Raw genomic sequence first — 114,287 nt, forward strand, 5'->3', positions numbered from 1 at the left:
GGAGTTTTGTCCAGATATGCAGGCATAAACCCCCTCGAAGCCTGCATATCTGGACAAAAACTCCGGTTGGGGGTTACTCGAGGCCGCGGCGTTTTAGGAGGGGTTCCAGTTTGGCTTCGCGGCCCCGGAGGGCTTGGAAGGAGTCGAGGGGGTCCCGGCTGTTTCCGCGGGACAGGAGCTCCTGCCGGAAGCGTTCGCCGTTGGCCCGGGTCATTCCGCCGTTCTCGGTAAACCAGTCCACGGTCTCGGCGTCCAGTACCTCGCTCCAGATGTAGGAGTAGTAGCCGGCCGCGTAGCCCGCGCCGGCAAAAACGTGCTGGAAGTACCCTGTGCGGTAGCGGGGCGGAATCAGTGCATGGGCGATGCCGGCGGCCGCGAGGGATTTGTCCTCGAAAGCCACGGCGTCCTCGGGCACCTCGGCGGCTCCCAGGACGTGCCAGGCCAGGTCCAGCAGGGCCGCGCCCAGGTACTCGGTGGTGGCGAAGCCTTCACCCCACAGCCGCGATTCGTTGAGTTTGTCCACGATGTCCTGGGGGAGCGGCTCCCCGGTTTTGCAGTGCTTCGCGTAGTTGGCGAGCACCTCCGGCCACATGATCCACATTTCGTTCACCTGGGACGGGTACTCCACAAAGTCGCGCGGGACAGCAGTGCCGGAGAACCTCGGATAGGTCACCTTGGAGAACAGCCCGTGCAGGGCATGGCCGAACTCGTGGAACGTGGTCCGCAGCTCGTCGAGGGTCAGCAGCGTGGGTTCGCCCGCCGGTGGCTTGGAGATGTTCAGGTTGTTGATGACCACGGGTGCGGTTCCGAGCAGCTCCGATTGTTCCACCAGGGAATTCATCCAGGCACCGCCGCGCTTGGACTCGCGTGTGTAGTAGTCGCCCAGGAACAGGCCCAAAACGCTGCCGTCCGCATTCCGTACCTCCCAGACGCGGACATCCGGGTGGTAGCCAACAAGGTCCGTCCGCTCGTGGAAGGTGATGCCGTACAAGGACGTGGCGGCGAAAAAGACGCCGTCCGTGAGGACCCGTTCCAGCTCGAAATACGGGCGGAGGGCCTGCTCGTCCACCTCGTATTTTTCCCGCCGGACTGTTGCGGAGTAGTAGGCCCAGTCCCAGGCCTCCAGAGGGTGGCCTGCTGCCTCGGCCAGGGCTGCTGCCTCACGGTCGGCGTTGCGGACAGCGGCGGGCGCCATGCGGTTCAGCATCGACTGGACCGCCGCAAAATCGGGCGCGGTTTGGCGGTCCACCACCAGTTCGGCATAGTTGGCGAAGCCCAGCAGGGCGGCCTTTTCGGCGCGGAGGCCCGCCATGGATCTCGCGAGATCCAGAACGTCGAGGGGGCCGCCGCTGCTTCCGCGCGCCACGGAATCTTCAAAGAGCCGACGGCGGATGTCCCGGTTCTCGAGGACGGCCAGGGCGGGCTGGTTGGTGGGCTGGATCAGCGTCAGGAGGAACTTCCCCTCATGCCCCGCAGTCCGCGCAGCTTCCGCGGCCCGTGCCACATCGTCGGCAGGCATACCGGCCAGGTCCCCGGCGTCATCCAGCAGGAGGGCCGCCGACTTCATCCCTTCCTTGACCCGCTGGCCGAATTCAGTGCCTAACCGGGAGAGTTCCGCGTTGAGCTCCCTGAGCCGCTCCTGCCCGGCCTCGTCCAACTGGATGCCGGACTGCCGGAATTCCTTCAGATACTCTTCCACCAGGCGTTCGGACTCCGCATCCAGGCCGGACGTGTCGATGGCAGCGAAGCGTTCGTACAGCCCACGGTTCAGGAAGACCTCGTCCTGGTGGGCCGAAAAGCGCGGGGAAAGTTCTGTTTCAAGATCCCGGATGTCATCCGTTGCGTCCGCGGAAACCAGTGTGAAGAACACGGCAGATACCCTCTGCAGCAGCTGGCCGGACCGCTCCATCGCCACCGCGGTGTTCTCGAAGCCGGCCGGTTCCGGGTTTTCCGTAATGGCCCTGATTTCGGCAAGGTGCTCCGCGAATCCGGCTTCGGCGGCCTCGGCATAGTGCGATGCCTGGATTTCGCCGAACGGCGGCAGGCCGAACGGAAGCGGGCTGGGTTGAAGCAGGGGGTTCGTCATGCCGTAAATCTTCCATACGGGGCACGCCTTCTCAACGACCCCAAATGCCCGTGGCGCCCGGCGGCAGTACCTACAATGACCGCTATGGGGATTAGTTGGGGTGGCGCCGCCGTGCGCACCCGCGCCACCGTCTGCGCACTGTTCGCAGCTGCCGCCCTGGCCGGCTGTGGTCTGGTCGCTGAGCAGGACGGACAGACGCCGCGGCCCGCTGTGTCCGGTTCCCACATCCCCGGTCCAGGAACGTCAACTGCCGCTGCTCCGGCCCCCAGCCCGACGCCAACCCCCACTCCCACACCCGGCAAGGGCCCGGCCTGCCCAGTGTTGCGGTGCACCTCGGTGCTGGTTACCGGCGACATGCTGGTCCACACCCAGCTCTGGCAGCAGGCCCAGCAGGATGCGGCTGCAGCAGGCAAACCCGGCTTGGACTTTGTGCCGCTGCTCGAAGGACAACGGCGGTACATCAACAACAGTGACCTTGCCATCTGCCACCAGGAAACGCCTGTGGCCGGCCCCGAAGGTCCGTTCTCCGCGTATCCGTCCTTCAACGTACCGCCGCAGATCATCGCCGCGTCCAAGGACGTGGGCTACCAGGCATGCACCACCGCGAGCAACCACACCATCGACCGCGGCACCGACGGTCTGCTGCGCACCCTTGATGCCCTCGATGCTGCCGGCCTCAAACACACGGGTTCATACCGGACGGAAACTGAGTCCCAGGGAATCCTCATCATGCAGACGCAGGCAGCGAAAGTCGCCATCATCGAGGCTGCTTACGGGCTCAACGGATTGGTCCCCGACTACCCGTGGCAGGTCGACATGCTGGACGCCCCGGCCATGATCGCCAAGGCCGTGAAGGCCCGGGAGCTCGGGGCGGACATCGTCCTGGGTGCGATGCATGCCGGTGAAGAATATGCGGTTGAACCAAATGAGCAGCAGCAGGAGGTTGCGCAGGCGCTGGTGGACAGCGGGCAGTTCAACCTGATCTACGGGCACCACACCCACTCGGTGCTGCCGATCGAAAACTACAAAGGCACCTGGATCGTGTACGGCCTCGGCAACGGCATCACCGAACTTTCACCCTGGTACACCGTCAACAACGAGGGGTTGCTGGTCAGGGTGCAGTTTGGCCAGGACGCCGCCGGAAAATGGTCAGCCACGGACCTCGCGTGGGCACCGTCGGTCATGGTCCGTGATCCGTACCGCTGGTGTTCGGTAGCTGCCGACGCGCCGCAAGGGCCCTGTGCCGGGCCGGAAGCCGACGCCGCCACCAGACAGCGGACCAGCAGTGTTGTGGAATCGCGCGGAGCGGCAGCGGCAGGCGCCCACGAGCTCCTGATCAGCCACGAACCCTAGGCTTCTCCGGCGAGGGCACGTGCCGCCGTCGGCCGCTGGACGGGGGTAATGCTGGATGGGGGTAACGCGGGACGGCAGGGTAATCAGCGCGGGCGGCGCGCTGCGTGCTCCCTGGCCAGCTCCGCGAAGCGGTCATCCGGGTGGCCCGGTTCGAAGGTACCGAACTTCCGCTCGGCAGCCGTCCGGATCAGGAAATCGGCAATCGCCGGGTTCTTGGGCAGCAGCGAGCCGTGCAGGTAGCTCGCCACGATGTTCCGGTAGCGGGCGCCTTCGTGGCCGTCGCTGCTGTTGTTGCCGGTGCCCTTGGCAACGGTGCCGAGGGGCCGCACTCCGCTGCCGAGCCGGGTCTGGCCGCTGTGGTTCTCGTAACCGAGGACTTCGCCGAACTCCGGGGTGGCCACCTTGACATTGCCGATAAGCCGTTCGTCGGTTCCGTGGGTTTCCACGTCCAGGACGCCTATGCCTGGGATGACTGCTCCGGTACGCGTTTTGAAGAAGTGGCCGAAAAGCTGGTAAAGCCCGCAGATCACCAGCATCGGGGCGCCGTCCTCGGCGAGGTCCTTCAACGTTCCGGCCCGCGCCTGGAGGTCGTCCTGGATGACCAGCTGTCCGCTGTCCTGGCCGCCGCCGCCCACAATGATGTCCACGTCCGCGGGGAACGGATCACCCACGTTGTATTCGAGCAGTTCGGGGGTATAGCCGTGCCAGCGGAGCCGCTGCTGCAGCACCAGCGCATTGCCCCAGTCACCGTAAATGTTCATGTCACGCGGATACAGCTGCACTACCCGGAGGGTGCCCTTGCTTGCGTTCGCGGAATCCGCGCCTGCCTGGCTCAAGAGACAACCTCCACGGTGGTGATTTTGGACAGCTCGCGGCGGATCGCCAGCATGGCGGTGTAGGTGCAGAACACGCGCTTGGGTTTGCCCTTGGCTTCCCGGATGAAGGCGGCAAGGGCGGACGCGATCTCGGTCTCGACGGCGCCGATCGGGACGTCGTCGTACTGCAGCCGCAGCGCCATGTCGTAGGCACGCGATCCGGTCACGTGGTCCACTCCGCCTTCGCGCAGGGAGTCGAATTCCACATCCCACAACCAGGACATGTCCCGGCCGTCGGCGTAGTTGTCATTGATGGCGATCATTGTGGCGTAACCGCCGGCGGGGAAGGACTTCAGTCCCAGCCGGAAGCCACTCGGGTTCTTCACCAGGACGAGGTCCAGCGGCTGGCCGTCCACGGTGAGGCTCTCGCCGCGGCCGAACGCCGGCTCAACCTTGGACAGGGCCTCCAGCAGGGTGGCGTGGTTTGCGGTGGCTGCGCCGCCGCCGCAAATGCTGCGCGCAAGCGTCAGCGCCGCTGCCGCATTAAAGACGTTGTACACCCCGCGCAGCTTCATGCCCGTGGTAACAGTGCCGCCGTCGTACTCAAACTCCGCGCTGTCCGCGCCCACCTTGCGGAGTACGACGTCGGCCGCGGGCTTCTCCGGCAGGTTCGCCGGGGCGGGACTTCCGGGAGCGGCGCGCATGTCGTCGTCGTTGGGGAAGGTTCCCAGCAGCGAATCGTCCAGGCCGAAGTACTTGACTTCCTGCCCCGTCAGCGTCGCGGCGATCCGGGCAACGCGGGGATCTTCGCGGTTCAGTACCACGGTCCCCGTGGTTTTCGCGGCGATGTGCTGGAGCAGCTGGGCGGTTTTGTCGATCTCGCCGAACCGGTCCAGTTGGTCGCGCAGGACGTTCAGAAGGAGGCAGTAGCGCGGGGGCACGCTGTTGACGAAATGAACGGCGTGGGCCTCGTCCAGTTCCAGGACCGCGACGTCGGCGTCGAGCCGGCCGCGCCAGTCCACCGCGCCGAGCAGGGCCGCCGCCACCCCGCGGGTGAAATTGCTCCCGGTGCGGTTGGTGAAAACCTTCAACCCCTGGCTCTCCAGCAGCTCCACCACCATCTTGGTGGTGGTGGTTTTGCCGTTCGTGCCGCTGACGACGGCGACGCCGTGGGGGAGGGTGGTGAGTGTGCGCCGCATGAAGCCGGGATCGATTTTTTCGACCACCAGCCCTGGAAAGGCAGACCCGCCGCCCCGGAGCCGGGAGGCCCGGCGGACCAGCTTGCCGAGCGGAACGCTGAAGGAGAACATGGTTCGAATATATCCCAGCAACGGCATACAGCTGCTGCCGGGGACGGCCTCGCGGACGGCCGGAAAGCGTCCGAGCCGTATGCTGGATGGATGACAAATTCCCTTTCAGCTGCTTCCGCGCGCATTGGATCCGGGCTGCGGATCGGCGTGCTGGCGCTCCAAGGTGACTTCCGCGAACACCTCCGGGCCATCGAAGCGACCGGCGCGGAGGCGGTGGGAATCCGCCGTCCCACGGAGCTGGACGGCTTGGACGGCCTGGTAATTCCGGGCGGCGAATCCACCGCCATTGATAAGCTCGCCCGTGCTTTCGACCTCGCCGGACCGCTCAAGGAACGCATTGCCGACGGCCTGCCGGTATACGGGTCCTGCGCCGGCATGATCCTGCTGGCCTCTGATATCGCCGATCCAGCCACGGACCTTTCCGGCGCTCCGCAGCAGACGTTCGGCGGACTGGACATTACCGTGCGCCGCAACGCGTTCGGCCGGCAGCGCGAGTCATTCGAGACGGACCTGGACTTCAAGGGACTGGACTTCAGCGCCACGGAATCCGGCGTCCCCCCCGTCCACGCGGTCTTCATCCGCGGACCCTGGGTGGAGCGCACAGGACCTGACGTGGAAATCCTTGCCCAGGTGGAGCCGGCTGATCCGGAGCACGCGTCCCACGCGGTCCCGCTGCCCGGGACGGCTAGAATTGTTGCAGTGCGTTCAGGCCGGCTGCTGGCCACTTCCTTCCACCCTGAAGTGACGGGGGAGAAACGCGTACACGAACTTTTTATCCGCATGATCAGAGGAGAAGCGTAAAGCATGTCAGGCCACTCCAAATGGGCGACGACCAAGCACAAGAAGGCGATTATTGACAGCCGCCGCGCAAAGTCGTTCGCCAAGCTGATCAAGAACATCGAAGTTGCCGCGCGGATGGGCGGCCCGGACCTCGCCGGCAACCCCGGCCTGGAACTGGCCGTGACCAAGGCGAAGAAGACCTCGGTGCCCAATGACAACATCGACCGTGCCATCAAGCGCGGCGCCGGACTCACCGGCGAAGTGGTGGACTACACCGAAATCATGTACGAAGCCCGCGGCCCGCAGGGCTCCGCGCTGCTGATCGAGTGCCTCACGGACAACAAGAACCGTGCCGCCTCCGAGGTGCGCCTGGCCATTTCGCGCAACGGCGGCACCATCGCCGATCCCGGCTCCGTGAGCTACCTCTTCGCCCGCAAGGGTGTCGTCAACCTGCCCAAGAACGGCCTCAGCGAGGACGACGTCCTGATGGCGGTGCTCGACGCCGGCGCTGAGGAAGTCAAGGACAACGGCGAGACCTTCGAGATCCACTCCGAACCCGGTGACCTGCAGGCCATCCGTGAAGCCCTCAAGGAAGCCGGCATCGAGTACGACACCGACGAGGTGGAGTTCGTCCCCTCCATGCAGGTGGAGCTCGACGTCGACGGCGCCCGCAAGTTCCTCAAGCTTGCCGACGCACTCGAAGACCTCGACGACGTCCAGAACGTCTACAGCAACGCCGACCTCAGCGACGAAGTCCAGGCTGCCCTGGAAGCAGAGTGACGCCCGGCGGTGCCAGCTGAAACCGCACGCCCGTGACGCTGCGCGTACTCGGGGTTGACCCGGGGCTGACCCGTTGCGGCATCGGGGTGGTGGACGTCGAGCGGAACAGGCGGGCCACCATGGTGGCCGTGGGCGTGGTGGGTACTTCGCCCCAGGAGACGCTGGACCAGCGGCTCCTGGTGATCGCCCTGGCCATCGACGAGTGGCTGGACCGCTACGAGCCCCAGGTGCTCGCCGTCGAACGTGTCTTCTCCCAGCTCAACGTCAGCACGGTGATGGGTGTGGCCCAGGCGTCCGGCGTGGTCATTGCCGCCGCCGCCCGCCGCGGAATCCCCGTGGCGCTGCATACGCCGTCGGAAGTTAAAGCGGCAGTGACGGGCAGCGGTTCCTCCAACAAGGATGCGGTGACCAAGCTGGTCACCAAGATCCTCCGGCTGGATGCGCCGCCGCGCCCGGCCGACGCCGCAGACGCTTTGGCCCTGGCCATCACCCATGCGTGGCGGGCAGGCAGCGGCGCTGCTGTCGCCACCACGGGGCCCGGCAGTTCCGCGCTGACGCCGGCCCAGCGGGCGTGGGCCGAAGCGGAGGCGAAGGTGCGGCGTGCCCGCTGATTGTCCTGGCTGCTTGCTAGGGTATTCGTAGATATGTTCGGATAACCGGTCCTGCCCTCTACCCAGGTGCAGCCCGGCAGTACACCAGGAGCCCGGCCTTGATCAGTTTCCTTCGCGGAACCGTAGCGCACGTAGGCCTGTCCACGGCCGTGATTGACCTCAACGGCGCGGGCATGAGCGTTAACGCCACGCCCCAGACCCTCAGCAAGCTCCGCACCGGGGAGGAGGGGCAGCTCTTCACCTCCCTGATCGTGCGGGAGGACTCGCTCACGCTCTTCGGCTTCGCGTCCGACGACGAGCGGGAGGTTTTCGACATCCTGCTCAGTGTCAGCGGGGTCGGCCCGCGGCTGGCGCTGGCAGTTCTTGCTGTCCACGATCCGGAGGCCATCCGGGTGGCGGCGCACACCGGCGACAGTAAGACGTTCACCAAAGTGCCCGGCATCGGTCCCAAGGTGGCCGGGCGGATCGTCCTGGAGCTCGCGGGCAAGCTGGTGCCGCACGGGACTGCCGCTGCAGCGGGTGCGCCTACCGCCGCGGAGGCCGCCTGGAAACCCCAGGTGGTGGCCGCGCTGACAAGCCTCGGCTGGTCCGAAAAGGACGCCTCCTCCAGCATCGACAAGGCACTGGCGGAAGATCCTGAGGTGTCCTTCCGCGGCAATGTGCCGGAAATCCTGCGGACCACCCTGCGCTGGCTTGGCCAGGACGGGGCGCGCGCCGGCAACCGTGTAGGCAGCCGTGGCTGAACCGTCCCTGGTGGCCGCGGGGGAGGAGCCGGAAGAGCGGGCCATCGAGGCCGCCCTCCGGCCCAAGAACCTCGATGACTTTGTGGGCCAGCACCGGGTGCGGAAGCAGTTGTCGCTCGTGCTGCAGGCCTCCCGCATGCGCGGCCGGAGCGCTGACCATGTGCTCTTCTCGGGTCCGCCCGGGCTCGGCAAAACAACGCTGGCCATGATTGTGGCCTCGGAGATGAACGCGCCGCTGCGGATCAGCAGCGGCCCCGCCATCCAGCACGCCGGAGACCTCGCTGCCATCCTTTCCTCCCTGTCCGAGGGTGAGGTCCTGTTCCTGGATGAAATCCACCGGATGTCCCGGCCGGCCGAAGAAATGCTCTACATGGCCATGGAGGACTTCCGGGTGGACATCGTGGTGGGCAAGGGCGCCGGCGCCACGGCCATTCCGCTTGAACTTCCGCCGTTCACCCTCGTCGGCGCCACTACCCGTGCGGGCCTGCTGCCCGGGCCGCTGCGCGACCGGTTCGGCTTCACCGGGCACCTGGAGTTCTATTCCGTTGCCGAGCTTGAGCTTGTCCTGCGGCGCTCCGCCGGGCTGCTGGACCTGAAGGTCAACTCCGCCGGGTTCAGCGAGATCGCCGGCCGCTCCCGCGGCACGCCCCGTATCGCCAACAGGCTGCTGCGGCGCGTCCGGGACTGGGCTTTGGTGCACGGCATCGAACAGATCGACGCTCGCGCGGCGTCCGCGGCCCTGGACATGTATGAAGTGGATAAGAAGGGGCTCGACCGGCTGGACCGGTCAGTCCTGGAAGCACTGGTCACCAAGTTCGGCGGAGGCCCCGTGGGTCTGTCCACCCTGGCCATCGCCGTCGGCGAAGAAACCGAGACCGTGGAGACCGTGGCGGAGCCCTTCCTGGTCCGCGAGGGGCTGCTGGGCCGCACGCCGCGCGGAAGGATCGCGATGGCCCCGGCCTGGACCCACCTCGGCTACGCGATCCCGTCCGGCGTTTTCGGGCAGGAGCCGCTGGACCTTTTTGATACCGCGGGAGATGAGCCCGACGACAACGATAACTGGGTCCCGCAAAGCCAGTAGCAGGCTCCCTTCAGCTTTTCCCTTTAGACTGGTATGACGCTCGGCACGTTCGGGTCTTTGCTTCGCGGGCTGCACACGCCGCCTGCGTCGCTGGGGAAGGAACCCGTCAGGCCCCTGCCTGCCTGACAGTTCTGCCCCGGCCGGAGCGAAGCCGATGTTGCTGGAAAAATCAGCTAGGCAAATAAAAGGACGGAATTCCCCTTGGATCCAATGTCAATTCTCCTGTTCGTCATGCTCGGTGTGTTCATCTTTATGATGTTCCGCCGCAACAAGAAGACGCAGCAGCAGCAGGCGGAGCTCCAGTCGAAGTTCGGCCCGGGCGTCGACGTGATGACCAGCTTCGGCCTCTTCGGCCGGATCGTGGACATTGACGAGGCAGAGAACAAGGTCACCCTTGAGCTTTCCCCCGGCAACACCGCCACCGTGCACCGCCAGGCCGTCACCAAGATCGTTGAACCGGCCGCTGTTCCCGAAGCCGTTGCCCCGGCCGTCCCGGACGATGCATCTTCCATCACGGGCCAGGAAATCACCGCACCGGAAACCGGAACCCCGGCGCAGCCGGCCGAGACGCCGGACGAGACCCCGAAGCGCCTCAATGATGAGGGCAAGAAGGACATCTAGTCCCCGCTGGCGCTTTTCCACCTCTACGGATGCGGAACTCCGCCGGTGCCGGTAACACCCGCACCGGCGGTTCCTGACGTGAATAAGAGAAAGATCAACAATGGCACGAACTGGCCCTAAGAAACCAGGCCTCAGGGTCCTGGTCTGGCTCGGCGTCATCATCGTCGCGCTGACCGCCGTCCTGGCCGGCGGCACCATGGCCGGGAAGGCAAGCTGGGCGCCCAAGCTGGCCCTGGACCTCGAAGGCGGCACCCAGATGATCCTGGCGCCCAAGGTTGAGGGCGGTTCGGACATCAATGAAGAACAGCTCAACCAGGCTGTGGCGATCATCCGCCAGCGCGTGGACGGTTCCGGTGTTGCCGAAGCCGAGATCAGCACCCAGTCGGGGCGCAATGTGGTGGTCAGCCTTCCGGGCACTCCCTCAAGCCAGACCCGCGACCTGATCCAGGCCTCCGCCGACATGAACTTCCGCCCCGTCCTGCTCAACGGGGCAGGCGCTGCCGTTCCGGAGGAGTCCCGGGCACCCGAGGACCAGCTGCCCAAGCCGACGGCGGAACCCGCCAACAGCAGCGACACCAACTGGATCACGCCGGAAATCTACCGCCAGTTCGAAGCCCTTGACTGCGACAACCCGTCCCAGGACGAGCAGGAACGCTCGGACCCGGCCAAGCCGCTGGTCACCTGTGAACCTGCGTCCGGAACCAACCCCGCCATCAAATACATCCTGGGTCCCGTGGAGGTTAAGGGCAGCAACATTGTCACTTCCTCCTTCCAGCTCCAGCAGGGCGCACAGGGTGCCGTCACCAACGAGTGGGCCGTCAACATCCAGTTCGACGACGAAGGCACGGCCAAGTTCAAAGAGGTCACCGAACGCCTGAACCAGTTCTACGTCGCTGCCGGCGGGGACTCGGGCAACGACCCCAAGGCCCAGTTCGCGATCGTGCTCGATGACCAGGTCATCTCCGCTCCGCGATCGCTTGCCGTTATCACCGACGGCCGCCCGCAGATCACCGGCGGCTTCACGGAACAGACCGCGAAGGCGTTGTCTGACCAGCTGCGCTTCGGCGCCCTGCCCATCAGCTTCGAGATCCAGAGCGAACAGCAGATTTCCGCCACCCTCGGCGGCGAGCAGTTGCGGATGGGTCTCCTCGCCGGCATCATCGGACTGCTGCTGGTGGTGGTCTATTCCTTGTTCCAGTACCGGGCCCTCGGCTTTGTGACCATCGCCTCGCTCGTGGTGGCCGGGATCCTGACCTATCTGGCCATCGCCATCCTGGGCTGGACCGAAAACTATCGGCTGTCCCTGGCCGGCGTCGCCGGCATCATCGTGGCCATCGGCCAGACAGCAGACTCGTTCATCGTCTACTTCGAGCGCATCAGGGATGAGCTTCGTGAGGGACGCGGGCTGGTCTCCGCCGTCGAAAACGGCTGGAAGCGCGCCAAACGGACCGTCCTGGCCTCGAAGGCAGTCAATCTGCTGGCGGCCCTGGTCCTGTACTTCGTGGCTGTGGGCAACGTGCGCGGCTTCGCCTTCACCCTGGGCCTGACCGCCATCGCCGACCTCATCGTGGTGTTTATGTTCACGCACCCCACGCTGCAGCTGCTGGCACGCACCCGCTTCTTTGGTGAAGGACACCGCTTCTCCGGCCTCGATCCGAAGCGCCTCGGCGCCGTTCCGCTGTACCGCGGCGCCGGCCGCCTCAGGACCCCCGAGGACCGCCCCGCCGTCGCCGTCCGTGCCAAAAACGCGGGTGCCACTGCCGAGGCGGAACGCCGGATGACCATTGCCGAACGCCGCCTGGCGCAGAAGCAGGAAGAGCTGGCCGGCTCCTCGAAGTCTGCAGCGAAGGAGAACAAGTAATGCCAAGCTTCGCGACGTTCGGTAACGAGCTCTACACCGGCAAGCGCTCCTACAACTTTGTAGGGGCCAAGAAGATCTGGTTCATCATCGCAGCCGTGGCCGTTGCCCTGTCCATCCTTATCCCGGTGGCAAAGGGCGGCTTTAACCTGGGCATCGAGTTCCGCGGCGGATCCGAGTTCACGGTCTCGAACGTGAAAACAACGGACGCCGCCCTCGGCGAGAAGGCCGTCACGGACGTGGTGGCCGGCAGCGTGCCCCGCGTGGCGAACGTGGCCGGGACCACCATGCGGATCCAGACCGACAAGCTCACCACCGATGAGACCCTCCGCATCAAGGAGGGCCTGACCTCAGCCTACGGAGTCACCGACAACGAAGTGACGTCCACGTTTGTGGGACCCACCTGGGGTGCTGACGTAACCAAGCAGGCGCTGATCGGCCTGGTGGTTTTTGTGCTCCTTGCCGCGGTGCTCATGGCGTTGTACTTCCGCACGTGGAAGATGTCGCTCTCGGCCATCGCAGGCATGGTGGTGACCATGTTCGTCACAGCAGGGGTGTACGCCCTCAGCGACTTCGAAGTCACCCCCTCAGCCATCATCGGGTTCCTCACCGTGCTGAGCTACTCGCTCTATGACACGGTGGTGGTGTTCGACAAGATCCGTGAGAACACTGCCGAGCTTGATGCCTCAACGCGGCGCACGTTCGCGGAGGAAGTGAACCTGGCAGTGAACCAGACCCTGGTCCGCTCGATCAACACCATGATGGTGGCCATCCTGCCGGTCGGCGCCATCCTGTTCATCGGTGCCGGCCTCCTGGGGGCGGGTACGCTGCGCGACCTTTCGCTCGCGCTGTTCGTCGGCATCCTGATCGGCACTGCGGCCACTATTTTTGTTGCCGCTCCGATGTACGCCTGGCTGCGCCAGAACGAGCCTGACCTCGTACGGCAGGCCAAGCGGGTTGAGCATCGCCGTGCTGCTGCGGAGCGGTCCGCTGCTCCGGTGGAGCCGGCACAGGCCTAGGCCATTCCGTACGGGCCGGGCAGCGTCAGAATCCTGACGCTGCCCGGCCCGTACTGGTTTAAGTGCCGGTTATAAAAGTCGCTGCGGTGAGGAATAGACTGGGGTAATTAAACGGTCATGAAGGGTGCTTCATTGGAAGAACGTTCTGCGTCGCTGCCGACAGCACAGGGAGATCAGGGTCCGGCCGGTGTGCAGACCGGGACGGCCGCTTCTGCGCGAGCAGGTTCGTTGGTCCCCGTGGACAACTCGGGTTCCCGCCCCACTTTTCCGGGCCGCCGGGAACGCACCAGGTCCCGGCTTGCCCGCCTGACCGGCCGGAGCACGGCGAACTATTCGCCGATCCTTGAGCCTTTGCTGAGGACAGTCCGGGCCAACAATCCCAAAGAGGATTTCGACCTTATCCAGCGCGCATTCGACGTCGCGGAGCAGAGCCACCGCGGCCAGAAGCGCAAGAGCGGTGACCCGTACATCACCCACCCGGTGGCGGTGGCCACGATCCTCGCCGAGCTGGGCCTGAGCGGAACCACCCTGGCGGCGGCACTCCTGCACGACACCGTCGAGGACACCCCGTACACCCTCGCCGACCTGAAACGTGACTTCGGCCCGGAAGTTGCAATGCTCGTTGACGGCGTCACCAAGCTGGACAAGGTCAGCTTCGGCGAAGCGGCGCAGTCCGAAACGGTCCGCAAGATGGTCGTGGCCATGGCCAAGGACATCCGGGTGCTGATGATCAAGCTCGCCGACCGGCTTCACAACGCGCGCACCTGGCGCTTCGTTTCTGCCGAATCATCTGCCCGCAAGGCGCGCGAAACGCTGGAAATCTTTGCCCCGCTGGCGCACCGGCTGGGCATGAACACCATCAAATGGGAGCTGGAGGACCTGTCCTTCGCGGCTCTGTACCCGAAGGTGTACGAAGAGATCGTCCGCATGGTGGGGGACCGCACCCCCGAGCGGGAGAAGAGCCTGAGCGTCATCCGTGACCAGATCACCGAAGATCTGCGGACCGCAAAGATCAAGGCAACCATCACGGGCCGGCCCAAGCACTATTATTCGATCTACCAAAAGATGATTGTCCGCGACAAGGACTTCGACGACATCAACGACCTCATGGGCGTCCGTGTCCTGGTGGACTCTGTCCGTGACTGTTACGCCGCCCTCGGCACCATGCACTCGCGCTGGAACCCGCTGCCCGGCAGGTTCAAGGACTACATCGCGATGCCCAAGTTCAACATGTACCAGTCGCTGCACACCACGGTGATCGGTCCTGGCGGCAAGCCGGTGGAGATCCAGATCCGGACCCACGAAATGCACCGCCGCGCCGAGTATGGTGTTGCGGCGCACTGGAAGTACAAGGACCAGCCCAACCGCACCGCCGTTGGCCCCGGCAGCCCCCGCGACGGCGACATGGGCTGGCTCCGGTCCCTGGTGGACTGGCAGCAGGAGACGTCGGACCCGGGGGAGTTCCTCGATTCCCTGCGGTTCGAGATCAACGCCCGGGAAGTTTTTGTCTTCACGCCCAAGGGCGAGGTCATGGCACTGCCCGCCGGATCCACTCCCGTGGACTTTGCCTACGCCGTGCACACCGAGGTGGGTCACCGGACCATCGGCGCCAGGGTCAACGGGAAGCTGGTTCCGCTCAACAGCGAGTTGAATCACGGCGACTGGGTGGAGATCTTTACCTCCAAGGCCGAAGGAGCGGGCCCCAGCCAGGACTGGCAGCATTTCGTCAAGAGCGCCCGGGCACGCAACAAGATCCGCCAGTGGTTCAGCAAGGAACGCCGTGAAGAGGCGATCGACCGCGGCAAGGAACTCCTCACCCGTGCCATGCGGAAGCAGAACCTTCCCCTGCAGCGCCTGATGACGCATGAGGCGCTGGCCGCGGTGGCGGAGGACTTCAAATACGTCGACATCTCCGGCCTGTACGCGGGCGTGGGTGACGGGCACACCTCCGCCCAGGCGGTCATGGAAAAGCTCGTCGAGAGCCTCGGCGGCAATGAGAGCGCCGACGACGACATCTCCGAAGTCAGCATCCCCACCCAGGTCACGAAGGCGCGGTTCTCCGATTCCGGTGTTGTGGTCCGCGGTGTCGGCGACGTCTGGGTGAAGCTGGCCCGCTGCTGTACGCCTGTCCCGCCGGACCCCATTCTCGGGTTTGTCACCAGGGGCTCGGGCGTATCCGTGCACCGGACGGACTGCACCAACATCTCCGACCTGAAGGACCAGCCGGACCGGATCGTTGACGTGGACTGGGCGCCCACGCAGTCCAGCGTGTTCCTCGTGGAAATCCAGGTTGAGGCGCTGGACCGGAAATCGCTGCTCTCCGACGTCACGCGTGTGCTGTCCGAGAACCACGTGAACATCCTGGCCGCCAGCGTCCATACGTCCAGCGACCGGGTTGCCATCTCAAAGTTCGCCTTCGAGATGGGTGACCCCAAGTACCTCAGTCACGTCCTGAGTGCTGTCCGCCGGATCGACGGCGTTTTCGACGTCTACCGCACCACCGGGAACAAGCGCCGGAGCTAGCTGCGCGAGTTTTTCCAAGGCTGCCCTCTTGTGGGGCACCCGGGGGCTCGCTTCAACGGCGAGAATCAGCAACCGCAGGCGCACATCGTTCTGCGGGCGCGCCAGCAAACTTTCCAAGGTGGGGATGGCCCGTTCCGCATCCACATGCAGGGCGATATCAAGTGCAGTGCGCAGGGGACTGGAGACCATCAGACCGCCCAGGCTGACAACGTCGAAGGGCCCGAGCTTGACCTCATGCAGGCTGCAGCCCCTGGTGTTCCGGAGACTCGAAACCCGCCGCTTGGCATCCACCAGCAGTGCCAACCGGTCCGGCTCGGCCGCACAGCCATAGATCCAGGCCGCCGTCATGCGCCCGGCCACTACGCGCTGGCGGACGGCCGCCGGAACCGCCCCCGCTGCGGCGCGTGCCCGGAGTTGCGGGGTGGCGTGGGTTCCGGGCAGTGCGTAGCCGTGCTGATGGAACCGCGTCAGCAGGCCGTCCGCGGCCAGCGACTGAAGCTCCGGGAGGGCAAACGGCATGCCCGGAGCATAGAGCTCGGGAAAGCGCGGCAGTGGTTCTGCCCCGGAGGATGCATCCGCGCCATGGGCGGCCGGAGTTGCCGTTGGTGTCGCCATCCACCCATCCTGCCGCGCCCTCGTTAACTGGCACAGGCCGGGTTCCGGTTATGTGGATAACCGGAGCCGGGCCTGTTGTGCAAAAGCCTGGGAGTAAAAAGCGCTTAAGTCAGTTCGCTGGCCGAGCGCTGGATCTGGTCGAGCCAGGCCTGGCGCGCTTCGAGGGCTTCCTGGGCAGCCTTGATCCGGCGCTGGTCGCCCGTCTTCTCAGCCTTGGCAAGGTCTTCCTGGAGCCCGGCGATGGCGGATTCCAGCTGCGAAAGTGCGCTGTTGGTGCGTGCCTTCCGCTCGGGGTTGGACCGCTGCCACTGCTCTTCCTCGGCGTGGCGGACTGCGTCCTCCACCTTCCGCAGCCCGGCCTCGACGCGTCCCATGTCCGCGCGGGGAACCTTGCCGGCCTCTTCCCAGCGGTCCCGGATGGACTGCAGTGCCTTCTTGGCAGCCGCCAGGTCCCTCACCGGGAGGATGGCGTTCGCTTCGGTCAGGAGGGCTTCCTTGACCGTGAGGTTCGAGGCGTACTCCTGGTCAATCTCGTCATTTGCTGCCTGGCGCGCAGTGAAGAAGGCATCCTGGGCGGCGCGGAACCGGGCCCACAGGGCGTCGTCGTCCTTGCGGCTGGCCCGCGGGGAGGCCTTCCACTGGTCCATCAGGCGGCGGTACTCGCCGGCGGCGAATCCCCAGTCGGTGGAGGTGGACAGTGCTTCCGCTTCGGCGATCAGCTTCTCTTTGGCGGACTTGGCAGCTGAGTTGTTGCTGTCCAGCTGCGAGAAGTAGGCGCGGCGGTGGCGGTCGAAAACGGTGCGGGCGGCACGGAACCGCTTCCACAGGGCGTCCTCGTTGCTCCGGCCCAGGCGGACTCCGCTCTTCTGGGCCGCCTTCCAGCTCTCGAACAGTTCGTTCATCCGGGCACTGGAGGTCTTCCACTGCGTCTGGGCCGGATCCTGGCCGGAGATTTCCTCGGCTTCGGCCACTATCGCCTCGCGGGCAGCGAGCTCGGAGGCGCGGACGGCGTCGTGCTCTGCCTTCTCCGCCTTTTCGAGTTCAGCGATCTGCGTGGACAATGCATCGAGGCGGGCCTCTGCAGACCGGAGGTCACCCACCATGTTGCGCTCGGCGAGCTGCTCGCGCAGGTGGGTGACGGTCTTCTGCATGTCGGTGCTGGGGGCCTTGGAGCTGACGCGCTGTTCGAGCAGCACAATCTGGGCCACCACGTCGTCATACTTCCGCGCGAAGTAGGCCAGCGCCTCGTCGTCGCTCACACCCGGGTACTGGCCCACGGGGTGCTCCGCGCCGTCGATGTTCAAAAAGACGTGTCCGTCCCCCTCAACGCGGCCCCACTTCGACGCTTCTGCCAGCGATGTGGCCGGCGCTGCGGGTGCCGGAGCTGCGGCAGGTGCGGCGGCAGGCTTGGGACGGGAAGCGAAGGCGGCCGGGGAGGGAGCCGGGCGGGGTGCCGGTGCCGGGGCGCTGGTTTCCGGGGTCGTGCCGGCCGGGGAAGGGTTTGCCGCCGCATTCGCGTCCAAAGCAGTGCCCTCCTCGGCAACGCTGCCGGTGGCGGTGCTTTCGGGGGCCTCTTCCACGGGAGCTTCCGCTGCCGGGGTGCTGGCTGCAACTGAAACTTCCTCGGGGGCGGGAACCGCCGTCCCGGTCAGGTCTGTTGCTGTTTCGTCGGATTTCTGACTGTCTGTCACCGCTAAAAGTCTTTCGCTTGGAGGGAAATACTCAGGTCCTGCACCGCAGCCTCCGGGGCCGGGCTTCCTACTTCAGAGAAAACGAGTCTATCGTGACTGGTTCCACAGGTGCGCCGTCTGTGTCGCTGCTGCCCGGAGTAACCCCGGCTGCAGCAATATTCGACACCACATCAAGGCCGGACGTCACTCTTCCGACCACCGTGTAGCCCCCGGCGCTGTCCGCGGGAATGACCGTGTCCTTGTACACAATGAAGAACTGTTTCCCGTTTCCGAACGCGTTGTTCCCCGTGCGGGCCACAGCGATCGTTCCAGCCGGGTAGGTATTGTCGGCGGGTGTGTTCTCCAGGGGTCCCCACGTGTAGCTTGGGTCGCCCTGCCCGTCAGGGCCGGATGCGCCGCACTGGAGCAGCCCGAACGTCTCACCCGTGGTGAGGCGGTGGCAGGACTTGGCACTGAAGTAGCCTTCGTCGCTGAGCGACTTGAAAACAGCGGCGGCCTGCGGTGCTTTCGTTCCGTCCAGCTCCACAGCGAGGGGGCTGCCGTTCAGGACCAGGTCGCCGGTGAAGGTTTTTCCGGCGGCCGTGTCCGCAGCAGGAATGTTGGGACCGTTGGTCGCTTGCGCTGACGGGCTGGCAGACGCGGAAGGGCTGGACAGCCCTGCCTCGGCGGCAGCAAACTCCTCCTCGGTGGGATTGCCGGCAAAGGCGGTCAATTGGAGGACGACGGCGAGCACCACGGCGGCGGTTCCGGCGCCGGCGGCGATCATGTTGTCGCGCTTTCGCCGCTTCTCCTGGTCCCGGCGAAGCTCGCGCTTGGCTTCCATCTGCTGAATGCGCCGCTTTGCTTCGCGGGCACTGCGTGAACTGGCCGCCAAGGGTCCTCCTTATTGTCGGGCTGCTGCGCCGTGCGGCACGGGCCGCAGGCGCAGGTGTCTGACGGCCGAGCCCTCGCTTCCGCTGCATTAGAGATGCTGGCGGATGACGCATAAACTGACTGCCGCACATAGTTTATGCATGACTGGCTGGACTGCCGCCGTTCCAGGCCCGTTTCGGGCCGCGCAAGTCCCAGGCACCCTTAGCAAGAGGAGAAAATCCACCATGGCACGCACCGCCTCCCTGTCCGGATTCCCCGAGTGGCTTCCCGAGGAGCGGCTGGTGGAGCTGCATGTGCTGGACACGCTGCGCCGGGTTTTCGAGCTGCACGGGTTCGCTTCCATTGAGACGCGGGCGGTCGAAACCGTGGGGCAGCTGCTGCGCAAGGGTGAAATCGACAAGGAAGTGTACGGTCTCAGCCGGCTCCAGGAGGACGAGAGCGAGAACCCTGTTAAGGGCGGCAAAGCCGACCCGCACGCCCTTGCACTCCATTTTGACCTGACTGTTCCGTTTGCACGTTATGTGGTGGAGAACGCCGGCTACCTCGCCTTTCCGTTCCGCCGTTACCAGATCCAGAAGGTCTGGCGCGGTGAGCGCCCGCAGGAGGGCCGCGCCCGTGAATTCACGCAGGCGGATATCGACGTGGTGGGCGACGGCGAACTGCCGTTCCGTTACGACGTCGAAATCGCCCTCGTCATTGCAGAGGCCCTCAGCGCCCTCCCCATCCCCGACTTCAGGCTGCGGGTGAACAACCGCAAACTCGCCGAGGGTTTCTACCGCGGCATCGGCCTGGACGATACTGCCGGCGTACTGCGCAGCATCGACAAACTCGAGAAGATCGGTCCCGCGAAGGTCGCCGAGCTGCTGAAGGCTGAACTCGGGGCAACCGACCAGCAGGCGCAGAAAGCACTGGAGCTGGCGGGAATCCGCACCGAGGACACCTCCTTTGTGGAACAGGTGCGGGCCTTGGGCGTCAGCAATGAGCTGCTCGAGGAAGGCCTGAGCGAATTGGAACAGGTCATCGAGGCCGCTGTCCAGCGCGCTCCCGGGAAGGTGCTGGCCGACCTCAGCATCGCCCGCGGCCTGGACTACTACACCGGTACGGTGGTTGAGACGGTTTTGGTTGGCCACGAGCAGCTGGGCTCCATCTGCTCCGGCGGCCGCTATGACGCGTTGGCCTCCAAGGGCAACCGGAAGTTCCCCGGGGTTGGCCTTTCGATCGGCGTTACCCGGCTGGTGTCCCGCATCCTCAGCCAGGATCTGGCCAAGGCGTCGCGTTCCGTTCCCACGGCCGTGCTTGTCGCCCTGACCAGTGATGAGAGCTGGAGCGCCGCGCAGGACGTCGCGGCCCAGCTCCGCAGCCGCGGAATTGCCACCGAAGTGGCTGCCAAGGCGGAGAAATTCGGCAAGCAGATCAAATTCGCCGACCGCCGCGGCATCCCCTTCGTCTGGTTCACCGACGACGACGGCACCCACCAGGTCAAGGACATCCGCACCGGCGACCAGGTAGTGGCCTTCCCCGAAACCTGGGCCCCGCCGGCGGAGGATTTGGCTGTCCAGGTCGTGTCAACAGCCGCGGTGGCTTCCGCGGTCTAGGGCTGCTCCCGGATACGCTGCCGGTACCTACGGCAGCGCTTCCTGGAAGTGGGCGCGTTTGAGGGCTTTGCGTTGCCTGGCTTCAGCGCGCGCAGGAACGCGCCCGTTCCGCTACAAGCGGCCAGGCCGCCGTCGGACGCTATGCGGGCGCCGCGCTAACGGCGGAAGCGCAAGACCAGCCAGCGGCCCGCCACACCTAAGGCCAGGACCGCCGTCATGGTCAGCACGGAGGCTGCAGGCAGGGTGAAGGCCAGCAGCAGGCAACCCAGGAAGCCAACGGCGTTCAACCACTTTGGGGCATACCCGGGGTGGACATCCAGCGTGAACGCTGAGGCATTCGCCACCGCGTAGTACAGCAGCACGCCGAAACTCGAAAAGCCCACCACCGTCATAACGTCGGTGGTCAGCAGGAGCAGGATCACGACGGCGGCCACAGCCAGTTCTGCCACATACGGCACCGTGTGCTTGCCGCCAATCCTGGCCAACGGGCGGGGAAGGTCGCGCTCCCGGGCCATGGCGAGAGTGGTGCGGCCCACGCCCGTAATGAGGGCAAGGAGAGCTCCCAGGCACGCCGCCGCCGCACCTGCCTGTACTGCCGGCGCGCCCGCCGCAAACTGCGACTGCAGCACGGCCTCCAGCAGCGGCGTCTTCGTGGCCGCAAGCTGCCCACCGGGCAGGTGGTTCAGGAGCAGCAGCGCCAGCGCCAGGTAGATGGCGAAGGCCGAAGCCAGGGCGCCAAGGATGGCCCGGGGGATCGAGCGGGCAGGATCCTTCACTTCCTCACCCAGGGTGGCGATCCTGGCGTACCCGGCGAAGGCGAAAAACAGCAGGCCGGCGGCAGGCAGCACGCCGGCGGAACCGCCCGGGGCAGCCGTGTCGCCAGAAGACGGATGCGGCCCCACCAGTGCCGCTACCGCAACAAATACCAGGGTGGCCAGCACCACGCACAGCAGGATCCGGGTCAGCAGGGCAGTCCGGGTAATTCCCAGCAGGTTCACCACGGTCAACGCCACAACCGCCGCCACTGCCACCGGCACAGCGTAGCTTCCGGCCACATAGCTGCCGAACGTGAGCGCCATCGCCGCGCAGGAAGCGGTTTTTCCGGTAACAAATCCCCAGCCGGCGAGGAATCCCGGCCACTGGCCAAGCTGTTCCCGGCCGTAAACATAGGTGCCGCCGCTGGTGGGATATTTTGCTGCCAACGCCGCAGACGCCACCGCATTGCAATACGCCACCGCCCCCGCGATGATTACCGAAACCAGCAGCAGGTTCCCGGCCAGCGCGGCGGCGGGTGCGAAGACCACAAAGACGCCGGCGCCCAGCATGGAGCCGAGGCCGATGGTGGTGGCGTCGAAGGTGCCAAGCCTGCGTTGCAGCTGCTGGTGTTCGCTCATGCGGCGGTAGTCCCTGGGTAGCGGGTAAACTCGAACGGGATCGTTCCCGGATCGATCCTATTTAACTTCGCTGTTATCTTCCCGTTGTTACCCCCGCAGAAAGGCGTGCTGTGCTGCGCACACATGACCTCGGATCCCTTCGTTCCGAGCACATTGGACAGACCGTAACCCTCGCTGGCTGGGTGGGCCGCCGTCGTGATCATGGTGGTGTGGCCTTTGTTGACCTGCGCGATGCTTCCGGCGTGGCCCAGGTTGTAGTCCGCGAGGAAGAAGTGTTCCACGGCCTGCGCAACGAGTATGTCCTGCAGATTATCGGCACGGTGTCCAAGCGGCCCGAGGGCAACGAGAACCCTGCCCTGGCCACCGGCGAGATTGAGGTGATGGCCGAAAAGGTGGTCATCCTCAACACCTCCGACCCGCTCCCGTTCCAGATCGACGAGCACGTTGAAGTGGGCGAGGAAGCGCGCCTGAAGCACCGCTACCTGGACCTTCGCCGCCCCGGCCCCGCCCGCAACCTGCGGCTGCGCTCCGAAGCCAACCGGGTGGCCCGTGAACTGCTGCACCAGGACGGCTTCGTTGAGGTGGAAACGCCCACATTGACCCGGTCCACGCCCGAAGGCGCCCGCGACTTCGTGGTCCCCGCACGCCTGGCCCCGGGTTCCTGGTACGCGCTGCCGCAGTCGCCGCAGCTGTTCAAACAGCTCCTTCAGGTAGGCGGCTTCGAAAAGTACTACCAGATTGCGCGCTGCTACCGCGATGAGGACTTCCGTGCCGACCGGCAGCCCGAGTTCACCCAGCTCGACATCGAAGCCAGCTTTGTGGAGCAGGACGACATCATTGCCCTGGGCGAGAACATCGTGAAGGCACTGTGGAAGCTCATCGACGTCGAAATTCCGACGCCGATCCAACGCATCACCTACCACGACGCCATGGCGCGCTTCGGTTCAGACAAGCCGGACCTCCGCTTCGGCGTGGAGCTTACCGAGCTGACCGAATTCTTCAAGGACACCAACTTCGGTGTCTTCAAGGCGCCCTACGTAGGCGCCGTGGTGATGCCCGGCGGTGCTTCGCAACCGCGCCGCACCCTGGACGGCTGGCAGGAATTTGCGAAGCAGCGCGGCCACAAGGGCCTGGCCTACGTCCTCTTCAAGGAAGACGGCGAGCTGGCGGGACCCGTCGCCAAGAACCTGACGGACACCGAGCGCGCCGGACTGGCAGATGCCGCAGGCGCCAAGCCCGGCGACTGCATCTTCTTCGCCGCCGGCGAGAAGTCCTCCGCCCGCGCCTTGCTGGGTGCGGCGCGCGTGGAGATCGGCCACCGCACCGGCCTGATCAACCCCAGCGACTGGGCCTTCTGCTGGGTTGTCGACGCGCCGATGTTCGAGCCTGCAGCAGCGGCCGTTGCCTCGGGCGATGTGGCCGTCGGTGCCGGTCAGTGGACCGCCGTCCACCACGCCTTCACCTCGCCCAAGCCGGAGTTCATGGACAGCTTCGACACGGACCCGGAGTCAGCGCTGGCCTACGCCTACGACATCGTCTGCAACGGCAACGAGATCGGCGGCGGCTCCATCCGTATCCACCAGAGCGACATCCAGGAACGGGTGTTCGAAGTGATGGGCCTTTCGCACGAGGACGCCCAGGAAAAGTTCGGCTTCCTGCTTGAGGGCTTCAAGTACGGTGCACCCCCGCACGGCGGCATCGCCTTCGGCTGGGATCGCGTGGTGGCGCTCCTGTCCGGCGTTGACTCGATCCGCGACGTCATCGCGTTCCCCAAGACCGGCAACGGCTACGACCCGCTGACCGCGGCCCCGGCCCCGATCACCGCGCAGCAGCGCAAGGAAGCCGGCGTTGATTTCAAGCCGGAGGCCAAGCCGGCCGACGGCAAGTAAAAGCTTCACCCGTTTGACCCCGAAGGCTCTCCCGCAAGGGAGGGCCTTCGGGCTTAACTGCAGAGGAGAGGATCCATGCAGCCCGATCTTTTGGGTCAGCAGGCGTGCACCTATGAGCCCCTGCTGGACGCGGCGTGGCCGTCCGTGGAACGGTTCGACACAGGCGAGTGGGTCCTCCGCGCTGCGGAAGGGGTGACCCAACGGGCTAACTCCGTCTGGCCGCGGAACAGCGCCAAAGCGCCCGTGGACGCGCTGCGCGGGGCTCTGCAGTGGTACCGGGAACGGCGCCTTCCCCTGATTTTCCAGGTCACGGACACACCGGCCAATGCAGGGCTCAATGCCATCCTCGACGGACAGGGCTTCACGCGGCAGTCGGAGACGCTCATCATGGCCAGGCCCGCCGAGGCAGATCCCCTGCGTTTACTGGCCGCTGGTGCTCCGGTGGAGATCAGCGACCGGCCCGACGACGAATGGCTGGCCCTGTGGTGGAGCGTGGACGGCCGGGGCGGCGCGGCAGAGCTGGAGACGGCGCGTGCCATCCTCACCGGCTGCCCCTCCTTGTACGCCATGGTGCGGGACGACGACGGCCGGCCCGCCGCCGCCGGGCGCCTCGCCATGGTGGAGGGAACCGGCGGCGTGTACTGCATGGCCACGTCCCCGGCCCACCGCCGGCGCGGGTACGCTGCCATGACGCTGCAGGCGCTTCTGTCCGCGGGCGATGAACGCGGGCTGGACCACTTTTGGTTGCTGGTGACAGCCGCGAACCATGGTGCGCAGCAGTTGTACGGCCAGGCAGGCTTTAGGGAGTCCGGGCGTTATCTTTACCGCCAGCAGCGGCCCCGCCGGGCACTGACGGGCTGCTGACCCGCCGCCGGCTCCGGGTCCTGCCTATGCCGGGGGGTCGGTGACCTGTACCCGCACTGCGCACGCGTCGGCGGCAGCTTTCCGCAGCACCGCTGTTTTGGGATCGGGGACGTCAAGGTAGGCCAGCCGGGGTAGTCCGGCATAGTCCTTCAGGGCCGGGTGCTCAAGGACGAGGCCCGCCAGGGCCCTGTCGCCGCCGGGAACCACGTATTCGAAGAGCTCGCCGGCAAACATTCGCAGCGCCTGTTCCGCCACGGCATCGACCAGCGCGTCGGCCTGGTTTGCCCGGCGCCGTGCGAACCTCTGCTGTGACTGGCCGCCGGCGGCAGTGCGCGACTGCACATAGGTCGAACCCACCTTGGAAGCCAAGGGTGTTCCCTCACTCACCACTGCCACTCCGTATCCGCCCCGGCGCACCAGCAACAGTCCAAGGCGGCGCGGCTGGGAGGCGAGCGAAGCCAGCCGCTCCAGGTGGTCTGCTCCGCGTCCCGGGCGGCCGTCCGCCGGCCACGGGGCCTGGAGGAGCGCTTCGGTGCCGTCGGACGCCAGAAGGTGCAGCCCGTCGTCGTCATCCTTCACCTGGAATCCGCCATGCGCCGCCCCGAACCTTTCCGCCCAGCCGGCCAGACGGCCGCCCGCGACAAACGCGGTCCGGACGGACGGCGTGCGCTGTCCTCCGGCGGAAGTGCGTGCGGGCATGGGGCGTCCTTCGCTGGGCGGGGGCTTCGGCGGGAAAGCCGAACGACTGGAAGTAGCCTATCTATGTGGATGATCTCTTCGGGCACGGGCCCGGTAATGACGACGACGGCGACGACGGTGCGCCGGCCGCCGGCCGGACAGCCGGGGGAGGAGGCAACGCCTCCCCGCGCGGCCCGCTCGCCGTCCGGATGCGTCCCCGCACCCTTGACGAGGTGGTGGGGCAGCAGCATCTCCTCGGCCAGGGCTCACCCTTGCGACAGCTGGCTGCGGGCGCCGGAGCGGACACGTCCGGCCCCGCCGGACCCACCTCGCTGATCCTCTGGGGCCCGCCGGGAACCGGCAAAACCACCCTCGCGCACGTCATTGCGCGCGGACCGGGCAGGAAGTTCGTGGAGCTCTCCGCCATCACCGCCGGAGTCAAGGACGTCCGGCGCGTTATGGACGACGCGCTCACAGCCCGCGACCTGTACAAGACCACCACCGTCCTGTTCCTGGACGAGATCCACCGCTTCAACAAGGCCCAGCAGGATGCCTTGTTGCCCGGCGTGGAGAACCGCTGGGTGGTGCTGGTCGCGGCTACTACGGAAAACCCCTCGTTCTCAGTGGTCTCACCGCTGCTGTCCCGGTCACTGTTGCTTACGCTCCGCCCGCTGACAGATGCGGATATTGAGGGACTGCTGCAGCGCGCCGTGACCGATCCCCGCGGCCTGAACGGGAAAGTGGACCTCACCGCAGAAGCACTCGACCACCTGGTCAGGCTTTCGGGCGGTGATGCGCGCCGTGCCCTGACCGCCCTGGAGGCCGCCGCCGGCGTGGCATTCGGGGACGCGGACGATGCCGAAGACGAGCCCGTCGCCGTCGACCTGAAGCACACCGAACGCGCCCTGGATGTCGCCGCCGTACGCTACGACCGCGCGGGTGACCAGCACTACGACGTCATCAGTGCCTTCATCAAGTCCATCCGCGGGTCCGACGTGGACGCTGCCCTCCACTACCTTGCCCGGATGCTGGAAGCGGGGGAGGACCCGCGCTTCGTGGCCCGCAGGATCATGATCTCGGCCGCCGAGGATGTGGGGATGGCTGATCCCACCGCGCTGCAGACGGCGGTGGCGGCCGCGCAGGCGGTGCAGCTGATCGGGATGCCGGAGGGGCGGATCATCCTCGCCGAGGCCGTGGTCCACCTGGCCACGGCGCCGAAATCCAATGCCGCGTACATGGGCATCAACAAGGCAACTGCCGACGTCCGGGCAGGCCTGGGGATCGGCATTCCGGCGCACCTGAGGGACGCACACTACCCGGGCTCGAAGCAGTTGGGCCATGGCGTCGGCTACAAGTACGCCCACGACGCTCCGCACGGGGTGGCCGCCCAGCAGTACCCGCCGGACGACCTGGTGGGGAAGGACTACTACCAGCCCACCGCCAACGGCGCGGAACGCGACATCGCGGTCCGGCTGGAGCGGCTGCGGAAGATTGTCCGGGGCAAGTAACCGTCATGGTAGGATGGATGTTTGTCTGGCAAGGCGCGGACGCACAATCTCCCCAATTTTACGTTGAGAAGGTTATGCCTGCGCCCAGTAGCAAAAGGCAGCGGTTGGCCGATGCTCTCCATCGTGGAGGCCAGTAACACTGACACACCGCAGATATTGGAAGGACACAAGTGGCTAACAACACTCGTGCTCGCCGTCAGGCCCGCCTCTCGCGGTCCCTCGGCATCGCTCTGACCCCCAAGGCCGCCAAGTACATGGAGCGCCGCCCGTACGGCCCCGGTGAGCATGGCCGTGCCCGCAAGAAGCAGGACTCCGACTACGCCGTACGTCTGCGCGAAAAGCAGCGCCTGCGCGCCCAGTACGGCATCCGCGAAGCACAGATGACCCGTGCCTTCGAAGAGGCCCGCCGCACCAAGGGCCTGACCGGTGAAAACCTCATCGAACTGCTCGAAATGCGTCTTGACGCCCTGGTCCTGCGTGCCGGCTTCGCCCGCACCATCGCCCAGGCCCGCCAGCTGGTTGTGCACCGCCACATCATGGTTGACGGCGTCCGCGTTGACCGTCCGTCGTTCCGCGTCGGCGAGGGCCAGCTGGTCCACGTCCACAGCCGCAGCGAAACCATGGTTCCGCTCCAGGTTGCAGCAGCAGGCGCCCACCGCGACGTCCTGCCGGCCGTTCCCGGTTACCTGGACGTCAAGCTGGAGGCCCTCCAGGCACGCCTGGTCCGCCGCCCCAAGCGCTCCGAGATTCCGGTGACCTGCGAAGAGCAGCTCGTCGTCGAATTCTACGCACGCTAAATCCCAGCAGCGTATCCAAAGAAGCCCGTGGCAAGCGCCGCGGGCTTCTTTGTATGTAAGGTACTTGGGGGACATCTGCGGAAGCGCGCTTTGCGAAGCATCCGCTGATGGCATGAACCACAGAATTTTCGAGGAGATGAAACGTCTATGTCTGGTGGCGATATTGCCGGCCTGATCGCTGCCGGAGTGTTCGCGCTCCTGGTGCTGCTGCTGGCAGTGCCCATCCTGAAGCTGGGCAAAGTCCTGGACGAGGTGCGCACGTCCATCCGGTCACTGAGCGACGGCGCCACGCCCCTGATGGACGAGGTGACGGCTACCGTGTCCACCACCAACCAGCAGCTGAAGAAGGTGGACGGCATCTCGTCCAACGTCTCGGACGCCTCGGCCAACCTGTCCGCCTTGTCCTCCCTGGTTGCCGCTACCGTGGGTTCGCCGCTCATCAAGGTGGCGGCGTTCAGCTACGGCGTCCGCACCGCCCTGGCCAACCGCAAGAAACCCGCTGCCGGCCGCCGCAGCCGCTGACCTTTCGGAGAACCTGAAAATGAAACGACTTGTCTGGATGGGAATCGGCGTGGCCATCGGCGTCATCGCGTTCCGCAAAGTGACTGAGGCGCAGGCCAGCATGCAGTCCGCCCTCGGCCCGCAGGGCCTGAACCGGGCAGTGGGCCGGCTCACGGATGGAATCTACGATTTTGCCGACGCCATCCGCGACGGCATGCGCGAACGGGAAACCGACCTCCGCGCCGCCCTTGGGGTGGACTCGGACGAACTGGTCCGCCGCTGACCCCGGCGCCCACCCCATGCGGCCCCGCCGCAGCACCTTTTAGAACCAACCGGCAGCAACCGTGCCAACGGAACTGCCACGTGAACGAACTTCCGCGCAGCCGCGTGGACCAAGAAGGGTAAGTAAACAGCTCATGAAGTCGCAGGAGATCACAAAGCGCTGGGTGGACTTTTTTGTCAGCAAGGGCCACACGGCGGTTCCCTCCGCATCGCTGGTCTCCAGCGACCCCTCGCTGCTGTTCACGGTTGCCGGCATGGTTCCGTTCATTCCCTACCTCACGGCCCGCGAGGTGCCGCCCTACTCCCGCGCCACCAGCGTGCAGAAATGCATCCGCACCGGCGACATCGAGGAAGTGGGCAAGACTGCCCGGCACGGCACCTTCTTCCAGATGTGCGGCAACTTCTCCTTCGGCGACTACTTCAAGGAAGACGCCATCAAGTTCGCCTGGGAACTGCTCACCACGAGCGTTGACGACGGCGGCTACGGCCTTGCGCCCGAACTGCTGTGGGTGACGGTCTACGAAGAGGACGACGAAGCCAAGGACCTGTGGCTGAAGAACACCGGTGTCCCGGCTGAGCGCATCCAGAAGATGGGGAAGTCGGACAATTACTGGCACACGGGCCAGCCCGGACCGGCCGGCCCCTGCTCCGAGATCTACTATGACCGCGGTCCCGCCTACGGTGTTGAGGGCGGTCCGCTGGCGGACGAGACCCGCTACATCGAGATCTGGAACCTCGTGTTTATGCAGTACCAGATCGAAAACGTCCGTTCCAAGGAGGACTTCGATGTGGTGGGCGAACTGCCCAAGCGCAACATCGACACCGGCCTGGGCATGGAGCGCCTGGCCATGATCCTGCAGGGCGTCGAGAACATGTACGAGACCGACCAGGTCCGTCCTGTCATTGACAAGGCCGCTGAACTTTCCGGCAGGGAATACACCTCCGCCGAGACCCCTGACGACCCCCACCACACGGACGACGTCCGCATGCGCGTGGTGGCCGACCACATCCGCTCCGCCCTGATGCTCATCTCCGACGGCGTCACCCCCTCCAACGAAGGCCGCGGCTACGTCCTGCGCCGCCTCATCCGCCGTGCCGTGCGTTCCATGCGGCTCCTCGGCGTCGAGCAGGCATGCCTGCCGGAACTGTTGCCCGCCTCCCGGGACGCCATGAAGGGCGTCTACCCCGTGGTGGACACCGACTTCGCCCGGATCAGCCGGATTGCCTACGCCGAGGAAAAAGCGTTCCTGCGCACCATCGCCTCCGGCACGGCACGCCTGGAAGACGCCGTCAAGGTGTCCAAGGCCGCCAACAAGCCGCTGTCCGGCGAGGACGCCTTCACCCTGCACGACACCTACGGCTTCCCCATCGACCTCACGCTCGAGATGGCTGAGGAAGCGGGCCTGAAGGTTGACGAAGCCGCCTTCCGCAGCCTCATGCAGGAGCAGCGCCAGCGCGCCCAGGCCGACGCCAAGGGCAAGAAGGGCGGCCATGCCGACCTCAGCGTGTTCCAGGAGCTGCTTGGCCAGGGCGAGACAGTCTTCACCGGATACACCGAGCTCGACGGCGAATCCCGCGTCCGCGGCATCCTCACCGGAGGCCGGCCGGTACAGCAGGCCGCCACCGGCGACGAGATCGAGCTGGTGCTCGCCGAAACCCCGTTCTATGCGGAAGCCGGCGGCCAGGCGGCCGATACCGGCCTGATTACCGGCGACGGGTTCGTCGTCGAGGTCCTCGATGTCCAGCGCCCGCTCAAAGGCCTCAGCGTGCACAAGGCGATCGTCCGCGAGGGCGAGATCGGCGCAGACTCCCTGGTCCGCGCCGCCGTGGACCGTGAACGCCGCCACGCGGCCGAGCAGGCACACACGGGCACGCACATCGTCCACGCTGCGCTGCACCAGATCCTCGGGCCGGAAGCCACCCAGCGCGGGTCCTTCAACAAGGCAGGCTACCTGCGCTTCGACTTCGCCTGGGGTGAAGGGCTGAGCACCGCCACCCGTTCCGAAATCGAAGAAGTATCCAACCTTGCCATCCGGAACAACTACGCCGTCGAAACCAAGGTCATGGGCCTGGCAGAAGCCAAGGCCCTCGGGGCCATGGCCCTCTTTGGTGAGAACTACGGCAGCGAAGTGCGGGTTGTGGAGATCGACGGCGCGTGGTCCCGTGAGCTCTGCGGCGGAACGCACGTGTCCAACACCTCACTGATCGGCAGCCTTTCGCTGCTGGGCGAACAGTCGGTCGGGTCAGGAAACCGCCGCGTGGAGGCCTTCGTGGGCATGGACGCCTTCCGCCACCTCGCCGCCGAACGCGCCCTCGTGACGGAACTGACGGACATGCTCAAGGTCCCGTCCGGCCAGCTGGCCGACAGGATCGCCACCACGCTTGCCAAGCTCAAGGCCACGGAGAAGGAGCTGGACCGCCTCCGCAAGGAACAGCTGGCTGCTTCGGCCGCGCAGCTCGTGAACAGCGCCAAGGATGCCTCGGGCGTCAGTGTCATTGCCCACGATGCCGGCCAGGTCAGCGGCGCGGACGACCTCCGCGGACTCGCACTGGACCTCCGGAACCGCCTGGGTTCGGCTGCTGCAACCGTGGCTGTGGCCGGTGTTGCCAACGACCGTCCCATGATCCTGGTGGCCACCAATGAGGCCGCGCGGGAGGCCGGGGTCAAGGCAGGCGCGCTGGTCCGGGTTGCCGCGGGCATCCTCGGCGGCGGCGGCGGCGGCAAGGACGATGTTGCCCAGGGCGGCGGAACGGACGCTGCCAAGGTGGCCCCCGCCCTGGCAGCCGTTGTGGACGCCATCGCGCGGCGATAAAAGCACCCATGACCAATCCAACAGCGGCCGGCGAAAGTCCCCAGGGCGTCAAACTGGGGATCGACGTCGGCACCGTCCGGGTCGGCGTGGCCATCTGCGATCGGGATTCGATCCTGGCCACGCCGTACAAGACCCTGGACCGGAACCCGAAGAAAAACTCCGATATCAGGGTCATCGCCAACCTGGTGCAGGAACTCGAGGCAGTACAGGTCATTGTCGGCTTGCCGCGCACCATGAAAGGTGAAGAGCACGCCGCTGCGAGGATGGCCACCGAGTACGCGGTACTGCTCGCGGCAGAGCTGGCAGCACGGTCAATGGCCGTGCCGGTCAACCTCGTGGATGAGCGGCTGAGCAGCGTGACAGCGCACCGCAACCTGCACCAAGCTGGCATGAGCAGCCGGAACCACCGTAAAGTAGTTGATCAGGTCGCGGCGGCAGGCATCCTTCAGCACGCCCTCGACATGCAAAAAGCCAGGGGAGCGGATGTAGGCCGACGCGTCACCGCGCCCTCCCCTTCCGTGGACCTGGGGGTCAACGATGCGGATGAGTCTGTCCGCACCGCCCCGGAGGTCACGGACCGATCTTCAGATAATGGAAGGCAACTGTGAGTCCTGCCAACATTGACGACGCTTCCGGCCCCTTCGACGCCGGGGCAGCGAGGCCGCTGACCCGCAAGGAACTCCGGGCACGCGAGAAGACCCACACCGGGCTCCAGGGCACGGTGCCCGAGCAGGCGTACGAAACAGGGCACGACGTGCCTCCCGTGCCTGTGGATCCGCCCGCCGTGCCGGCGCCCGCAGAGCCACCTGCCGCTGCAGTTCAGGTTGCTGAAGAGCAGCCCGTTCCGGCCGCTCCCGCGACCCCGCCGTCCATCCAGGATGCCCACCAGGATCAGCCGCACCACGATGCCGTCCCCGTGGCGCACCCCGCTCCGCAGCCCGTCGTCCACCAGGACGCCACCAACGGGTCGGATGCCCCCGCAACGGAGATTCACCACGTCGTTCACCAGGACGACGTCCATACTTCCTATGAGCCCGCCCTGGCCGGCCACCAGCACGCAGCGGACGGGCAGCACGACGGCGGCCCCCACTATGCGGACGGGCACTACCAGGAAGGCGTCCACCATGATGAGGTTCTTCATCCCGAAGGCCACTACGAGCAAGGCCACTACGAGCAGGGGCACTATGACGATGGGCACTACGATGCCGGGCACCACGACGACGGGCACCAGGCGTTCCTGCCCGGCCCCGCAGCCGTAGTGGCCAAGCCGTCCAAGAAGGTACGCCGCCGCCGGCGGATGCTGGCGCTGTTCCTCACGCTTGCGGTATTTGTTACCGCAGTGGCCGTCGGCGCGCAGTTCCTGAAGCCGCTGCTGGGCAATGACAAGCCCAGCGACTTCCCTGGCCCCGGATCCGGTGAGGTTGTCGTGACGGTCGAGAACGGCGAAGGTACGCGGTCGGTGGCCAGCAACCTGGAAGACCAGCGCGTGGTGGCGAACGCCGACACCTTCCTGGCGGCGTTCACCGCATCCGGCGGCATCCTGGCTCCGGGCGACTACACGTTCAAGACGGAGATGAAAAACAGCGACGCCGTGAACGTGCTGCTTGGCCAGGACAAAACCAAGGTCATCTACTTTGCCCTCAGTGCCGGGCTCCGCATCGGCGAGTCCCTGCAGGCAATCTCGGAAGGCTCCGGAATCTCCATCCAGGACCTGAAGACCCTCAGCGACCAGCCGGCACAGTTTGGCCTGCCCGCCAGCGCCAAGAACCTGGAAGGCTTCCTGGCGCCGGGGGAGCACCGCTATCCGCTGGGCACCTCCGCCAAGGACATTCTTCAATCTCTGGTGAAAACCACCGTCGACGAGCTTGTCTCCCAGGGGATCACCGATCCCGCCAAGCAGTACGAAGCCGTTATTGTTGCCAGCATTGTCCAGGCTGAGGGCGGCCAGGCAGAGTATGGCGATGTGGCCGGCGCCATCTACAACCGGCTCAAGCCCAATGACCAGACAGGCGGGTTCCTGCAGGTGGATTCCGCAGTGACTTACGGCCTGGGCACCAAGAGCTACAACTTCACGGATGAACAGCGCCAGGACAAATCGAACCCGTACAACACCTATGCGAACCCCGGCCTCCCCCCGGGACCCATCGGTTCTCCGGGAAAGACCGCAATCGATGCCGCCGCCAAGCCGAAGACCAACGACTACCTGTACTGGGTGACGGTCAACCTGGATACCAAGGAAACCAAGTTCTCCAAGACCCTTGCGGAGCACAATGGCTACGTGGAGCAGTACAACGCATGGTGCCAGGCCAACGCCGGCCGCTGCACATGAGCCTCCGGGCAGCCGTCCTGGGCCACCCGATCAGCCACTCCAAATCGCCGGCGCTGCACCATGCGGCGTACAGCAGCCTGGGCATCGGCATCAGCTACACCGCCATCGACGTCACCGAGGAACTGTTGCCCTCGTTGATGCGCCAGGTCCGTGACCAGCCGGGCTGGCGCGGCCTGTCCGTCACCATGCCCCTGAAAGCGGCGATGGTGGGCGAAGTGGATGAGGTCCGTGGCGTGGCCCGGACCTTGGGCGTGGTGAACACGGTCTCCTTTGAGGAGCATGGAAGCGGCTTCCGGACCATCGGCTCCAACACGGACGTGGCTGGAATCGTGAACGCGGTCCGGCACGCAGGTGCCCGGACGCCGTCGGCCCCTGTGGTCCTTGGCGGGGGCGGAACGGCGGCGGCTGCCGTGGCGGCCCTGAAGGAACTCGGGGCCGATTCGGCGCGCATCTTCGTGCGCGACCCCGCACGCACCGCCGAGGTCCGCGGCGCGGCGGACAGCCTTGGCCTCGCCCTCGAGGTGCTGCCAATGGCAGAGGCCGCGGCACCCACGGCCGTTGCCGACGTCGTAATATCCACCCTGCCGCCGCGCGCGGCGGACGGACTGGCCGCCGAAATCGCCGCCCTGAAAACGCCCACACCCGGTGTTTTGCTGGATGTGGCCTACGATCCCTGGCCCAGCCTGATCGCTTCCGTGTGGCAGGCCGGCGGCGGCGCCGTGGTGCCCGGCCTTGAGATGTTGCTGTACCAGGCCGTGGAACAGGTGCGCCTGTTCAGCCGGCTCGAAGAGGAAGTTAACGCATCTGTCATAGATGTGATGTGTGACGCAGTCGGCCTACCCCGACGGGCGTTGTGACCGCCATACGTGGCAGGATGGAAAATATGTTGCGTTGGTTGACTGCCGGTGAATCCCATGGTCCGGCTCTGATGGGAATTATTGAAGGCGTCCCCGCCGGTGTGGAAATCACCAGCGGGCACATCGCCGATTCACTGGCCCGCCGGCGCCTGGGCTACGGACGCGGCGCACGGATGAAGTTCGAACAGGATGCCGTGACCATCCTGGGCGGCGTACGGCACGGAATCACCCAGGGCGGTCCTGTCGCCATCCAGGTGGGCAACACCGAATGGCCCAAATGGGAACAGATCATGGCATCGGACCCCGTTGATCCCGAGCTGCTCGCGGACCAGGCCCGCAACGCTCCCCTGACGCGTCCGCGTCCCGGCCACGCCGACTTCACCGGAATGCAGAAATACGGCTTCGACGAGGCCCGCCCCGTCCTGGAACGCGCCAGTGCCCGTGAGACGGCCACCCGCGTGGCCCTGGGCACCGTCGCCGCGCAGTTCCTCAAGCACCTCGGCATTGAACTCGTCAGCCACACCGTCTCCATTGCCAGTGTCACGGTCCCGGAAGGACGGTCGCTGCCGGTACCGGCAGATGTGCTGGCACTGGATGCAGACCCGCTGCGCTGCTTCGACCGCGAAACCTCCGACGCCATGGTGGCGGAGGTGGACGCCGCCCACAAGGAAGGCGAAACCCTGGGCGGCGTTGTTGAAGTCCTCGCCTACGGACTCCCGCCCGGACTGGGCAGCTACGTCCACTGGGACCGCCGGCTTGACGGCAGGCTTGCCGCTGCCCTGATGGGTATCCAGGCGATCAAGGGCGTGGAAGTGGGCGACGGCTTCCTCACCGCCGCACGCCGCGGCTCCGCCGCCCACGACGAAATCGTCAAGGACTCCGACGGCCGGATCACCCGCACCAGCAACCGGGCCGGCGGCATCGAGGGCGGCATGAGCATCGGTGACGTGCTTCGCGTCCGTGCCGCCATGAAGCCCATCGCCACGGTACCCCGCGCCCTGAAGACCATCGACGTCAGCACCGGCGAACCCGCCAAGGCCCACCACCAGCGCTCCGACGTCTGTGCCGTGCCGGCCGCCGGCGTTGTTGCTGAAGCCATGGTGGCGCTGGTCCTGGCTGAAGCTGTCACCGAAAAGTTCGGCGGCGACTCCGTGGCGGAAACCGCACGGAACATCAAGGGTTACCTGGACAACATTCCGGCGTCCCTGGACTCGATCGGCCAGTAAGTGCCCCACCGCAACAAAACCCTGTCCATGGGCCGTCCGGTGGTTCTCATCGGGCCCATGGCCGTCGGCAAATCCGCCATCGGACACCAGCTTGCGCAGCAGTTGGGAGTCCCGTTCGTGGACACCGACGCCGTTATCGTCGCCGCCCACGGATCCATCGCAGACATCTTCGCCGGCCGCGGCGAACATGCCTTCCGGGAGATCGAGGCGCGCACAGTGGCCGACGTCGTAGAAGCGGCAGACGGCACCACCACCGTCATTTCCCTCGGCGGCGGGGCCGTCCTGGACTCCGGGACGCAGCAGCTGATTGGCCGCTGCACCGTGGTGTACCTCGAGTGCGACGCTGACACCGTTGCAAGCCGCATCGCCCGGAACTCCGGACGGCCCCTGCTCGCGGGGGACGCGATGGGCCGCTGGACAGCCATGTTCGCCACCCGCAAGCCGGTCTATGAGCGGCTGGCAGATATCACCCTGGACGTGCGCCACGGCTCGGTTTCCGAGCTGGGGCGCCGACTGGAAGCAGCACTGCGGGACTACGCAGCTGCCAAACAGGAAGTTGAAAAGTGAGCGCCGAATCAACAGTCATCAAGGTCACCGGCGAATCCGCCGCCAACAACTACGACGTGGTGGTGGGGCGTGGACTGCTCGGTGACCTTCCCGGCCTGCTCGGTGAGCGGGTCCGGCGGGTCCTGGTCATCCATCCCCGTGCCCTCCGGCTCACCGGCGATACCGTCCGTGACGAGCTGGCCGCGGCAGGTTTCACCTCGCTGACCGCTGAAATTCCCGACGCCGAAGAAGGCAAGCACATCCAGGTGGCCGCCTTCTGCTGGCAGGTCCTGGGGCAGAACGACTTTACGCGCTCCGATGCGATCGTGGCCGTCGGGGGAGGGGCCGTCACGGACCTTGCCGGCTTCGTCGCGGCCACCTGGCTGCGCGGCGTCAAGGTCATCCACATGCCCACCAGCCTCCTGGGCATGGTGGATGCCTCCGTGGGCGGCAAAACTGGCATCAACACCGCCGAGGGCAAGAACCTGGTGGGGGCGTTCCACCCGCCCGCCGCCGTGCTGGCGGACCTCGATACGCTGGACACGCTGCCCAGGAACGAGATCATTTCCGGCATGGCGGAAGTCATCAAGTGCGGCTTCATCGCCGACCCCGCCATCCTTGACCTCGTCGAAAAGGACCCGGAAGCCGTAGCGGACCCGCAGTCGGCCGTCCTCCGCGAACTCATTGAGCGGGCCATTGCCGTGAAGGCAAAGGTGGTTTCGGAGGACCTGAAGGAGTCCGGCCTGCGCGAGATCCTGAACTACGGCCACACGCTGGGCCATGCCATCGAGCTGGTGGAGCGCTACTCCTGGCGCCACGGGGCCGCTGTCTCCGTGGGCATGATGTTCGCTGCCGAGCTTGCCCGCAGCGTGGGCCGGCTCAGCGATACCGACGCCGACCGGCACCGCAGCATCCTCGACGGACTGGGGCTCCCTGTCACCTACCGCAAGGACCGATGGCAGGGCCTGCTCGACGGCATGCGGCGGGACAAGAAGTCCCGCGGCGACCTGCTGCGCTTTGTGGTCCTGGACGGTGTGGCCAAGCCGGGGATCCTCGATGTTCCGGATACGTCGCTGCTGTTCGCCGCCTACCAGGAAATTGCTTCCTGATGCAGGGCGACATGGAAGGTACAGCAGACTGGCCGGAAGCCGGGTTCCCTGGCATCCGAATCAACCCGGAGACCCTGCTGCCCGAAATCGTGAACGAGGACGCCTGCCGGGAAGCCCTGGCCGTCTCCACCGACCCGGCTGACCACATCTTTGTGCTGCTGGTGGAAGGCCATGCCGCCGAGGCTGCCGAACTGCTGGCCGAGGCCCGGTTCAAGGATCCGGAGTCCTTCCGGCTGCGCGCCTTCGAAGCCGAAGTGCTGCGGGTGTCCAACCGCATGGACCGGGCCGTGGAGCTGTTCCGGCAACTGCTCGCCGAAGTACAGGGGACGCCCCGTGAAGCGCTGGTCCTGCAGTTCCTGGGCAAAACCCAGTACACGGCGGGCCAGACCTCGGCGGCAGTCGAATCCTTTGCCCGCGCCCTGGATCTGCGGGTGGCCGAATCGGCAGATGCCGCCCTGATCTACTCCTCCACCGTGGCGCTCCAGCGCGCCCGGGACGTGCTGGAACTGGCCTGCTGACGCCGGACTGCGCACCTACCGGGACGACGCACCGGGGGCACCCCAGATTTACCGGTAGAATGGTATTTGAATTTTTTCGAACTCCGATTTTTGACAAAGACGAGCTGGCACGCCGCCTGGCCTGCCGCCCGGCATACAGCGTCTGACAACGCGACCAGACAGAGAAACCAGAGGATACCAGTGGCAACCACTAACGACATCAAGAACGGAACGGTCCTGAAGCTTGAGGGCCAGCTCTGGAACATCATCGAATTCCAGCACGTCAAGCCGGGCAAGGGCGGCGCCTTCGTACGGACGAAGATGCGCAACGTGATGTCCGGCAAGGTCGTGGACAAGACGTTCAACGCCGGACTCAAGATCGAAACCGCCACCGTGGACCGCCGTGACTACCAGTACCTGTACCAGGACGGCGCGGACTTCGTGTTTATGGACACCTCCGACTACGACCAGATCACGGTCTCCGGTGCCACTGTTGGCGACGCCACGAACTTCATGCTCGAGAACCAGATGGTTAACATCGCCATCCACGAAGGCACCCCGCTGTACATCGAACTGCCGCCGAGCGTCGTCCTCGAAATCACCTACACCGAGCCGGGCCTGCAGGGTGACCGCTCCTCCGCCGGCACCAAGCCCGCAACCCTGGAAACCGGCTACGAGATCCAGGTCCCGCTGTTCATCGAGAACAACACCAAGGTGAAGGTGGACACCCGCGATGGCAGCTACCTTGGCCGGGTCACCGAGTAGTGAGCGCCCGCGGTAAAGCCCGTAACAGGGCCCTGGATGTACTCTTCGAAGCCGAGCAGCGTTCGGTTTCGGCTTTCGACGTGCTCCGGGCACGCCGGGAGAAGACTGACCAGATCATCAACCCCTACACCCTCGAGATCGTCGAAGGCGTGCTCTCCCAGCAGACCGCCATCGACGAATTCCTCGAAACCTATTCGCAGGGCTGGAGCCTTGAGCGTATGCCGTCGGTTGACCGCATCATCCTCCGCATCGGCACCTGGGAGCTCCTCTACAACGACGACGTCCCGGACGGCGTGGCGGTAAGTGAAGCAGTGGCGCTGGCCAAGACGCTCTCCACCGACGAGTCGCCGCAGTTCATCAACGGCCTCCTTGGCCGCCTGCAGCAGCTGAAGCCCTCCCTGCTGGCATAATCGCAGGACGTCAGACACCAAAGAGCCCCGGCCAGGTCACCCTGGCCGGGGCTCTTTGGTGTCCCCCTTTGTGACGCCACCGCCGCGGGTCCGAGGCAGCCCTATAGGATTTATCCATGCAGAATGCCTTGGACAGCACCGATGCGGTGCCTCCTGCCCGCCGTTCCGGACGCGCAGTCAGCCGCCAGGTGCTTGCCGACCACGTCTATACCGAACTCCTGACGTCCCTCATGGACGGCCGGCTGGCCCCGGGATCTGCAGTGAGCATCGACGGAACTGCCCGGGATCTTGATGTTTCCCCGACTCCGGTCCGCGAAGCGCTTGCCCGGCTGGAGCACACCGGGATGGTGCGCCGGGTTGCCCTGAAGGGCTACCGGGTGGCCCCGGTCTTCACTCAAGAGGATTTTGCCGAGTTGATGGAAGCCCGGCTGGCCATCGAACCCGTCAACGCGCGGCTCGCATGTGAACGCATGGACCAGAGGGGCATGGCGGAGTTGAAGCAAGCAGTGGAGGACCTGAAGTCCGCTCCCCGCGGTCCTTCCTTCGCCGAGTTCAAGGAGTACCTTGAGGCCGACGAGCGGTTTCACCAGCTGATCGCGCGGCAGACCGGTAACCAGTTCATGGAGGCCGCCTACTCGGCGCTCGGTGGCCAGATCCAGCGGTTCCGGCTTTTCGGGGGAGTAGGCATCACCGACGCCGAATGCGCCATCGCTGAGCACCAGGCTGTCCTGGACGCCTTCTCGACCAATGAGCCCGGGAAAGCGGAGGCGGCCATGGCTGCCCACATCCAGCAGGTCCGGTCACGGGCGATTGCTGCTGCCCCCGAAAGCTAGTCCCGCCCCGGGCGCAGACGACTGAAGCCCCGGTAGCCTCCTCCCGCCCCGACGCCTTCCCCGAGTGTGACCTTGACAACATCTTCCTCGATAGTAAATCCTATAGGAAACACGATCTAGGAAAGTGAGACTTGCGTGGTTTATACCGCAGACAATTGGCCCATCACTGCAGCACTGCTGCAGTTTCCGGCGACCGATGCCGCAGGCGTCCACGTCAACGACGCTGACGCTTCGGCGTGGGCAGCAGTCCTGGCAGAGGTGAAAGAGGCAGGCTTCGCGAACGCGGACCTCACGGACAGCTGGGTGCGCCCCGGTGACCTCGGCAAAACGCGGCTTGCTGAGTTCAAGCAGGCAGCGGAAGAGGTAGGCATCGGAATCCCGGTCATCTCCGCCATCCGCCGCAGCGTCATCGAGGAAGGCAGCTGGGAAGCCAACCTTGCCTACAGCCACCGCACCATAGACGCCGCCGCTGAACTCGGCTGTGAGGTTGTGTCCTTCGGGCTTCACCAGGCCATCACTGCCGAGCAGCAGAAGCAGCTGTGGTTCTGGACGGTGGAAGGCTACAAGGATCCCGCGGGGGACAAGGAAGCGTGGAACAACGCGGTGACCCGCCTCCGTGAACTTGGCCGGCATGCAGCCGAGGTGGGCGTACTGCTCTCGCTCGAAATGTACGAGGACACCTACCTTGGCACTGCTGATTCCTCAGTGCGGCTGGTCCAGGACATCGGCCTGCCGAATGTAGGCCTGAACCCCGATCTTGGGAACCTGATCCGGCTCCACCGGCCCATCGAGGACTGGCGGGAGATGGTGGCCAAAACCCTGCCGTACTCGAACTACTGGCACATGAAGAACTACATCCGCGACGAGGACCTTGCCCGCGACACGTACGTCACCATGCCGGCGCCAATGGAAAGCGGCCTGATCAACTACCGCGAGGCTTTCAAAGTGGCACTTTCCGTGGGTTTCCAGGGCATCCTCTGCACCGAGCACTACGGCGGCGACGGGCTGAGCGTGACGGCCAGCAACCAGGACTACCTCCGCCGCCACGTTCTCCCCAAAACGGACGGATACACGCTCGGCAGCAGCCAGGTGGCCCAGGGGCGGCAGCAGCCCACCGCCGCTGAACTCACCAGCGTGTGAGCCTGCCGGCCTTCGAACCGGACACGAAACATCACCAAGGATTCAATGAGGAACCATGACCCAGATTTTTGACAACCCCGCAGACTTTGCGGATGAGGCATTGGACGGCTTTGTGGCAGCCAACCGCGGGTACGTTGCCCGGGTGGACGGCGGCGTTGTCCGCTCCACGGAGGTGCCCGCCGGCCAGGTGGCCCTGGTGGTGGGCGGCGGCTCCGGCCACTACCCGGCCTTCGCCGGCCTGGTGGGCCCGGGCCTGGCCGCCGGCTCCGCGTGCGGCAACATGTTCGCGTCCCCCTCGGCCGGGCAGGTGTACCGGGTGGCCAAGGCGGCCAATGCCGGCGGCGGTGTGCTGCTGAGCTACGGCAACTACGCCGGTGACGTGCTCCATTTCGGCCAGGCGGAGCTGCGGCTTAAGGCAGAGGGCATCGACACAAGGACCGTCCTGGTCACGGATGACATCGCCAGCGCGCCCATCGACCAGATTGAAAAACGCCGCGGCATTGCGGGTGACCTGACTGTCTTCAAGATTGCCGGCGCTGCTGCGGAGGCGGGACTCGACCTGGACGCAGTGGAGCAACTGGCCCGGCGGACCAACTACCGCACCCGCTCACTGGGCGTGGCCTTTGACGGGTGCACGCTGCCGGGAGCGGACGAGCCGCTGTTCCATGTTCCCGCGGGGCAGATGTCACTTGGCCTGGGGATCCACGGCGAACCCGGCATCTCGGAGCATCCCATGCCCACCGCTTCCGGGCTCGCACAGCTTCTCGTCTCCGGGCTCCTGGCAGACAAGCCCGATGACGCAGGGAATCGTGTGGTGGCCATCGTCAATGGCCTGGGGACCGTCAAGTATGACGAACTGTTCCTGCTGTTCGGAAAGATCGAAAAACTCCTCACCGCCGCCGGCCTCACTGTCGTGGAACCGGAGTGCGGAGAACTGGTCACCAGCCTGGACATGTCCGGCCTTTCCCTGACCCTGCTATGGCTGGACGAGGAACTGGAACGCTATTGGGCGGCTCCCGCCGATACTCCCGCGTTCCGCAAGGGCAGCCTGGCACCGCGGGCCCGCCGGGAACTGGCCGGGCAGGCAGAGGCGGCCGCCGGCGAAGACGAAGAGACGACGGCGGCAGCAGCCGCCTTGGGCCGGTTGGCTGCCGGCGTGCTCGCCCAGGTCCGCGACGTCGTCGTCGAACATGAGGCGGAACTGGGCAGGCTGGATGCGATTGCAGGCGACGGCGACCACGGCATCGGCATGCGGCGCGGCGTGGACGCCGCAGCGGCAGCAGCCAAAGACGCAGCGGAGTCCGGAGCTTCCGTACAGCGTGTGCTGGCCGCAGCGGGCGAAGCCTGGAGTGAACGGGCCGGAGGAACGTCCGGGGCGCTCTGGGGCTCCGCCGTGCTGGCTGCCGGAATGAGCCTCGGCAACAAGGAGTCGTACGGTGACGGGGATGCGGCCTCCGCGGTCACCGCCTTCGTGGACGCCATCACCGCCCTCGGCAAGGCAGAACCGGGCGACAAAACCATGGTGGACGCGCTGCTGCCTTTCCGGGACGCGTTCCTGGCCTCGTCCAATGGGGGCGCCACCGCAGCTGCGGCCTTGGCTTCCGGGGCAGCTGCCGCCAAGGAAGCTGCCGGCCAAACCGCATCCCTGCGGCCGCTGAAGGGGAGGGCCCGTCCGCTGGCGGAGAAGAGCCTCGGCCATCCGGACCCGGGCGCAGTTTCCTTCGGGCTCATCACTGCCCGCATCTCCGGTTACTTCACGACTGGACTGACTGACTACTCACTGCTGGCCGACTCAACGGCCGGAAACGGAGCACAAGCATGAGCGCACACCAAGGCGCGGCAGCAGGCTGGCGCATCGTCATCGGAAATGACGAAGCCGGCGTCGAATACAAGGAGGCGCTGAAGGCGCTGCTCGAAGCGGACAGCCGCGTGGCATCTGTAGTGGACGTGGGTGTCGGCACGAATGACGCCACGGCGTACCCGCACGTCGCCGTCGATGCCGCCCGCAAAGTGGCCGACGGCGAAGCGGACCGTGCCCTGTTGATCTGCGGCACCGGCCTTGGCGTCGCCATCGCAGCCAACAAGGTACCGGGCATCCGCGCCGCGACCGCCCATGACGGCTATTCCGTGGAGCGGTCGGTCCTGAGCAACAACGCCCAGGTCCTCACCATGGGCCAGCGCGTCATCGGCCTTGAACTGGCCAAGAAACTGGTGGGCGAATGGCTCGACTACCGCTTTGACGAGACCTCGGCGTCCGCTGCGAAGGTGGACGCCATCTGCTCCTACGAACCCGATTACACGAAGGCAGTCTGATCATGACGGAAACAGCAAGCACCTCATCAAACCCGGAAAACCCTGCTCCCCTTAGCGAAAACAGCGCCCGGAAGATCGCCGTCGTCGGCTCCGGCTACATGGGCGGCGGGATCGCCCAGGTCCTGGCCCTTGGCGGCGCCCGGGTGGCACTCGCGGACGTGTCCGCGGAGGTGGCGCAAAGCAATTACGAACGCCTCCTCACCGAGTCGGACCAGTTCGTGGCCGACGGACTGTTCCCGGAGGGTTCCACCGAAATCCTGAAGCAGAACCTGTGGGCTGCCAAGGACATCGAAGAAGCCGTGGCGGACGCTGACTTCATCGAGGAGGCCGTCCCCGAAGTCATCGCGATCAAGCACCAGACCCTGGCCCGCATCAGCGCCGCCGCCAGGCCGGATGCCATCATCGGCTCCAACACCTCCACCATCTCCATCGCCGAACTGTCCGGTCCCGTGACCAACCCGGAGCGCTTCCTGGGCGTGCATTTCTCCAACCCCTCGCCCTTCATCCCGGGCGTGGAAATCATCCCGCACGCCGGGACCGCTGCCGCAACTGCGGGGGCTGTCCGCGAGCTGGTGCACGCGGCCGGCAAGCAGACCGCAGTGGTCAAGGACGTCACCGGATTTGTGCTCAACCGCCTGCAGTACGCGCTGTTCCACGAAGCCGCGCAGCTGGTGGAGCAGGGTATCGCGACGGCGGACGATGTGGACACCCTTGTCCGCACCACCTTCGGTTTCCGGCTGCCGTTCTTCGGACCGTTCGCGATAGCGGACATGGCCGGCCTGGACGTGTACAACTTTTGCTACAAATCCCTGCAAACCGACTTCCCGGAGCGTTTTGCCACCCCAAAAATCCTGAGCGACCTGGTGGACGCCGGAAAGCTGGGGACCAAGACCGGAGCCGGCTTCCTTAACGTCCCGGCAGAGCGCACACCCGAGCTGATCGCTTACCGCAACAAGGCCTATGTGGCCATGCAAAAGCTGCTCGAGGACCTCGGCCCCGCGCCCATCAGCTGATCCAGTCCGACCTACCCAGGAGCAACCATGAGCAGCTTTCCCATCGAGCGCACAGCCATAGTCACCGGTGCGGTCTCCGAGCGCGGCATTGGCCGGGCCACCGTCCCCCGTTCCCTACCTGGAGCTGGACGCGGCCGAATGGGACCGCGTCCTGAATATCAACCTGAACGGCGTCCACTACGCCACCCGCCGGGCGGCCGAATCCATGGTGAAGAACCGGATCGGACGGATCGTCAACATTTCCTCCGTTTCAGCCCAGCGTGGAGGCGGCACCTACTCCAAGACGCCCTACTCCGTGGCTAAACCGTGTGCAGCTTCCTCGCCATCGGTCCCATCGCCTGGTCCTATCCCACGGCGTTCCTTACCGGGACGGCCGCGGCCGCAGGAATCGGCCTGATCAACTCGCTCGGAAACCTCGGCGGCTTTGTTGCGCCTATCCTGCGCACCAGCGTTAACGGGATCGCGGCCGACTCCACCGGCTCCGCAGGAGTCCTGGCCCTGGGCGTGCTTCCGTTCCTGGCCGCCGTCATGATGTACGCCACCAAGCGGTTCCGCAACAAGGCCGACGATCTGCTCGACACGAAGTGAGTACTTGCTTTGCCTGAAAACAGCACCGGAATGGCACTGTCCGTGACCGGCACCACGTACATCGGGGTCAGCACCAAGATGTACCTGGGCTACCGGGATTGCCTGGAATGGCTGGAGCAGGTCCGGAACGCAGTGGACTCCCGTCCGGCCCTGGCGGCCGGGCGGGTGGTCCCGTTCGTGATTCCGGCCTTCCCGATGCTTCCGGCCGCCGCCGCGATCCTGGCAGGATCACCGGTCCGCCTCGGAGCCCAAAACTGCGGTTGGGCGGACGGCCCCTGGACGGGGGAGGTGTCGCCCTCACTCCTGGCGGAACTCGACGTAAGCCTCGTGGAGATCGGGCACGCTGAACGCCGCCGGTATTTCGGCGAAGACAGCGTACTGATCGCCCGTAAGGTCCGGGCAGCGGATGCTGCCGGCATCACACCGCTGGTGTGCGTGGGTGAGGAAACCTGCGACGACGGCACTGTTGCAGGCGCGACAGCCGCCGCTGCTTTCGTTTACCAGCAAATTGCCGACGCAGTGGGCGGCGACTGGGCGCTGGCCTCCCGGCTTGTAATTGCGTACGAGCCTGTCTGGGCGATCGGGGCGGCCGAACCGGCCGGCGGCGACTACGTCTCCACAGTGGTCCGTTCACTGCGCGCCCTGCTCAACGCGCATAACGCGGAGGCGGGCGCAACGCTGGGAGACCTGCCGATCATCTACGGCGGCTCGGCCAAGCCGGGGCTCCTGCCCACGCTCGACGGCGTGTCCGGCCTTTTCCTCGGCAGGTTTGCCCACGATGCCGCGAACCTCGGCAGGGTGCTCGATGAAGCACTCGCGCTGGCACCTGCCGGCCTTCCGTCAACACCGTAAAACCGTGGCAGCGGCCCCTAACCGGCCACGGCGGCGCGCAGTGCCAGGATCCGCTGCAGCTGCTGCCGCTCCTCGGCCTGGTGCAGCTGGACATCACGGCCGCTGAGGATACGCTGGCGGGTGTTGGCCAGGTGCGTCGCGGCTTTCATGAAGTCCTTCATCTGCCGTTTCCTGCCATAACTGCCTGCCCAGTTCAGGGCAGTCCGGCGGCCGCCGAAGGTGGCGAGGAGCTCCACTTCGGCGGGGGTGAACCAGCCGGCGGCGGAGTATTCGAGCAGGCGCTGCCGGGTCAGCCGCTTCTCGGCCACCCGCAGGAGGACGATGCCGCCCACGGCCAGGAAGAAGAGGGGAACCTGGACCAGGATGTAGTCCACCAGGAAGCCCTGCCCCATGCTGTTCCAGCGGTTGTGCAGGAACATGGCCGGCAGCAGCCCCAGGACAAATGCCCCTATCGCGGCGCCGGTTCCTCCGCGGCGGGCGGCGAACCCCATGACCAGCCCTGTGGTGCCGGTGAAGATTGCGTGGGCAAAGGGGGACATGACGCCGCGGAGGAAAAACACCTGGGCGAAGTCGCCGGCGGGGTTCGCCGATTCCGCGATGGCCCGGCCGAAATACAGGATGTTCTCGGTGAAGGCGAAGCCGCCGGCAATGGTGAAGGCGAAAACCACCCCGTCCACCGGGCCGTCGAAGTGCCGCCTGGCCAGTATCAGCAGGAGCAGCAGCCCCAGTGATTTGGCGAACTCTTCCACGATGGGCGCCTGGACAGTGGCCATAAACGTCTGCAGGTCCGCCTCATCGGAAAACTGGAAGCCCAGGACAAAAAACGGCTGGATCAGCAAGGTCACGGCAATCGATACTGCCGCGCCCCAGGTGAAGGCGAAGAACAGCAGCCGTTTTGGCTCGGGTTCCCACTTATCGATGACGTAGACCGCCAGGAGGACCACCGACAACGGGATCAGCGAGGCCAGGAAACCGATCATGAACCCCGCAGGGCCCGTGTTCGACAACAGGAACGGCACCACCAGGAAGAGGCTGAGGAAGGCCAGCGCACTGCCGCCGATGGTCAGCGCCACCAGGCTCCCGCTCCGGGCCCGCCCCGCCCGCATCACTGACTCCTGCGGCGGCACCAGGGCGTCTACGGGCCGGCCCTGATGCCCCGGGGCGGAGCGGTAGTTCCCGGGCTGCACCTGTCCCATCCAGGTCGGGTTGGCCTCGCGGGGAAGCGCAGTGCCCCCGCGGAAGGGATCTTCAGGCGGTCCGGACGCAGGGTAGCGGGGGTGCATCGACATATCCGAAAGCCTAGGTGGCTCCTGCCGCACCGCCAAGGATCCTGTCCGCCAGCGGCGGGAAAGTGTGACCATCACCGCGTCCTTGCGGGACGGGCCCGGCAGGCCCGTGTGGTAATTTTGAAGCGCACATGATCCTTTTTTAATTCCGTCCTGTGAGGCGGGGAAAGGGGAGACGAGCGTTGACTTCTGTCACCAGCGCACCGGTTCCAGCCAGGGTGGTCCTCAGCCAGGCGGACATCGACCGGGCCCTCACTCGTATCGCCCATGAGATCCTCGAGGCCAACAAGGGTTCCCAGGACCTGGTCCTGCTCGGCATTCCGCGCCGCGGTTATCCGCTGGCAGCCCGGCTCGCCGCAAAGATCGCCGCAGCCGATCCCACCGTGGACGCCGCAGCCATCACCGGCCAGCTCGACGTCACCATGTTCCGTGACGACCTGTCACACCAGGGCACGCGCCCGCCATACCCCACCAAGCTGCCGCGCACGGGCATTGACAACAAGGTGGTGGTCCTCATCGACGACGTCCTGTACTCGGGCCGCACCATCCGCGCCGCCCTGGACGCCCTCGTGGACCTGGGCCGGCCCCGCATCGTGAGGCTCGCCGTCCTCATTGACCGCGGCCACCGCGAGCTCCCCATCCGGGCAGACCACGTAGGCAAGAACCTGCCCACCTCCTCGGCGGAGAAAGTCCGCGTCCGGCTCGAGGAAACGGACACCGCCCCCGGCGGCACCCCCGTCAACGAAGTAGTGATCGAGGGCCGCTCGTGAAGCATCTCCTGTCCACCGAAGACCTGAGCCTGGCCAACGCCATCCGCATCCTCGACACTGCCGAGGAAATGGCTGCAGTGGGGGACCGCGAAGTCAAGAAACTGCCCGCACTGCGCGGCCGCACCGTGGTGAACCTCTTTTTCGAGGACTCCACCCGCACCCGCATCTCGTTCGAAGCGGCCGCCAAGCGCCTGTCCGCGGACGTCATCAACTTCGCCGCGAAGGGCTCCTCCGTTTCCAAGGGGGAGTCCCTGAAGGACACCGCCCAGACACTGTCCGCGATGGGCGCGGACGCCGTCGTCATCCGGCACTGGGCCTCCGGGGCTCCGCACCGGCTGGCCGCGACCGACTGGATTGATGCCGCCGTCATCAACGCCGGGGACGGCACCCACGAGCACCCCACCCAGGCGCTGCTTGATGCCTTCACCATGCGCCGCCACTGGGCCCGCCTGGCGGGCACCGGGTCCGAAGGCGAAGACCTCAAGGGAATGCGGGTGGCCATCGCCGGAGACGTCCTGCATTCCCGCGTGGCCCGTTCCAACGTCTGGCTCCTGCGCACCCTCGGCGCCGAGGTCACCCTGGTGGCGCCGCCCACACTGCTGCCCATCGGCGTCGACAAATGGCCCTGCAAGGTCAGCTACAACATGGACGAAACGCTCGAGCAGGGCGTCGACGCCGTGATGATGCTCCGGGTGCAGGGCGAACGCATGAACGCGTCCTACTTTCCCAGCACCCGGGAATACTCGCGCCGGTGGGGTTTTGACGACAACCGGCTGCGCGCGCTGGACTCCCTGGGCATGAAGGACACCATCATCATGCACCCCGGGCCCATGAACCGCGGCCTGGAAATCTCGGCGGCCGCCGCCGATTCCCCCCGCTCCACCGTCCTGGCCCAGGTCCGCAACGGCGTGTCCGTGCGGATGGCCGCCCTTTACCTGCTGCTCTCCGGGGACACCCGCGAACCAGCCGCCCCCGCCCTGGCGTATGCCGGCACCCATTCCACCAAGGAGAGCAACTGATGGCAGCCAACACCGGAACCTACCTGATCCGCGGCGCCTCGCTCCTGGGCGGCGAGCCGGCAGACCTGCTGATCCGCGACGGCGTTATCGCTGAAACGGGAACCGGCCTCTCCGCCGAGGGCAGGGACGCTGATGCCACCGTCATCGACGCCGCCGGCCTGGTGGCACTGCCCGGCATGGTGGACGTGCACACCCACCTGCGCGAGCCTGGCCGCGAGGACGCCGAGACCGTGGAAACCGGAACCCGGGCCGCAGCCCTGGGCGGGTACACCGCCGTCCACGCCATGGCCAACAGCACTCCCGTGGCGGACACCGCCGGCGTGGTGGAGCAGGTCTACAGCCTCGGCCAGGCAGCCGGCTGGGTGGACGTGCGCCCCGTGGGCGCCGTCACCGTGGGCCTGGCCGGCGAGCAGCTCGCCGAACTGGGCGCCATGGCCGATTCCCGCGCCCGGGTCCGGATGTTCTCCGACGACGGCATCTGCGTCCACGATCCCGTCCTCATGCGCCGTGCCCTGGAGTACGTCAAGGCGTTCGACGGCGTGGTGGCCCAGCACGCCCAGGAACCGCGCCTGACTGCCGGTGCCCAGATGAACGAAGGCGAAGTCTCCGCCGTCCTGGGACTCACCGGCTGGCCCGCGGTGGCCGAGGAAAGCATCATCGCCCGCGACGTGCTGCTGGCCCAGCACGTTGGCTCCCGGCTCCACGTCTGCCACGTCTCAACCGCGGGTTCAGTGGAAATCATCCGCTGGGCGAAGCAGCGCGGGATCAACGTCACCGCGGAGGTCACCCCGCACCACCTGCTGCTGACCGATGACCTGGTCCGCAGCTACGACCCCGTGTACAAGGTGAACCCGCCGCTGCGCACCGACGCCGACGTCCAGGCCCTGCGCGCCGGCCTCGCAGACGGGACCATCGACGTCGTCGGCACCGACCACGCACCGCACCCCAGCGAGCACAAGGAATGCGAGTGGGCCCAGGCCGCCATGGGCATGACCGGCCTGGAAACGGCACTCTCCGTGGTGCAGCACACCATGATCGAGACCGGCCTGATCAGCTGGGCCGACTTCGCCCGGGTCACCTCCTCTGCTGCCGCAAGGATCGGCCGGCTGGAAGACCAGGGCCGGCCGCTGGAAACGGGGGAGCCCGCCAACATCATCCTGGTGGACCCCGCCGCGCGCTGGACGGTGGAGCCCGCCAAGATGGCCACCATGGGACGCAACTCCCCGTTCAAGGGCATGGAGCTGCCAGGCAAGGTGGTGGCCACCTTCTTCAAGGGCCACCCCACAGTGCTGGACGGCAAGCTCAACACGCCGTACCCGCACACCGCGTCCGTGGGCGCCGCCTGATGGACACCCAGCTGCTCTCGCTCGTCATCACGCTGGCCCTCATCGCCGCAGCCTTCGCCCTCATCGCCCTGGGCTGGCGGAACCGCCTCAGGCGCCAGGCCGACGTCGAACAGTTGCCGTTGGCGCCGGAAGTGCCGGGGGAACCGCTCGCCGGTGCCGAGGGGCAGTACGTCGCGTCCACCACCGGCGGTGACTGGCTGGACCGGATCGCCGTGCACGGCCTGGGCATCCGGACCAATGCCACACTGGAGGTCTACCCGCACGGTGTCCTCTTTGACCGGTCAGGCGCCCCGGCGCTGTACATTCCTGCGGCGTCCCTCACCGGGGTCCGGCTGGACAGCGGCATGGCCGGCAAGTTCGTGGAGAAGGACGGCCTCCTGGTCCTGGCGTGGGTGCACGGCAGCCACGAGCTGGACACCGGCTTCCGGACCCGCCGCGCAGAGGACAGGAACGTGCTTTTCGCAGCACTTCAGGAATTGATTTCTTCGGCCCCCGCGGCTGATGCCAATAGTGGAAAGTAAGCAAGTGACAACAAACACCGCAGTATCCGCCCCAGTTTCCGCTCCTGTATCAGCTCCCGCTGCGCTCGTCCTCGAAGACGGCCGCATCTTCCGCGGAAGCAGCTACGGCGCCACCGGAACCGCCCTGGGCGAGGCAGTCTTCGCCACCGGGATGACCGGCTACCAGGAAACCATCACCGACCCCTCCTACGCCCGGCAGCTGGTGGTGCAGACCGCACCGCACATCGGCAACACCGGCGTGAACAATGACGACGCCGAGTCCCGCCGCATCTGGGTGGCCGGCTACATCGTCCGGGACGCCGCCCGCCGCCCGTCCAACTGGCGCTCCGAGCGTTCCCTGGACGAAGAGCTCGTGGCCCAGGGCATCGTCGGCATCCAGGGCGTGGACACCCGGGCCATCACCCGCCACCTCCGCGAGCACAAGACCATGCGCGCCGGCATTTTCTCCGGCGAAGCCGCCCGGGCCACGGACAAGGAACTGCTCGAGGCCGTCCTGGCCAGCGCCCCGATGGAGGGCGCCCGGCTGGCCGAGGAAGTCAGCGTGGACGAAGCCTACGTCGTGGAACCGAAGGACCACGGCTGGGACGGTGAACCCCGGTTCAGCATCGCCGCCGTCGACCTCGGCATCAAAGCCATGACCCCGGTCCGGTTCGCCGAGCGCGGCGTCCGCGTCCACGTGCTCCCGGCCACCGCCACCCTCGAGGACGTCAAGGCCGTCAACCCGGACGGTTTCTTTATGTCCAACGGCCCCGGCGACCCCGCCACCGCCGACACCCAGGTCAAGCTCCTCCGCTCCGTGCTGGACGAAAAGCTGCCGTACTTCGGCATCTGCTTCGGCAACCAGATCCTGGGCCGCGCCCTGGGCTTTGGCACCTACAAGCTGCGCTACGGCCACCGCGGCATCAACCAGCCCGTTATGGACCGCCGCACCGGCAAGGTGGAGATCACCTCGCAGAACCACGGCTTCGCCGTGGATGCACCGCTCGACGGCGCCACCCAGGCTCCCGAGGCACGCTACGGGCGCGTCGAGGTCAGCCACGTCAGCCTCAACGACGACGTCGTGGAAGGCCTCGCCTGCCTGGACATCCCCGCCTTCTCCGTGCAGTACCACCCCGAGGCAGCGGCCGGACCGCACGACGCCGCCTACCTGTTCGACCGCTTCATCGACCTGATGGAGGGCACCCGGGACGGCAGGACCGCCAACCTGTCCAAGGACCCGGTGGACTCCGCGCATTCAGCCGGCGCTGAACACAAAAACGACAACAAGACTGAGGACAAGAAGTAATGCCGAAACGTACAGATCTCAAGAGCGTCCTCGTCATTGGTTCCGGCCCGATCGTCATCGGCCAGGCCGCCGAATTCGACTACTCCGGCACGCAGGCGCTGCGCGTCCTCAAGGAGGAAGGCCTGCGGGTCATCCTGGTCAACTCCAACCCGGCCACCATCATGACCGACCCGGAGTTCGCTGACGCCACCTACGTTGAGCCCATCACCCCGGAGGTGGTGGAGAAGATCATCGCCAAGGAGCGGCCGGACGCTGTGCTGCCCACCCTGGGCGGCCAGACGGCCCTGAACACGGCCATCGCGCTGGACAAGAACGGTGTGCTCGAGAAGTACAACGTGGAGCTGATCGGCGCCAACATCGCCGCCATCGAACTCGGCGAGGACCGCGAAAAGTTCAAGGGCGTGGTGGAACGCTGCGGCGCGGAGTCCGCCCGCAGCCATATCATCCACACCATGGACGAGGCACTCAAGGCCGCCGACGACCTCGGCTACCCCATGGTGGTCCGCCCGTCCTTCACCATGGGCGGCCTCGGCTCGGGCCTTGCCTACAACGAGGACGACCTCCGCCGCATCGTAGGACAGGGCCTGCAGTACAGTCCCACCTCCGAGGTGCTGCTCGAAGAGAGCATCCTGGGCTGGAAAGAGTACGAGCTCGAGATGATGCGCGACAAGAACGACAACGTCGTGGTGGTCTGCTCCATCGAGAACTTCGACCCCGTAGGCGTCCACACCGGCGACTCCATCACCGTGGCGCCGGCCCTGACCCTCACCGACCGCGAATACCAGCGGCTGCGCGACATCTCCATCGCCGTGATCCGTGAGGTGGGCGTTGACACCGGCGGCTGCAACATCCAGTTCGCCATCGATCCCGCCACCGGCCGCGTGGTGGTCATCGAGATGAACCCCCGCGTGTCCCGGTCCTCAGCACTGGCATCGAAGGCCACCGGCTTCGCCATCGCCAAGATCGCCACCAAGCTTTCGCTGGGCTACACGCTGGATGAAATCCCCAACGACATCACCCAGAAGACCCCGGCATCCTTCGAGCCCACCCTCGACTACGTCGTGGTCAAGGTTCCGCGCTTCGCGTTCGAGAAGTTCCCCGCCGCGGACAACACCCTCACCACCACCATGAAGTCGGTGGGCGAGGCCATGGCCATGGGCCGCAACTTCACCGAAGCCCTGCAGAAGGCGCTCCGGTCGCTGGAACAGAAGGGTTCGCAGCTGGACTTCAGCAGCGTTCCCGAGTGGGAAGTCGCCGAGCTGATCGAAAAGGCAAAGCGTCCCACCACCGAGCGCCTGCACCAGGTCCAGCGTGCCCTCCTGGGCGGTGCCACCGTGGAGCAGCTTTTCGAGGCCACCAAGATCGACCCGTGGTTCCTGGACCAGCTCCAGCTCCTCAACGAGATCTCCCGCGAAATCCGCCAGGCCGGCGCACTCACGGCCGACATGCTGAAGCGCGCCAAGCGGCACGGCTTTTCGGACGAGCAGATCGGCGCCCTCACGCACAACTCCGAGGCCGTGGTCCGCGGCGTCCGCCAGGCACTGGGCATCCGCCCGGTCTACAAGACCGTGGACACCTGCGCCGCGGAATTCGCCGCCTACACCCCGTACCACTACTCGGCGTACGACGAGGAGGACGAGGTTGCGCTGCACGCCAAGCCTTCGGTCCTGATCCTCGGTTCCGGACCCAACCGGATCGGCCAGGGCATCGAGTTCGACTACTCCTGCGTCCACGCCTCCATGGCGCTGCGCAAAGCCGGCTACGAGACCGTGATGGTCAACTGCAACCCGGAAACCGTGTCCACGGACTACGACGTCTCCACCCGCCTGTACTTCGAGCCGCTGACGCTCGAGGACGTGCTGGAAGTCATCGCGGCCGAGGAACGCACCGGCGGTGTGATGGGCGTCTTCGTCCAGCTCGGCGGCCAGACCCCGCTGAAGCTCGCCCAGCAGCTCGCCGACGCCGGGGTACCCATCCTGGGCACGTCGCCGGAAGCCATTGATTTGGCCGAGCACCGCGGCATGTTCTCCCGGGTCCTGGACAAGGCCGGACTGGTATCCCCGAAGAACGGCACCGCCGTCTCCTTCGAGGATGCCAAGAAGATCGCGGATGAGATCGGCTACCCCGTGCTGGTCCGCCCGTCCTACGTCCTGGGCGGCCGCGGCATGGAGATCGTCTACGACGAGCCCAACCTCTCCCGCTACATCGCGAACGCCACGGAAATCACCCCGGACCACCCGGTGCTGATCGACCGGTTCCTGGAGGACGCCGTCGAAATCGACGTCGACGCCCTCTTCGACGGCACCGACATGTACCTGGGCGGCATCATGGAGCACATCGAGGAAGCCGGCATCCACTCCGGCGACTCCGCCTGCGTCCTGCCGCCCATCACCCTGGGCACCAACGTCCTGGAGCGGGTCCGCACCGCGACCCGGGCCATCGCCGAAGGCGTGGGGGTACGCGGCCTGATCAACATCCAGTTCGCCCTGGCCTCTGACGTGCTCTACGTCCTTGAAGCCAACCCGCGTGCGTCCCGGACCGTGCCGTTCGTCTCCAAGGCCACCGGCGTACAGATGGCCAAGGCCGCTGCCCTGATCGGCACCGGCGTGACCATCAACCAGCTCCGCAGCGCCTACAAGATGCTGCCGGAGGTGGGCGACGGCTCCACCCTGCCGCTGGACGCTCCGGTGTCCGTCAAGGAGGCAGTGCTGCCCTTCAGCCGCTTCCGCACCCTCGAAGGCAAGGTGGTGGACTCCCTCCTCGGGCCCGAGATGCGCTCCACCGGCGAGGTCATGGGCATCGACAAGCACTTCGACACCGCGTTCGCCAAGAGCCAGGCCGCGGCCAACAACGCGCTGCCGACTGAAGGCAAGATCTTCGTCTCAGTGGCCAACCGGGACAAGCGGTCCGTGATCATGGGCGTCAAGCGGCTCTCTGACCTCGGCTTCGAGATCGTCTCCACCGGCGGCACGGCGGATGTCCTGCGCCGCAACGGCATCCAGGCCACCCCGGTCCGCAAGGTCGCCGAAGGCAGCAGCGCCGAAGGCGAAGGCACCATCGCGGACCTCGTCATCGCCGGCGAGATCGATATGGTCTTCAACACGCCGTCCGGGGGCGAGGCCCGCAGCGACGGCTACGAACTGCGCGCCGCCGCCACGTCCATCGGCATTCCCTGCATCACCACGGTGGCCGAGTTCAACGCCGCCGTCCAGGCCATCGAGGCCATGCGCACCTACGAGTGGTCTGTCACCAGCCTCCAGGAGCACGCGGCAGCGCTGGCCGAATCCCAGAAGGCGGCCCTGCAGCATGCCTGAGCAGGCAGCAGCGTCCGCGCAAGTGCAGGGCCGGGAGTCCTTCGGCTCCCGGCTCAGCGCCGCCATGGCGGCCCACGGCCCGCTGTGCGTCGGCATTGACCCGCACCCGTCCCTGCTGTCCGCCTGGGGGCTGCAGGACGACGTCGACGGCCTGCGTGCGTTTTCGCTGACCGTCCTGGACGCGGTGGCTTCGCTCGCTGCCGCGGTCAAGCCGCAGGTGGCGCTCTACGAGCGCCACGGGTCCGCCGGGATGGCTGTCCTGGAGGAAGTCCTTGCCCTGGCCCGGGACGAGTCGGTGCTGACCATCGCCGACGCGAAGCGCGGCGACATCGGCTCCACCATGGCGGCGTACGCTGACGCGTGGCTCCGGGACGGTTCGCCGCTGGCCGCCGACTCGGTGACCCTGAGCCCCTACCTGGGCTTCGAATCACTGCGTCCTGCCCTGGACCTGGCGGCAGAGACCGGACGCGGGGTTTTTGTCCTCGCCCTGACCTCCAACCCCGAAGGGGCCTCGGTCCAGCACGTCGGCGGAGCGGACTCCGTGGCGCGCCGCATCGCGCAGGCTGCCGGCGGCGAAAACCGCCGCTACCCGGGGGAGCTTGGCTCGGTGGGACTGGTGGTGGGCGCCACCGTCGGCTCTGCCCTTGCGGACCTCGGCGTTGATCTCGCCGCCATGCGCGGACCCATCCTCGCTCCCGGGCTAGGCGCCCAAGGGGCCACCCCGGCCCACCTGCGTGCCACCTTCGGCGACGCCTACGGGCAGGTCCTCGGAACCTCCAGCCGGGAGATCCTCTCGGCCGGCCCCCGGCGGCAGGCACTGCGGGACGCCGCCCAGCGGACCCTCGACGGATTGCGCAGCGAATAAGTATTGCACTGCGGGCCAGGTGCTGGAGCGAATAGCTGCCCGTTTCCCGCGGATGCATTGATTCGGGCAGCACCAGAGGGTAGTTTCAGGACAAGTCCAAGGGCGGCCGCCGTTGGACATATCCGCCGAAATCCGGGGGTGTCACCCATGGTGCTGCGACCCTTATCCGCGTCCGAACGGACTGATGCCCTCAACAAGGCCGCGGCAGCCAGGGCAACAAGGGCCGCGGCCAAGGAAAGCCTGAAGAACGGCGAGAAATCCGCGGCCGAGATCATCAGTGCAGCCGTTGAGGATGAAGCCATGGCACGGATGAAGGTATCCGAGTTGCTGGAGGCCTTGCCGGGCATCGGCAAAGTCCGGGCCGCCGCCATCATGAAGCAGCTCGGCATTGCGGCTTCCCGCAGGCTCCGCGGCCTCGGCATCCACCAGCGCCGGGCGCTGGTAGATTTTATAGACGAGAACTAGGGCTGCCCCGGCCGCCTTTCCCCAAATCCGGCACAAAGGAATACGTGAGTAAAAAACCTGGACTGACAGTCCTCGCAGGTCCGACGGCTGTTGGCAAAGGCACCGTGTCCACCTTCATCCGGGACAACTACCCGGAGGTCTGGCTGTCCGTTTCAGCCACCACCCGGGCTCCCCGGCCGGGAGAGATCGACGGCGTGCACTACTTCTTCAAATCCAAGGAGGAGTTCGAGCGGCTCGTTGCCGACGGCGAGCTCCTGGAATGGGCGGTGGTCCACGGCCAGAACACCTACGGCACCCTGAAAAGCACCGTGAACCAGGCCATCGCCGAGGGACGCTCCGTGCTGCTGGAGATCGACCTGCAGGGTGCCCGCCAGGTCAAGGCCGCCGTTCCGGACGCCCAGTTCGTCTTCCTCGCGCCGCCGAGCTGGGACGAAATGGTGCGCCGGCTGGTGGGCCGCGGCACCGAAACCCCCGAGGAACAGCAGCGCCGGCTGGAAACCGCTAAACTGGAACTTGCTGCTGAACCGGAGTTCGACCACACCGTCATCAATGACGACGTTCGCCGGGCGGCGGACGAGCTTGTTTCACTCATGGGGCTGACCCCGCATCCGCACGGGGCGCGGGAAGCGTCAGCCCGCTAGGAATTTGGAGAATTCGTGTCCACGAACCTTGAAGGCATCATCAACCCGCCGATCGACTCGCTGCTCGAGGCAGCCGACTCCAAGTACGGCCTGGTGATCTTCGGTGCCAAGCGTGCTCGTCAGATCAACGCCTACTACGCCCAGCTGCACGAGGGCCTCTTCGAGTACGTCGGCCCGCTGGTTGACACCAAGCTGAACGAAAAGTCGCTTTCGATCGCCCTGCGCGAGATCAACGAAGGCAAGCTGGTTTCCACGCCGATTGAAGCCGCGGAGTAATTCTGCCGCCTGAGGTGCTGTTGACGGAGGTCACGTGCGCATAGTCCTCGGAGTCGGGGGAGGGATCGCCGCCTACAAGGTGGCATCGCTCCTCCGGCTTTTTACTGAAGCCGGCCATCACGTCACAGTGATTCCCACGGAGGCGGCCACACGCTTTGTGGGCACCGCCACCTGGGAGGCGTTGTCCGGAAACCCTGTCAGCAACAGCGTTTTCGACGGCGTCCACCAGGTCAACCATGTCCGCCTGGGCCATGAAGCCGACCTTGTGGTCATCGCCCCGGCCACTGCCGACCTCCTGGCCAAAGCAGCCACCGGCCAAGCCGGCGACCTCCTGACCAACACCCTGCTGATGGCGCACGGGCCGGTGCTGTTCGCCCCGGCCATGCACACCGAAATGTGGCAGCACGCGGCCACCCGCGCCAATGTTGAAACCCTGCGCAGCCGCGGCGTTGCTGTCCTCGAACCCGCGACCGGCCGGCTGACAGGATCAGACTCCGGGCCGGGCAGGCTGCCGGAGCCCGAAGTCATTTTCGAGGCCGCGATGGCCCTGGTCGAGGGGCAGTCGGACTACCAGCTGCCGCTGGCCGGCCGCACCGTCACCATCAGTGCCGGCGGAACCCGCGAACCACTGGACCCCGTCCGTTTCCTTGGCAACCGGTCCTCCGGAAAGCAGGGCGTGGCGCTGGCGGTCGCCGCACGGAACGCCGGGGCAACCGTCCGGCTGATCGCGGCCCATATGGAAGTTCCGCCGCCGGCCGGGGTGGAGGTGGTCCAGGTGGAGACTGCCCTGCAGCTGCGGGAAGCCGCGCTGGCAGCCGCTGCCGATTCCGACGTCGTTATTATGTCCGCCGCGGTCGCCGACTTCCGTCCGGCAGAGGTCTCCAACACCAAAATCAAGAAGCGCGACGACACCGCCGATCCCGTGATCACACTGGTCCGCAATCCTGACATCCTGCACGAGCTCGTGGAACGGCGGAACAGCTCCGGATCCGCGGAGGGGCAGCAGCTGATTGTCGGATTCGCCGCGGAAACCGGGGACAGTCACGGCGACGTGCTGGCCTACGCGGAGGCAAAGCTGCAGCGCAAAGGCTGCGACCTGCTGGTGGTCAACCACGTCGGCGCGAACAAAGTCTTCGGCCAGGACACCAACTCCGTGGTCATCCTGGCCCGCTCCGGCTCCGAACCACAGGAGGCGTCCGGAACCAAAACCCAGGTTTCGAGCGCCATCATCAGCCGGATCGGCTTCCAACTGAACCACGTATCGCCCCGCACCTGAATGTTTGGCGGGCACGTCCGCTGAGCAGAGTGACACCGCATGACGTCCCGCCGGGGCAGTCCGGATTCCAACAAGTAAGGTAATTGAGTGACTTTACCGCTGCACCTTCCCCAGTCCCATGGGGCCACGCCCTCCGCGCTCCGGCTCTTCACCTCCGAGTCCGTCACCGAGGGCCACCCGGACAAGATCTGCGACCAGATCAGTGACGCCATCCTGGACGCACTGCTCGCTGCCGACCCCGAATCGCGGGTAGCCGTGGAGACCATGGCCACCACCGGCCTGGTCCACGTGGCCGGCGAAGTCACCACGGACGCCTACGTCGAAATTCCACAGATTGTCCGCGAAACCATCCTCGGCATCGGCTACGACTCCTCGGCCAACGGGTTCGACGGCGCACGCTGCGGGGTTTCCGTTTCCATCGGCCAGCAGTCCAACGACATCGCCGGGGGAGTCTTCAACTCCCTCGAAGCCCGCGAAGGACGCCAGGAGGACGACTACGACCTCCAGGGCGCCGGCGACCAGGGCCTGATGTTCGGCTACGCCAGCGATGAGACTCCTTCCTACATGCCCACCCCCATCTGGCTGGCACACCGGTTGTCGGAGCGGCTCACCGAAGTCCGCAAGTCAGGCCAGCTGCCCTACCTCCGCCCGGATGGCAAGACGCAGGTAACCGTGGGCTATGACAAGGACCTGCCCGTCTCAGTCGAAACCGTTGTTATCTCCAGCCAGCACGCCGAAGGCGCAAGCCTGGCGCAGCTCCGCGCGGACCTCGCCTCCATCGTCATCGAGCCCGTGCTCGCCGGCGCCAACCTGGACATTTCCCGGGCAGCGAACATCCTGAACCCGGCCGGCGAATTCGTCATCGGCGGTCCCGTGGGCGACGCCGGCCTCACCGGCCGGAAGATCATCGTTGACACCTACGGTGGCATGGCCCGCCACGGCGGCGGTGCCTTCTCCGGCAAGGACCCCTCCAAGGTGGACCGCTCGGCTGCCTACGCCATGCGCTGGGTCGCCAAGAACGTGGTGGCAGCAGGACTGGCCAAGCGTGCCGAGATCCAGATCGCCTATGCCATCGGCCAGGCCCGCCCCGTGGGAACCTACGTTGAAACCTTCGGCACCGAAACGGTGGATCCTGCCCGCATCAGCGCCGCCATCGCGGAGATCTTCGACCTCCGTCCCCGCGCCATCATCGACGCCCTGGACCTGAAGCGGCCCATCTACGCCAAGACCGCCGCGCACGGGCACTTCGGCCGCGACGATCCGGACTTCACCTGGGAGCGCCTGGACCGCGTCGACGACCTGAAGGCGTTCTTCAACGCCTAGGAATGCCGCAGTGCAGGAATGTCTGTGCCGGGTGGTTTGCTGGCTCTGTCCACTTGGGTAATGCTGAACGGAGGTAGCCGCCATGGTTGCTGATCATTCAGCACAGCCACTGCTGGATCTGCCTGCAACTGTGCAGCCATCCCTGCTGCAGGGTTTTCCGGACCGGAAACACCAGGCGGGGCCGCAGTTCGCGGAGCACCTGCCGGTGGCGCGTGTCCTTGTTGAGTCCTCCCTGCCCCATTTGGACCGGCCCTTCGATTACGGCGTCCCGGCCGCCCTCGATGCGGACGCCCGGCCCGGGGTCCGGGTCAAGGTCAAGTTCAACGGCCAGGACCTCAGCGGCTTCATCTTGGAACGGGTGGCGGAGTCCGACGCCGGCCACACCCTCCTGCCGCTGACTAAGGTGGTTTCCCCGGTTCCGGTCCTGACGCCCGAAATCCGCGACCTCGCAACCGCCGTTGCCGCGCGCTATGCCGGAACGGTGAGCGATGTTCTCCGCGTCGCCATTCCGCCGCGGGTGGCCCGGCTGGAGAAAACCTTTCCGCGTATCCAGGAACCAGCAGCTGAGGCCGCGGTGCGCCTGCCGGATAGTACCGGGGCGGACGTGCTGCAGAGCGCCTGGATGGACTACCGCAACGGTCCTGCCTTCCTGCGCCACCTCACTGAAGGCGGGGCGCCGCGCGCTGTGCTCAACCCGCTCCGGGCGTTCGGCCCGGCGGGCTGGCACCAGCTGGTGGCCCACGTGCTGGCCGCCGCTTTCGCGTCGGGCCGGGGTGCCCTGGTGGTGGTGCCGGACAACCGGGACCTTGACCTGCTTGAAGGCGCAGTAAAGGGCCTGTTGCCCGAAGATGCCGTAGCCCGGTTGACGGCAGAGGACGGGCCCACTCCCCGCTACCAGAACTTCCTGCGCCTCCTCGCCGGCACAGCGCGGGTGGCCATCGGCACCAGGTCGGCTGCCTACGCACCCGTTAAGGACCTGGGTCTCGTTGTTTGTTGGGACGACGGCGACGACCTCCACATCGAGCAGCGGGCGCCGTACGCGCACGCCCGGGAGGTGCTGCTCCTGCGCGCCGAACAGGCAGGGGCAGCATGCCTTCTGGCCGGGCACACCCGCAGCACCGAAGTCCAGCGGCTGGTGGAAACCGGCTGGGTGCTTCCGGTCGAGGCGGAGCGGAGCGTTGTCCGGCGCACTGTCCCGCGGGTGGTGAACACCGCCGACAGTTTCGAACAGGAACGGGATCCGCTCGCCCGGATTGCCCGCCTGCCCGGCGCCGCCTGGCGCGCTGCGAAACAAGGTCTCGAGCTGGGGCCGGTCCTGGTCCAGGTGGCACGGGCAGGCTACGTGCCCTCGCTGGTGTGCGAAACCTGCAGGGAGCCCGCCCGCTGCGGAACCTGCCAGGGGCCGCTGGCGCTGGCCGGAGGCGCTTCCGCGGTTCCGCAATGCCGGTGGTGCTCCACCCCGGCACTTGACTGGGGCTGTTCCCACTGCGGCGGCCGGAGGCTCCGCAAGGGTGCCACCGGAGTGATGCGGACAGCCGAGGAACTGGGGCGCGGCTTCCCGGGGAAAACCGTCATCACGTCCTCCGGAGACCACGTCAAAGCCAGCGTAGGCCCGGGCAAGTCGTTGGTAGTGGCCACCGTGGGTGCGGAGCCCGTGGCTGAGGGCGGCTACGCGGCGGCTCTGCTCCTGGACGGCGACTCGCTGCTGCGGCGGGAAAACCTCCGGGCCGGCGAGGACACGGTGCGCCGCTGGTTCAATGCCGCCGCCCTGGTGCGGCCCGCGTCCGACGGCGGGCTGGTGGTTATCACGGCCTCGGAGACGTCCGCTGTGGGTGCCCTGCTCCGCTGGGATCCTGCGGGTTACGCCCGGCGGGAACTGTCCCTTCGTATGGAACTGCAACTGCCGCCGGCGGTACGGATTGCCTCGGTCACCGGCCCCCGGCCCGCCGTCGAACACTTCACCGCCGAAGTGGCTGCGCAACTGGAACCGGGCGGGATTAAGCTGCGCACCGCCGGGCCTGCCCCGGTGGTCCTTAGCGGACCGCCCTCATCGCGCCGCGCGGCAGAGGACGTCCGCACCCTCCTGTTTTTCCCCTACGCCCAGGCGGCGCCTGTCACCCGGGTCCTGCGCGCAACCCGGTCGGCGACGGCCGCAAAACGGAGCGCGGAACCCGTCCAGCTCCGCCTCGACGGCGTGGACGTCCTCTAGCCGCGGCGCTGTTACTTCCTGCCGCGGCGCCGGGCGATGATGTCGTGTGCCACGTCCACCAGCTGGCGGGCCGATTCGTCCCACGTGAACTCACGGGCTCGGGCCAGGGAGCGCCGCGAGGCGTCCTCCCACCGTTCCCGGTCCTTCAGCTTCGCCACGGCAGCGGCGAACTGTTCGGGCGAGGCCGGATCAACATAGCTGGCGGCGCCACCGCCCACTTCCCGGAAGATGGGAATGTCACTGGCAATGACCGGTGTGCCCAGGGCCATGGCCTCAACGAGCGGCAGGCCGTAGCCTTCGGCCCGGGAGAGGCTCACCAGCGCCGTAGCGGTGGTCAGGAAGGCTGCGTACTCCTTGTCCGTAACCCCGTTGTGGAACACCACGTGCGCTCCGGACGGGACCAGCTTTTCCAGCTCTGCGCGGCGCTGCGGAGTGATCCGGCTCAGCAGGTGAAGCGTGTAGCCGGGCAGGGAAGCCATCCCCGCCACCATGGTTTCCACATTCTTATAGGGCATAAACGAACCCATGTAGACAATCGAGGGTTCGGCGCCCGCTTCCGGTTTCCTCGGTTCCGCAGCGGGTTGCGGTGCGTTGCCGATGATCCTGACCGGCCGCCGCGTCAGCCGGTACTTTGCCATCAGGGCCTCGGTGGTCCTGCTGACGGTTGCCACCGCATCTGCCCGGTTGAGCAGGAGCCGCTGCGGCCAGAAAGCCCTGTGGTACAGCCGCCACAGGATCCGGACCGGGGCGGGCAGGAATCCCGGCGGCTCAGGGTGCTCGTAATAGATGAGGTCGTGCAACGTCAGGACCAGCCCGTACTTCCGGCCCCAGGTGCCCATTGTCTGCATAGGGCAGACCACCACGTCCGCGCCCAGCGGGTTCACCTTGCGGGCCACCAACAGTTCGGCGGGGGACAGGGGACTGTTGATCAGCGTGTAGGGCACGTCCGGCAGCAGCGCGAGTTGCCGGAGGTCCGAAACCAGCATGGAGACGTCAGCGATTTTGGCGGTGGCCTCGATCAGGCTTGCGCCGTAACGGCTGATGCCGTCGTGGTGGTCGGTCCTGGTAAAACGTGCGTCGATGACTATCTTCACGCGGGATGGTCCTTAAGGAAGCTGCGGATGTACCGTGCGGCCGGCTCTGGCGTCTCGTAGTGGATCAAATGGCCGACGCCCTGAATGACCTGGAGTTCCCCGTCCGGCAGCAGCTCAAGAAGCCGGTGCTGGTCAGGGAGCGTTGCGATTTCGTCCTTTTCGCCGGCGATCAGAAGCACGGGAAGCTGCAGGCGGGGGGCCACCTCTGCAACGTGGCTGCTGACGGAGGCGGTGAAGGACTCCAGGAGGCTGTCCCTGCTGGCGAACGCGCTGAAGTAGGCGTGGTGCTGGCCGTGGATAAACCGCCGCACCTCCGGGTCTTTCGTCTTGGCCATGGTCTCGCTCATGACCCGCACGATCACCGGGTTCCGCAGCAGTGCCTGCCCCAACGGGCCGGGAAGCCGGGCGGCCAGCTTGTAGTACAGCACCGCCAGCCTGGTCATGATGCCCTTGGGCCCCTCGAGGGCCGGCGCGGCAATGGGATTGATAAGGATCAGCGGCTGTACGGCGCCCGGATGGTCCGCCACGAAGTGCGCCGCGATGATGGACCCGAAGGAGTGCCCCAGGAGAACCGTGTCCGGCCCGAGACCCAGGGCCGCCATGAACCCGCCGATGAACGCTCCGTAACCGGCCACCGTGTGGCCGCCCGGCCCGAACGCCTCTGAACTGCCGAAACCTGGCAGGTCAGGCATGACGATGCGCATGTCAGGAAGCTGGTCGGCCACGCGCAGCAGTCCGTGATGGTCTCCGCGGAACCCGTGGATCACCAGGATGGTCCGGGTTTCAGGTGTTTCCCGGAGGGGTTCATAGGTCCAGAAGGCCACCTTCCGGCCGGCGATCCGGACAGAAGAAGCGCGGGTGCGTCCTGCCAGGTCCGGGCTGAAGAAGGCGGGCGCGGGCTGTGGCCCTGAGTGTGTTGTTTTCATCCAGTCCTAGTTGACGTTGTCCGGGTGGGAGCCCGTTCGTTCTCCCCGGTCGAGGCCGTCCAGCGCGTCCATGTCCCGGTCCGAAAGCTCGAAGTTGAAAATGTTGAGGTTCTCCCGGATCCGCGCCTCGGAGCTGGCTTTGGGGATCGCGATGTTTCCCAGCTGGATGTGCCAGCGGAGGATTACCTGGGCAGGTGTCCTGTGATGTTCGGCTGCGCAGGCCTGTACTACGGGATCGGCAAGCACGTGTCCTCGGCCCAGGGGGCTCCACGCTTCGGTCCGGATCCCCAGGTCATCGTGGATCTTCCGGAGCTCCTGCTGCTGAAGCCAGGGATGCAGCTCGATCTGGTTGACCGCGGGGGTCACTTCCGCCGTCTGCATCAGCCGGTCAAGGTGCGAAGGCTGGAAGTTGCTGACTCCGATGGCCCGGACTTTTCCCTCCCGGTAGAGCGTCTCCAGTGCCCGGTAGGTGTCCGGAAACAGTCCGCGCCGGGGGCAGGGCCAGTGGATGAGGTACATATCCACGTAGTCCAGGCCGAGGTTGACCATCGAGTCATCGAAGGCCCGGAGGGTCGCATCGTAGCCGTGATGGTCGTTCCACACTTTCGTGGTGACAAAAAGGTCGTCCCTGGCCGGTGCCGGGAAAAGTTCCCCGGAGCCCCCGCTGCCGCCCGGCGCACCCAGCTGGGAGCTGATGCCGCGGGCAACACCGGACTCGTTGCCGTACATGGCGGCGGTATCGAAATGCCTGTAGCCCGCATCGAGGGCCATGGCCACCAGTCCCGCTGCGTCCGACGGCGGCACCTTGTACAAGCCAAAACCCAACTGGTCGATCAGCACGCCGTTGTTCAGGCTGAGCCGCGGTGAGGTCCTCATAACCTTGACTCTACCTATTCGAGGCGGACATGCCCTCCAGGCCCACCAGCCGGCGCGCGGTCGCCTCGTCGAGGATCAGGTCCGTTGCCAGGCCCGCCGCGAGGGCACCTTTGAGGCCGTTGATTTTGGAGACCCCTGACACCACGCAGATCCTGCGCCGGACCTGCCGGAGTTCGGACAGTGCCGGGCCGGTGGACCGCTCGTTCAGGACGATGCCGTCCGAGGAACCGTCACTGCGGAAAAAGACCGTGGCGACATCGCCCACCACATCCGAATTGGCCAGGATGCTCAGGTCGTTCTCGTCCAGGTAGCCGCCGGCGTAGACATGGCTCGGATAGTCAGCATCCACGGAGCCGACGCCGAAGATCGCGATGCTCATCTTGGCCTGCAGCGCGAGGATCCGCTGCACGCTGCGCTCATTCCACATCGCAGTCTTGGTGGCGGCGTGGTCGAAGAAGGCGGGAACCGGGAACTGTTCCACCCGCGCTCCGTAGGCGCTGCCGAACCGGCGCATGATGTCGCTCGCATAGGTAATGCCGGTGGTGTGCATGTTGCCGGCACCGTTCAGCTGGACGATGACGCTGTCATGGGTAATTTTCCTGGTCAGGTGCCGGCTGACGGCGCTGAGCGTCGAGCCCCAGGCCACGCCGATGATCACGTTGGAGTCCACCAGGGGCCCGATGGTACGAGCGGCCTGCATGGCAACCCGGTCCAGGGTTTCGGCCTCGTTGAGGGTTTCCACCACCGGAACAACGTGGACATCAACCCCGTACTGGTGGCGGATGAGGCCTTCCAGCTCCGGCGCTGTGTCCAGCGGGTTGCGGATCTGGATCTGAACCAGGCCTGTGTCCCGCGCCGAGGACAACAGGCGGGAAACTGTTGACCGCGAGGTCCGAAGTTCGCGGGCAATAGCATCCATCGTCAGGTCCTGCAGGTAGTACATCTGTGCAGCCCGCAAGGCGTCGGCATGCCGGGAAGAATCCACAAGAACTCCGTTCTGCACGTTTGTGCATATCGCTTGACTCCATTTTTCATTACTCCAAACAATAGATGGGAACGGCGGCGCACCCAAGGGTGGCCGCGCAAACACAAAGCCCAAGGGAGTCGTTTTGGGACCCAAGGATTCACCTGCCCATCCCGCCGCGCCGAAGCATGGCGGCGAGCGCCCATCAGTACACAACCTGCGGCGGCGGCCACACGCGAAAGTGCTGGTGGTAGGCGGCGGAATTAACGGCGTCGGAACCTTCCGCGATCTGGCTCTGCAAGGCGTGGATGTGGCACTCGTCGAACGCGGGGACTACTGCCAGGGAGCCAGCGGCGCGTCCTCGCATATGATCCATGGGGGCATCCGGTACCTCGAAAACGGCGAGTTCCGCCTGGTCCGGGAGTCGGTGGTGGAGCGCAACAGGCTCCTCCGGATCGCCCCGCACTATGTCAAGCCGCTGCAGACCACCATCCCCATCTTCAGCACCTTCTCCGGTATTCTCGCGGCTCCGCTGCGGTTCCTTACCCACAAACAGCAGGGCAACCCCAAGGAGCGCGGCGCCTTCCTCATCAAAGTCGGCCTCAGCCTCTACGACTCGTTCTCACGCGACGGCGGCACTGTACCGCGGCACCAGTTCCGTGGCCGCAAAAGCGCCCTGGCAGAACTGCCCGGCCTTCGCCCGGACGTCAAGTACACAGCAACGTACTTCGACGCCTCTGTGCACAACCCGGAGCGGCTCACGCTCGACGTCCTGCAGGACGGCGAGAAAGCAGGGCAGGTGCCCGGGGCCTCCACTACCCAGGGCAGCACAGCCCGCGCCAGCAACTACCTTTCGCTGAAGTCCATGACAGGTGAGCCCAACCGCGGCACCGGCACAGGCAGCACGGTCCGCCTGCGCGATGAGCTGACCGGAGCGGAGTTCGACTTCACTGCTGATGTCATCGTCAACACAACGGGCGCCTGGGTGGATCTCACCAACGAGGCCATGGGCACCGCCTCCGCCTTTATGGGCGGCACCAAGGGATCACATATTGTGCTGGACTCCCCGGCATTGCTCGAAGCCTGCCGGGGACGCGAAATCTTCTTTGAGCACACCGACGGCCGGATCGTCCTCATCTATCCGATGGGCGACCGAGTCCTGGTAGGGACCACCGACGTGGATGCGGACATGGGCCAGGACGCCGTCTGCACGGATGAGGAGATCGACTACTTCTTCGAACTGATCAGCCACGTTTTCCCGGACATCCCCGTCAGCCGTGAAGAGATCGTCTACACCTTTTCCGGCGTCCGGCCCCTGCCCCGGCACGACGCGACCCAGCCCGGATTCGTTTCCCGGGACTACCGGATCGAGCGCCGTGGTCCGGCAGGCACCGGAGGGGCGGGCGCAGTGGTGCTCAGCCTGGTGGGCGGCAAATGGACCACCTTCCGCGCCCTGGCGGAGCACCTGACCAACGACGTCCTCGCCGAGCTTGGCCTGCAGCGCAAGGTGTCGACGGCGCAACTCGCTATCGGCGGCGGCGCAGGCTTTCCCGCCGACGATACCGGCGTGCAGAAGTGGATCAAGCAGCACATGGCGCCAGGCCGGGACGCGGACCGCACCGCCGGCCTCCTGACCCGCTACGGAACGCGGGCGGAGGACGTCATCGGCTACCTCGATGCCGCGCCGGACCACCTGCTCCGTTCCACCCGGGAACTCAGCGTCCGGGAACTGGAATTCATGGCAGCACATGAGCAGGTGGGACACCTCATCGATGTCCTGGTGCGCCGGACGTCGCTGGCCTTCCGGGGACTTGTCACGGGGGAGCTGCTCAACGAGGTGGCAGAGGTGCTCGCCGTTCCACTGGGCTGGGACGCAACTGCGCGTGCCGCCGAGATCCGGCACGCGCAGGACGTCCTCCAGCGGTTCCACCGCGTCGAAATCAACAGCCTGGTTGCTTAGGCCTGGCTGGCCGCCGGGGCGGTAAACCGCCCCGGCCGAACGGTCCTTCAACCCGCGGAGGACTGACAACAGAAAATAGGAGAGTCAAGGATGTCTCTTGGAATTGTTTTCCTTTCCGAAGTATTCGGAACGGCGATGCTCACCCTGCTGGGTTGCGGCGTCGTGGCCAACGTGGCCCTGCGGGGCACAAAAGGCAACAGCGGCGGGTTCCTGATGGTCACCTGGGGATGGGGTGTCGCTGTTTTCGCGGGTGTCTTTGTCGCCGCGAAATCCGGAGCACACCTCAACCCCGCCGTGACGGTTGGGCTCCTGCTGAACGGGAAGGCGGAGTACGCTCCGGGTGTTCCCATTGATTTCGCCTCCACACTGACCTATTTCGGCGGCGAAATGCTGGGCGCCTTCCTCGGTGCCGTGGTCTGCTGGCTGGCTTACAAACAGCATTTCGACGCCGAAGAGGAGGCTGCCAGCAAGCTCGGCGTCTTCTCCACCGGCCCGGCCATCCGGACCACCTCCTGGAACCTGGTGACCGAGATCATCGGCACCTTCGTCCTGGTGTTCGTTATCCTGGCCTTCGCAGGGACGCCGACCGAGCTTGGCCCGCTCGCTGTGGCGCTGCTCGTCGTCGGCATTGGCGTATCCCTGGGCGGCCCCACCGGCTACGCCATCAACCCGGCCCGCGACCTCGGCCCGCGCATTGCCCACGCCCTGCTTCCCATCAAGGGCAAAGGCTCCAGCGACTGGGGCTACTCCTGGATCCCCGTTGTGGGCCCGCTCGTCGGCGGCGCCCTGGGCGGGCTCGTTGCCAGGCTGGTTCCGATCATCACCACCGCAGCTGCCTGACCGATTCCCCAGCCACTGACCCCAACACAGCCACACCCAACCCAAAGACAAGGACGTCATCATGAACCAGTACGTAATCGCTGTTGACCAGGGAACCACCAGCACCCGCGCCATCATCTTCGACCACAGCGGCAGCATCGTCTCCTCCGGGCAGATGGAACACGAACAGATCTTTCCGAAGGCCGGGTGGGTGGAGCACAACCCCGCCGAAATCTGGAACAACACCCGCGAAGTCATCGCCTCCGCCCTCTCCAAGGCGAACCTGACGCGGCACGACATTGCCGCCGTCGGAATCACCAACCAGCGTGAAACCGCCGTGGTGTGGGACAAAACCACCGGCGAGGCCATCTACAACGCCATCGTCTGGCAGGACACCCGCACGCAGGACATCGTGGATGAGCTGGCCAGGGACGGCGGCGCGGACCGATTCAAGCAGAAGGTAGGCCTGCCGCTGGCCACCTACTTCTCGGGCACCAAGATCAAGTGGATCCTGGACAACGTGGACGGCGCCCGTGAAAAAGCCGAAGCCGGCAACCTCGTCTTCGGAAACACCGACGCCTGGGTCCTGTGGAACCTCACCGGCGGCGTGGACGGCGGCGTCCATGTCACTGACGTGACGAATGCATCGCGCACCCTGTTTATGGACCTGGAGACGCTGCAGTGGGACGACGAAATCCTGGGCATCTTCGGTGTTCCGCGGTCCATGATGCCGGACATCAGGTCCTCGTCGGAGGTCTACGGCGCAGTCCACACCTCACAACTGCTGCGCGAAGTTCCCGTGGCCGGTATCCTCGGCGACCAGCAGGCAGCCACCTTCGGCCAGGCGGCGTTCCAGACCGGTGAAGCGAAGAACACCTACGGGACGGGCTGCTTCCTGATCTTCAACACCGGCGAGGAGATCGTGCACTCGAAGAACGGGCTGCTGACAACGGTCGGCTACAAGCTCGGGGACGCGGCACCGCACTACGCCCTGGAAGGGTCGATCGCCGTCACCGGCTCGCTCATCCAGTGGTTGCGCGACAACCTGGGCATGATCAGCAGCGCGCCCGAAGTGGAGACCCTGGCCGCATCCGTCAAGGACAACGGCGGCGTGTACATCGTCCCGGCCTTCTCCGGACTCTTCGCGCCCTACTGGCGTTCGGATGCCCGCGGTGCCATCGTGGGCCTCACCCGGTTCGTCAACAAGAACCACATTGCCCGGGCCGCGCTCGAAGCCACTGCCTTCCAGACCCGCGAGGTGCTTGATGCAGTCAACGCGGACTCAGGCGTTCCCCTCACCGAGCTGAAGGTCGACGGCGGCATGGTGGCCAACGACGCCCTGATGCAGTTCCAGGCCGACATCCTGGGCGTCCCGGTGATCAGGCCGAAGGTTGTTGAGACCACTGCCCTGGGTGCCGCCTACGCCGCCGGCCTCGCCGTGGACTTCTGGAAGGACCTCGGCGAACTCTCAGCCAACTGGTCCGAGGACAAGCGCTGGGAACCCCAGATGGACCAGGCCGAACAGGACCGCCAGCTGAGGCTGTGGAGGAAGGCAGTCACGAAGTCCATGGATTGGGTGGACGAGGACGTGCACTAGTCCCCGAGGTTCCGGAGAGGGGCCGGTGACTCCCGCCCGCCCGCTTCGCGGTGCCCACCACACCATGGCGGGGAGTCACCGGCCCCTCTTTGCGGTCTATGCGGCCTAGCGTCAGTCCTCGTGGGGTTCTATCGTGCCGGCGTTGCCGTCTACTGTGACCAGCTGGCCTGTACGAAGCACTTGGGTGGCGTTGCCGGTGCCTACTACCGCGGGGATGCCGTACTCGCGGGCTACGAGGGAGGCGTGGGCGGCGAGGTTGCCTGTGTCCGTGACCACCGCCGCCGCTGACTCGAACAGCGGGGTCCACGCCGGAGCCGTTGCCCTGGCCACGAGTATTTCGCCCGGCTGGAAACCGGAAAAGTCTGCGGGACTGTCCACGATGCGTACCCGGCCTCGTGCCCTTCCCGGGCTTGCCGGGTGGCCGAGCAGCGCTCCCGGGGCCGCGTTGCGCGTACTGCGCGCAGCGTCGGCGAGTCGGTCGAACATGTTGCCGAACCGGGGAAGCTTTCCAAGCACAAGCGGCGCGTCGAGCTTCCGCTGCCGCAGCCAGTCGGCCCGGCGCCGGGACACCTCGTCCTGTTGGCGCGGGGCGCCGGTCCGCACGTCCGCCCGGGCCAGGAAGTAGACGTCGTCGGGCCTGTCGATAACGCCCGCCTCTTGCAGTTGTGTGCCGATCTGCGCGGCGCACCGCCGCAGCAGGGGCCAGCCGAGGGTGAAGTCGCGCGCCTGCTCCTCGCGCAGCAGCGCATAATGCTGTGCGACGGCCAGGAGCGCGTCGAACCGCCGCAGAAGCCCGGTGCCCTGCAGGATCTGGCGGCAGGCGGCCTCCGCTGCCTGGCGCCGCTCCATTGCCGTTGGCGCGGTATGCGGTGCCGAGTTCCGGCCATCCGCCCCATCTCCACCACCGGGACATTGCTGTTCTTCGCCCGCCGTCGGGTGATACCAGTCCAGGCTGTACACCGCATGCGGTACCCGGGCCGGCGGCTTCGGCATCAGCCCGCCGAGCAGGACCTGGTAGCCCTCGGCGCCCCGGGTTTCCTGCTGCCCTTCCTTCAGGGCTGGAGCCAGGTGCTTGTGCCAGAAACGGGCCAGCACCGCCTCCATTTTCCAGGCGGCGCCGCCGGCTGCCGCGAAGAACCACAGGTAAGCACCGGCCGCACCGGCCACCCGCTCCACCATCTCCGTAAGTTCCTCGAGGCTGGCGGTTTCCACGGCGCCGGAATACCGGGCCACCAGCTTCCGGTAGGCGGGAAGGTGCACAGTCCGCCATTCCAGCTCCAGGCTGCGCAGGACTGCACGGTCCGCGCCTGGGGGATCGAACATCGGGCGGACCACGGAATTGTAGAAGTACGGCAGTGAACGCCGTGTGCCGCCGAACAGAAGGTGGGGGAGTGCGCGCGGCGTCGGCGGGGCCACGTAGTACCAGCCGTTGACCACAGCTGTTCCCATCGGCACGCTGATCCCCGACGAGCGGAAGACGGCCTCGTTGTAGGCCTTGTCGATCCGGGGAACCAGCCAGTCCATAAAGAGCGGGGTCACGGGCTCGGGCAGCCATTCGCCCATCCGGAAGTTCCGGAGCCAGACGCCTTTCCCCGGCGGCTCCCATGTGACCGGTTCCGGAACAGAAGTCATGGGCCGGGCCTGCAGGATGTGTACGTGGCCGTTCCGGTCCAGAGCCCACTCAACGTCCTGGGGCGTACCAAAATGCCTGGCGACGTTCCGGGCGGCGGCCGCCACCGCCGTCGCGCTTTCCGCGGTGAGGGCGCCGGCGGACCCCCGCGTTCTGCGGACCTGCCCCGGCCGCACCACCCAGTCCTCGCCGCCCTCGGTCCCGGCCACCAGGCTTTCCCCCAGCCCCGGTACAGCTGCAATGACTGTTTCATCCCGTGCACCCGTCAGGGGATTGGCCGTGAACGCCACGCCCGCTGCTGCGGCATCCACCATCTGCTGGACCAGGACTGCCATCACACTGCTGCCCGGCGTGCTCCCGGCGTCGAAATTTTCGTGCGCGTCCTGGTAAGCCCGTACCCGGCCGGCCGCGGCGGATTCGAAGCAGCGGTCCACGGCCAACGCCAGGCCTGCCGCATCCACCCCCAGGTAGCTCTCGTACATCCCGGCATAGGAAGCGCCCGGAAGGTCCTCGGCGGCCGCGGAGGAGCGCACAGCGTATGGCCCCGGACCGGCGTTCCGCGCAGCGGCCTGCAGGCGTACGGCCCAGTCCTCCCGGCCGGAACCGTCCAGCATTGCTGCTTGGGTAACAACGAATCCCGGCGGGACGGTGAATCCCGCCGCGCGGAGCGCTGACAGTGCCGCCGCCTTGCTGCCCGCTTGTTCCCGGCGCAGGACAGGGGACCCGCCGAGCGGAGGCAGCTCAGGGACTGCGTCGTCACCCGTATCGTCGCCCATGGAATCACCTGCCGGATCAGGGGCCGCGCGGCCTGGCCCAAGTCTAGTTACGCCGGGACGGCCCGGTACAGGCCGGGAGCTCAGCCGGGCACGCACAGGTGCGCTAAAGTAGTTCCATGCGTGCGATCCTTCTGCTTAGTTAGCCGCCCGGCGTCCGATACAACGGATAACCGTGCGGCAGCCCCTCCCTGGCGAGGGGCTTTTGTGTGTCCGGGCGTGTTTTCCGGGCCGGCAGCAGGAGGATCAGGCCGTTATGGCAGCACAGATGCCGTAACAGAACAGAAGAGGGCAGCAGTGGGCGTTCAGCCGGAGACAGAGACCGGAACAGCAGCAACAGCGCAGGCGGAGGTGCCCGAGGAGGGCACGTACAGCTTTGCCGCCATGGAGGCCAAATGGCCGCAGGTGTGGGAAGACCTTCAGGTTTTCACACCTGTCGACGACGGGTCCCGGGAACGGCGCTATGTGCTGGACATGTTCCCCTACCCGTCCGGGGACCTGCACATGGGCCACGCGGAAGCCTTCGCCATGGGCGACGTGGTGGCCCGCTACCTGCGCCAGCGGGGCTACGACGTCCTGCACCCGATCGGCTGGGACTCCTTTGGCCTGCCCGCCGAGAATGCCGCCATCAAGCGCAACGCCCACCCCAGCGAGTGGACCTACGCCAACATTGACACCCAGGCGGCCTCCTTCAAGCGCTACGCCATCTCCGCCGACTGGTCCCGCCGGCTGCACACCTCTGACCCCGAGTACTACCGCTGGACCCAGTGGCTGTTCAAGCGCTTCTATGAGCGCGGACTGGCGTACCGGAAGGATTCACCGGTCAACTGGTGCCCCAAGGACCAGACCGTGCTGGCCAACGAGCAGGTAGTCAACGGCGCCTGCGAGCGCTGCGGCACCACCGTCACCAAGAAGTCCCTGAACCAGTGGTACTTCAAAATCACCGAATACGCCGACCGGCTGCTCGATGACATGGAGCAGCTCCGCGGCCACTGGCCCGAGCGCGTCCTGGCGATGCAGAAGAACTGGATCGGCCGGTCCGAGGGTGCCCACGTCAACTTTGTGATCGAGGCCGACGGCGGGAAGCCCGCCAAAGAGGTGACCGTCTTCACCACGCGTCCGGACACGCTGTACGGCGCTACGTTCTTTGTGGTGGCAGCCGATGCGCCGCTCGCCGTCGAACTCGTCACGGAGGAGCACGCCGCTGCCCTGGACGAATACCGCGAGCAGGTCAAGGCCCTCTCGGAAATCGAGCGCCAATCCACCGAGCGGGAAAAGACCGGTGTGTTCACCGGCCGGTACGCGATCAACCCGCTGAACGGGGAGAAACTGCCCGTCTGGGCTGCGGACTACGTCCTGGCCGACTACGGGACCGGCGCCATCATGGCCGTCCCCGCGCACGATCAGCGAGACCTGGACTTCGCCCGCAAGTTCGACCTGCCCGTCCGGGCTGTCCTGGACACAGGCGAGGAGGACCCCGCAGTCTCCGGCACCGCCACGGCAGGGGAAGGCACGCTGATCAACTCCGGCGACCTGGACGGCCTGCCCAAGGCCGAAGCCATTCCGGCCGCCATCGCCATCCTCGAACGCCAGGGTACCGGCGAGAAGTTCGTGAACTTCCGCCTGCGTGACTGGCTGCTCAGCCGCCAGCGCTTCTGGGGCACCCCGATCCCGATCATCCACTGCCCGTCCTGCGGCGAGGTTCCGGTTCCGGACGAGCAGCTGCCCGTCACCCTGCCCTCCGACCTGCGCGGGGAGGACCTCTCGCCCAAGGGCACCTCGCCCCTTGCTGCTGCAGAAGCGTGGGTCAACGTGGAATGCCCGTCCTGCCACGGCCCGGCCAGGCGGGACACCGACACCATGGACACCTTCGTGGACTCATCGTGGTACTTCCTGCGGTTCGTCTCGCCGCAGTACACCGAAGGGCCGTTCGACCCCGAAAAGATCAACGACTGGATGCCCGTGGGCCAGTACGTGGGCGGTGTTGAGCACGCCATCCTGCACCTGCTGTACGCCCGGTTCTTCACCAAGGTCATCAACGACCTCGGCATGATCGACGCCAACGAGCCGTTCAGCGCGCTCCTGAACCAGGGCCAGGTGCTCAACGGCGGCAAAGCCATGAGCAAGTCGCTGGGCAACGGCGTGGATCTCGGCGAGCAGTTGGACAAGTACGGGGTGGACGCCGTCCGGCTCACCATGATCTTCGCGTCCCCGCCCGAGGATGACGTCGACTGGGCCGACGTTTCGCCTTCCGGCTCCGCAAAGTTCCTGGCCCGCGCCTGGCGCCTCGCCCAGGACGTATCGAGTGCGCCCGGGGTCGACGTCACTACCGGTGACCGCGCGCTCCGCTCCGTAACGCACCGGACCATTGCCGACGCCGCCGACCTGCTGGACGCCAACAAGTTCAACGTGGTGGTAGCCAAGCTGATGGAGCTGGTCAACGCCACCCGCAAGGCCATCGACTCCGGTGCGGGCGGTGCCGACCCGGCCGTGCGCGAGGCGGCCGAGGCCGTTGCGGTGATCCTGAGCCTCTTCGCCCCCTACACGGCAGAGGACACGTGGAACGTCCTGGGACACCCCGCCTCGGTGGCCAACGCCGGCTGGCCCGCCCACGACGCCTCCCTGCTGGTGCAGGACACTGTCACCGCCGTGGTGCAGGTCCAGGGCAAGGTGCGGGACAGGCTGGAGGTCTCCCCGGACGTTTCCGAGGACCAGCTGCGGGAGCTGGCGCTGGCCTCGGACAACGTCCAGCGCGCCCTCGACGGCCGGGGCATCCGCACGGTCATCGTCCGCGCCCCTAAACTGGTCAACATCGTCCCGGCCTAGCCGGAACAGGCCGCCGGAAACCTCCGGCGGCCTGCTTGACCCCAGGAGGCCCCCTTGCCCGACCGCGACGCCCCTGCCTGGCCCTGGATCCGGGCCCGCGTGGCCGCCATGCGCGCCAAGCAGGACGCCGCCAAGCGGGACAGCGACGCAACCCGGCCGGACGCCGTCGTACGTACTGCCGTAGTGACCGATTCCGCAGCTGCCTTGCCGGCGGCCTGGTCCGCAAGTCTCACCGCTGACGGCCGCCTCACCGTGATTCCCATGCCGGTGATGGTGGGGGACGAAATCTACGGCGAGGGCGAGGACGACATCTCGCAGACGATCGCACTGGCCCTGGCCAGTGGAACGTCCGTAAAAACCTCCCGGCCGTCGCCCGGCCAGTTCGAGCAGACCTACCTCGCCGCGCAGCGCCGGGGCTATGAGGCCGTAGTCTCGGTGCATATCTCCGGCGGCCTGTCCGGAACGGCCGACGCCGCCCGCCTTGCGGCAGCCCGCGTGGGGATTCCCGTGGAGGTGGTGGACTCCGCAACTGTGGGCATGGCCCTCGGGATGGCTGTCCAGGAAAGCGTCCGCGCAGCGGCAGAAGGCGCCGGGGCCGGCACGGTGGCCGCTGCTGCTGCGGCGCAGGCAGCCCGCACCAAAGTCTATTTCTACGTTCCCAGCCTTGAGCAGCTGCGCCGCGGCGGCCGCATCGGGACGGCAGCGTCGCTGTGGGGCACCATGCTGGCCATCAAGCCCATCCTGGCGGTCGACGACGGCAAGATCGTCCCGCTGGAAAAGGTCCGGTCCGCGGCCAAGGCAGTCGCCCGGCTCGAGGAAATCGTGGCGGCCGACGCGTCGGCCCGCCCGGACGGAGTCCGGCTAGCCGTCCACCATTTCGGAAACCCTGCGGAGGCCGAGAGCCTCGCCGCACGGCTGGCAGCATCGTTGCCGCACTGTCCTCCCGCCCAGATCAGCTCCCTTCCTGCCGTGCTCGCTGCCCATGCCGGACTTGGCGTTCTGGCCGTCATCGTGGGCGACCGCAGCGGTATGGGCGAAGATACCGGTGCCGCCGACCCCGGATAGGGGCTCCGTTTCCACATAGCAGCGGCTGGCCCTGTCGCCGGGGCGCGGCCTGTCCCTAGCGTGGGGCGTATGTCACGCCGGGACGCTGGAGCAGCAGGTCAGCAGGCGCGCCACGCCAGGAACCGGCTGCAGGCCACCCTGGGCAGCAACCCGCGCGGGCTCCTCCTCGACGCGGACGGTCAACCTGCCTTCGAATACCGCGGTGGGCAGGATCCTGACGGCGGCGCCAACCGCGGCGGGATCGATAGCGCCCCACTCCACGATGTGGGGCCGGCCATCCGATGGCGCCTCGGACTGCGGCTCGCTGTGCTCCTCGGCATCCTTGCCGTCGCGGCCGGTGCCTGGTTCTGGTGGCAGGCGGCGTCAGGCCGGCCCGAGATCCTTCCCCTCAGCGGCGTCAGCCCGGAAACCACCGCCGGGACTGGGGAGAACGGCCTCACGAATGCGGACAACGGCGGCGGGAGCCGGGCGGGTCCTGAGTCCGGAACATCCGCGGAAACGCCGTCCGGGGCGCAGGAAAGCTCCGTTGCCGGCACCGTGGTAGTCCACGTTGCCGGTGCGGTGCTGCGGCCGGGAGTGGTGCAACTGCCGGCAGGCAGCCGGGTGCACGATGCTCTTGCCGCGGCAGGAGGAGGAACTCCGGGCGCGGACCCGGACCGGCTTAACCTGGCCGCCGTGGTGGAGGACGGGCAAAAGATCCATGTCCCGCTGCAGGGTGCGCCGTTGCCGGATGGCGCCGGCGAAGCAGGAGATTCGGATGCGGGAGGGGCTTCCGAGGGAAGTGCGGGAACCTCGGGATCGAAGGTCAACCTGAATACGGCGGGGGTGGAGGAACTGGATGGTTTGCCGAAGGTGGGGCCCGTGCTGGCTCAACGCATCGTGGACTGGCGTAAGGAACACGGGCCCTTCAAAGCGGTGGAGGAACTGGACGCCATTGACGGCGTGGGACCCAAAATGCTTGAAGCCCTGCTTCCGCTTGTGACCGTATGAGACGCAGGAAAGATGTGGTGAAGACGCCGATGGCGCGGCGCTGTTGTGGATAACCGGGCAACCCGGACAGGGACCAGTCCCTGGAGACGGTATGTGGAATCAGCCGTCCGTGGCTACGCCGCTCCCGGGGAGGGTTCCGGACTCCCTGGGACGGGGGAGGGCGCGGCCGCCGGTGGCCGGGGCGGGATCCAGGAGCACATCGTCGGGGCGGGGAAGCCAGGCCTGCGGAAATTGCCCCACCGCCGGAGCCCGGTCGAAACTTTGCGGAGTTACTGGGCTGCACAGTCCGCCCGCTTTGCTGCCGGCAACCGGAAGGCCGCTTTGGAAGCGGATGCGGGCGATGAAGCACCCCGGCAGCGTACTGATCTGCGGCTGGCGCTGCCTGCGGTTTTCGTCTGGGCTGCGTCCCTTGCCGGGCTATGGCTGCCTCCCACAGCCCTGGGCGGCCTCTGCTGCGTCCTGCTGGTGCTTGCGGCCGTACTGCTCCACCGGACGTGGAAGACCAGAGGGTCGGCACTAGCCGGCGGCCCGCGCCGGCCTGCCCGGCGGAGCCTCCTGACCACCGCAGCGATCGCGTTCCTGCTCGCAGCCACAGCGGCGGCGCACTCGGCAGTTGCGTCCACCCAGCGCCATGAGGGCCCGCTGGCGGCTGCGGTTTCGTCCGGAAAGTCAGTGGTGGCCGTGGTGGAAGTGGCAGGATCGCCCCGGGCGTTGAACCCGCCGAACCAGGCGGGTACGCCGGCACGATGGTCCGTGCCTGTCTGGACCCGGGACGTCAGTACGGGAGGTGTCCTGCTGCGCACCCGGGCCCAGTTGCTGGTGACAGGCGGCGGCGCCTGGGGAACCGTGGTGCCCGGACAGCTGGTGCGCGCCACCGGGAAACTCCGGCCGGCAGATCCCGGAAGGGAGGAAGCAGGCATGCTGACTGCTTCCTCGGGACCGGGAAAACCCACTGATTCGCCAGTCCTGCAGGAGTCCGCCAAGGAACTGCGGGAACGGTTTGTGGCCGCGGCCTCCTTCCTCGCTCCGGATCCGCAGGGCCTGCTTCCCGGCATGGTCACCGGGGACACCAGCGCTTTGGACGAGGGCCTGGCGGCGGCGATGAAAACTGTGGGCATGACCCACCTGACCGCCGTCAGCGGCGTGACTGATAGGTTACGAGGTGGGTGCTCACCCTCTAGCCCCCGAAACGTTCGGAGTGTGGTCGATGAGACGCGATTCCGGTACGCCGACCACTGCGAGATCCCAACGCGATCTACGATGCCTATATGGACGAGCATGCATTGGTGACGTGGTGTCGGGGATCCCTGTGATAGTGGGCTCTCCTCGCCGGGCGGACTACTTACTCTGCTGCCCGGTCGCGCTCACAACGGAGGCTGCGACTGAAAGGGTCTCAGAAGAGCATCGAGGAGCTGAAGTGTCGCTTCAAGCCCGTCTTCTGGCCGATCTTAGCGCCGAAGGCCAAGGACTTTCACCGATCGCGCGACCAGCTGGAGTGTGGCTGCATTCATGAGGTCTTCACGCGCGGCAAAGACGACTTACCGGACGCTCGCAGCTGGTCTGACGCGATTACTCAAGCGTCCGCTGCCCGAGGGTGAGTACTGGTGCACGAACGGCCACGGCGAGGCGGGACGCGCTTACCGCACCCTTCGAGCCTGATCGCTCGCACTCCCGGGGCTGTAGTCTTCTCTGGCGGCCTTGACCAGGGACCGCATCCCGTCAGCACCGGTCCTGGTCTCGTTCGATAGCGGCTCTGCGCTCTTGGTCGCGTCGGATCGCAAGGGCCGCCGCGGCAGCGGCACCACAGCGGATCGCCTCCTGCGGGATCGGTCGGAGCGCGATGGCTTCGGCGACTGCAGCTTTATAAGCAGCCTGAGCTTCGTTACGTACGCCGTCCATGCGTCAATACTAAGTGAGGGGCACGGCTACGCGCTGGCGCGGATGAGGCCCGGGCCCGTTCATTCCTCCTTCAGGAACACTGTTTTGAACAGGTTAGCCGCGTCGATGAGCTCTCCGGTTGGCACCCGTAACTCGCCGCTCGTCACGGCATCGTTGCTGTCCTCGGTGAGGACCCACGAGACCATGACTGAGCTGGCCTGAGGGTCCTTTGCGACGATCACATAGTCGTCCTGGTCGCTCATCCACGGCACGTTCGGACGAAACGACTCCGGAGTGAGCACGACTTCGGCGTCCTCGCCGCAATTGCTCCAAGTCACGGGGTAGTCGCGTATGAGAGGCCGGAGCGTGGAATAGTCGAAAGCGGGCCGGAGAGGATCCGTCGATCGCAGCACGGGTTCGACAGCCTTTTCGTAGTCGGCGTCGTCCGGATCAAGGTGATCGACCAGCTCGCAGCCGTGGAAGGTCACGATGAGATGCGGCTTCGAGACGAACCTGTCGCGGCTGACCACGCGGATCCCTGCGCCCGACAAACCGACGCCATAAAGTGTTCGCGACCTCTCGCGACATGCTCGGTCTTCCCGTTCCACCACTTGGCCAGCGCCTCTTCGCGGTCCTCTGCGGTCAGGTGCGCCGTGCCGCCGAAGACGCTCGACGCCAGACGGATCGGGGTCGATGCGAAGGCGTCCTCCGCGAGTTCTGGCTCCTTCCTGAACTGCTCCTCTTCGTAATCGCGGAGGCTTTCCAGGACCTCTTCCAGGCGGTCGACCCTACAGATGGGGCCGAGCACGCCCACCTCGAGTTCGATCGGCGGCTTCCCGCCGCCGCGGGCGCGTTCGACAAGGGCTAGGACTTGTCCGGAGCGGGCAGGCCTCGTTGCTCGTGCCGCGCACGTAGATCGCTCCGTCCTCGAGGCTGTCGCGGCGGTCGACTCCCTGAAAGCTCTTGTGGCATGGGAAAATCGTCTGCCCTTCTTGGGGCGGCTGGGCGATTACGAACAGCACCGCGTTCTCGGCGTTTACGCCGATCCTCCCGAACTCGAAGGCTGGGAACTGCGGCCCGAGGTAGGGACGGAGCCGATCCTCGAGCTCATGGGCCTCGGTACCGCGGGGCACGCCCGGAGCGCCATCCCTCTGCGCGCCGATTACCATCACAGCGTATCCGCGGAAGTGCCTGGCAGCCTCGTACGGACGCCTATTGGCCGCCCCGAGGAGGAACTTCGCGACCTTGGCGACACTGGCCTTGCTGCTCAGGTCGATGGGGCTCTTGACCTCGAGGTACGTCGTCTCTGCCTCGTCGCCGACAGTGACCACGTGGTCGAGGATTCCCCGCAGGGCGCGCTCACCCAGGGGGATGGCGTCGGTACTTAGCGTTGAGCGCTTGGAGCCCGAGCCGATGGAGCTCACGTGATCATTAGGCATAGGACCATACTCCCATTCCCATTTGTATTCACGGCCTGGATGGTCAGCCCGGTGCCCCCTCCGGCCAGCCACCGGCCCGTGGACATGCTCGACAACATGCCCCTGCTCCATAACACCCTGAGTGCCTTCGCCGACCAGTATCGGCCGGTCGAGAAGCGCCGCTGACCGGTTTACGTACACTGCCCAGCTATATTTGGAGCAAATTCCCCGGAGCCATAGCACTGCACGAGGTACGTCCCTAGCAGCAGGCAACATAGTTCCGGGCCTCAGCGAGAAGATTCAGGGGAAACCACACATGCGACGGCAATTCGAAAGTGCCGAGGATCAGTTGAGCGCCCGACAGATAACGCAATGACCGGACTACCCGGCGATGCCCAGGCAGGCGAGCGTCTGAAACGAACAGCACTACGGGACTTTGGCCCAGCCCCTGAGCAACCCGATGACCCGCGCTGGCAGCACGCCTTACACAAATTCAGCCTCATGCCTGGTGATGCTCCGGTTCCGGTGCTGCTCAGATATGCCCTCACCCTGACCGGACTGAAGTCCGGAGGCCCCGGCGAAAAAGTCGCGTGGTGGGTGAATTTTACGTTCGAGGACGAACCGTGCACGCTCGCCCATGAGAAGTTCGGCGTCCGCCTGTATCTCCGAACCGACCGGCCGGCAGAAGAGGCGCGGAAGAGCTACGAGCGGATCGTCAAAAAGCTCCGTGGAACCACCAGGACTGTGGAACGGTTGATTCTGGACGCCGCACCGGACATTCTCGGCAAAGGCGATGCCACCGTCATCAACCAGCACCACGCCCTCCGGCGCGCTTATGAGTACTTCCGGGAGCGGGCCGAGAAACCTGCGCACATCGAAGACGAGCTCCGGACCGGGGAGAGCAATGGCGGCGGCCAGTGGAGCTCATTCAAGAGCGGCAAGATACAGATGCAGCTCAACTCGTTCCACGACATGATCGCCGCCATTTCGGCATTTCTCAGCCTCCTCGAGCATGACCTCGTCCTGGCGCTCCCGTTCGCCGGCTTCGATCCGGAAGTCGACAACCTCACCGATCTCATCGGCGTGCCCTGGGGCGACAAGTGGGAGCGGGTGGTTGGCAAGACCTCCGACGCTCTTGAGTTCCGAAGCCGGCTTCGTGAGGTCGTTGAAAGGTGGAGGAACCCGTACTCCCACGGCGGTTTCGAGAAAGGCCATGGGGCGACCCTCTGGTTGCACACTCCTGGCGTGGGGGCTGCAGTGCCAGTTGGGCTGACACGGGTTCGGGACAGCCCGCATTTCTCGTTGATTGGTGCCAATGAGTCCGACATCGCCGGTGTCTTTGCCCTTTTCGATGACATCGAATCCTGGTTGACCGTCGTGCTGCCGGAGGCCATACAGTGGATTGACTCAGGACTGGCCGTCCGCTACGACGACGAGTTCCGGTCACTGTTTGCCGTGGCGAAAGCAGAAGAGAGCTTCGACAGCTTCCTGGAGTACCACGAGTACCATCAAGCACAGATAGACAACATGGACTACTAAGCGTGTAATCCGATTCCGTGAGCACAAATAAATCAACTACAGGAACACCATGTAATTCCTGCCATTTTCCTGGTTTGGCTCACTCCGGCTGGGCGGTTTACGTTGGAAATAGTCAGTACCAGCCGATGGCCCCCCATATTCGGCTGGTACTGACTATTGCTTAGTGTGCTGCCCTGTACTTTTCGAGAATCTCCTGCTGGATACGACCGCGGGTGTTCACCTTGAGTCCGTTATCCAAAGCCCACATCCGAACTGCTTTGGTATCCACCCCGGAACCGCCGGCTTTGCGTCCCGCCGGACGTCCACGGCCGCCGGATATCCTGCGTCCGGCATTGGCAAAGCGTTCCAAGGCTGAACGCAGCTCGCTGGCGTGAGCCTTGTTCAGGTCAATTTCGTATTCCGACCCGTCAAGGCCGAAGGTGATGGTTTCATTGGCTTCCGAGCCGTCAAGGTCATCGGAAAGAATTACTACTGTTTTCTGGGCCATGAATTAAAGCTATCAGTTTATCGAGCGGGTAAACGCCCTATGTGCCGGGGTGCTCCAGAAGCGGAAGCTGCCGGCTCAAGAATGGTCCTGCAATCACGAGGCACTTGCCTTTACGAGGCCCGGGCATTCGTTGCTGATGCCGAATTACAGCTGTTCGCCTCTACAGCCGCACCATACTGCGTGGAATCAAGGCGGCAATATCACTGATCTCCTCCGCCAAGTCAGTACTTAGACGGTAGCCATCGGCTTTACGAGTCAGGAATTTGATCGCAGCAGTCTTGCGTCTGACCTTCGTGGTCTCCTTCAACCATTCGGGGTATGAGATCAGTTCAAGCGCCAGTTCCTTCTTCCGGCCGCCAAAGTCTTGTTCGTACTCATACACTTTTTCGGCGATCCTTCGGTTTGCCAGGGGAAAAACATATGCGCTCAAAAGGGCGGGATGTGCGTCGCCGAGGCCTGCATCGGCGAGAATGCGCGGAGCGAGAATGCCACGCTTGTTTCGGGACTCGGCACGGTACTCCTGAGAATCAACCAGGGCTGCTGCCGCGTCGGCTATATACCGGCGTTCCCTCTCCAGGCTTTCCTGATGCTCGGCGTCTTCACCGGCCTCGGACTCCGACTGCGCCGCATACAACTCGCTCAGGAAAGAGTCAGTCCATTCCGTTTGTGCGTGCCAGACATAGGCAAGGCCCTGGGCGACCCATGTTATCGAGACACCCTCCGTGGAACCATCGTGCGGTTGGGCGCGGCCAACAACCCGCTTCACTGCTTCAGGCAGGTCCTCGTCATCACCGACCAGCTCGGCCACAAGGCCATTCAGATCAAAAGGCACTGCACTGACACTGACAAATGACGCTCCTACCCGGGCAGCGACAGACACCACTTCGCTGGCAGAAAGTTGTTTTCCGTCCAGCGCGACGTAATTTTCACCTTCGAACTTCGCCCCCGGAAGAAACAACAGACCTGCCTCGGCGGCCTCGGTTGGAATACTGGCGGCAATAGCGGTCAATTCGGCCGAGGTGTAGGTGAAAGTCATGGTCACATACTAAGAGACGAGTCAGACACTATTTTCTGATGCAGACAGTTAGCGTATGGCATCCTCAGCCATATCTTTTCCATCTCCCTCTGGCCGGGAATGCTCGCAGCGAGGCAACATATATGATGGCCCGGTGTCTGATGAAGCAAACCAGCCCCGTTTTCTGACCTTGGCCCAGGTCGCCGACGAATTGAACGTGAAGCAAAGCCTCGTTCAAGGCCTCATCAGGACGGGGGAGTTGCGTGCTTTTCAGGTCGGTGGCCGGGGCATGTGGCGCATTGGCCGCCAGGATGTCGAAGACTACATCGGCCAGGGCTACCAGCGCACCGCTGAGCGCATCGCGGCCGGTGATCTCGAAGATGGGGCTGAATCTGAGGGTCAAGAGTAGCTAGTCCTCTTGACCTGGCAGTTAGAGACACCCACGGGGACCAGCGACGGTGATTCGACCTTGTGCTTGTCCTCGTCCGTCAGGGGCGTCGCGGTAACCAGCTGGCATGTTCATGTCCCTCGGAAGCCGCTGAACAAGGTCGGTGAGATGCTTTGCCCATCACTTCGCCATCTCACGCGCTCGAGATCTCCCTGCCATTGAAGGGGGACTCATCGGGAACCCCGCATGTTGTGGTCGTTGAGGACGGTGCTCCCTCCGGCCCAGCGGGTACCGCACGTAGGGCACACGATGTGCCACTCATCCGTGCCGGGGAACTCGATCATCGAGCCGACGTTCTCGCCACTGGACGAGCACCAGCTGTTCATGGCCTCCTCTTTCTGAAGGATCGCCTCCTGGATTCCGCCAAAGTCCGAACCGTCGCCGTTGCTTGTCCTGGTGAGAACCATACGCCGGGCTTAGGACAATTACGTCGGAGCCAAGAGACAGGGCAGGCGGAACCGCGAACCTTCGGCCTGCGACCTACTCAGGCGGCGGAAACCGGCGGGCGTAGTCTTGCTGCACTTCCAAGGGGAGGGTCAACCAGATAGCTGCAATGCCTGCCCAGAAGTCGGCCCAGCACTCGTCTTCGGTGGGTCGGGCCAAGGGATCTTGGCCGCCAGCGCTTACGTTGGGATTCTTACGACTGCGAGAAGGCATGAACACCACCTGAGTACGTACCGCTTGCGAGCGTTGCCATGTCAGCACTGTACGACATGAGCAGTATCCCGTAGTCATGTATTCCCGCTTGAAGCCTTGACGAATGGTCTCCACAAACGAGCGTCTGTGACTCAGCTCTGGCGGCGGGTCTGTACTCCTGTCGTAACGCAGGACACGCCGACATTATCGGTCTCTGTCGCAAACGCTGGATAAAATGAGAGACAAGGTCGACGAGGCGTCGACCCCGGGCTTGTTCAACACTGACACTTTTGAGCCCTGAGCTCTCAGACGCCGAACATCGGAGCTCTCCACCGAAAGATCGTGGAGAGACATGGACATCGGCTATGCGCACGTCTCGCGCAGCGACCAGATTCTGGACGCCAGCTCAATGAGCTTCAGGACGCTGGCTGCGAACGGATTTTCGCAGAGAAGGCCTCAGGCAGCAAGGACTCCAAGCGACCCGAGTTCGATCTCTGCCTCCGGATGCTTCGCGCACGCGATCGGCTCGTTGTCACCGAGCTCTCGCGTCTCGGTCGGCACACCGGCGAACTCGCGAACCTCGACGAGGCGCTGCAAGAGCGCGGTGTCGGTCTCCGGATCCTCAATCTCGATCTCGACACCACGACGCCTTCGGGCAAGCTGATCTTCACCGTCATCGCAGTGGCACAGATGGAGCGCGAACTCCTCATCGAACGGACCCGATCCGGTCTCGCCGCCGCCCGTGCCGAGGGGCGAGTCGGCGGTCGCAGGCGTACGTTTACCGACAAGCAAATCGCCAAGGCACAGGCCCTTTACGACGAGCACCGGTTCACGATGACCGAGATCGCGCGACTCTGCGAGACCAGTCCCGCGACGCTCTACAGGTACCTGAACATTGGGGCCGACCAGTGACGGTCGTGCTCGGGCGCTTCAGTCCAGCTGGGCGGGGCCGGGTGGGTGAGATGAGGGGAACGTCCAGTCTGTGGACTGCGAGGGTGCCCCGCCAGGCGCTGGACCCGATGTTCAGGGCTGTACGCGCGCCGCCGCACACCAAACACGAAGGGGGCGATCGCACAAACGAACTGAAGGAGAGCATCATGCGCAACGCCAGTACCAAGTCTAAGAAAGCTATTGCCTGTTGGGCCGCCGGCATCGGTTTGGCCGCCGGCATCGGTTTGGCCGCCGGCCTCGTGGCCTGTTCCGGAGGACCGGGCCCCAGCGGCGAGTACTACAACGACGAGGGACGGCTCGTCGTGCAGGGCGACTCGGTCGCCTTCTACCCCTTCGGCTGCTCCGACTCGGCGCGGGGCGTAGCTGTCATCGAGACCGATCCGAGCGCTGAAGGCCAGATCTCCGGGGACGGCTCTCACGTCCTCTGGAACTCCGACGACGAGCACCTCGGAAGCGACCGGATCAGTGGATCCACTTCCATCGATATCAGCAGGTCGGGCGACGCCCTCAAGCTCGGCGACTACGACTTCGCCGCCATGGACGCGGACGAAGCACTGAGCGTCTACAAGGGGATGTGCTGACCTCGGGCTGGAGGCGCTTCGACCTCCTGCGCGTTCGGGAGCGTCTTCGCCGGTTATCGGCGGGCGGAGCCCGCCCGGGGAAGGGGTTGGAGGGGCCCGGTGTCGAGGCGGGTCCTCTCTCCGACCTCGACATCCCTCGGCACGAACGGAGTTCACAATGCACGACGACCTGTCCAGTGACGAGTTCCGCGGCTTCCATGAGGCTGAGCGGCTCATGAACAATCACCGGTCCCGGGCCCGAGTCCGCGAGCGGCTCAGCTGCACCGGTTTCTTCAGCGACGACGAGGTCGCCGCCGTCCACGTCGAGAACATCCCGCGCGCCGACCGCGCCTTGCTGTCGGCCTTCGACCGTGCCGGACGGCAGTTGCGCGGCTACACGCTCTATGTCGACGACCCGAGCCTGCGCCTCGACGTCGTGCCCGAATTCGACCACGACTACACCGCCATGGCTGTGGTCGAGGGCTCCGACCTTGAGGAGGCCGTCTCCCGGGAGGATGGCTGGGTCGTGGACATGAACGCCCTGCGGGAGTACGACATCGTCGAAGACCGCCGGACGACCCAGCGGGCCGTGTTCCTGGCGCACCTAGGAGACATGATGAACGACGGACGCGCACGAGGGTTCGTGCTCGGCCGGGTCGGCGATTCCGAGTCATCCTCATAGATTCCATGCGAGAGAAGCCCACCCCGCCACGCGGCGGGGTGGGCTTCTTTTCCGTCACTGCTCGTCTACTCGTCCGGCATGGCCGGCGTCGCGATCAAGGCCTCCTTACGACGGCGGAGCCTCGTAGCGACGAGGACGATCACAACCGTCCCGGAGACTGCGGCGTTCAGGACCAGGAAGCCGCCCAAGCTCAGCCGGAACGGCAGCAGCCCGCTGCTTCCCGACGTCGTCCACACCAGCATCGCGATGAGTGCCAGTGCGCCGACGAAGCCGTAGACGAAGCCCTCGCCGTCGAGGCGGCTGAGCTGCTCGGGATCACGGCGATTACGCACGGCGAAGACGGCGCGGTGCGGGAGCAGCGCAGGCGCGACGACAAGGAGAGCTGCGGTCGCGTCCTTCTTGATCGCAGAGCCCCACCATCGCCAGGAGCGCCACCAGCCGGTCGGGAAGTCTGCCCGGGCCTGGGCCCGGATAGCGTTGATCTTCATCTCTTACTCCTTCGGTTCGCGCTTGTGGTTGATTAGGGCAGACGGCACAGGCCGCCCGGCCCACGGCTTGGCCGGGACCGTGCCTCGTCCGGACTTCGGAGCCGGCTGCGTCGGCGCGACGGGGCGGGGCGGTCGCTGAGCCGATCCCGATACGATCGAGCGGTCGACCTGCTCCCGCCGCTGTCCCTGCTGTGGACGCTGACCCGCGGTCTTGGGCTGTCCCTGTGGAGTGGGACCAGTGACGGCCCGACGCCTACTCGAGCCCGGAGCCTGAGCGGTTCCGGGATCGTGCCCCGAGACCGGATGCGCCTTGCGGGAGCCCTGGTCAGCGCTGTGCCGGGGGGTTCCGCCGTAACCCTGGCTGACCTGTGTGGCACCGCCGGTGCCAGGAATGCCGGCGACGAACCGCGCGCCCTTCGGCTGCGGGCCGCCCTGGCCCGAGGATGCCGGAGCGCTCTGGCCGCCGATGCCGAAGTGCGTTGAGTTCGACCCGCTGGTGATCGCCTTGCGGCCGCTGCTTGTGCGCGCAGCTGGCTCAGCGCTGGGCTGACTGTTGCTGCGTTGGCCCAGCTGCTTCATGCCCGAAGCACCCTGCGCCCCGCCAAGGCCGAAGCTGGTCTGGCCGCCGGTCTTGCCCGAGGGGGAGGAATTGCCCCGACCATTAGTGCCAGACTGCGCGCTTTCGCTGTGGTTGGACTGCCCGTTCGTGCGTCCACGGGAGCCCGGCTGGTCGCCGGTGCTGTAGCCGAGATTCGTCAAGCCGCCTTTGTTGCTCAGGCTCTGAGCGGTTTCCTTGTCGGAGCGAGAACTGCCCGCCTTGCCGCTGGTGAGCTGCAGAGGGCCTCCCTTGGCTCCGTCAGAGGCGCCGTTCGAGCCCGCAGGGAGGGCGCGGGCATCGCTGCCCTCGATAGATCGATCATCCTGGCCACCTCCATGGGGCGCTTCACCAACTCGGCTGCCATCGCCTCCGCCGGGGCCGATCGCAAGCGTCTGGCCGGCAGCAGGGAGGCTAGGCTGACCGTTGAGCCCGCCGACGTTCGTCGACGCGTTCTTGCCGCCGCCCGCGTTGCCGCCGGTCTTCGGCAACTTCGAGCCGCTGCTAAGCTTCCCGCCGAGGCCCGAGGCGAGCTTCTGCCCGGCCGCAGCGCCAGCACCGGTTCCCAGCGCATGCGCCGGCGAGGGCATCGCCCCAGCCTTGTCCGCCTTGGACGGAGTACTGGTCTCGAGGAACTTGTCCACCAGCTTGGTGAAGACCTCGTCCATCGCCTGCAGCACGACCTTGCGCACCCGCAGGAGGGCAACAGTCACGCCCATGATCACCAGCGAGGAGACGATCGTCAGGAGCACCACGAGGATGCCGCCGAGCGCCGGACTGCCGAAGAGGCCGTTCGGATCCATCAGGGACGAAAAAGGGCCGGCGATGATGTCAGGAATCGAGATCAGGAACTCCGACACGAACTGGTAGATGAACAACGTGACCATGACCTCGAGGATGAGCGCGACCGAGTAGACCACCACCTTCGCGATCGCCGAGAGGGCTCCGAGCGTGGCGAACGGAATCGCCGCCACGAGGCTAAAGGTCCGCTTGACCGCGCCCGCGAGCATCCCGATTGCGTACCAGAATCCCAAGAGGGCGATGCAGCCGAGGACCGTCGCGGCATTCTGCCAGTACATGAACTTCGCCGGCCCTGTGCCGACCTGGCTGACCGCCATGTGGTCTTCGCGGGTCAGGCCGCTGGTGACGTTGTTCGAAGAGTACATGGTCAGCGAGTCGGAGCCGAACCCGGTGTTCAGGTAGTTGTATGCCGACAGCGCCGACAGGTTGCACGAGGCGAGGTTCCCGTCAGCGTCCAGGACGCTGAACCCGCAGCCCTGCTTGTTGCCTGGGGTCGTGAACGTCGTCGAGCTCCCGGCAGGGTTTGAAGAGGTCAGGCCCTGGCCATTGACCGCCAGCACCGGGTGCTCATTCGGCGCGGGCCCGCCCTGCTCGCCGAACCCCTCGACGTCGCCGTAGGACTTGTCGTCGACGAACCAATCCTTCTTATCACCGTCGGCGACGTCCAGGTCCGTGATCGCGCTCTTGATGCCCGACTCGAAGTCCGAAGCGGACGTGATCTGGCCGGAAATGTACGTGTTCAGGATGCCGAATGTCGAGAACACAGCCTGGACGTCGTCTCCCGCGGAGCCGCCGACGTCGACGGTGCCTGCGCGCCATGCGGCCTCGGCGTCGCTCGTCTTCGTGCCGATTGAGATGCCGCTGAACTCGCGCTTAGCCTGTGCGTTGATCGCCAGTGCGCTGTTCCGGACCGACATCGTGGACTCGGGACCCGCCTGCCCGTTCTCCCACGAGATCGACGCCTGGTCGGGTATGGCCAGCCGGTCGTTCATCATCCAGGCCTCGAAGTCGACGTAGGTGGAGAGCACCACCCGGGTCGGCCCCGCGTGCTGGCCGAGCAGCGAATCGTCGAACCTGTCGAGGACTCCGGTGTACATCGAGCCCAGCAGCGGCAGGCCCACGCCGATGAAGACAACGCGAATGATCAGCTTCTTGATCGCCGAGCCGCGGTCCACCTTCTTGAAGAGGACCAAGCCAATAATCAGGAACCCGATGAAGAGCGGGACCAGCGCCTCCCAAGCGATGGACTGAAGCAGGCCGTACCAGCTTGAGATCCAGTGCTGCAGGCCCGCCAGCGCACCGCCTCCGGCGTCACCCCCGGTCATCCCGTCGGCGAGCTCCTGCTGGTGGGCGCTGTTGGTGTTGCCGCCGGAGTCCGCGACGCCGGCGACCGCCTGGTAGAACCACATGAACGGGTTGATCGCCTTGAGCACCTGGATGATCAGGAAGAACACCGTGCCCACGGCCAGCGTCAGGAGGTACAGCAGCCAGATTGCGCCGCCACCGATCATTGAGACGATTTGGCCACCGATGCCCGAGGACATCGTGTCCAGGCCGAGGTCGGCGTTCGCGGCTCCGAAGTGGGCGTAGTCGAGCATGCCGGCATACGTGTTCTCGTCCTCTCCGCCGGACGTCCGAAGGGTGTCGAACGTGATGGTCTGCGTCGAGCCGGTCGCCTCGGCGAAGAGCCAGCCGATCACGTTGCCGACGCTGAACTCGGGGTCGGCGTACCCGAGCATGTCGCCGCCAGTGGCCGGGCTGCTCGTAATCGCGTCCCAGTCCTCGTGCAGGCCGCCGCCGCCATCTGGCGAGTTCTTCTCCCCGAAGTACGACGAGGCGTTCGAGGCGAGCTGGTAGAGCGAGTAGTTGTCGCGCTCGTCCTCGTTGTCCGCGTGCGCCGCGGACGGGAACGTCGTCATCAGCAGCGGCACGACGAGAGCGGCGAGGACGGCGACGCCGAGCAGTCGCACGAGCGAGAAGCGACCTCCTGCCCTGTTCGCGGCGTTCACCGTGCCTCACCGCCGTCGGACGAGTCGACGAACTGCGCGTCCAGCCACGCATCGAGGTCGGAGAGGTAGTAGCGGACCTCGCCGCCGACCTTCTGGAAGCGGGGGCCGTACCGGCGCATGCGCCACTTGCGCAGTGTGCCCTCGGCGATGCCGAGGTACAGCGCCGCCGAGTCGGAGGTTGTGAAGTCGTGGCCGTCGGTGAGGGCTTCGTCGCGGATCTGTTCACGGACGGCGGTGATCGACGGGGAAGTCAAGGTCGACTCCTTCAGTGCTCGGATCTTCTTCAGATCCGAGCCCGGAGGATTACTCGGCCGCGCAGGCCATTACGCCTTTTAACGCTCTGCGCGAGCCGGTCCTCTTCGTGAGAGAAGCCGATTGCTCGCGCCCGGCGGACGTCCCCATCGGGAGGTCGCCCGTGCATCCAACTGTACCCGTGCGTTCACCGCTGTTCCAGGGTGCAACGGTCAAGAAGGGTCCTTCGTCCTCGGATACCAGTACGAAGAAAGTTCAACTCATTCGCGGTACCCGCGCTCGCGCTTTAGCTGCGTAACCTCGTCTCTGAGGTGCTCCCCGCCGTCCTCGATGAACCGTTCCCTGTCGCCGGGTTCGAGCTCGAGGTCCCCGGTCACGCAGTGCTCCGCCTCAAACTGCGCGAGGCGCAGATCGACAAAGCGCTCGAAACTACGACGATACGAGCGTCCGCTCGGATCCGTCCGGTCGAGGTACTCCTCGACGAGGCGCGGGAGTGGCTGGGCCCGGAGCCGCTCGAGGTAGATCTTGAGAGCTTCGTCGGCACGCAGCTTCGCAGCAGCGCGTTCGGCCTCGTACACCTCCTGCCATACTTCGGCCTTCGTCTCATCGACGATGCGTCGACGGAGTCGCGGCAGCTCCGCCTCGCGCTCATCCAGATCGGCGGCGCGGGCATCGAACTCATCCTTTACCTCGGCCACATTGGCGGCGAACTCTGCGACCTTCTCCTTAGTCGCTTCGGACCGTGCCCGTGCGCCTTCCAGGGCGGCCTTCGCCTCCGCCGCGGCGTCCATCGCCGCCTCGAACTCGGGCTTTGACAGCTCCATGCCGTGCCGTGCGGAGACCTCCTGCTCGACGGGCCAGCCGAGCGCGACCATGTGCTCGCGGAACCCCGCCTGATGGCCTCGCAACTTTGCCGGTCCGCTGATCTGGCGGCCAGCCTCGTCCTTGACCTCGCGGTGAGACCCGTAAGCCTGGTTGTGCTCCGTCCGCAGCGCGCCGGGCTTATCGGCCGGAGCCTTCGGATCGGGTGCGAACGGATCGGCCATGATCTGAATGTGGGGCGTGGACTCGTCGAAGTTGGTGGCCCAGCCGTGGATCGCCTCCTGCCCGCCGGGAACAACGTGGCTGCCGAGGCGCTCTACCGCATCATAAAAGTAGCGCATGGCTTCGTCGTGATCCCTGGGAACCCAGCGTGACCTGGACATCGGCTCGCCCGTGACCGGGTCCAGACGCTCGGATCCGTCCTCGTTGAGCCGCGGGTAGTGGTTCGGTACCTCGATGCACATCGTCTTCGGCAGGTGGACGACGAAAAGGTTTACCGTTACCTGCTTCTCGTTGACCTTCCGGCGCACGCGCCTGTGGCGCGCGTCGCCGTAGTCGAGGACTTCCTTAATCTTGTGTGCGGCCCTGAATCCACCTGCACCGTCGTTGACGAAGGCGGTGTTCAAATGCGCGTCGGTCGGCACAATCGACGGATTCCTCGCGGCGTGCCGCTGCACGTCATTCGTGTCGAGGTGACGCATCGATTCGTGAAGGATCGCCCTCCTGTCGGCGCGGTTGCCGCTCACGCCGTGAGGAACGTGCTTGAGGTGGAAGGCAGCGTGCCCGGTCTGTTCGCTCATAATGGTTCCTCGCTTTCATTGATGTGACGACTTCGGACGTCGATCGATCCCTGAGGGACCCCTCGGCAGCGCTCCATCGGTGGCGGGGACCCCTACCGCTCCGCGGCCCCGATCACCGATGGAGCGCGACATTCAATGTCTCGAGTGCCCTCCTTGGGCCGCTGCACCCTGTTGTTGGAGCCTCTGGCACCTCGAGACACGGAATGTCATAGCCCCGTAAGACATTCACTCGCTTCGCTCCTGAATGTCCGGGGCCCTCCGGGGGCCGCTGCGCGGGCAGCCTGACCGCGCAGAACGCACATGCTCCGCTCGCCGCCCCACAGGGGCAGCTCACGGAACCTTCGGCCACGTCCGCGAAGTTCCACGTGCCGACGGGATCAAAAGCAGCCCCGAGACCACGCAGGACCGCACGAAGCGCGTCGCTGCGCGGTGGTCCTGCATGGGTCCGATCCAGGTCTCGCAACGGTCTTGCGACGGTCCCGACCTGCCCGGCTCCAGTGTTGCTGGACGCTGGACTCTTCGAGGGCTTCTGACGGTCGCGTCCTGGACCTTCGAGGTGCGCTGCCGGGCGTCGTTCGGGGCTCATCAGGGCGTCTAGTGCAATTGGACAGTTCGAGGTCTCATCGAGGTCTTCGGTGCGGCGTTCGGTGGTCTCCGCCAGGTCTGGTCGGCGGCCCATGAAGGCCACCGACCGCATTGGACCCCGCGACGTCGCGTATAGGGCTTCAGCGGGGCTCATTGTGGTCCCATTCAGGTGCTTCGGTGGTCGCCGAATGTCCGCCCGAGCACGCGAGGGCATGGAACACGCACCGCAGGGCGTCGGGGTCGAACCAGAACGAACCGAAGCCTCCCGGACGGACCCAGCCGTCGACGAGGCGGCCCGCGCCGAACGAGACCAGCAGCCCAACCGCGGCCACTGGGCGGGGACGCCGTCCGCCAAGTGGCGGAGGCCGGCTGCCCGGCGGCGAAGGCGTTCCGGGATCACAGCGGGGCTCCCCACGTCTCGGCCTCGGACGTCGTGCCGTCCTCGCGCGTCACGATGCATCGGACGTTCGAGGGAGCGCACATCTGCGTGCGCAGGATCGTCTCGCGGTAGTTCTCCTCCGAGCCCGGGCCGCGTTCGGCGAAGGCGAGGACGACGACCTCGCCATCGGGATAGGTCAGCGTGATCCTGTGCCAGCAGCCGGCGGGCACCGCGCTGAGCGGGTGGCCGGGGACGCGGTCGCCGTAGAGCATGGCTTCGCTCTTGAACATCTCTTCTCCTTAGTCGTGGTGGTGGGACTGCCGAGGACGTCATCGGGCATTTGCAGCGACCATCGCGACGGCTCGATCGAGCAGGAACGGTCGGCCGTTGCGCCGCTCTTCGTGCTTGGCTCGGCTCGGGATTGCCTCCAGGGCCGCCTTGTAGAGCAGCCAGGCCTGATCGCTTGAAGAGTACGTGGTGAAGCTTCGGAAGCCGACGACGACCAGGTGGCGGCGCATCTCCCGGAAGAGCGTCCCGAGGATTGAGAACTCCCAGCGCGAATGGTCGCCGCCGAAGTCGTCGAGGCGCTTCAGCCTTGTCCGTGCGCCCTCCAGCGTCCGTTCGACGATCTGTTCGCCGCCCCTGATCTCGGGAGCCTCGTCATCAGTGCCCACCATCGTCGCGTAGCCGCTCGGCGACGCCTTCGCCCTCGACGCCAGCGAGGCGTACAGGTCCTCGATCGAGGCGAAAGGGGCAGCCGCGAGGTCCTGCCTGGGGACCTGCGGCCGGGTGTCCTCGTGGACGGACAGGCGGGTGAAGGTCACCCAGTGCTCGAGCAGGAGCTCGTACCAGCCGTGCTCCTCTCGCAGCACTCGTTTGGAGGACGCACCTCCGTAGTGGTGGAAGTTGTCCGGCAGTGCGGCCACGAGGTGGTAGCCATGGCCGGACATCGAGGTCTCCCTATACAGGAGCCCGGGAAGTGCAAGCAGATTGGCCGCGATCTCAGCCGGGCAGGCCGGCTCGACGTCGATGACCATCAGGCCATCGACCGCGGCTTGCAAGTAGTAGGCCGCGTTGGCCGCATTCGGCAGTGCAGCGGTCAGCTCGTCGAGCCTGACCAGGCACTGGTCGCCGACCGACCAGGCCCCTCGCACCCTGCCGATGTCGAGCAGGGCCCGCATGTCGATCGGGGCCTTGCCTTTTGCGCCCACGTCGCCTCCCAGGCGTCCCGAGACTGTCCATCGCGACGCGCGGGCGAGGGCCCTGATCGCCGGGTTGCCGTAGAACGCAGGGAAGAGTGCCTGCGGGGAGGCGAAGGGGTTCATCGCCGCGTCCCCTCGAGAGCATCGCCACGGTCGGCGACGATCCGGTCGAACGAGGCGAGAGTCAAGCCCAGGCGGTCCAAGTCGTCGAAGAGGCGCTGGTCGATGGCCTGCGAGGTCAGGGCCATCGCCTGGAGGTCGGCGTCTCCGTGGAACTTTGGACTCTCACGCAGGACCTGTGCCCTTTCGCCAGCGTCCTCGCGCAGCATGCCGTCGGCGACGAGGCGATCGGTCCACCGTGCAACGTCGAGGTCGTGCAGCTCGCGCGCGGCCTGCACGACGGCGATGTCCGAGGCGGTGATCCGATCGGCCCCGGGAGGCACCAGGACCCAGGTCTTTGGGCGCTTGCTCTTCGGATTGGGGACGACCTGCTCGACAACCCAACCGGCCTTGCGCAGGTCGGGGGCGACCTTCTTGAGCTTCCCGCTTACGCCCCTCTGCTCGGGCCAGAACTTGTCGTCCACCGGGCGCGGCAGCAAGGCGTACAGGTCCTTGCCGGTGCCCTCCCAGCGCCTAGTGATCTGCGCGGAGATCGCGGAGAGGAACTTGTCGGTGGCGACAATCTCCTCGGAGACCGATTCCTGCGAGCGGGCGTAGTGCTCCAGCCCGTTCGCGCCGGTGGCTAGGTCGACAGCCGCAAGCACCTCGGCGAAGTCTGCCATGCGCGGCTTCTCGGCAAGGTGCACCTCGGGGAGCTTCTCGAGGGTCATTGCGACGAGGTCGAACAGGCCGCCGACCATCGACGGGTACGCTTCGTCCCACATCGCGTTGAGTTCGCGCTCGGAGCGGCGCTCGGTCTTGGGGATCACGCAGAGGTCGGCCCAGACGCACCGCTCGGCAAAATCGCCGGCGAGGGCACCGACATCGATGCCGGTGAAACCGACCACTCCCTGGAACTCGATGATCCTCTGTTCGTCGTCGGTGTACAGGGCCCGGTCGACATCAGAGCCGCCGGTGACGGCCTGGCAGAGGATGTCCGACATCCACTTCGGGATAGAAGAAAGGTTGTCGAAGCCGGTGGTCCGCGACCCGTGCAGCGAGTGGAGGAGCTTGCCCGCGTCCTTGGGAGGCATCCGGACCTCGGCCTTGGTCGGGTCGAAGAGCTGGAACGCACGCCTTAGGGCGCTCGACTTGGCCGTCCCCTGCTCCCCGAGAAGTGCGAGGACCGGGCAGGGCAGTCCAACGAGCACCACAGCACCCACGAGCCAGCCGCGGATCACCTGCCGGTCGTGGTCGCGCGGGGCGTTTACGAACGCCCAGAGCCGCTCGAGGTCGCCACCGGGCTCAGGAGTCGGCAGAGCGAGCGTGAGGGCGGAGCGCCGGAACAGCACGGGCACGTCGGCGTCGCCGGCGAGGACCTCCCAGCCGTCGGCGGTGATGCGGACGACTCGCTCGCTCTGGTCGCCGAGGTCGACGTAGAGTTCGCCGTCAGTTGGTCGTGCCAGCCGATCGTGGAGCTCAACCGGCTCGGTCTCCGTGGCCTCGAACTCAATCACGTCCATCGCCTCGGCCAGTGCGTTCTGGGACGCGGTCTTGCCGGTCATGCGGTAAAAGAGGCCGCCCAGCTCCTTCCTGAGCGAGCGCTTACCGCCCTTAAGCGGACGGGTCACGTGCCCACCCTTGCGGACGGCGAACGGCTTGTCGTTGGTGTCAACGCCGAGGTCGTAGCACTCGATCGCCAGCTCGACGAGCTGCTGCGCCGCTGACTTCTTCTCGGCGGCTCGACTCGCCGCCGCGAAGTCCTGGTTGTCCTGTGCTGCGTTGCCGCACGCATGGGGAACTGACATAATGAAGATGTCCCTTCGGATCGTTCACGAGCGGCCACTCGTGATCTGGATGGGGTGGATTTCTTGAAGAGCCCTCGCCTCGGCGGGGGCTTTCTTCTTTGTGTCAGGACGCGCTGATGAGCTGTCCGAGCTCCCGCCGGCGCTCGTCACTCAAGGTGGGCCACGAAGACACGAGCAGGTCGGCAAGAGCGGAAGGGTCGTCCGGCGCGGGTACCGCAGCTCCAGTGGGCTCGACCGGGTGAACGACCAGCGCGAGATCCGAGGCATAGACCCGGAACTCGGAGCGCTTGCCGGTACCCACGCGGTGAGCCGGGAGCATTCCCGCATGGATGTATTCCCGCACGGTCTGAGGGTGGCGCTTCAGCCTTCGAGCAGCCTCAGGTACGGTCAGCTCGTCGTCCTCGCAGTGGGTGGTCGTGCAGGGTGCCGGGGTCGCAGGCATCGTGTTCGTCCTCTCGGAGAGATCGTGTTCTCGATCCGAGTCCGCGCCTGCCTCAGCCACGACGGCCACTACGACCGAACGCTCTTGTGCGGCCTCGTCCAAGATGGACGCTCAGCGAATGGCCACACGCGGAGGGCTGCACTTTCGAGTGCTGCCTTGCCCCTATCTTAATCCAACTGTGTTGATCCAGCAAGTTACTCGTCAAATGGTGTTGGATTAGCATGATGAGAACACGAGGAGATTCCATGCCGAGGTTCAGTGCCGTATTCGCGGGCCGACTCAAGGATGAGCGACAGAAGGCGGGGATGAGTCAGGCACAGCTGGCGGAGCGTCTGGCCGCGATGCTGGGCGTCAAGTTCGACTCCAGCGCGGTGTCGAGGATAGAGAACCCGGACTCGGGTCGCGTGATCAAGCTCGATGAGGCTGCGGCGGCGGCTGAAGTGCTCGGAGTTCCGCTCAGCGCCCTTGTGAGCAGTGGCGGGACGGTCGAGACCAGGATCGCCGAGTTGCGGCGGGAGCTAGAGAGGCAGAGGGGTCGTGCGAGCGGTGCAGAGTGGGAGTTCAACCAAGCGCAAGCCGCGATGGTCGCCGTCGAGCAGGAGATCGCCCAGCTGGACTCGTCGCGCCAGGGGTGAATCGACCCGATGCTCCATCGCGGGCCAGTCCGCGACACGCAGGAGGCGGAACGGCGGAGACTTTCCACATACTTCTCTTGCTCCAGCCCAACCCTTTCTCTTCCTGAGCTGCAAGGAGAGAAGTTGGGGGTTTCCGTCCGCACTTCCGCACACATGCGGCTCTTTCCTGCGTGTTACCTGGGCAAACGGGATCGCGGAAGCCTTACGGAATTCGGTGCGGATCATCTCGCGCTGCGGGTTCCGCAAAAGCTTCCGCTCCGGGTTCCGCGCTTGACGGCGTCCCTCGCGCTCACCATCTTCTAGCCCGCCTCCCGGTCTATGCAGGAAGCCACGCGCTCCAGTTCTCCGATCTCCCGCCTGGCCGTCTGCGCGGGTACGCACTTCCGTCAGAATTGCAGGCTCACGCCCGACGAGCTCGCTTTTGTTCTATCCGGGCTCGGGCACGACCTGAACGCCGACGATCCCGGTGTCGCGTGCGATGGGCATGCCCGAACGTCGAACTCTCGACTACTATGGCCACCCAGTCCCTGTCGGACTGGCACCCTTGATGGCGAAGAACGACGAGCTCGCGGCCCCGCGGGTCGAAGAACCGGCTTGCTACTTCGACGACCGCCAGCGGTCCGGCGGGACGCGCGTCTTGAATTCGGCGATCGTCTCGCCAGGGCGCGCAGCGTCGGGGAACGGCTGATCAGCGCCCAGCAACGCTTGGCCGAGATGCCCGCGCCAGGCTTCCTCTTCAGAATCCGCCGCGGTGGAGGCGCGCCTTCGGCTGCTCGAGGACATGATTACGTGCAGATCCTCGTCGACATAGACCCGGATGTCGGTGTGGTTGGCGCGAATCCACTGGATCGCCGGCTCGAGAGGTCCGATGTAGTCCCACGCGGGCATGTCGGCCATCCGGGCGAAGTCGTTATCGCTCGGCTCGAAGTCGGCTGGCGGATCCATTGGAGTGAGCGGTTCGACACCTTCCCAGGGCGGTGGTGTCGCTGCGCGCCGGACGCTTTCCTCCCACTCCTCGACTTCCTGCTTGTAGCGGTGCTGGGCCGTCGCCCGGGAGACGCCCATTGCCGCAGCCAGGTCCGCCCACGAAGCGCCGTTTGCCTTCGCCATCGGGACTAGCATGTGCCTGCCCGCTGCTGCGAAGCGATCGAGCCAAGCGGCTGCCTCCAGGGCGTGAAGGAGGTCTTTAGCCGACTGTCGCATGAGACCGGAGCCACCTAGGGCTTCGCGCAGGACATCCCAGGCTTGATCAGACGCTTCGTACATCGCCGGCGATCCCTGGTCGACCGGCTCTCGGTTCCATGTCGGTAGTGGCATGGGCAACCTCTCTTAGCTGTGGTGGACGGGCTCCTAATTATGCCGCGAGGTCAGGCCGCTCTGCGCTCGGGCTCCTGGATCCCGCGTCCTCGTCGGGCCGGCACTCCCACGAAGAGGGCGTGCAGCTGGTGGAACTGATCATCGGAGAGCGGGGGAGCTTCGGCGGCAATGCGCATCGCCCACTCTTTCAGTGACTCCTCGGTCACTGCATCAGGATTATTCTTGGTGATCGTCGGCATGGGAATCCCTGGGGGTTGCTCTTGGGATTCGAGTCCGCCTTACCTCGACCACGCAGGCCATGACGCCCTAAAACGCTTCGGTGGGGCCGTCTCTGCTGGCTTGCCACCCGGGGGACCGCGCTATAGGAGCGCCGCCTTGTACACAAATTTACCGTGGAGAACTGACAAAACCGCTCAGCGCCACACGAATTCGACGCGCTCCCGGTTGATGCCTCTCTTGCCCCGCCAGTCCGCGCTCACCGTATGAACCCGCGGCGTGACCAGCAGCCGGATGGCATGGCGCTTCTCGACCAACGAAAGTTCTTCCCAGCGCGCCTCGACGTCGTCAGCACCCGCGAGATCGACGATCAAAGGATCCGTCGCCGCCAGGGATTCCAGCCGTTTCTGTGCTGCTTCGATCTTGGGAGCCACCCTGTTCTCCTGGTCGAACAGCAGGCTCAGGTTCCGCTCCGCCTCGGCGCGCTCCCGCACCTGTTCGATCCACTCACGGTGACCCCTGATTTCTTCCAATAGGGCTTGCCGCACTTCGTCGATGCCGTCGCCTTCCTGGCCCACCCGGGCAAGGAAGTCGGGACGCTGGATCCTCGCCAGCACCACCGCCGTGACAACCTGGTCCAAATGCCCCTCGCGCATCGCCACGTGGAACCCGGTCTTCCCGGGCGTCCCTTGGCAGAGGTAAATGCTGTAGTGCTTCCTCGGGAGCTTTTCGCCCGTCTCCTTGTCGTACTGCTGTGGCCCCGTGTTCTGCTTACTGACCCGCATCCCAGCCCCGCAGACACCACACTCGGCGATACCGCCCAGCAGGTGCTTCGCCGGCCAGCTGTTCACCTTTTGCCTGCTGCGCCCGGCCATCACGGCCTGAAGCCGGTGCCACTCTTCTGGTTTGAGCAGCGGCGGCCACACTGCCTCGACGTCCTCGAGCACCTTGCCTTGGTGTTGCCGCAAACCGGCGTAGGCGGGCATTGAAAGCATTTGTTTGATGGCCGGAGGCGTCCAGCCCAGGACGCTGCGGCGCTGCGTAAACGTGGGTCGCCTGGGCTGGATCCCGCGGGCGTTGAAGTCCTTCGCGATCCCGTAGTAGGTCTCGCCCGCGAGGACCCGATTGGCTGCCTCCCGAACTATCGGTCCGTGCTCCGGGTGCTCGACTACCTCGATAAGCTGCCGAGTCACTTGGTCGTACACGCGCTCGTAACCGTAGATGTTCTTCCCGTGGGGCCGGCCCTTCATGGCGTTGGCGCGCATGTCGCGCAGCAGCCGCTCGCTGGTCTTATCACTCTCGTACTCGGCATCCGAGGCGTCCTCGCGCAGGCTTCGCCGGTCACGGGCATTGCGGGGGTCGTAGACGCGGTTGTGCGTCATGACCCAGATCAGCACGCTGCGGTCGGCGCAGTATTCAATCAAGTCGATCCATTCACCGGTCCTGCGGGAGCCGCGGCTGGACTCCCAGATGCCGAGCATGTCGGCATCGAAGGTCCCATCCTCGAGATCCGCCATCAACTCGGCGAACCCCTCACGTGCCTTCCTGGCGTATCTGCTGGCGCTGCGGTCGGTGTCACGGTACGGCCGCGGATGGAGGGCCCAGCCCTTCTGGCGGGCTGCTGTCGCCATCTCGTCGTGCTGCTGTGCGGGGCTCTTGCCGGTCCCTGAGCGGTCCTGGGACACGCGGAGGTACTCTCTCAGAACGGGTTCCTTAGCTTCCACCTACCCATCTTAAACGTGGTCAATATAGGAGGAAGGCTGCGGAGGTGGGTGTCGCCGTTTTGGTGGAGGCGATCCGCCGTGCGCTCCCAGGGCGGTGACTCTGATCGGGTCCCGGCGCGCAAGCCTTCAGCAACTTTCGCCCACGTCCGGTGTGGGATTCCTTGCTGCGAGCTCTGTCCGCCTCGATTCTCCAGCGGACTCCAAGATGACGTGCGGGAGCGGGCCCTGTCGGCAATTGTCGCAGCGGCAAGACCAAGCGACTCACGTCTCACTAGGCGGCTTTTGCGGTCGCCAGCTCGTCCCATTGCGTGGTCACCCTCGGGGAGACGTTGTTTCGTTTCACCTGCCAGGGGACGGGCCCTGCCTTATGCCGGCGTGAGCGAGTCCGACGAATCCACGGCAGTACTTCTTGTTGATGGTCTCGATCAGCGTGCTGATCTTTTGACCTTCATGCGGGAGGTGGAACTGCTCGACGGCCTGCTGGACGGCCGCGGGGGAGAGGTTGCTGAGTATGATCCCGGCCCTCACGAACTTCACACCTTCCGCCCGCGGACAGCAGCTGCTGCGCGGCCGGGCCAACAAGGCTGCGGGGCAACGGTTTCTGTGACGCCGACTTCGTGTGCATCCCTCATTCTCGAGGACGTGCTGACGGCAGCGCTCGGGGCTGAAGTCCGCGCAGAATCGAGGCTGAAGTGACCGCCATCCCATTTCGTATGCCCAGCTCCTCATGGATCTCCGGGTCCAGGATCAGTGGAGACTCGACGACCCCCGCCAGCTGCGATCGCCGCCCGATTCCAGCTACCACGCTCATGCCTGCAGTCTTCCACCAGCCAAGACACAAGGGCGGCTTCGAACCGGGTCTCTGGTAAGTGCGCTTATCGGGGCAAGGAGAAGGACAGCCTTCGCGTGACGCGGTGAGGGAAAATCGGCAGTGGCCCGGTCCCGGATAAGATCACGAAGGGCAGTGTGTCCCGCCCTGCCATGTAAGGAGTAACAACGTGTGTGAACCATGGTCTTATGCAGACGGCTATTCAGCCGAACCCGAGGACAGGCGCATGAGTACCAAACGCCCTTCGACCATTGACGGGATTGCATACGCACAAGGAATTCGTACGTGGCGAAGCTAAATCTGAAAGCCGTCGAAGAGCGCGTCGCGCCACTCGCCGGCCGTGAGACGTACGACCGCGAGTTCATCTTCGATCTCCTGCTCGCCTACGGAAAGCCTCAGAGCAGCGTCACTCGCCTGCGCAACGGCGATCTGAACGTCGCGGCCGACCCAGCGACCGAGGTCGCGCAGAAGAAGGTCGTCTACTTCAAGGAGACGACAGCGGACCCCCTCGAGGTCCTGGAGGAGCTGAAGACGTCTCCGGACGTCGTGCGTTTCAGCACGCGCTTCGTGATCGTCACCAACTACATCGAGCTCGTGGTCACTGATACTCAAACCGGCGAGACCATCGGCTTCCAGATCCGCGAGATCGACCAGCACTTCACCTTCTTCCTGCCCTGGGCCGGCATGGAGAAGGCCCAGTACGTTGCAGAAGCACACGCTGACGTCAAGGCCGCCGAGCGGATGGGGAAGCTCTTCGACGAGCTGTTGCAGGCCAATCCCGATCTCCTCGAACAACCGCGCGGACGCCACGCACTGAACCTATTCTTCACCCGGTTGCTGTTCTGCTACTTCGCCGAGGACACCGGCATCTTCGCCGAAAATCAGTTCACCAACGCGGTCGGGTCTCACACACTGGACGACGGCTCGGACACCGCAGACTTCCTCACAGACCTGTTCACGGCGTTGGACACATCGGACCCGGCCTCCAAGCCAAAGCACCTCGCGGCATTCCCCTATGTCAACGGCCGCCTGTTCACGATGTCCACAGACCACGTCGTGCCCAGATTCACGAAGAAGGCGCGAGAAGAGCTCCTCAATGCCGGAAAGCTCATCTGGCGCGAGATCAACCCGGACATCTTCGGTTCGATGTTCCAGGCGATCGTCACGCCGGGCAAGCGCAGCGACCTCGGCCAGCACTACACCTCGGTGCCGAACATCCTCAAGACGATCGAGCCGCTCTTCCTCAACGCCTTGAAGGACGAGCTCGACGAGGGCTTCGACTCAGTGAAGAGACTCGAAGCGTTGCTCGACCGGATCAGCACCATCAGGGTGTTCGACCCCGCCTGTGGCTCGGGAAACTTCCTGGTCATCGCCTACAAGGAACTGCGCAAGCTTGAGCACGCGACCCTCGAGCGCCTGGCCGAGCTGGACGACAAGCACCTTGTCCTGTTCGCCGAGTCTAGGATCAACATCGAGAACTTCTATGGTATCGAGATCGACGACTTCGCCGTCGAGGTTGCGATCCTTTCGCTCTGGATCGCCAAGCACCAGATGAATACCGAGTTCAAGGAGAAGTTCAACGTCTCGATCCCACTGATCCCGCTCAAGGAGACCGGCCAGATCAAGCAGGGAAACGCGACCCGCGTCGACTGGAACGAAGTGTGCCCGAATGATGGAGGTGAGATCTATCTGATCGGCAACCCGCCGTACGTGGGTTCGAGCATGCAGACGAAGGAGCAAAAGAGCGAATTCAAGGTGGTGTTTGGCCCGCGGCCGTTCTCTGCGAACCTGGACTACATCTCGTTGTGGTTTATCAAAGGGGCTGACTACCTTCGTGGCTCGCGGGCGCGGCTCGCGTTCGTGACAACGAACTCCGTATCGCAGGGCGACCATGTGGGATTGATGTTCCCCGCCGTTCTTTCAGGTGGCGTCGAAATCGGCTTTGCCTACACTTCGTTCAAGTGGGAGAACAACGCAAAACACAATGCTGGCGTCACCGTTGCAGTAATCGGGCTACGCAATTCGTCTTCGGCAGATAAGTTCATCTTCACAGATGGGCTTCAGATGTCGGTCGCAAACATCAACGGATACCTCGCGGACGGCCCGAATGTCTATATATCGCGGCGTTCCTTGCCGCTGGGTTCCGGAATGCCGCGCATGGTACGTGGATCTCAACCATCAGATGGCGGTCATCTGATCATGGAACCAGCCGAACGCAGTAACCTCCTGTCTCACGCACCCGAATCAGCTTCACTCATCAAGCGCTACGCGGGAGCAGCAGACTTCATCAACGACATAGAGAGATACTGCTTGTGGGTCGAACCTCAACACGCATCAATAGCGATGTCGATTCCGGCGCTCGGGCCGAGATGGTCACGCGTCTCAGAGTTTCGAAGCGGTCGCAACGACAAGTCGACCCAGGATTTCGCTGCGAAGCCGTGGCAGTTCAAACAGCCCGCTTACAAGCCAACTGATTCGATCCTGGTCCCGAGCACTTCGTCAGCACGACGCGAGTACATCCCGATGGGCTTCATCGGACCCGACACGGTCGTCTCAAACCTTGCGTACGCGGTCTACGACGCCAAACCTTGGGTGTTCGCGATATTGACGTCCTCACAACACGTCGCATGGGCGCGAGCCGTCGGCGGCCAAATGAAGACTGACTATCGCTACTCGAACACCATCGTCTACAACAATTTCCCAGTCCCGCCGCTGTCGGATGCGATGAAGGAGAAGCTCACCGCTACCGCACTCCGGGTCCTAGACGTGCGGGAGTATCACTGTGAGCAGACTCTCGCAGAACTCTACGACCCGGAAAAGATGCCGGTCGACCTACGCCAGGCGCATGCGGAGGTTGATGCGCTTGTCGACTCGATCTACTCCAAACGCGGCTACGAGACTGACGAGCAAAGATTGTCCGACCTCTTTGCTATGTATGAGGAGATGACAAACGCCGAGACCGCAAGGGCCTCAGTGAAGAAGACCCGGAGGACCGCGAAGTGAACGCGATCAAGAAGCCCATCAACATCGTCGATGTCACCTATGCCCAAACGAAGGCCTCGGTGAACACGGATGCCCTGGGCATGCGTGACATGCAGCAACGAGTCTTCGCGAAACGCGACGCACAGCACCTCCTCGTGAAGGCCCCGCCGGCGTCCGGCAAGTCACGTGCACTGATGTTCGTGGCCCTCGACAAGCTCTACAACCAAGGGCGCAGGAAGGTCATCGTCGCCGTCCCCGAACGCTCGATCGGCGCGTCGTTCGCGTCAACGGCCCTGTCGAAGTTCGGCTTCTTCGCGGACTGGGAGATCAAGCCGGAGCACAATCTTTGCGACGCCGGATCCTCGGCAGGCAAGGTCGACGCGTTCATCCAGTTCCTCGAAGGGCCTGATGCAACGCTCGTGTGCACCCACGCGACACTTCGCTTCGCATTCGAGAAACTCTCACCTGAGTCGTTCAACGGCACGGTACTGGCAATCGACGAGTTCCACCACGTCTCCGCCGACATCGAGTCGAGCCGCCTCGGCGCGCTCCTGCGCGACGTGATGAACGGCAGCGACGTCCACATAGTCGCGATGACAGGCTCGTACTTCCGAGGAGACTCCGTTCCCGTGCTCTCGCCTGAGGACGAAGCGAAGTTCACCCCGGTCACCTTCAACTACTACGACCAGCTCAACGGGTATGAACACCTGCACTCGCTCGGCATCGGCCACCACTTCTACCAGGGCCGCTACACCGACGCGATCGTTGAAGTGCTCGACCTGGACAAGAAGACCATCGTGCACATCCCGAACGTCAACTCGGGTGAATCTACGAAGGACAAGCTCGAAGAGATCGGTCGCATCATCGATGTCATCGGGCACGTCGAGGAGACCGACCCCGACACGGGCATCATCAGCGTGCGCCGGCAGGACACTGGAACCATCGTCCGCGTCGCGGACCTCGTCGACGACACTGACCAAAAGAAGCGCGGCGACACCCTCCACTACCTGGCGCACACAGCCTCCAAAAACTGCGACGCGGTCGACATCATCATTGCGCTGGGCATGGCCAAAGAAGGCTTTGACTGGCCGTTTGCCGAGCACGCCCTCACCGTCGGGTACCGGGCCTCTCTGACGGAGGTCATCCAGATCATCGGCCGGGTCACCCGCGACAGCCCCGGCAAATCCCACGCCCAGTTCACGAACCTCATCGCCGAGCCCGACGCCTCGCAGGGCGAAGTGAAGGTCTCGGTCAACAACATGCTCAAGGCCATCACCGCATCGCTCCTCATGGAGCAGGTCCTCGCGCAGAACTTCACCTTCAAGACGAAGAAGTTCGACGGCGACGATTCCGCCGTGCCGGGGCAGCTGAAGATCAAGGGCTTCAAGGAGCCATCGACCGCGCGCGTGAAGCAGATCGTGGAGACCGATCTGAACGACCTGAAGGCGACGATCCTCCAGGACGACACCTTCGCGCGGGCCGCCGCCGGCTCAGTCGACGCGGAGACAACCAACAAGGTACTGATTCCGAAAATCATCCGCGAGAAATACCCGGACCTCACCGAGGCGCAGGTGGAAGAGGTCCGCCAGCAAGTTGTCGTGGACTCCGTGATCAAGAACGGCGAGGTGCGCACGGTCGGCGACAAGCGGTTCATCAAGATGGCCGAGAAGTTTGTCAACATCGACGAGCTGAACATCAACCTCATCGACTCGGTGAACCCCTTCCAGCGTGCCTTCGAGGTTATCTCCAAGTCAGTGACTCCCTCGGTACTCCGGATCATTCAGGACCAGATCACGGCCACCCGAGTCGAGTTCACCGAGGAAGAGGCGCTGGCCCTCGTTCCCCGGATCAAGAACTGGATCAAGGTCAACGATCGGAAACCGGACCCGAGGGCCGAGGACCCGACTGAGAAGCGGTATGCAGACGCACTGCTGTGGCTCCAGCGGGCCAAGCAGAAGCTTGAAGCACAGAAGCGCGCGACTGAGATGGTGGAGAGCGAATGAGCGATTACGACGACGTGCTCGAAGCAGCACCGTCCTCCCTGCAGGACCTCATCGACAACGACCTCGACGGGCTCTTCGACGCGCCCGAGAAACCCAAGAAGATAACCTCGTCCGACCGGCTCGAGCGGGCGTTTCTGGAAATTGTGGAGTTCCGCCGGACGCACGGGCGTCTGCCGAGCTCGGCGACCCGAGAGATCGCCGAGCGGAAGCTTGGGGCCCGGCTCGAGGGCATCCTCGCCAACGACGAGAAGATCGCCGCGCTCAGACACCTCGACACGGAGTTCGAGCTGCTGGCAATAGAGGCAGCTCCTGAGTCGCTGGACGATCTTCTTGAGAGCGATGACCTGGACGATCTGCTCGGCGACGACTCCGGCATCCTCGACGTGTCGGATCTGCCCGTGATCAAGCGTCCCGAGTCGCCGGACTCGGTTGCCCAGCGGGTGAAGTCCGAGGACTTCGACCTGTTCGAGCCGCTGTTCAAAACGAAGCACGCCGAGCTGGCCGAGGGCACGTACAAGCTGATGCCCTTCACTGGCATGGATCTCATCCGCGAGGGTGTGTTCTTCGTGCTGAGCGGCGTCATGTGTTTTGTTGCAGAGGTCGGCGAGGACGTCGACCTGATCGTTGGTGGTAGGCCGAGGCAGAAGCAGCGCCTGCGCGTCGTCTTCGAGAACGGCACGGAGTCGGCGATGTACAGGCAGAGCCTCATGACCCGTATGTACGAGGCGCAGGGCCAGGTCCTGGCGCGGACCGGCCACGATGCGGACGAGGTCCTCGACGCGGACGTGGAGAGTGGTCATATCTACGTGCTGCAGTCGCTCAGCGACGACCCCCAGATCGCGGGAATGAAGGACCTTCACAAGATCGGTTTCTCCACCACCAAGGTCGAAACCCGCATCAAGAACGCGGCGCATTCGCCAACCTACCTGATGGCACCCGTGAAGTTGCTGGCGGACTACCAGCTCTTCAACGTGCGTGCATCGTGGCTGGAGCATCTCTTGCACCGAGTGTTTGCCGAGGTGCGTCTGGATCTGACGCAGGTCGACCGGAAGGGACGCGATTACGACCCCTCGGAGTGGTTCGTGGTGCCGCTGGAGATCATTAACAAGGCCGTTGCGATGATTATGTCCGGCGAGATCACCGACTATGTCTACGACGCCCAGCTCAAGGAACTCGTCGAACGACAAAAGGGAATGACCAATGGCGGTTGAGATGGGCTTGTGGCGGGCAGAGGGCGGCCAACTCAGCCGGATCGTGCCGGTATCAATCGGCTTGGAATCCCAGTTGGAGGGCTACATCGAGTCTGACCCGTCAGTGCTTGGCGAGCCGCTTCTCGTCATTGGCGGCAGGTTCCGACGGCACATGGGGGATTCGTAGATCTGCTCGCGCTGGACGAAACGGCGTCGCTGCACGTAATCGAACTCAAACGCGACAAGACTCCACGCGATGTTGCCGCTCAAACCCTCGATTATGGCTCGTGGGCAGCGACCCTTGGCCGAAGCGAGATCGACAATATCTTCGCCACCTACCGTCCAGGCCTTGCTCTTGAAGAAGCGTTTGCCGATCGTTTCGGCGACACTCTTCCGGAAGAGGTCAACACTGCACAAGAATTTACAATCGTTGCCGCCAGCGTTGACAACGCTACCGAGCGCATCGTGCGGTTCCTCAATGAAGACTTCGATGTTCCCATCAACGTCGTCTTCTTCAGACATTTTCAGGACAACGGATCTTCGTACCTTGCACGCAGCTGGCTGGTCGATCATAGCGAACAAGCCAAGTCATCCGTTTCCGCGATCTCGCGGAAGAACAAGACACGTGAGCCTTGGAACGGGTCTGACTGGTACGTCTCATTTGGTGAAGAGCCAACAGGCCGGCAATGGGTCGACGGTATGAAGTACGGTTTCGTCTCGGGCGGTGGCGGCAAGAGATACTCACAGACGCTCAAGAATCTGCCGATTGGTGCCAGAGTCTTCGCCTACATTCCCAAGATTGGGTATGTAGGAGTTGGTACCGTCGCCGGCGAAGCCCAGCGATACGACCAAAGCACGCTTCTCGTGAACGGGGCCGAGCGACAGCTGCGTGAACTCGACCTTTCCGGGAATTATCGCCACGAGGGCGATGAGAGCGACGACAATGCTGAATGGGTTGTTCCGGTTGAATGGATACGGGCCGTTCCGCAAACGCAGGCCGTGCGGAAAACGGGCCTTTTCGCCAACCAGAACACGGCTACAAGGCTGCGAAACCAGTTCACGATCGAGCACGTGACCGCTGCTTTCGGGCTTGATAGCTGAGCATCGGCGGATTGCCCATCGAGGGTTATGCGGACAAGAGCGGTCGCGAATAGCAGGCCTGACCCTCACCTGAGGCGACTCTTGTCGAACCAGGCCGCGGTGGGAGAATCGTGAGGATGACGACGGCGCTTCCCGACCTCTGGACCGACTGGTGCTCGGTCATGGGCGTGCCTGCCGGAAGAATCGACGAGGCCACAGTCTCTCGCTTTGTGCAGCAGGTACAGCCGTCCCGGGCTGTGCTCATGACACTGCGCCGGCGGCTTGCTCCCAAAGATCCACCAGCCCCCGCGTGGCCGCGCGGGCACAGGGAGGACGCCGGCTCACTGCAGCGGCTGATCCGGCGCGGGACGGCGATCATCCAGCACCCCGGCACGCACTGGGTCTTCCGGCTGCGGCTGCGTAGGATGCTGTTCGCTGCGGTGCTACTCGCGCCTACCTCGCATGGAGGCCTCGGGCTGGACAGGGCGGGGGCGCTTGGGTTGCGGCCGGACAGGATGCGCGAGCTGCGCCAGTGGATTGGCATCGCCGAGGACCCGAGCGCCTGCCCGGCGTGCGCCACCTGGTCGTGGCTTGATGTCATCGGCACCAACAGCGGGTGGTCGCACAGTTCCGTCCGGGTCCTGGGACACCGCCGCGACGAAGTAGGCTCCGCGCACCGGCACCTGCGACCGGATCCCAATCCGGATTGGCACCTCTCCATCGGCTTGCTGCCAGCCGTGGACCGCTGGGGATGGATCGATGCCTACCGCTCCATGCACCCATCCTCGCTGTCGGCGGTCATCAGTGCCGCGGCCCTGCTGCTCGACGGTCCGGAGCCCGCACCTGCGCCGGTGCCTGCTGCAGCTGCGATGCCGGCCAGCCCCCGGCGGCAGATGTCGCGTGAGGAGGAAGAGCAGATCCTCAAGCGCGCCGACGAATTGACCGCGCGCGTCGAGGCGATCCTTCGCGAGTTCGATACCGGCCGATAAAGTCGTGTGTATGGGATTCAACTGGGAGCAGGTCCTCGGGACCAAGGGTGCAGACCTCTCCGACACCTACGACCAGAGCGCCTCGGACGCGTTGTACCAGGACCACCCGGGCGCGGCTCCGCCAGCAAGTCCGGAAGACCCGGGCGATGAGGTCGTCCGCCTGCCGTTCGACGAGAGCTGAGCCTTCAAACTCCCACGCCGGGGTGTCCGTTTTGAGACATAACCTAAGCAGCGCGCATGCACACTTAAGTGTGTAGTCCCCCAGGTCTATGTCCTTAAACGTGTATGCGTGAGGCAACCGAGCGATGGCCGACTTGCCGTCAAACCTGGGCGGTATTCATCGCGCCGATGCAGCGCCTGCCCGAGCCTGGCTCCGAGCTGCTGCCCGGGTTCGCCGTGGGCGACGTGCGAGCGGTGAATGCGGGCCTCGACGCTGCAGTGAAGGCCAGAGGACCTAAGCCATCTCACGGCGGTCTGCGGTCTGCGGATGGTCCTGAACTCCATCAGCCCTGGGCCTCGGCCCGACCTTCCGCACGTCTGTATCGACCCCCAGGGTCTTCGCCCCCACGTGTCAGGTTGAGTTCCGACCCACTCGTGACCTTGTCAGGAAAGAATGAAATGCACTCTGTTGTGACAGGTGTGGAGTTTGCCGATAAATGGCGGCGTTTTGTGATCGCTCTTTGTCGCACCACTGCGCGCCGGCTGTCTTGATTCTCTATGGTTCCGAGGCGCAGAGGTTTAGAGACGCCGAATCGGATTAGGAGAACGAGCTGGGCTTCTCATGACACAGCCGTCGAGGAACCGAACCCCTGCGGCCTCATGGCTCAATGGGTAGTAGCTTCATGCCGCAATCCTGCTTTCCTGGCACGGCATTTCTCGGGGTCTTTCGGCTGGGAGAACGCTCTAACGAGTTAGGACCTTGAGCGCAGCGCGGCCTGAAGATCCTCTTGCGAGGGCAGCCCCGCCAACCCGGCAGGGCTTTTGTAGACCCTGCATGTCAGGGCCGGCGATGCAGGTGATGGGAACAGGTCCTGGCCGTCTGCGATGAAGGACGGCGAGCCGTGGAAGTGCAGTGCTGTGGCTTGTTCCTCAGTGTCCAGCTGCAAAACACGCACGTGCCCGGCGGCGTTTTCGGCTGCCAATGCCTGACGGAACAGATCCAGGGCCGGAGCACTATTTGGGCAGCCGGCAATGATCCGCAGTTCGTAGTCCATATCTCTCCAGTATTCAGCCGAGCGAGCTTTGCGCTCCTCCCGTCAGCGGCGGTCAGTCCTCATCCTCGTCTTCTACGAGTTCGCCTTCCCAGGCTTCTTTGCCTTCCCAGATGGCGAAGGCGGCGATGATGAAGCCGGCGACGGGGTCCAGCCAGGCCGCGCCGGTGAGCTCGTACAGGCCGACGCCGAGGAGCGTGGAGATGCTGAGAAGCACACAGATTTTGGTTTCTGCTGCGTCGGCCAGGATCAGGTTGTCCTGCAGCCGGGTTCCGACGCGTTTTTTCATGGCAGCGAGGAAGGGCATCACGATAATGGACAGCACGAGAATGGCAATGCTTACCGGGGAGCTTTCGGGAGCTTCGCCCTCGATCAGACTCATGGTGCCTTCATAGGTGACGTAGGCGGCGAGGATGAAGAACGTGACGGCAACCAGCTTGAGCGCGATTCGTTCTTTTCGTTCATCGGCGTGACCGTGCCGGAGCCGGGCGGCGAGCCGGATTCCCACGAGGACGGCTGCGATTGATTCGATGCCGGAGTCGATGCCGAACCCGACCACGGAGACCAGTCCGGCGATGAGGCCTGCGGTCACGGCGATGGTGCCCTCAACGATGTTATAACCGACGGTGAACTGGGCCAGGCGAAGGCCCTTGCGGGTGAGCTGTTCGGTTTGTTCCGGTGTGAGTGTACCGCCGGCTTCCATTGTTCGCTCCCTGTTTCGTGCTTGCAGAATCGAAAAGGGTGACCGGCCCGTAGGCGTTTTGGGTCGGCCCTCTTTGCTGCCTTAGAGAGTGAGGCCCCTACAGCTGTCCCACCGCGAAGGCCGCATGACACCGATAATATCGCTTAAGGGCGATTGATAGGCATGCCTCTTAGAGGGTTTCCTTCAGTGCGGTGGTGATGAGGGCTTTGAGGGTGCCCTTTTCGGCGAGGCCGAGCACGCGGGCGCTGACCCTGCCCTGTTTGTCCAGCACGAGGGTGGTGGGCACTGCCCGTGGAGGAACGTAGTCCGCCAGGGCGAGCAGGATGCTGCCGTCGGCGTCATCGAAGCTGGGGTAGGTTGTGCCGAAGGTGCGTTCAAAGGCGGCGGCCGTGGCTGCGGTGTCGCGCAGGTTGATGCCATAGAACAGGACGCCGTCGTTTTTGTTTTCCTGGTACAGGGCCTCCAGCGTGGGCGCTTCGGTGCGGCACGGCGCGCACGCCGCGTACCAGACGTTCAGGACTGTCACTGATCCCCGCCAGTCGCTGGCGTTGATGACCGTGCCGTCGTAGAGCGGGCCTTCCATCTCCACTGGGGCGCTCCTGTCAGCGGGGGCGAATTCGGAGACGGAGCCGTCGCCGGCGATGTAGTTTTTGTTGTCCCCGGCCCGCGCCTGGGCCGCGAGGGAGTCAGCGGGGGCGGCGCAGCCGGCCAGAAGCAAGGCCCCTGATGCCATGCCCAGCAGGAGGCTGCGACGGCCGGGCTTTGATTCGGCGGCTGATGATGGGTTTGAGGGGACGTTCACAGGTGCGGTCCTTTCGTTCTATACGGGGGTGGTGATGGTCCCGGCGAGGTTCTGCAGCTGGTAAATCCAGAGCATCCAAACCCCGGAGAGCATCAGGATTCCGACGAGGATGAGCAGCGAACCGCCAACGATGTTGAACGTGCGGATGTGCCGGCGGATGAAACCCAGGGTCCTGGTGACCCAGTTCAGGCCCAGCGCGACCAGCACAAAGGGGATTCCCAGCCCGAGGCAGTAGACGAAGCCCAGCAGTGCTCCGCGCCAGGGGTCCCCGGTGGTGGTGCTCAGCGCAAGGACTGCGCTGAGTGTCGGCCCCATGCATGGTGTCCAGCCGAGGCCGAAGACGATACCCAGCAGCGGTGCCCCGGCGATGCCGGTCCTCGGTCGGAAGGGCAGTTTCCGGGTGGTCTGGAGGAAGGAGAAGCTGCCGACCAGGACCAGGCCCATCAGGACCACGAACACGCCCAGGGCGCGGATGAGGGTGTCCTGCCACTGCACCAGCCAGCCGCCGATGACACCAAAAGCTGCCCCGTACAGCGTTAATACAGCGGCGAAGCCGAGAATGAAAAGACCGACACCGGTCAGGACCCGCCGCCGGTTATCCGGCTGTGTCGGGTCGGTAAGCCCTGAGACGTAGCCCAGGTAGCCGGGCACCAGCGGAAGGATGCAGGGGGAGATAAACGACACGGTCCCGGCGGTCATGGCCAGTGGCATAGCCACGAGCAGGGCCCCGGACTGCACCATTTCGGCGAAAAAGCCGCCAATGCTCATCAGTTTTTCTCCGGTCAGTATGTGAAGCTCTGCTTCACCCGCTGCAACCTGCCCGGACCCATTTCGGAAGGGTCATGGCGGGGTTCAGGGGGCTGGGGTGTCGTTTCGACGTTACAGTATCCGGGCGATGACATCATAAATCTGCGCTATCATCGTCATGTGACGATTGAACCTGTGGTTTCCGCTGATCCATGCAGCCAACTCAGTCCCGCAGCGGCGCTGTTCCATTCCCTCGGGGACCCGACCCGCTTGAGCATCGTGAAGCGCA

At 65.4% G+C, this 114,287-nt stretch carries 105 protein-coding genes and 2 pseudogenes (1 of these 107 running past the window's edge); 69 read left to right on the top strand and 38 right to left on the bottom strand.

The window, feature by feature from the left end; all coding sequences use genetic code 11:
- Window positions 1-73 precede the first annotated feature (73 nt).
- Window positions 74-2,086: a M3 family metallopeptidase gene (locus tag ARTSIC4J27_RS09220; RefSeq protein WP_050054910.1), complete on the bottom strand. Its 2,013-nt coding sequence runs from the start codon at window positions 2,084-2,086 to the stop codon at window positions 74-76.
- A gap of 84 nt (window positions 2,087-2,170) precedes the next feature.
- Here ARTSIC4J27_RS09220 and ARTSIC4J27_RS09225 point away from each other — a divergent pair, with 84 nt between their 5' ends.
- Complete coding sequence (locus ARTSIC4J27_RS09225; RefSeq protein ID WP_167344669.1) at window positions 2,171-3,439, top strand: CapA family protein; 1,269 nt, start codon at window positions 2,171-2,173, stop codon at window positions 3,437-3,439.
- Window positions 3,440-3,522: 83 nt separating this feature from the next.
- Here the strand turns inward: ARTSIC4J27_RS09225 and ARTSIC4J27_RS09230 are convergent, their stop codons facing one another.
- Together ARTSIC4J27_RS09230 and ARTSIC4J27_RS09235 are read right to left on the bottom strand one after the other, a co-directional pair.
- Window positions 3,523-4,275: a type 1 glutamine amidotransferase gene (locus tag ARTSIC4J27_RS09230; protein WP_050054912.1), complete on the bottom strand. Its 753-nt coding sequence runs from the start codon at window positions 4,273-4,275 to the stop codon at window positions 3,523-3,525.
- Window positions 4,272-5,564 (bottom strand): Mur ligase family protein, encoded by a 1,293-nt coding sequence (locus ARTSIC4J27_RS09235; RefSeq protein ID WP_200900777.1) that lies wholly within the window; start codon window positions 5,562-5,564, stop codon window positions 4,272-4,274. Before ARTSIC4J27_RS09235 ends, ARTSIC4J27_RS09230 begins: the two co-directional genes overlap by 4 nt.
- 90 nt (window positions 5,565-5,654) lie before the next feature.
- On the opposite strand from ARTSIC4J27_RS09235, the gene pdxT reads away from it, so the two are divergent.
- From pdxT to ARTSIC4J27_RS09280, 9 genes are all read left to right on the top strand, one after another.
- Window positions 5,655-6,365: a pyridoxal 5'-phosphate synthase glutaminase subunit PdxT gene (gene pdxT, locus ARTSIC4J27_RS09240; protein WP_050054914.1), complete on the top strand. Its 711-nt coding sequence runs from the start codon at window positions 5,655-5,657 to the stop codon at window positions 6,363-6,365.
- 3 nt (window positions 6,366-6,368) lie between these two features.
- Window positions 6,369-7,124 carry a YebC/PmpR family DNA-binding transcriptional regulator gene (locus tag ARTSIC4J27_RS09245; RefSeq protein WP_050054915.1) on the top strand — a complete coding sequence of 252 codons (756 nt, stop codon included), beginning with the start codon at window positions 6,369-6,371 and terminating at the stop codon, window positions 7,122-7,124.
- Window positions 7,125-7,156: 32 nt separating this feature from the next.
- On the top strand, window positions 7,157-7,735 hold the full coding sequence (ruvC, locus tag ARTSIC4J27_RS09250) for a crossover junction endodeoxyribonuclease RuvC (protein WP_050054916.1): 579 nt from the start codon (window positions 7,157-7,159) through the stop codon (window positions 7,733-7,735).
- 98 nt (window positions 7,736-7,833) lie between these two features.
- Window positions 7,834-8,478 carry a Holliday junction branch migration protein RuvA gene (gene ruvA, locus ARTSIC4J27_RS09255; RefSeq protein ID WP_050054917.1) on the top strand — a complete coding sequence of 215 codons (645 nt, stop codon included), beginning with the start codon at window positions 7,834-7,836 and terminating at the stop codon, window positions 8,476-8,478.
- Window positions 8,471-9,559, top strand: a complete 1,089-nt coding sequence (gene ruvB, locus ARTSIC4J27_RS09260; protein WP_050054918.1) for a Holliday junction branch migration DNA helicase RuvB — start codon at window positions 8,471-8,473, stop codon at window positions 9,557-9,559. The genes ruvA and ruvB overlap by 8 nt, the downstream gene beginning before the upstream one ends.
- A 210-nt stretch (window positions 9,560-9,769) precedes the next feature.
- Complete coding sequence (gene yajC / locus ARTSIC4J27_RS09265; protein ID WP_050054919.1) at window positions 9,770-10,180, top strand: preprotein translocase subunit YajC; 411 nt, start codon at window positions 9,770-9,772, stop codon at window positions 10,178-10,180.
- A 100-nt stretch (window positions 10,181-10,280) separates the two neighbouring features.
- Entirely contained in the window at window positions 10,281-12,041 is a 1,761-nt protein-coding gene (gene secD / locus ARTSIC4J27_RS09270; RefSeq protein WP_050054920.1) for a protein translocase subunit SecD, read from the top strand.
- Window positions 12,041-13,057, top strand: a complete 1,017-nt coding sequence (gene secF / locus ARTSIC4J27_RS09275) for a protein translocase subunit SecF (protein WP_050054921.1) — start codon at window positions 12,041-12,043, stop codon at window positions 13,055-13,057. Before secD ends, secF begins: the two co-directional genes overlap by 1 nt.
- A gap of 132 nt (window positions 13,058-13,189) precedes the next feature.
- The gene (locus tag ARTSIC4J27_RS09280) at window positions 13,190-15,580 is read left to right on the top strand and encodes a RelA/SpoT family protein (RefSeq protein ID WP_050055163.1); all 2,391 of its coding nucleotides are present in this window, start codon (window positions 13,190-13,192) and stop codon (window positions 15,578-15,580) included.
- On the opposite strand, the gene ARTSIC4J27_RS22110 is transcribed toward ARTSIC4J27_RS09280, so the two are convergent.
- The 3 genes from ARTSIC4J27_RS22110 to ARTSIC4J27_RS09295 form a co-directional block, all read right to left on the bottom strand.
- A complete protein-coding gene (locus ARTSIC4J27_RS22110; protein WP_152683825.1) occupies window positions 15,461-16,195 on the bottom strand; it encodes a type IV toxin-antitoxin system AbiEi family antitoxin in 735 nt (244 codons plus the stop codon). The two genes, ARTSIC4J27_RS09280 and ARTSIC4J27_RS22110, sit on opposite strands and share 120 nt — an antisense overlap.
- A 104-nt stretch (window positions 16,196-16,299) precedes the next feature.
- A complete protein-coding gene (locus ARTSIC4J27_RS09290) occupies window positions 16,300-17,886 on the bottom strand; it encodes a DUF349 domain-containing protein (protein ID WP_050054923.1) in 1,587 nt (528 codons plus the stop codon).
- 67 nt (window positions 17,887-17,953) lie between these two features.
- A complete protein-coding gene (locus tag ARTSIC4J27_RS09295; RefSeq protein WP_050054924.1) occupies window positions 17,954-18,760 on the bottom strand; it encodes a peptidylprolyl isomerase in 807 nt (268 codons plus the stop codon).
- 223 nt (window positions 18,761-18,983) lie between these two features.
- On the opposite strand from ARTSIC4J27_RS09295, the gene hisS reads away from it, so the two are divergent.
- Window positions 18,984-20,354: a histidine--tRNA ligase gene (gene hisS, locus ARTSIC4J27_RS09300; RefSeq protein WP_050054925.1), complete on the top strand. Its 1,371-nt coding sequence runs from the start codon at window positions 18,984-18,986 to the stop codon at window positions 20,352-20,354.
- Between the two features lie 155 nt (window positions 20,355-20,509).
- On the opposite strand, the gene ARTSIC4J27_RS09305 is transcribed toward hisS, so the two are convergent.
- Entirely contained in the window at window positions 20,510-21,748 is a 1,239-nt protein-coding gene (locus tag ARTSIC4J27_RS09305) for an APC family permease (protein ID WP_050054926.1), read from the bottom strand.
- 110 nt (window positions 21,749-21,858) lie between these two features.
- Here ARTSIC4J27_RS09305 and aspS point away from each other — a divergent pair, with 110 nt between their 5' ends.
- Both aspS and ARTSIC4J27_RS09315 read left to right on the top strand, forming a co-directional pair.
- Window positions 21,859-23,637 (top strand): aspartate--tRNA ligase, encoded by a 1,779-nt coding sequence (gene aspS, locus ARTSIC4J27_RS09310; protein ID WP_050054927.1) that lies wholly within the window; start codon window positions 21,859-21,861, stop codon window positions 23,635-23,637.
- A gap of 75 nt (window positions 23,638-23,712) precedes the next feature.
- Window positions 23,713-24,501: a GNAT family N-acetyltransferase gene (locus ARTSIC4J27_RS09315; RefSeq protein ID WP_050054928.1), complete on the top strand. Its 789-nt coding sequence runs from the start codon at window positions 23,713-23,715 to the stop codon at window positions 24,499-24,501.
- Window positions 24,502-24,525: 24 nt separating this feature from the next.
- Here ARTSIC4J27_RS09315 and ARTSIC4J27_RS09320 read toward each other — a convergent pair whose 3' ends face one another.
- Window positions 24,526-25,200 carry an acVLRF1 family peptidyl-tRNA hydrolase gene (locus ARTSIC4J27_RS09320; protein ID WP_050054929.1) on the bottom strand — a complete coding sequence of 225 codons (675 nt, stop codon included), beginning with the start codon at window positions 25,198-25,200 and terminating at the stop codon, window positions 24,526-24,528.
- Between the two features lie 65 nt (window positions 25,201-25,265).
- Between ARTSIC4J27_RS09320 and ARTSIC4J27_RS09325 the strand changes: the two genes are divergently transcribed.
- The 22 genes and pseudogenes from ARTSIC4J27_RS09325 (at window position 25,266) to ARTSIC4J27_RS09425 (ending at window position 45,558) form a co-directional block, all read left to right on the top strand.
- Complete coding sequence (locus ARTSIC4J27_RS09325) at window positions 25,266-26,687, top strand: replication-associated recombination protein A (protein ID WP_050054930.1); 1,422 nt, start codon at window positions 25,266-25,268, stop codon at window positions 26,685-26,687.
- A 170-nt stretch (window positions 26,688-26,857) separates the two neighbouring features.
- Window positions 26,858-27,484 (top strand): 30S ribosomal protein S4, encoded by a 627-nt coding sequence (gene rpsD / locus ARTSIC4J27_RS09330; protein ID WP_050054931.1) that lies wholly within the window; start codon window positions 26,858-26,860, stop codon window positions 27,482-27,484.
- Window positions 27,485-27,631: 147 nt separating this feature from the next.
- The gene (locus tag ARTSIC4J27_RS09335; protein ID WP_050054932.1) at window positions 27,632-28,006 is read left to right on the top strand and encodes a DUF948 domain-containing protein; all 375 of its coding nucleotides are present in this window, start codon (window positions 27,632-27,634) and stop codon (window positions 28,004-28,006) included.
- Window positions 28,007-28,025: 19 nt separating this feature from the next.
- Entirely contained in the window at window positions 28,026-28,268 is a 243-nt protein-coding gene (locus ARTSIC4J27_RS09340; RefSeq protein WP_235436614.1) for a hypothetical protein, read from the top strand.
- A 133-nt stretch (window positions 28,269-28,401) separates the two neighbouring features.
- Window positions 28,402-31,080 (top strand): alanine--tRNA ligase, encoded by a 2,679-nt coding sequence (gene alaS / locus ARTSIC4J27_RS09345; protein ID WP_050054934.1) that lies wholly within the window; start codon window positions 28,402-28,404, stop codon window positions 31,078-31,080.
- An 8-nt stretch (window positions 31,081-31,088) separates the two neighbouring features.
- Entirely contained in the window at window positions 31,089-31,688 is a 600-nt protein-coding gene (gene ruvX, locus ARTSIC4J27_RS09350; protein ID WP_050054935.1) for a Holliday junction resolvase RuvX, read from the top strand.
- On the top strand, window positions 31,685-33,409 hold the full coding sequence (mltG, locus tag ARTSIC4J27_RS09355) for an endolytic transglycosylase MltG (protein WP_050054936.1): 1,725 nt from the start codon (window positions 31,685-31,687) through the stop codon (window positions 33,407-33,409). The genes ruvX and mltG overlap by 4 nt, the downstream gene beginning before the upstream one ends.
- Window positions 33,406-34,266 carry a shikimate dehydrogenase gene (locus ARTSIC4J27_RS09360; RefSeq protein WP_050055164.1) on the top strand — a complete coding sequence of 287 codons (861 nt, stop codon included), beginning with the start codon at window positions 33,406-33,408 and terminating at the stop codon, window positions 34,264-34,266. The genes mltG and ARTSIC4J27_RS09360 overlap by 4 nt, the downstream gene beginning before the upstream one ends.
- Window positions 34,267-34,292: 26 nt before the next feature.
- The gene (gene aroC, locus ARTSIC4J27_RS09365; RefSeq protein WP_050054937.1) at window positions 34,293-35,492 is read left to right on the top strand and encodes a chorismate synthase; all 1,200 of its coding nucleotides are present in this window, start codon (window positions 34,293-34,295) and stop codon (window positions 35,490-35,492) included.
- A gap of 27 nt (window positions 35,493-35,519) precedes the next feature.
- A complete protein-coding gene (locus tag ARTSIC4J27_RS09370) occupies window positions 35,520-36,059 on the top strand; it encodes a shikimate kinase (protein ID WP_200900794.1) in 540 nt (179 codons plus the stop codon).
- Complete coding sequence (aroB, locus tag ARTSIC4J27_RS09375; protein ID WP_050054939.1) at window positions 36,056-37,147, top strand: 3-dehydroquinate synthase; 1,092 nt, start codon at window positions 36,056-36,058, stop codon at window positions 37,145-37,147. The genes ARTSIC4J27_RS09370 and aroB overlap by 4 nt, the downstream gene beginning before the upstream one ends.
- Window positions 37,147-37,665: a tetratricopeptide repeat protein gene (locus ARTSIC4J27_RS09380; protein ID WP_050054940.1), complete on the top strand. Its 519-nt coding sequence runs from the start codon at window positions 37,147-37,149 to the stop codon at window positions 37,663-37,665. The genes aroB and ARTSIC4J27_RS09380 overlap by 1 nt, the downstream gene beginning before the upstream one ends.
- Window positions 37,666-37,845: 180 nt before the next feature.
- Window positions 37,846-38,409, top strand: coding sequence for an elongation factor P (efp, locus tag ARTSIC4J27_RS09385; RefSeq protein WP_050054941.1), 564 nt, complete (start codon window positions 37,846-37,848; stop codon window positions 38,407-38,409).
- On the top strand, window positions 38,409-38,819 hold the full coding sequence (nusB, locus tag ARTSIC4J27_RS09390) for a transcription antitermination factor NusB (RefSeq protein WP_050054942.1): 411 nt from the start codon (window positions 38,409-38,411) through the stop codon (window positions 38,817-38,819). The genes efp and nusB overlap by 1 nt, the downstream gene beginning before the upstream one ends.
- Window positions 38,820-38,935: 116 nt before the next feature.
- Window positions 38,936-39,652 carry a GntR family transcriptional regulator gene (locus ARTSIC4J27_RS09395; protein WP_050054943.1) on the top strand — a complete coding sequence of 239 codons (717 nt, stop codon included), beginning with the start codon at window positions 38,936-38,938 and terminating at the stop codon, window positions 39,650-39,652.
- Window positions 39,653-39,787: 135 nt separating this feature from the next.
- Entirely contained in the window at window positions 39,788-40,792 is a 1,005-nt protein-coding gene (locus ARTSIC4J27_RS09400; protein ID WP_050054944.1) for a sugar phosphate isomerase/epimerase family protein, read from the top strand.
- Window positions 40,793-40,847: 55 nt separating this feature from the next.
- Complete coding sequence (locus tag ARTSIC4J27_RS09405; RefSeq protein WP_050054945.1) at window positions 40,848-42,614, top strand: dihydroxyacetone kinase family protein; 1,767 nt, start codon at window positions 40,848-40,850, stop codon at window positions 42,612-42,614.
- Complete coding sequence (locus ARTSIC4J27_RS09410; protein WP_050054946.1) at window positions 42,611-43,105, top strand: ribose-5-phosphate isomerase; 495 nt, start codon at window positions 42,611-42,613, stop codon at window positions 43,103-43,105. The genes ARTSIC4J27_RS09405 and ARTSIC4J27_RS09410 overlap by 4 nt, the downstream gene beginning before the upstream one ends.
- A gap of 2 nt (window positions 43,106-43,107) precedes the next feature.
- Entirely contained in the window at window positions 43,108-44,118 is a 1,011-nt protein-coding gene (locus tag ARTSIC4J27_RS09415; RefSeq protein WP_050054947.1) for a 3-hydroxyacyl-CoA dehydrogenase family protein, read from the top strand.
- 82 nt (window positions 44,119-44,200) lie between these two features.
- A pseudogene (locus ARTSIC4J27_RS22115) lies at window positions 44,201-44,422 on the top strand (SDR family NAD(P)-dependent oxidoreductase); the annotation flags it as partial.
- Between the two features lie 2 nt (window positions 44,423-44,424).
- A pseudogene (locus ARTSIC4J27_RS09420) lies at window positions 44,425-44,706 on the top strand (MFS transporter); the annotation flags it as partial.
- A gap of 30 nt (window positions 44,707-44,736) precedes the next feature.
- The gene (locus tag ARTSIC4J27_RS09425) at window positions 44,737-45,558 is read left to right on the top strand and encodes a triose-phosphate isomerase family protein (protein WP_050054949.1); all 822 of its coding nucleotides are present in this window, start codon (window positions 44,737-44,739) and stop codon (window positions 45,556-45,558) included.
- Window positions 45,559-45,575: 17 nt separating this feature from the next.
- On the opposite strand, the gene ARTSIC4J27_RS09430 is transcribed toward ARTSIC4J27_RS09425, so the two are convergent.
- Window positions 45,576-46,847: a PrsW family intramembrane metalloprotease gene (locus ARTSIC4J27_RS09430; protein WP_050054950.1), complete on the bottom strand. Its 1,272-nt coding sequence runs from the start codon at window positions 46,845-46,847 to the stop codon at window positions 45,576-45,578.
- Between the two features lie 179 nt (window positions 46,848-47,026).
- Between ARTSIC4J27_RS09430 and pyrR the strand changes: the two genes are divergently transcribed.
- The 13 genes from pyrR (at window position 47,027) to ARTSIC4J27_RS09495 (ending at window position 62,154) form a co-directional block, all read left to right on the top strand.
- Window positions 47,027-47,614 carry a bifunctional pyr operon transcriptional regulator/uracil phosphoribosyltransferase PyrR gene (pyrR, locus tag ARTSIC4J27_RS09435; protein WP_050054951.1) on the top strand — a complete coding sequence of 196 codons (588 nt, stop codon included), beginning with the start codon at window positions 47,027-47,029 and terminating at the stop codon, window positions 47,612-47,614.
- Window positions 47,611-48,633 (top strand): aspartate carbamoyltransferase catalytic subunit, encoded by a 1,023-nt coding sequence (locus ARTSIC4J27_RS09440; RefSeq protein WP_050054952.1) that lies wholly within the window; start codon window positions 47,611-47,613, stop codon window positions 48,631-48,633. Before pyrR ends, ARTSIC4J27_RS09440 begins: the two co-directional genes overlap by 4 nt.
- Window positions 48,633-49,979 (top strand): dihydroorotase, encoded by a 1,347-nt coding sequence (locus ARTSIC4J27_RS09445; protein WP_050054953.1) that lies wholly within the window; start codon window positions 48,633-48,635, stop codon window positions 49,977-49,979. The genes ARTSIC4J27_RS09440 and ARTSIC4J27_RS09445 overlap by 1 nt, the downstream gene beginning before the upstream one ends.
- On the top strand, window positions 49,979-50,500 hold the full coding sequence (locus ARTSIC4J27_RS09450) for a PH-like domain-containing protein (RefSeq protein WP_050054954.1): 522 nt from the start codon (window positions 49,979-49,981) through the stop codon (window positions 50,498-50,500). The genes ARTSIC4J27_RS09445 and ARTSIC4J27_RS09450 overlap by 1 nt, the downstream gene beginning before the upstream one ends.
- Entirely contained in the window at window positions 50,481-51,785 is a 1,305-nt protein-coding gene (gene carA, locus ARTSIC4J27_RS09455; RefSeq protein WP_050054955.1) for a glutamine-hydrolyzing carbamoyl-phosphate synthase small subunit, read from the top strand. Before ARTSIC4J27_RS09450 ends, carA begins: the two co-directional genes overlap by 20 nt.
- On the top strand, window positions 51,785-55,099 hold the full coding sequence (gene carB / locus ARTSIC4J27_RS09460) for a carbamoyl-phosphate synthase large subunit (protein ID WP_050054956.1): 3,315 nt from the start codon (window positions 51,785-51,787) through the stop codon (window positions 55,097-55,099). The genes carA and carB overlap by 1 nt, the downstream gene beginning before the upstream one ends.
- On the top strand, window positions 55,092-55,964 hold the full coding sequence (gene pyrF, locus ARTSIC4J27_RS09465; RefSeq protein ID WP_050054957.1) for an orotidine-5'-phosphate decarboxylase: 873 nt from the start codon (window positions 55,092-55,094) through the stop codon (window positions 55,962-55,964). Before carB ends, pyrF begins: the two co-directional genes overlap by 8 nt.
- A 147-nt stretch (window positions 55,965-56,111) precedes the next feature.
- Window positions 56,112-56,429: an integration host factor, actinobacterial type gene (mihF, locus tag ARTSIC4J27_RS09470; protein ID WP_200900778.1), complete on the top strand. Its 318-nt coding sequence runs from the start codon at window positions 56,112-56,114 to the stop codon at window positions 56,427-56,429.
- A 44-nt stretch (window positions 56,430-56,473) separates the two neighbouring features.
- Entirely contained in the window at window positions 56,474-57,070 is a 597-nt protein-coding gene (gmk, locus tag ARTSIC4J27_RS09475) for a guanylate kinase (RefSeq protein WP_050054959.1), read from the top strand.
- 15 nt (window positions 57,071-57,085) lie between these two features.
- Window positions 57,086-57,346, top strand: a complete 261-nt coding sequence (gene rpoZ, locus ARTSIC4J27_RS09480) for a DNA-directed RNA polymerase subunit omega (protein WP_003800778.1) — start codon at window positions 57,086-57,088, stop codon at window positions 57,344-57,346.
- 34 nt (window positions 57,347-57,380) lie between these two features.
- Window positions 57,381-58,622, top strand: coding sequence for a bifunctional phosphopantothenoylcysteine decarboxylase/phosphopantothenate--cysteine ligase CoaBC (coaBC, locus tag ARTSIC4J27_RS09485; RefSeq protein ID WP_050054960.1), 1,242 nt, complete (start codon window positions 57,381-57,383; stop codon window positions 58,620-58,622).
- Window positions 58,623-58,709: 87 nt separating this feature from the next.
- Window positions 58,710-59,945, top strand: coding sequence for a methionine adenosyltransferase (gene metK, locus ARTSIC4J27_RS09490; protein ID WP_050054961.1), 1,236 nt, complete (start codon window positions 58,710-58,712; stop codon window positions 59,943-59,945).
- 82 nt (window positions 59,946-60,027) lie between these two features.
- Window positions 60,028-62,154, top strand: coding sequence for a primosomal protein N' (locus tag ARTSIC4J27_RS09495; RefSeq protein WP_050054962.1), 2,127 nt, complete (start codon window positions 60,028-60,030; stop codon window positions 62,152-62,154).
- 11 nt (window positions 62,155-62,165) lie between these two features.
- On the opposite strand, the gene ARTSIC4J27_RS09500 is transcribed toward ARTSIC4J27_RS09495, so the two are convergent.
- Genes ARTSIC4J27_RS09500 through ARTSIC4J27_RS09515 form a run of 4 tightly spaced genes read right to left on the bottom strand, consistent with a single transcriptional unit; the run spans window position 62,166 to window position 66,035 of the window.
- Entirely contained in the window at window positions 62,166-63,248 is a 1,083-nt protein-coding gene (locus tag ARTSIC4J27_RS09500; protein WP_050054963.1) for a glycosyltransferase family 4 protein, read from the bottom strand.
- Window positions 63,245-64,174: an alpha/beta fold hydrolase gene (locus ARTSIC4J27_RS09505; protein ID WP_050054964.1), complete on the bottom strand. Its 930-nt coding sequence runs from the start codon at window positions 64,172-64,174 to the stop codon at window positions 63,245-63,247. The genes ARTSIC4J27_RS09500 and ARTSIC4J27_RS09505 overlap by 4 nt, the downstream gene beginning before the upstream one ends.
- Before the next feature lie 6 nt (window positions 64,175-64,180).
- Window positions 64,181-65,050: an aldo/keto reductase gene (locus tag ARTSIC4J27_RS09510; RefSeq protein WP_050054965.1), complete on the bottom strand. Its 870-nt coding sequence runs from the start codon at window positions 65,048-65,050 to the stop codon at window positions 64,181-64,183.
- A gap of 10 nt (window positions 65,051-65,060) precedes the next feature.
- The gene (locus ARTSIC4J27_RS09515) at window positions 65,061-66,035 is read right to left on the bottom strand and encodes a sugar-binding transcriptional regulator (RefSeq protein ID WP_152683826.1); all 975 of its coding nucleotides are present in this window, start codon (window positions 66,033-66,035) and stop codon (window positions 65,061-65,063) included.
- A 124-nt stretch (window positions 66,036-66,159) separates the two neighbouring features.
- Between ARTSIC4J27_RS09515 and ARTSIC4J27_RS09520 the strand changes: the two genes are divergently transcribed.
- From ARTSIC4J27_RS09520 to glpK, 3 genes are all read left to right on the top strand, one after another.
- Entirely contained in the window at window positions 66,160-67,974 is a 1,815-nt protein-coding gene (locus ARTSIC4J27_RS09520; protein ID WP_050054966.1) for a glycerol-3-phosphate dehydrogenase/oxidase, read from the top strand.
- 90 nt (window positions 67,975-68,064) lie between these two features.
- Window positions 68,065-68,814: an MIP/aquaporin family protein gene (locus tag ARTSIC4J27_RS09525; protein ID WP_050054967.1), complete on the top strand. Its 750-nt coding sequence runs from the start codon at window positions 68,065-68,067 to the stop codon at window positions 68,812-68,814.
- 61 nt (window positions 68,815-68,875) lie between these two features.
- Window positions 68,876-70,390 (top strand): glycerol kinase GlpK, encoded by a 1,515-nt coding sequence (gene glpK, locus ARTSIC4J27_RS09530; protein ID WP_050054968.1) that lies wholly within the window; start codon window positions 68,876-68,878, stop codon window positions 70,388-70,390.
- A 111-nt stretch (window positions 70,391-70,501) separates the two neighbouring features.
- Here the strand turns inward: glpK and ARTSIC4J27_RS23480 are convergent, their stop codons facing one another.
- The gene (locus ARTSIC4J27_RS23480; protein WP_050054969.1) at window positions 70,502-72,796 is read right to left on the bottom strand and encodes a PEP/pyruvate-binding domain-containing protein; all 2,295 of its coding nucleotides are present in this window, start codon (window positions 72,794-72,796) and stop codon (window positions 70,502-70,504) included.
- Window positions 72,797-73,090: 294 nt separating this feature from the next.
- Here ARTSIC4J27_RS23480 and leuS point away from each other — a divergent pair, with 294 nt between their 5' ends.
- From leuS to ARTSIC4J27_RS09555, 4 genes are all read left to right on the top strand, one after another.
- On the top strand, window positions 73,091-75,619 hold the full coding sequence (leuS, locus tag ARTSIC4J27_RS09540; RefSeq protein ID WP_050054970.1) for a leucine--tRNA ligase: 2,529 nt from the start codon (window positions 73,091-73,093) through the stop codon (window positions 75,617-75,619).
- 54 nt (window positions 75,620-75,673) lie between these two features.
- Entirely contained in the window at window positions 75,674-76,684 is a 1,011-nt protein-coding gene (locus ARTSIC4J27_RS09545) for a DegV family protein (protein WP_050054971.1), read from the top strand.
- 69 nt (window positions 76,685-76,753) lie between these two features.
- Complete coding sequence (locus ARTSIC4J27_RS09550; protein WP_050054972.1) at window positions 76,754-77,674, top strand: ComEA family DNA-binding protein; 921 nt, start codon at window positions 76,754-76,756, stop codon at window positions 77,672-77,674.
- A 93-nt stretch (window positions 77,675-77,767) separates the two neighbouring features.
- Window positions 77,768-78,964: a DUF4131 domain-containing protein gene (locus tag ARTSIC4J27_RS09555; protein WP_235436616.1), complete on the top strand. Its 1,197-nt coding sequence runs from the start codon at window positions 77,768-77,770 to the stop codon at window positions 78,962-78,964.
- A 668-nt stretch (window positions 78,965-79,632) separates the two neighbouring features.
- Here ARTSIC4J27_RS09555 and ARTSIC4J27_RS23000 read toward each other — a convergent pair.
- From ARTSIC4J27_RS23000 to ARTSIC4J27_RS23010, 3 genes are read right to left on the bottom strand one after another with little or no spacing between them, the layout of a single operon-like run.
- A complete protein-coding gene (locus ARTSIC4J27_RS23000; RefSeq protein ID WP_200900779.1) occupies window positions 79,633-80,082 on the bottom strand; it encodes a hypothetical protein in 450 nt (149 codons plus the stop codon).
- Window positions 80,037-80,360, bottom strand: a complete 324-nt coding sequence (locus ARTSIC4J27_RS23005; RefSeq protein ID WP_200900780.1) for a hypothetical protein — start codon at window positions 80,358-80,360, stop codon at window positions 80,037-80,039. The genes ARTSIC4J27_RS23000 and ARTSIC4J27_RS23005 overlap by 46 nt, the downstream gene beginning before the upstream one ends.
- Window positions 80,341-80,976: a hypothetical protein gene (locus ARTSIC4J27_RS23010; RefSeq protein WP_200900781.1), complete on the bottom strand. Its 636-nt coding sequence runs from the start codon at window positions 80,974-80,976 to the stop codon at window positions 80,341-80,343. Before ARTSIC4J27_RS23010 ends, ARTSIC4J27_RS23005 begins: the two co-directional genes overlap by 20 nt.
- A gap of 495 nt (window positions 80,977-81,471) precedes the next feature.
- Here ARTSIC4J27_RS23010 and ARTSIC4J27_RS09570 point away from each other — a divergent pair, with 495 nt between their 5' ends.
- Window positions 81,472-82,509, top strand: coding sequence for a hypothetical protein (locus ARTSIC4J27_RS09570; RefSeq protein WP_050054974.1), 1,038 nt, complete (start codon window positions 81,472-81,474; stop codon window positions 82,507-82,509).
- Window positions 82,510-82,669: 160 nt separating this feature from the next.
- On the opposite strand, the gene ARTSIC4J27_RS09575 is transcribed toward ARTSIC4J27_RS09570, so the two are convergent.
- Both ARTSIC4J27_RS09575 and ARTSIC4J27_RS09580 read right to left on the bottom strand, forming a co-directional pair.
- Window positions 82,670-82,996 (bottom strand): histone-like nucleoid-structuring protein Lsr2, encoded by a 327-nt coding sequence (locus ARTSIC4J27_RS09575; RefSeq protein WP_050054975.1) that lies wholly within the window; start codon window positions 82,994-82,996, stop codon window positions 82,670-82,672.
- A 160-nt stretch (window positions 82,997-83,156) separates the two neighbouring features.
- Window positions 83,157-84,032, bottom strand: a complete 876-nt coding sequence (locus ARTSIC4J27_RS09580) for a hypothetical protein (RefSeq protein WP_050054976.1) — start codon at window positions 84,030-84,032, stop codon at window positions 83,157-83,159.
- 133 nt (window positions 84,033-84,165) lie between these two features.
- On the opposite strand from ARTSIC4J27_RS09580, the gene ARTSIC4J27_RS09585 reads away from it, so the two are divergent.
- Window positions 84,166-84,420 carry a helix-turn-helix domain-containing protein gene (locus ARTSIC4J27_RS09585; RefSeq protein WP_050054977.1) on the top strand — a complete coding sequence of 85 codons (255 nt, stop codon included), beginning with the start codon at window positions 84,166-84,168 and terminating at the stop codon, window positions 84,418-84,420.
- 209 nt (window positions 84,421-84,629) lie between these two features.
- On the opposite strand, the gene ARTSIC4J27_RS09590 is transcribed toward ARTSIC4J27_RS09585, so the two are convergent.
- On the bottom strand, window positions 84,630-84,866 hold the full coding sequence (locus tag ARTSIC4J27_RS09590; RefSeq protein ID WP_050054978.1) for a hypothetical protein: 237 nt from the start codon (window positions 84,864-84,866) through the stop codon (window positions 84,630-84,632).
- A 571-nt stretch (window positions 84,867-85,437) separates the two neighbouring features.
- On the opposite strand from ARTSIC4J27_RS09590, the gene ARTSIC4J27_RS09595 reads away from it, so the two are divergent.
- The 3 genes from ARTSIC4J27_RS09595 (at window position 85,438) to ARTSIC4J27_RS09605 (ending at window position 87,288) form a co-directional block, all read left to right on the top strand.
- Window positions 85,438-86,007 (top strand): recombinase family protein, encoded by a 570-nt coding sequence (locus ARTSIC4J27_RS09595; protein WP_161799560.1) that lies wholly within the window; start codon window positions 85,438-85,440, stop codon window positions 86,005-86,007.
- 185 nt (window positions 86,008-86,192) lie between these two features.
- Complete coding sequence (locus ARTSIC4J27_RS09600; RefSeq protein WP_050054980.1) at window positions 86,193-86,627, top strand: hypothetical protein; 435 nt, start codon at window positions 86,193-86,195, stop codon at window positions 86,625-86,627.
- Window positions 86,628-86,784: 157 nt separating this feature from the next.
- On the top strand, window positions 86,785-87,288 hold the full coding sequence (locus ARTSIC4J27_RS09605) for a hypothetical protein (RefSeq protein WP_152683827.1): 504 nt from the start codon (window positions 86,785-86,787) through the stop codon (window positions 87,286-87,288).
- A gap of 65 nt (window positions 87,289-87,353) precedes the next feature.
- Here the strand turns inward: ARTSIC4J27_RS09605 and ARTSIC4J27_RS09610 are convergent, their stop codons facing one another.
- From ARTSIC4J27_RS09610 to ARTSIC4J27_RS09650, 9 genes are all read right to left on the bottom strand, one after another.
- Window positions 87,354-87,776, bottom strand: coding sequence for a hypothetical protein (locus ARTSIC4J27_RS09610; RefSeq protein WP_050054981.1), 423 nt, complete (start codon window positions 87,774-87,776; stop codon window positions 87,354-87,356).
- Window positions 87,777-87,779: 3 nt separating this feature from the next.
- On the bottom strand, window positions 87,780-91,181 hold the full coding sequence (locus ARTSIC4J27_RS09615; protein WP_152683828.1) for a hypothetical protein: 3,402 nt from the start codon (window positions 91,179-91,181) through the stop codon (window positions 87,780-87,782).
- Window positions 91,178-91,435, bottom strand: coding sequence for a helix-turn-helix domain-containing protein (locus tag ARTSIC4J27_RS09620; RefSeq protein ID WP_200900782.1), 258 nt, complete (start codon window positions 91,433-91,435; stop codon window positions 91,178-91,180). The genes ARTSIC4J27_RS09615 and ARTSIC4J27_RS09620 overlap by 4 nt, the downstream gene beginning before the upstream one ends.
- Window positions 91,436-91,693: 258 nt before the next feature.
- On the bottom strand, window positions 91,694-93,055 hold the full coding sequence (locus ARTSIC4J27_RS09625) for a hypothetical protein (RefSeq protein ID WP_050054983.1): 1,362 nt from the start codon (window positions 93,053-93,055) through the stop codon (window positions 91,694-91,696).
- Window positions 93,056-93,780: 725 nt separating this feature from the next.
- On the bottom strand, window positions 93,781-93,972 hold the full coding sequence (locus ARTSIC4J27_RS09630; RefSeq protein WP_050054984.1) for a hypothetical protein: 192 nt from the start codon (window positions 93,970-93,972) through the stop codon (window positions 93,781-93,783).
- Between the two features lie 64 nt (window positions 93,973-94,036).
- Window positions 94,037-94,309, bottom strand: a complete 273-nt coding sequence (locus tag ARTSIC4J27_RS09635) for a hypothetical protein (RefSeq protein WP_050054985.1) — start codon at window positions 94,307-94,309, stop codon at window positions 94,037-94,039.
- Window positions 94,310-94,348: 39 nt separating this feature from the next.
- On the bottom strand, window positions 94,349-95,344 hold the full coding sequence (locus ARTSIC4J27_RS09640) for a hypothetical protein (RefSeq protein WP_050054986.1): 996 nt from the start codon (window positions 95,342-95,344) through the stop codon (window positions 94,349-94,351).
- Window positions 95,341-97,128, bottom strand: coding sequence for a hypothetical protein (locus ARTSIC4J27_RS09645; protein WP_050054987.1), 1,788 nt, complete (start codon window positions 97,126-97,128; stop codon window positions 95,341-95,343). Before ARTSIC4J27_RS09645 ends, ARTSIC4J27_RS09640 begins: the two co-directional genes overlap by 4 nt.
- Window positions 97,129-97,231: 103 nt before the next feature.
- Window positions 97,232-97,570 carry a helix-turn-helix domain-containing protein gene (locus ARTSIC4J27_RS09650; RefSeq protein ID WP_152683829.1) on the bottom strand — a complete coding sequence of 113 codons (339 nt, stop codon included), beginning with the start codon at window positions 97,568-97,570 and terminating at the stop codon, window positions 97,232-97,234.
- A gap of 245 nt (window positions 97,571-97,815) precedes the next feature.
- On the opposite strand from ARTSIC4J27_RS09650, the gene ARTSIC4J27_RS09655 reads away from it, so the two are divergent.
- Window positions 97,816-98,205, top strand: a complete 390-nt coding sequence (locus ARTSIC4J27_RS09655; RefSeq protein ID WP_050054989.1) for a helix-turn-helix domain-containing protein — start codon at window positions 97,816-97,818, stop codon at window positions 98,203-98,205.
- A 597-nt stretch (window positions 98,206-98,802) separates the two neighbouring features.
- Here the strand turns inward: ARTSIC4J27_RS09655 and ARTSIC4J27_RS09665 are convergent.
- From ARTSIC4J27_RS09665 to ARTSIC4J27_RS23540, 4 genes are all read right to left on the bottom strand, one after another.
- The gene (locus tag ARTSIC4J27_RS09665; RefSeq protein WP_152683830.1) at window positions 98,803-99,315 is read right to left on the bottom strand and encodes a hypothetical protein; all 513 of its coding nucleotides are present in this window, start codon (window positions 99,313-99,315) and stop codon (window positions 98,803-98,805) included.
- Between the two features lie 257 nt (window positions 99,316-99,572).
- On the bottom strand, window positions 99,573-99,761 hold the full coding sequence (locus tag ARTSIC4J27_RS09670) for a hypothetical protein (protein WP_050054992.1): 189 nt from the start codon (window positions 99,759-99,761) through the stop codon (window positions 99,573-99,575).
- A 174-nt stretch (window positions 99,762-99,935) separates the two neighbouring features.
- A complete protein-coding gene (locus ARTSIC4J27_RS22760) occupies window positions 99,936-101,462 on the bottom strand; it encodes a recombinase family protein (protein WP_083435394.1) in 1,527 nt (508 codons plus the stop codon).
- A 271-nt stretch (window positions 101,463-101,733) separates the two neighbouring features.
- A complete protein-coding gene (locus tag ARTSIC4J27_RS23540) occupies window positions 101,734-101,865 on the bottom strand; it encodes a DUF4113 domain-containing protein (protein ID WP_083435415.1) in 132 nt (43 codons plus the stop codon).
- Here ARTSIC4J27_RS23540 and ARTSIC4J27_RS23180 point away from each other — a divergent pair.
- The 4 genes from ARTSIC4J27_RS23180 (at window position 101,838) to ARTSIC4J27_RS09695 (ending at window position 108,487) form a co-directional block, all read left to right on the top strand.
- Window positions 101,838-102,158, top strand: a complete 321-nt coding sequence (locus ARTSIC4J27_RS23180; protein ID WP_235436618.1) for a hypothetical protein — start codon at window positions 101,838-101,840, stop codon at window positions 102,156-102,158. The genes ARTSIC4J27_RS23540 and ARTSIC4J27_RS23180 overlap by 28 nt on opposite strands.
- A 418-nt stretch (window positions 102,159-102,576) precedes the next feature.
- Window positions 102,577-105,294, top strand: coding sequence for a DNA methyltransferase (locus ARTSIC4J27_RS09685; RefSeq protein WP_050054995.1), 2,718 nt, complete (start codon window positions 102,577-102,579; stop codon window positions 105,292-105,294).
- Window positions 105,291-107,276: a DEAD/DEAH box helicase gene (locus ARTSIC4J27_RS09690; RefSeq protein ID WP_050054996.1), complete on the top strand. Its 1,986-nt coding sequence runs from the start codon at window positions 105,291-105,293 to the stop codon at window positions 107,274-107,276. The genes ARTSIC4J27_RS09685 and ARTSIC4J27_RS09690 overlap by 4 nt, the downstream gene beginning before the upstream one ends.
- The gene (locus ARTSIC4J27_RS09695; protein ID WP_050054997.1) at window positions 107,273-108,487 is read left to right on the top strand and encodes a GIY-YIG nuclease family protein; all 1,215 of its coding nucleotides are present in this window, start codon (window positions 107,273-107,275) and stop codon (window positions 108,485-108,487) included. Before ARTSIC4J27_RS09690 ends, ARTSIC4J27_RS09695 begins: the two co-directional genes overlap by 4 nt.
- Window positions 108,488-108,568: 81 nt before the next feature.
- On the opposite strand, the gene ARTSIC4J27_RS23185 is transcribed toward ARTSIC4J27_RS09695, so the two are convergent.
- The gene (locus ARTSIC4J27_RS23185; RefSeq protein ID WP_235436620.1) at window positions 108,569-108,988 is read right to left on the bottom strand and encodes a hypothetical protein; all 420 of its coding nucleotides are present in this window, start codon (window positions 108,986-108,988) and stop codon (window positions 108,569-108,571) included.
- A gap of 177 nt (window positions 108,989-109,165) precedes the next feature.
- Between ARTSIC4J27_RS23185 and ARTSIC4J27_RS23190 the strand changes: the two genes are divergently transcribed.
- The 3 genes from ARTSIC4J27_RS23190 (at window position 109,166) to ARTSIC4J27_RS22765 (ending at window position 110,716) form a co-directional block, all read left to right on the top strand.
- Window positions 109,166-109,567 carry a hypothetical protein gene (locus ARTSIC4J27_RS23190; RefSeq protein WP_235436622.1) on the top strand — a complete coding sequence of 134 codons (402 nt, stop codon included), beginning with the start codon at window positions 109,166-109,168 and terminating at the stop codon, window positions 109,565-109,567.
- 110 nt (window positions 109,568-109,677) lie between these two features.
- Window positions 109,678-110,535 carry a hypothetical protein gene (locus ARTSIC4J27_RS09705; RefSeq protein ID WP_152683832.1) on the top strand — a complete coding sequence of 286 codons (858 nt, stop codon included), beginning with the start codon at window positions 109,678-109,680 and terminating at the stop codon, window positions 110,533-110,535.
- Between the two features lie 10 nt (window positions 110,536-110,545).
- Window positions 110,546-110,716 carry a hypothetical protein gene (locus ARTSIC4J27_RS22765; RefSeq protein ID WP_161799561.1) on the top strand — a complete coding sequence of 57 codons (171 nt, stop codon included), beginning with the start codon at window positions 110,546-110,548 and terminating at the stop codon, window positions 110,714-110,716.
- 730 nt (window positions 110,717-111,446) lie between these two features.
- Here the strand turns inward: ARTSIC4J27_RS22765 and ARTSIC4J27_RS09710 are convergent.
- From ARTSIC4J27_RS09710 to ARTSIC4J27_RS09725, 4 genes are all read right to left on the bottom strand, one after another.
- On the bottom strand, window positions 111,447-111,749 hold the full coding sequence (locus ARTSIC4J27_RS09710; RefSeq protein ID WP_050054999.1) for a hypothetical protein: 303 nt from the start codon (window positions 111,747-111,749) through the stop codon (window positions 111,447-111,449).
- A gap of 52 nt (window positions 111,750-111,801) precedes the next feature.
- The gene (locus ARTSIC4J27_RS09715; RefSeq protein ID WP_050055000.1) at window positions 111,802-112,449 is read right to left on the bottom strand and encodes a cation diffusion facilitator family transporter; all 648 of its coding nucleotides are present in this window, start codon (window positions 112,447-112,449) and stop codon (window positions 111,802-111,804) included.
- Window positions 112,450-112,618: 169 nt separating this feature from the next.
- Window positions 112,619-113,182, bottom strand: coding sequence for a TlpA family protein disulfide reductase (locus tag ARTSIC4J27_RS09720; RefSeq protein WP_050055168.1), 564 nt, complete (start codon window positions 113,180-113,182; stop codon window positions 112,619-112,621).
- An 87-nt stretch (window positions 113,183-113,269) separates the two neighbouring features.
- Entirely contained in the window at window positions 113,270-114,019 is a 750-nt protein-coding gene (locus ARTSIC4J27_RS09725) for a cytochrome c biogenesis CcdA family protein (RefSeq protein WP_050055001.1), read from the bottom strand.
- 159 nt (window positions 114,020-114,178) lie between these two features.
- Between ARTSIC4J27_RS09725 and ARTSIC4J27_RS09730 the strand changes: the two genes are divergently transcribed.
- A protein-coding gene (locus ARTSIC4J27_RS09730) for an ArsR/SmtB family transcription factor (protein ID WP_050055002.1) crosses the window boundary here: on the top strand, window positions 114,179-114,287 show its 5' end (the start). 278 nt of this gene lie beyond the right edge of the window; the window shows 109 of its 387 coding nt (coding positions 1-109); its start codon is at window positions 114,179-114,181; the stop codon falls past the right edge of the window.

Source organism: Pseudarthrobacter siccitolerans (genome assembly GCF_001046895.1).
Classification (GTDB): Bacteria; Actinomycetota; Actinomycetes; order Actinomycetales; family Micrococcaceae; genus Arthrobacter; species Arthrobacter siccitolerans.

Excerpts from the sequence above, each read along its gene's own strand:
- ARTSIC4J27_RS09635 (WP_050054985.1), bottom strand. The coding sequence starts at position 94,309 with ATGTTCAAGAGCGAAGCCATGCTCTACGGCGACCGCGTCCCCGGCCAC.
- ARTSIC4J27_RS09570 (WP_050054974.1), top strand. The coding sequence starts at position 81,472 with ATGCCTGGTGATGCTCCGGTTCCGGTGCTGCTCAGATATGCCCTCACC.
- ARTSIC4J27_RS09710 (WP_050054999.1), bottom strand. The coding sequence starts at position 111,749 with ATGGACTACGAACTGCGGATCATTGCCGGCTGCCCAAATAGTGCTCCG.
- ARTSIC4J27_RS09505 (WP_050054964.1), bottom strand. The coding sequence starts at position 64,174 with ATGAAAACAACACACTCAGGGCCACAGCCCGCGCCCGCCTTCTTCAGC.
- ARTSIC4J27_RS09445 (WP_050054953.1), top strand. The coding sequence starts at position 48,633 with ATGGCAGCCAACACCGGAACCTACCTGATCCGCGGCGCCTCGCTCCTG.
- ARTSIC4J27_RS09425 (WP_050054949.1), top strand. The coding sequence starts at position 44,737 with ATGGCACTGTCCGTGACCGGCACCACGTACATCGGGGTCAGCACCAAG.
- ARTSIC4J27_RS09370 (WP_200900794.1), top strand. The coding sequence starts at position 35,520 with ATGGGCCGTCCGGTGGTTCTCATCGGGCCCATGGCCGTCGGCAAATCC.
- ARTSIC4J27_RS09590 (WP_050054978.1), bottom strand. The coding sequence starts at position 84,866 with ATGGTTCTCACCAGGACAAGCAACGGCGACGGTTCGGACTTTGGCGGA.
- ARTSIC4J27_RS09245 (WP_050054915.1), top strand. The coding sequence starts at position 6,369 with ATGTCAGGCCACTCCAAATGGGCGACGACCAAGCACAAGAAGGCGATT.
- ARTSIC4J27_RS09695 (WP_050054997.1), top strand. The coding sequence starts at position 107,273 with ATGAGCGATTACGACGACGTGCTCGAAGCAGCACCGTCCTCCCTGCAG.
- ARTSIC4J27_RS09305 (WP_050054926.1), bottom strand. The coding sequence starts at position 21,748 with ATGAGCGAACACCAGCAGCTGCAACGCAGGCTTGGCACCTTCGACGCC.
- ARTSIC4J27_RS09320 (WP_050054929.1), bottom strand. The coding sequence starts at position 25,200 with ATGCCCGCACGCACTTCCGCCGGAGGACAGCGCACGCCGTCCGTCCGG.
- ARTSIC4J27_RS09335 (WP_050054932.1), top strand. The coding sequence starts at position 27,632 with ATGTCTGGTGGCGATATTGCCGGCCTGATCGCTGCCGGAGTGTTCGCG.
- ARTSIC4J27_RS09395 (WP_050054943.1), top strand. The coding sequence starts at position 38,936 with ATGCAGAATGCCTTGGACAGCACCGATGCGGTGCCTCCTGCCCGCCGT.
- ARTSIC4J27_RS09600 (WP_050054980.1), top strand. The coding sequence starts at position 86,193 with ATGCGCAACGCCAGTACCAAGTCTAAGAAAGCTATTGCCTGTTGGGCC.
- ARTSIC4J27_RS09430 (WP_050054950.1), bottom strand. The coding sequence starts at position 46,847 with ATGTCGATGCACCCCCGCTACCCTGCGTCCGGACCGCCTGAAGATCCC.
- ARTSIC4J27_RS09495 (WP_050054962.1), top strand. The coding sequence starts at position 60,028 with ATGGTTGCTGATCATTCAGCACAGCCACTGCTGGATCTGCCTGCAACT.
- ARTSIC4J27_RS09235 (WP_200900777.1), bottom strand. The coding sequence starts at position 5,564 with ATGTTCTCCTTCAGCGTTCCGCTCGGCAAGCTGGTCCGCCGGGCCTCC.
- ARTSIC4J27_RS09625 (WP_050054983.1), bottom strand. The coding sequence starts at position 93,055 with ATGAGCGAACAGACCGGGCACGCTGCCTTCCACCTCAAGCACGTTCCT.
- ARTSIC4J27_RS09405 (WP_050054945.1), top strand. The coding sequence starts at position 40,848 with ATGACCCAGATTTTTGACAACCCCGCAGACTTTGCGGATGAGGCATTG.
- secD (WP_050054920.1), top strand. The coding sequence starts at position 10,281 with ATGGCACGAACTGGCCCTAAGAAACCAGGCCTCAGGGTCCTGGTCTGG.
- alaS (WP_050054934.1), top strand. The coding sequence starts at position 28,402 with ATGAAGTCGCAGGAGATCACAAAGCGCTGGGTGGACTTTTTTGTCAGC.
- ARTSIC4J27_RS09550 (WP_050054972.1), top strand. The coding sequence starts at position 76,754 with ATGTCACGCCGGGACGCTGGAGCAGCAGGTCAGCAGGCGCGCCACGCC.
- ARTSIC4J27_RS09640 (WP_050054986.1), bottom strand. The coding sequence starts at position 95,344 with ATGAACCCCTTCGCCTCCCCGCAGGCACTCTTCCCTGCGTTCTACGGC.
- aroC (WP_050054937.1), top strand. The coding sequence starts at position 34,293 with ATGTTGCGTTGGTTGACTGCCGGTGAATCCCATGGTCCGGCTCTGATG.
- ruvX (WP_050054935.1), top strand. The coding sequence starts at position 31,089 with ATGACCAATCCAACAGCGGCCGGCGAAAGTCCCCAGGGCGTCAAACTG.
- ARTSIC4J27_RS09665 (WP_152683830.1), bottom strand. The coding sequence starts at position 99,315 with ATGGCGAAGGCAAACGGCGCTTCGTGGGCGGACCTGGCTGCGGCAATG.
- ARTSIC4J27_RS09610 (WP_050054981.1), bottom strand. The coding sequence starts at position 87,776 with ATGAAGATCAACGCTATCCGGGCCCAGGCCCGGGCAGACTTCCCGACC.
- ARTSIC4J27_RS09315 (WP_050054928.1), top strand. The coding sequence starts at position 23,713 with ATGCAGCCCGATCTTTTGGGTCAGCAGGCGTGCACCTATGAGCCCCTG.
- ARTSIC4J27_RS09410 (WP_050054946.1), top strand. The coding sequence starts at position 42,611 with ATGAGCGCACACCAAGGCGCGGCAGCAGGCTGGCGCATCGTCATCGGA.
- secF (WP_050054921.1), top strand. The coding sequence starts at position 12,041 with ATGCCAAGCTTCGCGACGTTCGGTAACGAGCTCTACACCGGCAAGCGC.
- glpK (WP_050054968.1), top strand. The coding sequence starts at position 68,876 with ATGAACCAGTACGTAATCGCTGTTGACCAGGGAACCACCAGCACCCGC.
- carA (WP_050054955.1), top strand. The coding sequence starts at position 50,481 with ATGCCAATAGTGGAAAGTAAGCAAGTGACAACAAACACCGCAGTATCC.
- ARTSIC4J27_RS09650 (WP_152683829.1), bottom strand. The coding sequence starts at position 97,570 with ATGCCTGCGACCCCGGCACCCTGCACGACCACCCACTGCGAGGACGAC.
- ARTSIC4J27_RS23190 (WP_235436622.1), top strand. The coding sequence starts at position 109,166 with ATGAAGTACGGTTTCGTCTCGGGCGGTGGCGGCAAGAGATACTCACAG.
- ARTSIC4J27_RS09340 (WP_235436614.1), top strand. The coding sequence starts at position 28,026 with ATGAAACGACTTGTCTGGATGGGAATCGGCGTGGCCATCGGCGTCATC.
- ARTSIC4J27_RS09580 (WP_050054976.1), bottom strand. The coding sequence starts at position 84,032 with ATGACTTTCACCTACACCTCGGCCGAATTGACCGCTATTGCCGCCAGT.
- yajC (WP_050054919.1), top strand. The coding sequence starts at position 9,770 with ATGTCAATTCTCCTGTTCGTCATGCTCGGTGTGTTCATCTTTATGATG.
- ARTSIC4J27_RS23480 (WP_050054969.1), bottom strand. The coding sequence starts at position 72,796 with ATGGGCGACGATACGGGTGACGACGCAGTCCCTGAGCTGCCTCCGCTC.
- ARTSIC4J27_RS23185 (WP_235436620.1), bottom strand. The coding sequence starts at position 108,988 with ATGTCTGAAGAAGACGACGTTGATGGGAACATCGAAGTCTTCATTGAG.
- ARTSIC4J27_RS22765 (WP_161799561.1), top strand. The coding sequence starts at position 110,546 with ATGGGATTCAACTGGGAGCAGGTCCTCGGGACCAAGGGTGCAGACCTC.
- ARTSIC4J27_RS22110 (WP_152683825.1), bottom strand. The coding sequence starts at position 16,195 with ATGGCGACACCAACGGCAACTCCGGCCGCCCATGGCGCGGATGCATCC.
- ARTSIC4J27_RS09605 (WP_152683827.1), top strand. The coding sequence starts at position 86,785 with ATGCACGACGACCTGTCCAGTGACGAGTTCCGCGGCTTCCATGAGGCT.
- ARTSIC4J27_RS09380 (WP_050054940.1), top strand. The coding sequence starts at position 37,147 with ATGCAGGGCGACATGGAAGGTACAGCAGACTGGCCGGAAGCCGGGTTC.
- pyrF (WP_050054957.1), top strand. The coding sequence starts at position 55,092 with ATGCCTGAGCAGGCAGCAGCGTCCGCGCAAGTGCAGGGCCGGGAGTCC.
- ARTSIC4J27_RS09645 (WP_050054987.1), bottom strand. The coding sequence starts at position 97,128 with ATGTCAGTTCCCCATGCGTGCGGCAACGCAGCACAGGACAACCAGGAC.
- ARTSIC4J27_RS09655 (WP_050054989.1), top strand. The coding sequence starts at position 97,816 with ATGCCGAGGTTCAGTGCCGTATTCGCGGGCCGACTCAAGGATGAGCGA.
- ARTSIC4J27_RS09715 (WP_050055000.1), bottom strand. The coding sequence starts at position 112,449 with ATGGAAGCCGGCGGTACACTCACACCGGAACAAACCGAACAGCTCACC.
- ARTSIC4J27_RS09725 (WP_050055001.1), bottom strand. The coding sequence starts at position 114,019 with ATGAGCATTGGCGGCTTTTTCGCCGAAATGGTGCAGTCCGGGGCCCTG.
- ARTSIC4J27_RS09575 (WP_050054975.1), bottom strand. The coding sequence starts at position 82,996 with ATGGCCCAGAAAACAGTAGTAATTCTTTCCGATGACCTTGACGGCTCG.
- ARTSIC4J27_RS09525 (WP_050054967.1), top strand. The coding sequence starts at position 68,065 with ATGTCTCTTGGAATTGTTTTCCTTTCCGAAGTATTCGGAACGGCGATG.
- ARTSIC4J27_RS09220 (WP_050054910.1), bottom strand. The coding sequence starts at position 2,086 with ATGACGAACCCCCTGCTTCAACCCAGCCCGCTTCCGTTCGGCCTGCCG.
- ARTSIC4J27_RS09720 (WP_050055168.1), bottom strand. The coding sequence starts at position 113,182 with ATGGCATCAGGGGCCTTGCTTCTGGCCGGCTGCGCCGCCCCCGCTGAC.
- ARTSIC4J27_RS09510 (WP_050054965.1), bottom strand. The coding sequence starts at position 65,050 with ATGAGGACCTCACCGCGGCTCAGCCTGAACAACGGCGTGCTGATCGAC.
- ARTSIC4J27_RS09225 (WP_167344669.1), top strand. The coding sequence starts at position 2,171 with ATGGGGATTAGTTGGGGTGGCGCCGCCGTGCGCACCCGCGCCACCGTC.
- carB (WP_050054956.1), top strand. The coding sequence starts at position 51,785 with ATGCCGAAACGTACAGATCTCAAGAGCGTCCTCGTCATTGGTTCCGGC.
- ARTSIC4J27_RS09360 (WP_050055164.1), top strand. The coding sequence starts at position 33,406 with ATGAGCCTCCGGGCAGCCGTCCTGGGCCACCCGATCAGCCACTCCAAA.
- ARTSIC4J27_RS09415 (WP_050054947.1), top strand. The coding sequence starts at position 43,108 with ATGACGGAAACAGCAAGCACCTCATCAAACCCGGAAAACCCTGCTCCC.
- ARTSIC4J27_RS09670 (WP_050054992.1), bottom strand. The coding sequence starts at position 99,761 with ATGCCGACGATCACCAAGAATAATCCTGATGCAGTGACCGAGGAGTCA.
- hisS (WP_050054925.1), top strand. The coding sequence starts at position 18,984 with ATGGCACGCACCGCCTCCCTGTCCGGATTCCCCGAGTGGCTTCCCGAG.
- ARTSIC4J27_RS09450 (WP_050054954.1), top strand. The coding sequence starts at position 49,979 with ATGGACACCCAGCTGCTCTCGCTCGTCATCACGCTGGCCCTCATCGCC.
- mihF (WP_200900778.1), top strand. The coding sequence starts at position 56,112 with ATGGTGCTGCGACCCTTATCCGCGTCCGAACGGACTGATGCCCTCAAC.
- pdxT (WP_050054914.1), top strand. The coding sequence starts at position 5,655 with ATGACAAATTCCCTTTCAGCTGCTTCCGCGCGCATTGGATCCGGGCTG.